This is a genomic window from Commensalibacter sp. ESL0382 (assembly GCF_009725775.1).
Classification (GTDB): Bacteria; Pseudomonadota; Alphaproteobacteria; order Acetobacterales; family Acetobacteraceae; genus Commensalibacter; species Commensalibacter melissae.
In genome coordinates, this window is sequence record NZ_WNII01000011.1 from 346,029 (window position 1) to 461,371 (window position 115,343).

The window sequence follows — 115,343 nt, forward strand, 5'->3', positions numbered from 1 at the left end:
ATTGTATGGTGTTTCATATAATATACTCTATACAGATACACGATTTTTATATAAAACTTTCCTTAAATATATTTGACCTTGAACGAATGGGAACAATAGTTAATGATGATTTTCTCTCGCCGGGCTTTTCTTGCCAGCTTAACCGCATTTATCCTTTATTCGGGTATTCCGCAAGAAACTAAAGCCGCCTCAACCGTTCAAACTATTCGTGTCGGTATCATTAGTGGTCCTGAAGAGGAACTGGCCCTTACCGCCAAGGAAGTTGCAAAAACAAAAAACATTGATATTCAACTGGTCAATTTTGACGATTACAATATTCCAAATGAAGCGCTTGTTGGTAAAGATATTGATGCCAACGCTTTCCAAACAGTTCCATTCATGGATGCGCAAATTCAGGCAAGAAATTATAAATTGGCCTTTCTTGGAAAAACATGGGCGGAACCACTGGGTTTTTACTCACATAAAATCAGATCCATCCGTGATCTTCCTGACCAAGCAAAAATCGCCATTCCCAATGATCCTTCCAATCAAGGCAGGGCTCTTAATCTTCTAGTGAAAGCCAATCTCATCCAATTACGGCAGAATGCTCCGGCATTACCTAGACTTGGGGATGTCATCAGTAATCCACATCATTTTCAGCTTATTGATCTTGACGCCGCCCAGTTATCCCGTGCCCTAGATGATGTCACAATGGCCGCGGTCAATACGAATTTCGTCATACCGGCCGGGATCAATCCAAAATCTGCTTTACTTAGAGAGGATATTAAAGACAGTCCTTATGACAATATCTTGGTTGTGCGTAAAGGGGATGAAAACCGCCCTGAAATGAAATTGTTGCTGGAGAGTTTTCAATCCGATGCCGTGAAAAAGGCAATGGAAGATAAATTTCACGGCGCTATATTGCCTGCATGGTGACACATTCTTTTCCTCAATGCAGTTTAATTGATAAAAATTTATGACTTCAGATTTACCCGTTATTGAATTTGACAATGTATGCAGAAATTTTGGCAATCATGCCGCATTATCCAACCTTACTTTCTCTATTCAAAAAGGAGAAATAGTTGGAATTATCGGACACTCTGGAGCAGGAAAAACAACCCTGTTACGATGTTTGGCGGGGCTGGAAAAACCAACAAGTGGCAAGGTCAAGATTGAAGGAAAAGATATAGCCCATTTGCCTGAAAAGGCTCTTATTCCATTAAGACAGCGAATTGGTCTGGTTTTTCAGCATTTTAATCTACTTAATTCTAAAAATGTTTTAAATAATATTGCCCTTCCCTTGAAAATTGCAGGGATTCCCAAAGCCAAGCGAATTGAGAAAGCAAAAGAATTGCTCGAACTGGTTGGCATTCCTGACAAGGCCCTCAATTATCCAGCCCAGTTATCGGGGGGGCAAAAACAACGTGTTGGAATAGCAAGAGCCCTGGCAGCCAATCCCGCCCTTTTGTTATGTGATGAGGCAACCTCTGCCCTTGACCCAGAAACGACACGTTCAATAATTGAACTTTTATTACGAATTAATCAGAAACTAAAACTTACAATTGTTTTGATCACTCATGAAATGAGTGTTATCCGCCTTTTAGCGGATCGAGTTTTTGTTCTGCAAAAAGGTAAAATCATCGAGGAGGGAGCAGTCGGTCAAGTTTTTGCTCATCCGCAATCGGAAACAACCCAACAATTATTGCAAGAGGAACAGCCTGCCCTTCCCCAAAGTATATCGCAAAATATTCATCCCAACCCTGACAGGAATGACCATGCCATTCTACATGTCGTCATGATGGGCAAGGTTGTAAGAGATCCCTTAATAGCTAATCTTCAAAAAGATTATCAAATTTCCGCAGTACTGTTGGAAGGAAACATAACCCATATACGTGAAACACCAATTGGCACGACATTTCTTGCCGTTCCTGCGGATCAATGGCAACAAACAATAACAGCTCTTACAAGCATGGGTGTTGAGACAGTTGAAAAGGTCGGTTATGTCCGTCTTTAATCTTGATCAAATGAATAATTTCATAAGTCAGTACTCTCATATTTCAACATATCAACTTGAGCAGTTATATATTGCTATTGGCCAGACATTGGAAATGACTCTAGCTTGTGGTTTGCTAACCTTGACAGGTGGATTACCTCTCGCCCTTTTCCTGGTTATCACCGCACCTGACGGTTTAAGGCCCGCACCGATATGTAATCGATCGATTGGATTCGTTATTAATATATTCCGATCCATTCCTTTTATAATATTGCTGGTGGCCCTAATTCCCGTAACGCGATTTCTTGTTGGAACCGCTATTGGCACGGCTGCAGCAATTGTTCCGTTAACTATTGCAACTATTCCCTATTTTACCAGAATAGCGGAAGTTTCCCTTAAGGAAGTCGACCGTAATCTTATTGAGGCAGTTAAAGCGATGGGAGGAAGCAATTTTACAATTATTAGAGAGGTTCTATTGCCTGAAGCTTTACCGGGACTCATTTCCGGTTTTACCGTGACTCTAATCCTGATTATTGGAATATCCGCCATGGCTGGGACCATTGGGGCAGGTGGATTGGGTCATTATGCTATACAATATGGATATCAACAATTCAGATCGGATATTATGGGAATTGTAATTGTTATATTGGTGCTCATGATTTCAGGAATTCAATGGTTGGGAGATTATCTTGCAGGAAAATATAATCACCGTTAATCCTTAGATAAAATTAAAATTACTGATATTTCTGAAATCATCAAATATGTTTTTATTTCATTTTATGTTATAGATTGAAGAATAAACCCATCCATTTCATCACGGGCTTAACTTTTCAAATTTGGTATATTATATCAAGAACGTAAATTATAAATCTATATCAGCTATTTTTTAGAGCCATAAAGGATAAATTATAATGAATTGGTTTAAAACTGGATTGTATACAGTTTTACTTTCTACGACTTTACTATCTGTCAAAACTTATGCACAAGTTACGCCAATCAATCAAGAAGAAAGCGGAACTTTACCAGGCTTATCCAAACAATCCGTTCAAATGAAATCCCAGGAAGCTGAAAAAGGGGGTGAACATATTACCGTTCGAGGACACCGTGAACCACCTCCCGGTTATACCTATGCACCTTCCATGAACATGCAAAATGGACCAGATCCCGAGCATCAACAAGCTTTGGCTGAATCGAAAGACAAGGTAAGTGGTGCCAATCTTTCAAAATATGGTACCGCGTATCAGGAAAGTGGCCCAATGGGACAGGGGAAATTAGGGGATTCAACAGGAAATGGATGGTTAACCCCCCGATAATCAAACTTTTAATTTTGTTTATCTGTAACCCTTGCAACCTGACGAAGGGTTACAATTTCCTCCGCAGAGGTTGGATGAATACCGATTGTTTCATCAAAAACTGCCTTGGTTAAACCTGCCGCAACTGCAACTGAAAACCCTTGCAGCATTTCTGGTGCGTCATCTCCGACAATATGAAGTCCAACAACCTTTTGCGACGATTGATCAACGATCATTTTAATAAAGGTTTTAACCTTACGTTCCGTTAAACTATAGCGCATTGATGTAAAATTGGAGATATAGATATCAACTGCTCCTTTTAGCGCAGCCTCTTCTTCAGTTAAACCAATGCTTCCAATTGGTGGATTAAAAAATACAGCCTTTGGAATGTAGTCATAGTTACTTTTACGAATTTTATTTCCGAATAAACGATCAGCTAGGGCATGTCCTTGAGCAATGGCTACAGGAGTAAGATTAACAAAATCTATCACATCACCGATGGCATAAATATGGGGAATTCGAGTTTCAAAATCTTCATTAACAATGATTTCCCCCTTTTTCCCCTTTTCAATCCCAATTTTTTCAAGATTTAATCCTGACAAATTGGGATGCCGACCAGTGGCAAAAAATACACAATCTGTTTGCACCACTTCTCCGTTATCAAGATAAAGATGATATTGCTCACCTTGTTTAATAATCTTTTTTGGATGGGCTTTGACATGTTGGATAATATCCTTACGCTGTTCAATCGCATCATAGACAGCCTGACGTATATCCTGATCAAATCCTCTGAGGGGGACAGGTTGACGATAAATCAAATCCACATTTGAACCCAGTCCAGCAAATATGCCGGCAAACTCAAGTGCAATATATCCAGATCCAATGATGGCAATATTTTCAGGACGTTTTGACAAATAAAAAGCTTCATCTGAAGTAATGGCGTATTCATTTCCTTCAATATCAAGTTTCGTGGGTGATGAGCCTGTTGCAATAACAATATGCTTGCCTGTAATAAATTTATCTTCTGCTTTTTCATCAGATAATACAGAAGATGAGATTTTAAGAGTATGGTCATCTTTGAAAGAGGCATGACCTGTAAATAGAGTCACTCCCGCCCTTTCCAACATGGAAATATAAATATTATTTAACCGTTTTATTTCCTTGTTTTTTGCCTCAATAAATTCAGGCCAATGATGGTGTCCGGGAACCGTATCCCATCCATATCCGTGACTATCTTTGACCTGATTGTTGAAATTGCTTGCATAAACCATAAGCTTTTTTGGTACACAGCCAATATTTACGCAGGTACCACCCCAATATTGTTTCTCAACAACCGCAACACGGGCACCATGGGAAGCTGCAATACGGGCACAGCGAACACCGCCTGAACCTGCTCCTATAACAATAAGGTCAAAGTCGTATTTCATGAATTATTGCTCCGCAAATGCTTTTTCAATTACAAAGGAACCAGGTGATGAACCGTTGCCTTCTACAAAACCTCTTTTTTCAAGAATTGACTTGGTTTCCGCCAACATTTCTGGAGAACCGCAAATCATAGCACGATCATGTTCGGGATCCATAACAGGTAAATTAATATCAGAAAACAGTTTCTCATTTTCAATCAGGGTCGTGATACGATCTCTTACAGGAAATTCCTCACGAGTAACTGTAGGATAATAAACCAGTTTTTCTTTCACATATTCTCCCAGAAATTCATTATTTGGCAAATCATTTAAAATATAATTATGATAAGCCAGTTCCCCTTTGATGCGTACAGTATGGGTCAGGACCACTTTTTCAAAATTCTCGTATACCTCTGGATCACGAATAAGGCTCATGAAAGGTGCCAATCCGGTTCCCGTTGAAAAGAAATATAAGTTTCGACCGGGTTTCAAATTAGGAAGCACCAGGGTTCCCGTTGGTTTACGTCCAATAAGAACCGTATCGCCGACCTTCATATGACATAAACGTGAAGTCAAGGGACCATCAGGAACCTTGATTGACAGAAATTCAAGATGTTCTTCATAATTAGCGCTTGCAACACTATAAGCTCGCAATAAAGGTTTGCCATTTACCTCGATTCCGATCATACAAAATTGACCATTTTCAAATCTTAAACTTGAGGTGCGCGTACAAGTGAAAGAAAAAAGACGGTCCGTCCAATGATGAACAGATAAAACCTTTTCAGCATTTAAGTGACTATATTCTTTAGAGGGCGGGGAAAGACGAAAAGAATCATCAATCATCACTGATTCTGTCATTATTTACTAATCTCCTGCAATATTGGTCAATTTATATGAAATTTATCTTATATATTGAAACCCAATTCGTCATTTTTAAAAAATTACCGTGTTTAAAATTATCTCTAATAAGAAAATACTGATAAAATTTTTTGATTCAATCTTATTTAATCAATTTTTTCAAATTATACATAAATATAAGGCATTAAAATAAAAAAACTTATATTATAAGTACAATATGTTGCGAAAAACCTATATTATCTTTTATCTTGTATTCTAGATATGTACTAAATAATAAAATTCAATTTTTTAATCTGTTAAATCATATGAACTCATCCCCTGCTGAACTTGCCCTTTGCAAAGTCTTACAAGAAACCCGGCTAGATATTACGCCTCAAGAGGAAAATCGTCTAAAAAAACTCATTGAACGTCAATTTGAAACTGACTCTGACACGATTGCACCAGCAAATTTTATAAAACTTCTCTGTAATATTCGTAGAAAGGGATGGGCCAAAAAATTAACCCAGCTTGTCCAACAAAAAAAATATGTTTGGGTTCAACCCGAAGATATTGCATGGGCGGTTTCGTTTATTCACACACCTGAACCCAATGAAACTAATTTTGAAAATGTATTGCGGCTTGCCCTAGGAAACCGTTTGAAACAATCAAGCAGCAATGCCCATGAGGCAATTCAGAATTTACAGCTTGAAATCAATAATGTCTCAGCTAGAACATTTGATAATGAACAATTGACAATTATGGCAGATACCGTTGCCATGGCTTTTGATATACAGGATAAAGATAGTTTTATTGATCAGATTTTGACAGATTATAAGATCAATAAAGAAAAAGATGAACAGTTACTACAAACAGCCAAGGCCCGTAAGAAACAGGAGATAAAACGACAAAGGGAATGGGAAAGTAGCCTTGTAAGCTTCAAGGATATACCTGCAATATTGCATTGCTCGTTCAGGGATGCCCTAAAATGGATTGGACAGAACAGAATTCCAATTGCCCAGAAAATAAAGAAACGCGGAAAAGATATTTGGAAATTTGATCCTGTTGAATTGAGAAAATTACGCAATCAAATTTCAAGTTGGATCGAAGAAGTCCCTAAGGGAAAAAAGGGTAAATATATAAACCTTGGTGATCTCAATATCAAAAACAAGGTATTGGCCAATGTAGCGGCAATGGATCGATATGCAGGGCATTTTATAACAGCCCGCTCCCTGAAAAGACATATCACCATTGTGACTGGACCAACCAACAGTGGAAAATCTTATACTGCCTTGGAAACAATGGCTAAAAGTGAGAGTGGAATTGCCCTTGCACCACTACGTTTATTGGCGCATGAATTCAAGGAAGCCCTGGCGGAACGTGATATTGAGGCATCCTTGAAAACGGGTGAGGAGCGCAATATTATCCCTGGAAGCCGTTTTCTGGCAGCTACTGTAGAAATGTGCCCGATGGACAATCCTGTTGATGTGGCATTGATTGATGAGGCGCAAATGCTGACAGATCCTGATCGTGGCGCAGCATGGACGGCTGCAATTATGGGCGTTCCGGCACGCCATGTTTTTGTTCTGGGTTCACCAGAATGTATCCCTATTGTCAAACGCATTGCCAATTTATGTGATGACCCCTGTGACGAGATTATTCTACAAAGAAAAAGTCCCCTTATCACTGCCAGTTCGCCAATCAGGTTATCAAAATTGAGAACGGGTGATGCACTTATCGCCTTTTCAAGAAGAGAGGTTTTGGATCTACGTTCCCTTCTAATGCAGAAAGGTCACCGCGTTGCTGTAATATATGGGGCCTTGAGTCCGGAAGTCAGGCGGGCGGAAGCAAAACGCTTCAATAATGGCGAGGCAGATATTTTAATCGCAACAGACGCTATCGGTATGGGATTAAATTTAGCCATCAAACGTGTTATATTCAGCACGATCTTTAAATTCGATGGTCAAAACAGGCGCCCTCTCACATCCCAGGAAATCAAGCAAATAGGCGGACGTGCAGGTCGATATGGCAAGCATGAAAACGGAATTGTAGGTATTATGGCTGGTGCGGGCGATCCTGCCTTCATCCATCGTAATCTAGAGGCCCCTTCAATCCAGGAAGATGATTTGCGACCCCTGGTGCAACCTGACAGTGATATTGTTCAAGCAATTGCCAATGAAATCAATTCAACGAGTTTATTCGGTGTATTGACACGCTTGAAACGGGCTGTTTTACGTCCTGATGATCCCAATTATAGATTGGCAAAAATGGAGGAAACATTCGCGATTGCATCCTCACTGGAGGGAGTGGATGGTCTTTCCCTTAAAGATCGCTGGACATATTCAACATGTCCGGTCGATGACCGTGACAATGGCATTCAACGGCTTACCCATTGGGCAGCGGATCATGCTGCCGGCAAAACCATATCCGCCCCTGGATCTGGAAAACTACCGAATCCAGTCCAGGCATCCCGACGCGAACTTGAACGCGCTGAAAAAATGCATAAACGCCTGGTAAGTTGGCGCTGGCTATCCTTGCGTTTTCCCGATTTTTACCCAGATCTGGAAAATGCCGAGAAAAATACGAAGAAATTAAATGAATGGATTGAATCAGTCCTTCGCCAAAAACGCAGGAAGATTGAATTGTAATTAAATTCATGTGAATAATTTATTAACTGTTTTGAAAATATTTTCAAATCGATCTAAAGTTTCCTTTGATAAATTATTACAAAATGCAGGGTCGGTTGAAAATTGATAAGCGGGTTTATAATGATTAAATCTATTTTCATGCATAAGGTTATTCACCTGTTTTATAATACCTTCTATTTTCTTATCTAAATCTTCTATTTCAATCTTTTTTACTGGAAATGTCTTGTTAAATAATTGTAAATACTCCTGAGGTTCAAAAATATCCTCGATATCTGCTTTTTGTCTGTTCTCCAAAAATTCGTGAAAAAATTTTATATTCTTTAACGGAATAATTTTTTCTTGGTGCATTTTATCTAATTTTACTTTGGCTTTTTGATCCTCAAATGAATCTAATAAACAAACCATTTTTAATTTAGAACCACGTAATAAAGAAATAAAAGTAGCAACTTTGTCCAAACCACCCGTGGGAACAATTGATATATCTTGGGTTAAACCTTCTCGATCTTGTGCTTTTAAAAATTCAGAAAGCGTTTCTAAATATAATAAATCTGATACCCCTTCGACTAATAAATTCTTAGGAGATATAAAAAGGTTTTGAGCGAGATCATATCCTAAAGCAGCCTGTAAAGGGAATAACGTATCTGGATCTTTTTGTTGTATCGTATCTTGGACAACTGATCCCTTATCAATTTTGGAAGCATTATCGAAAACGGTTCTTACTCTGCTTAAACGATCCATTTCGATCATAAAGGGTGAATGCGTTGTATAAATAATTTGATATTTATCTTTTAAGTAATCAAAAAATCTTAATAAATCTGCTTGAGCAGAAGCATGCAAATTTAACCCTGGTTCATCCAAAAGTAAAATATAAGAAGATGAAGGGTCTTCCTGCATTTTTTCAAACCAGACAATGAATGAAAAAAACCAATTAAATCCTTTGCTACGATTATGTAAAGGTAAAGTCATTCGAGTTTTTAAATTTCTAACCCGTAATTTAAGATAATGAGCAACGATTGTATAAGACTCTATTTTTTCTTCTGTCCTACCATAAGGCCCATTTACATTAAATGTCTTTGTCGCTTTTTCTTCTTTTGCTTCTATATCTAACAGAATTTCCAAATTATTATTTTGTTTCCAATAATCGAATAATGTATCCGAAATATTAATTGCAGTTGATTCTAATTCGGCTCTATATTTTTCGTAATCACCAGATTCTAAAACCTCTTTAAGATTCATATCTGCTAGTTCAAGAAAAGCTTTAGCTGTTTTTAAATCGTCTGTTAATTTTAAATTTTCTTTTTGAAAATCTTCCAACCGAATGTCAGAAGGTAATTGATAATATTCGTCATAGTAAATAAATTTAGGAATCCGTGGTTGTATAATTTTAAAATAGATATATTTTTCTATAAAATTGCTCCATTTAACTTTATTATCTATAATAAATGAATCTATTTTATCTAAATTTTCTATAGAATTCGCATATTTTTTTTTAATCTCAGCCAATTCTTCTGGAGAATTAATGTCTAAGAATTTTTCTAAATTATTTTCATCAATATTTATGTTCAAATTTTTAAAAAATTGTTGAGCATCAACGTTTACTTCTTGAATAGTATTTCCATTTTCAAAAGACGTCTCTCTAATGATCTCGCTATTGCCAGCCCAAATATTTTTACCCAATTGTTTTTCAATAGAAGTAAAAATATCATCCGATAATTCATAAATACAACGAATTGCTATTGAATCTTGATCTTTATTTCTTGATTTTAACTCTTTCCGTGGATAATCCAGTTGTAAGCTAAAAGTAAATTTACTATCACTTTGAAAATAGTTACTTTTTGCTAGACATTCTAAAAAAGCTGTTTTCCCTGATTCATTTTTACCGACTAAAACTGTGATATCATCTTCAATGTTAACTTCCTGTTCCTCTGTAAAAGATTTATACTTATGAATTACTACTTTCTTAAGCTTAATTGCTCTTTTAATTTTCATAATCAATCCAATAATAATTTTATTAAATTATAAAAATTATAACGATGATATAAAAAAGGCGAATAATTTTTTATTATTCGCATTAAAAATTTAACTATAATCAAAATCTTTTCGATAAAATCGATTTTGGAGAAGGCAATGTTGTGGTTTTATCAATTAGGGTATCCACGACTTTATTCTTAACAGGCTTTAGTAAATTGGCTGTTTTAATACCTAACCTCCTTAATTTCCACAATCCCTTTTCTTCACGTGTATAAAGCGTTGCAATAGTGTTTGTCAGGGTAAACATCGGCATGGTTTTGATTCTTAACCGTTTTTCGAAATGACGTAATTGTTTCGATGTGCCGATTTCCTCTCCCCTTTTTAAACCTGCCAAAACTTCATCTGCCAGGATTTCCTGGGCAATCAGGGCAAAATTGTAACCATGGGCTGTGATAGGATGCATTCCAATAGCCGTATCGCCGACCAAGGCGGCATGTCTTGTTTCAAACCGGTTGGCAAATACAGTTTTCAAAGGATAAACATGCCGGGTGGAAACAAGCTCCATTTTTCCAAGCCGTCCATGTATGCGTTTCATTATTTCCAGATTGAATTGTTCGGCTTCCAACGATCTGACCCGATTCATTTCATCAGGAGGAAGAGACAATACAACAGAAGTGACATTATTATTCAATGGCAGTAAGGCAACAGTCTGTCCTTTGTCAAACCATTGCAAGGCAACTTGATGATGAGGCAACTCATGCTTCATACGACATACCATCATATGACGATGAAAATCATGCAGCAAATATCCAATTTCAAGACTATCCCTTATTTTGGAGAAACGTCCGTCACTTACAACAGCCAGTTTTGTAGAAAAAACTGCATCGTCCTGATCTGCATTGGAATATTCAACCCGGGCATAATCAACAAAGCAATTTAATTTATTACAGCGTGTATTGGATAAAACAGTAATCCCTTCACGAGATTGAACCTCTTCAAATGTTGCCTTTCGGATCAGATGATTTGGAACAAGATAACCAAGAGCCTCTTCGCCCTTTCCCTGCGTGTCAAAAATCAAAGGATTGTTTTCTTCCCCATTCTCAACCCTGGCCTCCCTGAGCGAAGAAATTTCATCTTGAGGAATACGGTCCCATATCCCCATTGATTTCATCAATGAAACGGAATGATGGGTCAAAGCTATTTCACGACCATCAAAAGAAGGTTCTTGCAAAGCTGTCATTGGGGCTGGATCAATAACAGTGACTTTCAGACCAATCCCTTCCAGGGACAATGCCGCACTTAATCCTGCAGGACCCCCGCCAATCACAACAACATCCATCATATCTTTAATCTTTAACATCGTTTCATCTCTTTAACTATTTATGAATCAATTTTGAAATTTACTGCACTTCCCTGCCAGTTAGCGACATAATCATCCACTGAAACCCGTGGAGGTGCCTCAGATCCTTCCACAGGTGTTCCGATAAACATAAACCCGATCATTCTATACGGTTTTTTCAGTCCCAATAATTCCGTAATTTCAGGAACATCAATGGGGCCTGTAATCCATTTTGCACCAAATCCCAGAACATGGACAGCATTCAATATATTCATGGTTGCTGCTGATGCTGCCATCAACTGTTCATCAAGGGAGATAGACGTCTTGTCATCATGAAATTGACGAAATCCAAGTGCCAAGATCAAAGGGGCATTCGAAAAATTTTGCACTATTTTGGTTATATAAGCGGGGGGATAACAAGAATCCGGTTTTGTAAGGATCTTTTCCAATGATCTTACCCATTTTTCTCGATACTCTTTACCAATAATCACAAAACGCCAGGGACGTAAGCGCCCATGATCAGGAGCCCGCATCGCTGTTGATAAAATTTGATGCAATTCATCGTCATTTGGCGCAGGTTGAGTTAATGAACCACATGAAAAACGAGAAAGCAGAAAATCAATATTTGACATAAAATTATCCATTACAATAAAGTTATTTATAATTTTACCATTTATAATGTAAGTTTCATATCAAATCTAAACTTACTGTAATTTCCTCGAGACAAAAATACGTAAAAAGTATTATGAATTTAAGTTATATTCATAAGAAATTCATGATTTCATAATTTCATTTCTTACTCTTTAATCTTGGCATTCCGGCAAAAGCAAGTTATTAATTGAATGTCAAATAAAATTTATATTTTAAAGTTATCTTTTATGAATACTCAAAGACAGGTATCCGTACATCGCAAAACCTCGGAAACAGATATCCAGCTCACCCTAAATCTTGATGGAGCAGGTCAGTCCAATATCGAAACGGGAATCGGTTTTTTTGACCACATGCTGACAGCTCTTACCAAACATGGCTTGTTTAACTTGGACATAATGGTCAAAGGCGATCTACATATTGATTTTCATCATACAGTGGAAGATGTCGGCATAACTTTGGGTCAAGCATTCCAGAACGCGATTGGAGAGAAAAAAGGAATCTGTCGGTTTGGACAAGCCTCTGTTCCTCTGGATGAGGCCTTGAGCGAAGTCGTTATCGATATTTCTGGTCGCCCATACCTGGCATGGAACGTGTCTTTTCCAACAGAAAAGATAGGAAAGATGGATACCGAATTATTTGAAGAATTTTTTCGTGGGTTTGTGATGAGCGCCCATTTGAACCTGCATGCAATATTGCATGCAGGTCGTAATTCCCATCATATTGCCGAGGCAACATTTAAAGCAGCTGCACGTGCTTTGCGAATGGCTTGCGAATTCGATTCACGTGCTTTGCATTCCATTCCATCAACCAAAGGTGTGTTGTGAAATATTTTACTGTCTATGCAAACCAAAACCAACCTTCCGAATTAAAACTAGTGCCTGAGGGTTTTTCCTGGCTCGTATTTATACTTGGACCTGTTGGTCTTTTTGTCCAAAAAAGCTGGATTCATGGATTAATTCTTTTAAGTATTTGTTTTTCACTAGTTATCTGGATACATCCATCTTTCTTCTTGATGGCTTTGGTACATTTTATAGTAGGTTGCTTTGCCTTCCACTTTCAAAGAACGGAATTGCAATGGGCAGGATGGAATCTTCAAACCGTAATTGCCGCACCCAATAAGAAATTTGCCCTTCTTCGTTTACTTGATAAAAAACCCCGTTTAACAAACTATATCAATTCATGAAACATAAACCCGACAGCATTATTGTTATTGATTATAACGGCGGAAACCTTGCCTCCGCTCAACGCGCCCTGATTGCGGCGGCCCACATGATCAATCTGCCTGTTGATGTTGAAATCAGCAACAAACCAGAACATATTCAAAATGCGGACCGTCTTATATTACCTGGTCAGGGAGCGTTTGCAGATTGCATGAGTGGATTGCAATCCATTCCCGGTTTGCTTGAATCGTTAAATGCCAAAGTTCGGCAAGGGACCCCTTTCCTAGGAATTTGTGTTGGCATGCAAATAATGGCTGAACAGGGATTGGAACATAAAACAACCAAAGGTTTGGGATGGATCCAGGGTAAAATAAAACCTATCGATACAACAGATTTACCTTTACCCCATATGGGATGGAATGAACTAAATTTTAAAGTAAATGCACATCCTGTTATGAATGGAATAAATCCAGGTGATCATGCATATTTTGTCCATTCATATGCTTTGTCCGCTGAAGATAACAAGGATATTATCGCCACAACCGATTATGGCATATCCATTCCGGCCATCATCGCCAAAAAGAATGCGATTGGCACGCAGTTTCATGTCGAAAAGAGTCAACAGGTTGGATTACATATTTTGGCAAATTTCCTAAGATGGAATCCTACCCCCGCTTAGCAAGTATTTATTAATTACAATGGATAACATCAACTCAAACCTACTTCCAAAAATCGAATTAGAACAAATTACCACCCTTGATAATGATGATGATTTGCATGCAATCTGTGAATCTCTGGAAGCCGCGATATTGGCTGGTTATCATTGTCGCTGGGTTAAGGCACCACCAAGACAATTGTTGGAAAGCTATATAAAGGGATCGTTACTTGTTCCCGAAAAAACTCTTTTCACAGGTCGAATGGATGGACATATTGTCGCATTTTGCGAGGTTGAAACACCACTAAAGGAAGAGGAAACTCCCTATATTGCTGCAGAAATCACCATTTTTGCAGTTGCACCCTATGCCATAAATGTCGGCGTCAGTAAACGTTTACTTCTAAAAATCGAACAGACTATTGCCCAACTAGGTTTCCCGATCATTAATGTGCAAATTGATGAAAGTCAGAAAAAATTATTTCAGTTTTATTTGAAAAATGGATATCATCATTGGGCAACCCACCCTTATTATCGAAAAATCAACGGGCAAATTTTCAGGGGATATTTTCTATATAAATCCTTTTTGAACCTACCATAATTTTAACTTCATGAAGTGTAACTTATTTATGTCCAGCTTTTCTTCAGCAGTCCATCCCCTAACATTATATCCCGCGATTGATTTGAAAAATGGTCAATGTGTTCGATTACGTCAGGGTGAAATGGATCAGGCAACAATATATTCTGACAATCCCGGTGAACAAGCTCGAAACTGGAATAATCAGGGTTGTAAATGGTTACATGTTGTTGATCTTGATGGTGCCTTTGCAAAAAAATCTGTTAATACAGAAGCTATTTTAAGCATTCTTGCCAATTCTCAGGTGCCTGTTCAACTTGGAGGTGGAATACGGGACCTAAATGCTATCGAATATTGGCTTTATAAGGGCATAAAAAGAGTTATTCTCGGTAGTGTCGCCGTTAAAAATTCCAGACTAGTTTATCAGGCCTGCAAATCCTTTCCTGGTCAAATCGTGATTGGTATTGATGCCAAAAAAGGATATGTATCCACCGAAGGTTGGGCGGAAACCTCTGAAATGAAAGCCCTGGACCTCGCCTTACGTTTACAGGACAGCGGTGCTTCTGCCATTATCTTTACTGAAATTGAACGAGATGGCATGTTATCCGGACTTGATCTTGAACAAACTGCCAATCTTGCCCATCATCTCCAGATACCGATTATCGCCAGTGGAGGCATTGGTAACCTTGCACATATTGAGGCATTACGAAACGTTGCCAATCAGGAGCCAGGAATAGAGGGTGTAATTGTTGGTCGAGCCCTCTATGATGGACGCATTCGGATCAATGACGCTTTAAGGGTGTTGGAAACATGTTGAAAACCCGTGTCATTCCCTGTCTTGATGTCAAGAACGGACGTGTGGTCAAGGGAGTCAATTTTATCTCCCTACGTGATGCCGGTGATCCCGTTGAACAGGCATTGGTTTATGATAAGGCAGGTGCCGATGAATTGACATTTCTGGATATAACCGCAAGCAATGAAAACAGAAACACCATCATTGATGTGGTGAATCGTACAGCGGAAAAAATTTTTCTTCCTTTGACTGTTGGCGGGGGTATTCGTACACCGGACAATATACGTGCGCTTCTTTTAGCAGGAGCGGATAAATGCGCCATTAATTCCGCAGCCATTAAAAATCCGGATCTTGTTAATGATGGAGCCAATAAATTTGGCAGTCAATGTATCGTTGTTGCTATTGACGCACGATCTGATAATAAAGGTTCATGGGAGGTCTACAGTCATGGTGGTCGTACTCCAACGGGTATTAATGTCATTCAATGGGCAAAGGAAATGACCAGACGTGGTGCTGGTGAGCTTTTAATTACCAGCATGGATCGTGATGGTACGGGAAAAGGTTTTGATCTTGATCTTCTGAAAGCAATTAACAGTAATGTTAATGTCCCTGTGATTGCTTCGGGGGGTGTGGGTCAATTACAACATTTTACCGAAGGCGCGCAAACGGGAGCAACAGGATTACTTGCAGCCAGCGTTTTTCATTTTGGCCAATTTACGATTGAGCAGGTAAAAAAGTCTCTGGCAGGAAACAACATTCCCGTCCGCCTTTCCTGATCTGTATTTAATAAAGGAAACAAGGTATGAAATCCAATCTAAATGGTGAAATTCTTGATCGTCTATATAAAAAGATTGAAGAAAGAAAAAATAATGACCCTCAAAAAAGCTATTCCGCCAAATTACTGAAAAAAGGGTCACACAAGGTTGCACAGAAATTCGGTGAAGAAGCTATTGAATGCCTGATTGAATGTGCCACAAAAAATCCACAAAACCTGATCAGTGAAAGTGCCGATGTTTTGTATCATTTGTTGGCCATGTGGGTTATAACAGATATATCGCCTGAAGATGTTTGGGCGGAACTTCATAAAAGAGAGAAAATAAGCGGGATCGAGGAAAAGGCTTCTCGTAATTTAAAATCTTCAAAATAACAGGTGAAACAATGGCTTCAACTTCAGTTCGTTACGATTCTCAAAATATATTTGCTAAAATTTTGAAAAAAGAAATTCCAGCAAAAACAATTTATGAAAATGAATATGTGTTGGCGTTTCACGATGTAGCCCCCAAGGCACCAATTCATGCCTTGGTCATTCCCAAAAACCCTTATACCTCCTATGCTGATTTTTCTCAACGTGCAGCCCCCGAGGAAATTGTGGCTTTTACCAAGGCTGTTGCACATGTAGCCAATTTATTGGGTCTTGACAAAGATGGTTATCGCATTATCAGCAATATTGGCAGGAATTCCGGTCAAGAAATTTTCCATTTTCACTTTCATATTCTTGGTGGGAAAAAGTTACCATTTGCTTAATTAAAATTTTTCCATGATTATTAAAGCAGATAAAGAAACACCTTTAGCAAAGGCAATGAATAAGAAAGAAATCAAGGAATTCATTCGTCTTCTTGCCAAGGCACGTCCGGACGCTAAAACTGAACTGAATTATTCTTCACCCTACACGCTTCTAGTATCCGTTGTTTTGTCGGCTCAGGCAACTGACATATCTGTTAATAAAGCCACAAATAAATTGTTCAAGATTGCATCTACACCTGAAGCAATGGTTGCTCTTGGTGAGGAAAAATTAGTTCCCTTTATCAATTCCATCGGTTTATGGCGTGCCAAATCCCGAAATGTTATAGCGCTTTCCAAACAATTGATCGAAAATTATAATGGGCAAGTCCCGCAAACGAGAGAGGCTTTGGAAGCTTTACCCGGTGTTGGAAGAAAAACGGCGAATGTAGTATTAAGTGTTGCTTTTGATCAACCTGTCATGGCAGTTGATACGCATATATTTCGAATAGGCAATCGCACGGGTCTAGCTCCCGGCAAGACACCCCTCGATGTTGAAAAAAATCTAGTAACAAATATTCCCCGAGAATTGATTGCGAAATCACATCATTGGTTGATTTTACATGGACGCTATTGCTGTAAGGCTAAAAAACCTGAATGCTGGCACTGTCCTGTTGTGCAAATATGCCATTACCAAGATAAAAACATAAGTCCATTTTGATTTATTCACTCAAAGCTTCGGGTAAATTCGGAATACCACGTTGAATTGGTTCCATAACCCATGGACGATTGCCTCTTAATGACAAATCATTTTTGATCTTGTTTGAATTCAACCATATGCTATGTGATCCATATACCCAGTTTTTTTCTTTATCAACGAATGATATATCAGGACATAAACGCTGTTCCCATAATAAAGAAATTTCCAACCGCATAGCATGACATATTTCAGCTTGGGAAAAGAAATTCTCAGGTTTTTTTAATATGATCAAAACATGTTCATCCAGCAATTTGCAATAAAAATCCTTGCAAAGAATATTTCTGTCATGATTGTGAGAAAATTGAATTCTCACTTTTGATACACCCAAGTATCGTTTCCATCCCTCAATCGTATATTTGTTGCATCCATGCTGACAAATTACCCATATAAACCCAGTTCGTCGAATGGCAATCATTTGTCCATCCGCAGAGGTTACCAGATCAGGATTTTTACCCCATAAACAGGATATAATCCCTATCGTAATCAGAAGAATGCCGATACTTTTTAATCGTGTCACGCATAAACAGATAATGCATAATCCAATAAAATAGCATGTCAACCCCCATCCAGGCATATCCTTAACCCATATAACCGCATAAGGGAAATCATTAACAATTCGGGCTGTATTAATTACCAAATTAATTCCATACGCCATCAAATGTAAAAAATAATAATCAATTCCTGTCCCGATAGTTACCAGGGATAGTAATCCAGTTGGCATGATCAAAAACATTGTTACAGGAACCGCAATCAAATTTGCCAAAATAAAATATAAATTCAGTTCATGAAAATGAGCCATAACAATTGGACATACTGCCAAGCCAGCCAAGAAACTGATCCATGCAGCCTCCAAAATATAGAAAAAAAATTTTTTTAAACCAAAAGTGTTCTTGGATTTTTTCAAAAAACGGTCATATCCCCAACCATATCCTGCAATTATAGCCATCACAGCTGCCATAGACATTTGAAAGGATACGTTCATGATCGATGAGGGTGAAAAAATCAAAATCATCAATGCTGCCAGCATCAAATTATGCATTGATAAACTTCGACGATCCATAGACAGGGCGAAAACGATCAAACTTGCCATTATCAGACTACGAATTGCCGGCAAATGAACTCCTGTAAGAAGAAAATAGATACAACCTGCAATCCATCCAATTGATAACGCAATCATTTTCACTGGCCAATGCAAGGCAATATACTCACTTCGCAATAAAAGCCAGCGTACTGTACCGCCAACAATCAACATCACCGTTCCCAGATGCAGACCAGCAATGGCCAATAAATGGGCCAGTCCGGCCACAGCAAAAACATGTCTGTTTTCTTGAGATAAATTCGCATCAATTCCGGTTAATAGAATTTGCGCAATTGCACCAGTCTCACCAGGCAATAAAATCCTGATACGACAGGCTATTTTTTCACGTATCAATTGTATTGAGTTTTTATCACTTTTTCTAATTACGTTAATAGGAGCGATAGCATATCCATAAGCACCAATATTTTTAAACCAATCATGAAATTGCAAATCATAACTCGCCATTCTAACTGGAGGGAATGGATGCTTCAGCATCGCTTTAACCTCTATCCAATCTCCGACATTAATTTGGGAATTATCGGTACGGAATAATGTAATTTGAATATATCGATGCCATTCTTTCTGTTCAGATTCTGGATATGATAAAAAATGAACATGATGCACTAAAATGCGGGTTTTTCCACTTGATAAAATCTCCATTCGACGAATTTTTCCTTTCATTGTGGCCGCATGCGTTGGCAAACGGTAAAAAGGTTCCTGTCGATGTGTTTGTAACCATGCAAGACAAAACCCTGATCCCAATAAAAAAACAACACAGTGAAAAATATAGAGATTTAGTTGAAGGGGATAACGCCATCGAATGACTGCCATTCCTATCAAACCGAATATTGAAAATATAAAACCATATGATAAATCTGGTTCGCTCGTAAGAGTGAAATAAATCAGACTTCCAAGACCCAATAACACAGGCATCCATAATTTCGAATGGTCAGTTTCCCTTGCCAACAGAGCAATGACATTTTTTATGCTGTCTAAGATAGTTCAAAAACTCCATAAAAATATTTTTTTTCTAGACTTCATATCTTTATTTTTAATAATTAATATAAACATTATTTCAATTCACTTTTCATTCTACGTGCAAGAAAGATACCCATGACCGTTCGTACACGTTTTGCTCCAAGTCCAACGGGATTGCTTCATATTGGCAATGCTCGCGCTGCACTATTCAACTATCTTTATGCCAAACATCATCATGGCGAATTCTTATTACGGATTGAGGATACTGACAGAGAGCGTTCCACTCAAGAAGCTGTTGATGTTATTCTTGATGGACTGGTATGGATGGGGTTAACACCTGACGAACCGCCTGTTTTTCAATCGACAAGAATTAAAAGACACCAGGAAATCGCCCTTCATCTTCTCGAGACAGGAAAAGCCTATAAATGTTTCTGCACACCAGAGGATTTGGCTCAAATGCGTGCCAAGGCACTGGCTGAGGGAAAACCTCCCCGTTATAACGGATACTGGCGTGACCGTGATCCATCCGAGGCATCCTCCAATGCACCTTATACCGTTCGCATCAAGGCCCCCAAAGAAGGTGAAACTGTTATTCAAGACCTTGTTCAAGGAAAGGTCACCGTCGCCAATATCGAACTGGATGACATGATTATCCTACGCGCTGATGGAACACCAACATATCAACACGCTGTTGTCTGCGATGACCATGACATGAATATCACCCACGTTATTCGTGGCGATGACCATTTAACCAATAGTTTTAGACAATTAATGATCTATCGCGCGATGGAATGGAATATTCCCAAATTTGCCCACCTTCCTCTTATTCATGGTCCCGATGGTGCGAAATTGTCCAAACGACATGGTGCAAGTTCGGTTGTTGAATTTCGTGATGAAGGATATTTGCCTGAGGCTTTATGTAACTACCTGCTTAGATTAGGCTGGGGTCATGGAGATGAGGAAATACTTAGTCGGAAAGATCAAATTAGGTTATTTGATCTGGATGGTGTTGGCCGTTCTCCATCTCGAATGGATTATGCCAAATTAACACATGTTAATGGATACTGGTTAAGACAGGCAGATGATGTAAGACTAACCAAAGATGTATTGTCTCGTTTGAAGGGACGGAAAGACCTTGATTTAAGCCAGAATAATGAACAGAAAATCAAACTGTTAATGCCTGGATTGAAAGAACGCGCAAAAAATCTGAATGAATTGGCTGAAAATGCTTCTTTCCTTTGTATGTCAATTCCATTAAATTTTACGGACAAGGCACAAAAATTATTGAATGAAAATAATCGTGCCTTGTTGAGTAAACTTGTCATGGAACTGAATAAACTACCTGAATTCACAAAAGAGTCTGTCAATAACTGTCTACATGCATTTGCTGAAAAGGAAAACCTGAAATTGGGTAAAGTTGCCCAGCCTTTACGGGCGGCTGTAACGGGAAGCACCATGTCGCCAGGAATTGATGATACACTTCTCGCATTAGGCAAAAATGAGGTTTTGGCTAGATTAGGAGCCGTAATTAATGGTTAATTCCTTTGGACAGCATTTTCTTGGTATAGAAGGACTTCCCGAAGACCAAATTGAAATATTATTGGATCGGGCAGAAAACTATGCCTTACTAAACCGTTCTCGCAAGACCCCTCGCAATCTGTTGAGAGAACGTACGTTAATCACCCTGTTTTTTGAAAATAGTACCCGAACTCGTACATCTTTCGAACTGGCGGGGAAACGTCTGGGTGCTGATGTCATTAACATGTCCGTTTCCACTTCTTCGGTCAGCAAGGGGGAAACATTACTGGATACGGCCTATACCTTAAACGCTATGCGAGCTGATTTGCTTGTCATTCGACATGCACAATCTGGTGCCCCTGCGCTTCTTGCCCAAAAGGTCGATGCAAGTGTCATCAATGCCGGCGATGGAACTCATGAACATCCCACCCAGGCTTTGCTTGATGCATTAACAATTCGTCGCCACTTTGGAAAATTGACAGGTTTGACTGTTGCAATATGTGGAGATATAGCTCATAGCCGAGTTGCCCGTTCAAACATAATCCTTCTTAACACAATGGGTTGCAATGTAAGAGTTATTGGTCCAAGAACCTTGTTGCCTTCAACAATCGCTAAAATGGGTGCCACCCCTTATTACTCAATGGATGAAGGGGTTAAAAATGTTGATGTTATCATGATGTTGCGTCTTCAAAGAGAAAGAATGAGTGCTGGATTAATCCCAAGTACCCGTGAATACTTTCGTTTCTTTGGACTGGATCGAAGACGGTTAAACCTTGCAAAGTCAAATGCATTGGTCATGCATCCCGGACCATTAAACCGGGGAATAGAGATTGACAGTCATGTTGCCGATGATCCACATCAAAGCGTCATACAGGAACAAGTCGAAATGGGTGTTGCCGTAAGAATGGCAGTTCTTGAAAAATTCTCTCACATAAAGGCGCAGCCATGAAACCGATTCTTTTCACCAATGTCCATTTAATTGATCCTCAATCAGGATTGGATCAACCGGGAAAACTTCTTGTCAAAAATGATAAAATTGCCGGGATAGATCTTCCGGAAACAGAAGGGCAACCATCAGATTGCGATGTCATTGATGGAAAAGGAGCCATTCTTTGTCCTGGTCTTGTTGATATGCGTGTAACCGTGGGAGAGCCTGGATTTGAATATAGGGAAACCATTGCCACCGCAGCAGAAGCAGCTTCTGCAGGTGGGATAACCACCATGGCAATTCTACCCAATAGTAACCCCGCCATCGATAATCCCGCGTTGGTAACCCTGCTAAAGGCCAAGGGTGAAATAACAAAATCGGTGTCCATTCTTCCTTATGGTGCATTAACTGTTGGTTGTGAGGGAAAGGAACTTGCAGAAATAGGCTTGCTTCAAGAGGCTGGCGCCATTGGTTTCACGGACGGAGACAAGGCGCTTGCAGATACCCGTTTGATGATGCAGACCATGGCCTATGCAAGTGGATTTGACGGATTGATCATTCAGCATCCCGAAGACCCCAGTCTGGCCAAAAATAGCAGTGCCACCCAGGGAGAGCTGGCAACAAGACTTGGTTTGCCTTCTGTCCCAACTGCGGCTGAAGCAATTATGATTGCCCGTGATTTACGATTGGCGGAACAAACAAATTGTCGATTACATTTTGGACATATTTCCACCGCGGAGGGACTTAATCTAATTCGACAGGCAAAATCAAAGGGATTGAATATAAGCTGTGATACCGCCCCGGTCTATTTTGACTTGAATGAAGAGGCCATTGGTGATTTTAGAACCTATGCCAAACTTTCCCCACCACTCCGTTCCGAAGCGGATCGTCTTGCAATCTGTCAGGGATTGGCAGATGGAACCATTGATGCAATCGCCTCGGATCATCTTCCAAGAGATGTGGATGACAAACGTTTACCGTTTGCAGAGGCGGCTCCGGGCGGGACAGGGCTAGTTACCCTTTTAAGTGTTACCCTTATTCAAGTCAAAAATGGCAATCTGCCCCTCGCAAAGGCTATTTCACTTTTATGTAACAATCCTGCGAAAATCCTGCGTCAACCTATCGGAACGCTTGCCAGAGGAAATGTTGCAGATTTATGCTTGTTTGATCCGGATCAAACCTGGCAGGTTGAAGCGGGAAAATTACCAGGACGGGCTCAAAACACCCCATTTGACAATCGTGTCCTTCCAGGTGTCGTCCTTGGAACCTGGAAAATGGGACGCTGTATTTACAAAAGAGAGACCCTATGATTTGGCATATACCCCAATATGCATGGACATTAATGGCAGGCATTATCTTTTTGTCCTATCTGATTGGCAGCATTCCTTTTGGAATGTTGGTTAGCTATATTGGTGGAATGGGAGATATTCGCCAAATCGGTTCAGGCAATATTGGCGCCACAAATGTTTTACGTACAGGCAAAAAAAAACTAGCGGTTTTAACTCTTTTACTCGATATGGGGAAAGGTTCTTTTGCAATATGGTGTGCCTATATTTTTGCCATTAACTATACAGTTCAGGCCGAATCACTTGCCGCAATTTTTGTAGTAGTCGGCCATTGTTTTCCCGTTTGGATAAATTTCAAAGGTGGAAAAGGTGTTGCTACGGGGTTAGGTGTCAGCCTTGCCTTAACACCTATTGCTGGCCTATTATCATGTATTGTATGGTTACTTGCCGCCAGACTGTCCCGAATTTCCTCTGTAGGTGGATTGTCCGCATTTGTTGCATGGCCTTTATTCATTATGATTTTTAATCATCTTGATCTTAAAACCCCTCTTTTATTTCCCGCCCTTCTTATAAGTTTACTCATATTTTTTCGTCATAGAACCAACATATACCGTCTCAGCAACGGTACAGAACCTCGGATTGGTGAAAAAAAACAAACAAATTAAGCTAAATGTCCAAAAAACCATTGTCTTCCACCCTATCTGTAAAACAATTACTTCCATATTTAAAACTTGCTAGAACGGAAGGGATCGGTGGAATCCGTTATCGACAATTACTTGACCATTATCAAACCCCTGAAGCTGTTTTGGAAATTTTACCAAAATTAAAACGTTCAAAAGATTCAACAAAAAAATTTCAAGTTCCTGATAATAAAAAACTTCATAGAGAAATTGATCAAACACTTGAATTGGGTGGGCAATTCGTTCTTCGTGGAACTCTGGAATATCCGCCCTTGCTTGATATGCTTGAAGATGCCCCTCCTATTCTGATTGCCATAGGCAATATCGAGTTATTAAAAAAGAGAAATGTTGCTATTGTCGGGGCGCGTAATGCTTCTATACATGGCATTAAAATGGCAGAAAATCTTGCGGCTGATCTGTCCGCACATCAAATTGGCATAACCTCTGGTCTAGCCAGAGGTATTGACAAAGCAGCTCATAAAGGGGCCTTATACACAGGTTTCACCATTGCCGTAATTGGTTGTGGAATCGATATTTTTTATCCAACAGAACATAAAGACCTTCAAAAATCAATAGCAGAAAAAGGGGTTGTTTTAACTGAATTTTCTATTGGAACCCAACCTCAAGCCATGCATTTCCCACGCAGAAACCGTATTATTGCTGGATTGAGCTGGGGATGTATTGTCATTGAGGCTGCCCAGCATTCCGGCAGTCTTATCACGGCTAAACAAGCGCTTGATTATAACCGTCCCGTTTTTGCAGTACCAGGATCTCCCATTGATCCACGTTGTAAAGGAAGCAATAACTTGATTAGAATGGGGGCTATATTAACAGAAAATGCCATGGATATAATATCCGAACTCCCCCATCCCCTTATCCAAGAAAACACCCCTTCCAATACAGATCTTTTTACCTATTCTCCTGAACCTGAAAACATATCCCACCAGAACAAGAATTTTCCACAGGTCAATATACCTGATAAAAACAATTCAAGAACAATTGAAGATGATATTCTCTTCCTACTTTCTGCCACCCCTACACCTATCGATCTAATCTTGAGAAATGTTCATTACCCTACCAATGAAATTCAGAGTGCTCTTACCTTGCTTGAAATCCAGCAAAAAATTTTTCTTTGCCATAATGGCTATATTTTAAAATGAGGAAATCAAACAAATTCTTGAATTTTTCTTCCATTTTCGTTTTAATATGTAAATCATATCCATTTAAAAAATTAATTAAAAACCAAAATAGCAGTTGCTTCTTACTAAAGAAAAGATAGTATTCTGTTTCTAATTGCAGAACTCATTTTTACTAATCCGTCTGGAGAGAAAATGACAGACGTCATCGTTGTTGAATCGCCTGCCAAGGCCAAAACCATAAATAAATATCTTGGAAACAAATACACTGTTCTCGCCTCTTTCGGGCATGTCCGAGATCTTTCTCCGAAGGATGGAAGTGTTAGGCCGACTGAAAATTTTGCCATGGATTGGGAAACGGATGAACGTGGAAACAAGCAGATCAAGGCGATTGCCCAGGCCTTAAAAAATGCCAAAACACTTTATCTTGCCACTGACCCCGATCGTGAGGGGGAAGCAATTTCCTGGCATGTCCAATCCATCCTGAATGAAAAGAAATTACTTAAAAATATTAATGTCGAGCGTATTACCTTCAATGAAATTACCAAACAGGCAGTTCAATACGCTATTCAACATCCCCGGAAACTGGACCAACCTTTGATTGAAGCATATCTTGCACGACGTGCACTTGATTATCTGGTAGGCTTTACATTATCACCAATTTTATGGCGAAAATTACCTGGATCCCGAAGTGCAGGACGAGTCCAATCTGTTGCCTTGCGTCTTGTATGCGAACGTGAAGCTGAAATCGAGATTTTTCAATCCAAAGAATATTGGACCATTCATGGCACTTTTATCTCTTCATCCAATAAGGATTTCACGGCAAAACTTACCCATTTAAAAAACAAAAAACTTGAACAATTTGATCTAAATACGAAAAATCTGGCAAAAGAGGCTTGTACATATTTAAATAATCAACAGTTTAGCGTTCGTACCATAGAGCGAAAAAAAACAAGAAGGAATCCATCCCCCCCCTTTACCACCTCGACATTACAGCAGGAAGCATCAAGAAAATTAAGAATGAGCGCACAAAACACGATGCGTACCGCGCAACAACTTTATGAGGGAATTGAAGTCAAGGGGGAAATCGTTGGTTTGATTACCTATATGAGAACCGATGGAGTACAAATGGCAAATGAAGCAATTCAGGCCATTCGTAATCATATCAATACCGAATATGGCGAAAAATTTGTACCAAAATCACCACGCAAATACACAAGTAAGGCAAAAAACGCCCAAGAAGCACATGAAGCCATACGACCTACACATATCAATTTCACTCCTGAACAAATCAGTTCTTATTTAACAGCTGATCAGAAACAGCTTTACGATCTTATCTGGAAAAGAGCTCTTGCCAGTCAGATGGAATCCGCAGAACTTGATCAAATTTCCATAACAATAACAGATGAAAAGCAGGAAAATTGCTTTAAAACAACGGGATCAACAATAACATTTGAGGGTTTCTTAAAAGTTTATACAGAAAGTTTTGATGATACAGATAAAGATGAGGCGGAAAATAAAAACAACAAAGGGTCACTCCTACCCCCCTTAAGAGAAAAAGAGACTCTTCAAACCAAAGAAATTTTGCCTAGTCAGCATTTTACCCAACCTTCTCCACGCTATAGTGAAGCTTCACTTGTTAAAAAAATGGAGGAACTGGGTATTGGTCGTCCATCCACTTATGCATCCATTCTCGGGGTTTTACGTGACAGAGGTTATGTTACTCTTGAAAATCGCTATTTTATTCCTCAGGATCGTGGACGTTTGGTTACTGCTTTTCTAACATCTTTCTTTAAACGTTACGTTGATGTCGATTTTACCGCCACGTTAGAGGGACAACTTGATGAAATTTCCGATAGTAAAATAGATTGGAAAAAAGTTTTACAGGATTTTTGGAACGATTTTTCCAATGCCATCGAGCAAACAAAAGAACTGAAAATCTCTGATGTTATTGATGCGCTTGATCATGATCTTGGCTCTCACTTCTTTTCTGAAACAACGGACGGGTCCGACCCCAGAAAATGTCCTGCCTGTGAAAATGGCAAACTTCATCTAAAACTGGGTCGCTATGGGGCGTTTATAGGATGTACCAACTATCCTGAATGTCAATATACTAGAAAGTTAAGTCTGGATAATGCTGATCAAGAAGATAATGAGATTTTAAAAGAAGGCAGCAAAATCCTTGGAAATAATCCAGAAAATAATGAAGTAATCTCACTTCGTAAAGGACCTTACGGATTATATATACAATCTGGTGAGGCTGATCCTGAAAATAAAAAGATCAAACCCAAACGTGCCGCTATTCCAAATAATATTAATGGAAACACACTTACCCTGGATCAGGCCATTGCCCTGTTATCTTTTCCAAAATTACTTGGAGAATATCCTGAGACAGGTGAAAAAATAGAAATCGGGTTGGGACGTTTTGGCCCTTATATCAAAATGGGAAATATTTTTGCCGCCTTGGATAAAAATGAAGATATTTTATCAGTAGGATTGAATCGAGCCTTGGAGGTTCTTGCAAAAAAAATGGCTTCTATCCGTAATCTGGGGCTTCATCCAAAAGATAAGGAACCTGTTTTATTAAGAAAAGGACGTTTCGGATTTTATATACAGCATAAAAAATCTGTTGCATCCCTACCAAAAGGTGATAACGGAGATAATACAACCCTAGAGGACGCATTGAAACTTCTCGAAGAAAAAGGAAAAGAGTTAAAGAAAACGCCAACAAAAAAGAAAAAAACAGTAAAAAAAACAAAAAAATAATATGATTTTCAGCTAGATTATTGTGTTTTTTACGTGACAGATTTTGTTATTTTTATATTTAGGTTTTAATAATCTTAAAGTTGCTATAGCTTTTTTAATATTGGCTAACCTTATATTTAAAATATTTTATTGTCTTTGGAGAACAATCATTTTCCTCCTAATACGACATTTCTGTTTCTTTAGACTGACGCAAAATGCGATATGTTTTCTATATTTCATTTTGCAAAAATACAAACCTTTATTTTATTGTCTGTATATAATTCTTGCATTTAATACCTATACCCCTATATACGCACAATCTACTACATCCACAAAACCAAAAGATATCGCCCCGTTTAATCAACATAGCTACGAAAATGTCATCGCCACCGCATTGACTTTTCTACAACCCAGAATACTGGAAGAACATACGATAAAAGAATTGTCTTTATGGGGACTGAATGGCTTAAATGCCGTTGACCCCTCTTTATCAATTCATGAAATCGAAGATAAGCTTGTTCTTCAACAGTCTCAAAAAATTCTAGCTAACTATCCCTTGCCGGCAGATAACGATATACCCCAATGGGCAAAGACCATAACGGATATTTCTACCAAGGGATGGGAAAATTCCAATTTAATTCAATTGGCAAACAATCAAGGTCTTACCCAAGCTTTTTTTGATGAATTATTTGATCATATGGATCCCTATTCAAGATATGTCGCTCCCAATTTTGCATCCACGGATCGTAATCAACGAGGAGATGGTGAGGCAAATATCGGAATTACCATCTCCAAAGATAAAAACTATATCGTTATCAGCTCTATCAATACCAATGGTCCCGCTTGGTCAGCAGGACTTAACGTAGGTGAACGTATCTATAAAATAGATAGCAAACGTACCTATAAACAATCTGTTGATACAATTAATAACTGGCTAAAGGGCGGCAACAATTCATCTTTGACTCTTGTCTTGGGCTCACACGGTAGAAAAAAAACAAGAATCGTACGTTTGAAAAGAGAAATTGTTCCTCCAGCGACCGTATTTGCATTTACAAATGATGACATAATCATTTTGAAAATAACCTCCTTTTCAACTTTCACTGCGGAAGAAATCAATCAGTATCTTGATCAAGCTGTTCAAGATATGAAATTAAAGGGACTGATTCTCGATCTCAGAGGAAATAGAGGAGGTGTTTTGCAACAGGCCATAACAAGCTCTGCATTATTGCTGGATCATGGTATTGCAGCAACGACACAAGGACGAGATCAAGAGTCCAATCACGTATGGGCAGTACAGGGAGGAGACATAACCGATAATGTTCCCATTGTTATTTTGGTTGATGGCAGAACTGCAAGTGCTGCCGAAATTTTAACCGCTGCGTTATCCGATCATAAGAGAGCCGTCGTAATCGGCAGCACAACTTTGGGTAAAGGTCTTGTACAAACCATTGCACAATTACCTGATGGAGGAGAGCTCTTCGTTACATGGAGCAGGGTTATCGCCCCCTTGGGATGGCCAATTCAGGGCTTGGGCATCATTCCGCAAATATGCACAAGTCGTGGAGTTAAATTCACTCAAAAACAAATGAATGAATTAATTAATGATCAATCTTCCTATGCACGTGATGTTATCTTTTCCAGACAATCACGTTTTCCGGTTGAAGCAAAGGACATTCTTCAAATTAGAAATGCCTGTCCCCCTGCCATCGGTTCAGATATTGATCTTGAGATTGCCGATGATTTGCTTCTTAACCCAAAGCTTTACCAAAAAGCACTTGATATGATCCCGAATGATTAAGTTGTATAGACAACCAAATTGGATTTTTCACGGTATTAATATTTTTTTTGATTATTACATTGCCAAATGATAACAATTAAAAATTGCTCTCTTGTATTTATTTAAGTTTGAAAATAGTATATTGCTTCTATTCAAGTAAATTTAAACCATGTGTTGTTTCAATGACATTTGATATATTTTTCGAACAAAAAATTTTTTTTACTTCTTTCTTCACTAAAAAAAGGGTATTTCAGTTCGAAGAATATTTTACTAAAACAATTTGCAGCTGATAGCTAGATTTAAGGAGTGAAAAATTAAGATGAGTTTGAAATTCCCTCTATTTGCTGCATCTATATTTAATATTTCTACCCTTTTATGTTTAACCACTTTTCTCATGCCCTCAACCACGATAAAAGCACAACCGGTTAAAGGTTTGTATGTAACAGGTGCTGGCGGGCTTAGTATCAATCAAGATCAAGTTGTGCGTCAAAATCCCATTATGCCTGATGGTCGCGATAAATATACACCAGGGGCCACTGCAGTAACGAGTCTAGGATATGGTCTTGGAAACGGTTTTCGAGTTGAAGTGGAGGGAAATTATCGCAACAATCCCTTGAAATATCAAAATCTCGGTTCCTATAAAGCCCGTGGTGAGGGCCGCCAGCAAACTTATGGATTTATGGTTAACGCCCTTTTTGATATGGATGTGGGAAGCCCTTATATATTCCCATATTTCGGTGCGGGAATTGGTTATGGATGGTCTACAATGAATGGGGTAAAACTTCGCACCGCGGATCATCGTCTTACTGAACACATGGGAGGTACATTCGGACAATTCGCTTACCAGGGAATTGGAGGGCTATCATTTCCAACCCCTTGGATTGTTGGATTGTCCTTCATTACAGAATATCGATTCTGGACAATGCTGGCACCCCAAAGTCATACCGCCGATGTATGGGGTACCCAAGGAGGAAGAAACATTACCCATCCTTATGGTCATACCAAAGGCAATCGGGATACAACCACCTATTTTAACCATTCCATTTTACTCGGGTTACGTTATGAATTTAACCCTGCCCCTCCTCCTGCAACACCTGTTGATGAACCCCCTGTAGTTCCTAAGGCCAGAAAATCAAGATTATATCTTGTGTTTTTTAACTGGAATAGTTACAGCCTGAGTAATCGAGCGCGACTTATTGTCCGAGAGGCTGCCCAAGCCTACAATAACGTGGAAAACACCCGTATTGAAGCGGATGGTTATACAGATACATCTGCTAGTCCCGATATTAAGGGAAAAAAATACAATATCGAACTTTCCCTAAAAAGAGCCAAGGAAATCAGATCCGAATTGATACGAAATGGCGTTCCGGCCGGCAATATTGATATACATGGATATGGATCACAAAATTTGCGAGTACAAACAGGACCCAATGTACGGGAGGCACGTAACAGACGTGTGGAAATAATTTTACGCTAAATAGTTTCATCGTGGAGGGAATATCACATATTCCGGATTTCCCTTACGATACGGTTTTAAATAAGGATTTAAACCAATCCATTGAACAAAGGTGTTGATAGATAACGTTCCGCAAATGAAGGAACAATCGTTACAATGACTTTACCTTTGTTTTCTTTACGGGCTGCCAACTGAATACTCGCAAACAGAGCTGCACCTGAAGAAATACCCACAGGAATACCATCCAATCGAGCAACGCGTCTTGACGTGGCAAGAGCGTCATTTTCTGAAACCATCAGAACCTGTTTAAGTAAATCGGTATCCAAAATACCCGGTTTAAATCCTGCCCCTATTCCCTGAATACCATGAGGACCAGGCTCCTCTCCGTTAAGAACAGCACTTTCTGCAGGTTCAACACCAAATATCTCCACCTTTGGATTATGTTTCCTCAATCCTCTGGCAATTCCTGTAATGGTTCCACCCGTTCCGATACCGGCAACAACAATATCGACTTTTCCCTGCGTATCCTGCCAGATTTCTTCCGCAGTGGTATACTCATGGACAAGTGGATTCACGGGATTTTCAAATTGTTTTGGCATCCAGGCATGAGGTGTATTTTCTACAATTTCTTTTGCTCGAGCAATTGCCCCAGCCATTCCCAGATGACCTGGGGTCAGCTCAACCTGTGCATCAAGAAAACGCATCATTTTTCGACGCTCAATCGATGCCTTTTCAGGCATTGTAACGATCAGCCGATAACCTTTCGCTGCCGCTATAAATGCCAAGCCAATTCCTGTATTGCCTGATGTTGGTTCAACTAGTACACTTTTATGAGGACTAATAATCCCTTCTTCTTCCGCCTGATATACCATTGCGGCGGCAATTCGATCCTTGACTGAAGATAAAGGGTTAAAAAATTCTAGCTTTAATAAAATATCAGCTTCGATATTATCCTGCTTTATTAGATTTCCTGGCCTTACAAGCGGTGTCCCACCAATTGTATCAATCAAAGAATTATAAATTTTACCTCTAGGTTGTGCCAACCCAAAACGATTATTTTTTGTCATAACAATTCCCATTACTCGTTGATTAAGGATAATAATCGCTATAAATAACCTATTTATGCAAAATATTTCCACATCACAGATTTTATTTATAAAAAATACTATTTTTCATCTTAAATAATTATTATATACTATTAATATTAGGATATAAATTTTAAATTAACTAAATATTTCTTTAAAACCTTAGGAAAAATATTTAATGCTCTTAAGACAAGATCGTGCCATTATCGCTATTCTTATTGTAACAGATATCGCCTTTTACTCAAGTCACAATAATACCGTAAGTGCTTCTGACATTTCTTCAAGGACAAAACTACCAAAAAGAAGTATTGAACCGATTTTACAACTTTTATCCAGAGCTTCAATCTTGGAAAGTACTCGTGGACCACGAGGTGGGTATCATCTGGCTAAACCAAAAAGACTACTTTCAATCGCTGATATCATTAAGGCCATTTCGGTTGATGAAAAAGAAAAATATGAAGAATTTACGTTTCCACTTTTTCAACAAGTTATCAAACCATTATGGCAATCTATTGATCAAAAAATCATGAAGGAAATAGCTTCAATAACCATGCAAGATCTCATCAGAAAAGCCGAGGAAAAAGGAATGAAGCGTCCTCGTCCCACAGCTATTAATTTTACTATTTAACGTAATGGTAAATTCAAATCATTATTTAGCTTTTCTTACGGTTTTTCGATGATGGGAGACAGCTCTATGACGTGTTGCCTTTTTTCGAGAGGTCGTATTTTTGTTCGCGGGTTCTATAGCGGGTTTAGGAATCTGAACACCTGTATTGTCTACTGTTACATCTACTGACAAAACCGTTTTATTGCCCCCATCCTGATGTAAAAGATTCACAATGAATCTATCTGTTCCTGCATATGCCAAAGATGGCGTGTATCTTATATAGGTTCTTTTATCATAATTATAAACAAATGTCTTGCCATGTTCAGGAACAGTTGCAATACCAAAAGAGATGAAGTTGTTTTTGGAGTCAGGTTGCACAATATTGAATTCACATTGACCATCATCACTGCGGACTGTCATCGTCGTTTTCCAACTTCCATCCGCTTCTTTGACTATAGGTGTTATTTGACAAACAGATGATTTTTTTGAATATTTAAAAGGATTGGCAGCCTCCCTATCGGGTTGGGCCACTGGTTGCTGATTATGTTGACAAGCTGCCAAAGCAATTCCCAATGAAGCCAAAATAAAAGATGAACGCAAACGCACGAAACTAGCCTCCATTTATTAAATCCTACCTATAACTTGGCAGTTTACAATTACAAACTTGATGAGAATATCAGTTTAAAACCGGATTGGTAAAAAAGATGTAAGAATTTATACCTACTCTTTGTATCAATATACACATCCACTTACAAAGATCACTACCAGATAAAAACAAAATCACCAATAACTTTATGATATTTTAGATGAATTTTAGCTTTTTTATTTTCGTTTATTATTGCAAAATGTGAATATAAACTATTGCATTATGTACAATTCCTGTTATATCCGATTTAATAATATCATATACAACTGCAATAAACTTTTATAGAATAAATCCAATATTCTTTTAACTACCCAACCAATCTTTTTAGTTCATATCCGATTTGGAGCACTCAATGTCTCTATTAGTTAAACGCTTTCTCTTTTCTGGATTAATCGCTGCGGGAATGTTATCGAATCCATCATGGGCTTCAACGGCCACTTGCAATAATTCCCCTTCTCACGAAGCTTTTAATATAGAAGGCTTGAAAAGCGAATTAATGGTGACAGCCCTTTCATGTCAGGCTCAAAATCAATATAACGCCTTTATAAATCAATTCCGCCCGATTGTTAGCAGTGAGGAAGTTAAATTGAAGGGTTATTTCCGGTCAAGTTACGGAAAACGCTCAGGAAAGGCATATCAAAAAGCATATGATGATTACATCACACAGCTAGCCAACGTACAATCCTCTCAGGGACTTAAAGCGGGAACAATTTTCTGCATTCAAAGAATGTCCATGTTTGATGAAATCAAACCATTGAAAACGGCAAGTGAATTGTCTCAATATGCAGAGGCAAAAGATATTCTCCAACCAGCATCTTATGAAATCTGTCAGGCACCTGCAACACATAAAAAAGGCAAAGTCGTTAGAAAAAGACGAATCACACGCAAAGTTGCTGTTCACAAGAAATAATTTCAAAATTTAAGAGTCATGAAGAAAACATTTTGTAAAAACGTGTTTTTATGCGAAATACACTTATATGAGCGATTTATTTTCTTCAAACAATTCTTCTAAAACCCATTTTACAGACAAGAAAAATGTAAAAGGGATAAAATCTGTTACCAGCGATTATAACGCCAAAGACATAGAGGTTCTTGAAGGTTTGGAGCCTGTCAGAAAGCGGCCTGGTATGTATATTGGTGGTACGGATGAAAACGCCCTGCACCACATGGCAGCTGAAATATTGGATAATGCCATGGATGAGGTCGTTGGCGGTTTTGCAAACACCATTCACATAAAACTTGAACAGGATAACAAATTAACCATTCGCGATAATGGACGCGGAATTCCTGTTGATCCTCATCCAAAATTTAAAAATAAATCAGCCCTGGAAGTGATTCTAACCACGCTTCATGCAGGAGGGAAATTTTCCAATAAAGTCTATAATACTGCTGGGGGTCTTCATGGAGTTGGATCTTCTGTTGTCAATGCCCTATCTTCTTGGATGGAAATCGAAATTGCCCGTGATAAGATGCTGTGGAAACAAACCTATGAACGCGGATTACCGATTACTCCATTAATTGAATGTGGTTATGTACAAAATCGCAGAGGAACCCAAATCAGTTTTATTCCTGACATCGAGATATTTGGCAAACTGCAATTTTCACCGAAACAGTTGTATAAACTGTGCCGCTCCAAGGCGTTTCTTTATAAAGGTGTCACCCTAAACTGGTCGTGTGATCCTGAATTAGTGAATAACACTGATATTCCAAGGGAGACAATCCTGCATTTTGCTAATGGACTTGAAGACAGTTTGAAAGAAGAAACCGACTCGGACCAGTTGATCTGTCCTATATGGTCCGGTGACGTCAATTTACCCAATGATTCAAAAGGTGAAAATACAGGCAAAATTGAATGGTCTTTGGCATGGCTGGAAAAAGGTGAAAGCGGTTTGGCATCGTTTTGTAATACCATACCGACGCCATTGGGTGGAACCCATGAACAGGGCTTCAAAAATGCCCTGTTAAAAGGAATTCGGACATGGGGGGAAAACCGGTCCAATAGAAGATCCTCAATCATCACTTCTGATGATATGCTGGGATCTCTTGCGGCAAAATTGTCCATCTTTATTCGGGATCCAGAATTCCAGGGACAAACAAAAGAGAAACTAAGCTCAAAAAATACAACCAAACTTGTTGAAACCGCACTACGGGATCGTTTTGATCACTGGTTGGCAGCCGATCCAAATCAGGCGGATCAACTTTTCTCTTTCCTTCTTGATAAAGCTGAAGAACGTTTACAACGTAAAGAAAACCGGGAAACAGTAAGAAAAAGCGCAACAAAACGTTTAAGATTACCAGGTAAGCTGACCGATTGCACAAGTTCTAATACCAATCAAACAGAAATCTTTATCGTAGAGGGAGATTCTGCTGGAGGATCGGCCAAACAAGCCCGTAATCGCGAAACTCAGGCAATTTTACCTTTGAGAGGTAAAATTCTCAATGTTGCAAGTGCTTCCAATCAAAAATTAAATAATAATCAGGAATTAAAAGATTTAATAGAAGCCTTGGGTTGTGGCATAGGTTCCGCATTTGATATCGATAAACTACGCTATGGTCGCATCATTATCATGACAGATGCGGATGTTGATGGTGCGCATATTGCTTCTTTATTGATGACTTTTTTCTATCAAGAACTTCCAGAACTTATTCTTCAAGAAAAAATTTATCTGGCTCAACCACCCTTATACCGTCTTAGCCAAGGTGATAAAATTATTTATGCCATGGATGATAAGGATAAAGACCGTAATTTATCAAGGTTGAACCAAAAAAAAGGTAAAATTGAAGTTTCTCGTTTTAAAGGTTTGGGTGAAATGCCACCCAAGGATTTAAAGGAAACGACAATGGATCCCAAACACCGTATCCTATTGAAAGTCATCATTCCTCATGATGAAAAAGAAATCACGGAAACACGTGTTTCTGATTTAATGGGAAGAAAATCAGAAATGCGCTTCCAATTCATACAGGAGCATGCCGGTTCTGTTGATTTACTGGATATTTAATTCAATTATATTATAAATATTCGTTTTATCTGCCATGGAAAGGAATTATTAAATTCCTTTCTATTCGTTGTTAAAACATTTTATCGATGCCTAGAAAATTAAATCTTTTTATTTAGGCACCTTCAACACCATGTCCGGCCATCAACCGAGGTTTTACATGCTCGTCAAACTGCTTTTCATCAATCAATCCCGATTTTAAAGCCGCCTCTTTAAGACTTAATCCTTCAACATCCCCCATATGGGCAATTCTCGCCGCTCCATCATATCCTACGACAGGTGCCAGAGCTGTAACAAGCATTAATGAATTATCAATATATTTTTGAATACGCGCATTATTTAATGTTGTCCCTTCGACTGAAAATTCACGAAAGGCTTTGGCTGCATCCCTTAACAATCGGCTGGCGTGTAGCGTATTCATGATAACCAGCGGACGCGTTACATTTAACTGCAAATTACCCTGTGAGCCAGCAAAGGCAACGGCAGCATCAAGACCCATGACCTGCATGCAAACCATAATCATTGCCTCACATTGAGTCGGATTGACCTTTCCAGGCATAATTGACGACCCCGGTTCATTTTCAGGCAAATGAAGTTCTCCAAGTCCACATCGTGGTCCTGAAGCGAGCCAACGAGTATCATTTGCTATTTTTAATAGAACAACCGCAACGCCACGTAACGCAGACATCGTGGCCACCATAGCGTCAAGTCCACCCAAGGAGGCAAACTTGTTGGGCGCTGTTACAAAAGGATAGCTGGTGATTTGAGCGATTTTTTTAGCAATCGCCCTGGAGAAACCTTTTGGCGCATTCAATCCTGTTCCAACAGCTGTTCCACCTGCAGCCAGTTCAAACAATTCTTTCTCTACTGATTTTAAACGATGTAAACTTTCCTTTAATTGAGCAGCCCAACCAGACCATTCTTGACCAACGGTTAAAGGAACTGCATCCTGTAAATGGGTACGACCGATCTTTACAACATCCATCCATTCCTTAGCTTTACGCTCAATGGCATTATGTAATTTTTGTAATTCTGGAAAAAGATGCCTTTCCAATTCCATTACCATAGCGACATGCATAGCTGTCGGGAAACTATCATTGGAAGACTGTCCCATATTCACATGATCATTGGGATGAACAGGTTTTTTGGAACCGATCTCCCCCCCTAAAAGCTGAATGGCCCGATTGGCAAGCACCTCATTTACATTCATATTGGTTTGTGTACCTGAACCCGTTTGCCAGACACAAAGCGGGAAATGATCATCAAGCGCACCCTCGGCTGCCTCTTCAGCAGCCTGAATGATTGCTTTTGCCTTCGTTTCATCCAAACGGCCCGCTTCACAATTCACCTCTGCGGCGGCATGTTTAACAATACCGTAGGCATGATAGACCTCACGCGGCATGACATCCCCACCAATATTGAAATGATGCAAGGAACGTTCAGTCTGTGCTCCCCAATAACGATCCGCAGGGACCTCTATTTTTCCCATTGAATCACTTTCTTGACGCAATCCTTTTTTATCAATTCCAATTGCCATTTCGCCAGAAACAGATTTGATCATAATTCACCTTTTAAAAAAATTATTAAAATAATCACTATAAATCATAAAAAAAACCCACGCATAAGCCAAGAGAGGCAACGTGGGTATTAATCAAATATATCCGCTTAGACTATCAAATCTTAGCGAACAAAAATACTGTGCATATTATTAATATTATCGGCCACAATATGACCATGATTCATCAATTCTGCTATACGGTCTGAATTTGTAAAGGCAGTCACTACCGGATTAAAAACCGATAAGAAACTGTCTGGATAAATCCCCATCCACAGGATAATTACGGCCAATGGTACCAAGATTGTCATTTCTCTTGCGTTTAGATCCCGAATTGAATTGATAACCGGATTAACAATTTTTCCAAATATGACATTGCGATACATGACCAGCATATAAACAGCACCTAATATCATGCTTGATCCTCCCAGGAAAGCAACCCAGAATGATATATGTAAAACTCCAATCATGACCAGCAATTCACCCACAAACGAACCCGTACCAGGCAATCCAACATTTGCCATGATAAAGATCATTCCAAGCAAGGCCAGTTTGGGCATTTTACTAGCGATACCTCCAAACGCCTCGATATCTCTTGTACCAATACGATAGGTGACAGCGGCAACACATAAAAAAAGTGCCGCAATTGTTACCCCATGAGTAAGAACCTGTAATAGGGCGCCATCAATTCCCTCTGGTGTCAGAGAGAAAAATCCTATGGCAATAAGACCCATATGAGAAAATGATGAATAGGCTATAATCCGTTTAATATCTGTTTGTTTATAAGCGATTATTGCACCATAAATAATCGCACATATACCCAATCCCATAATCAGCATTGCATAACGGTGAGATGCCTCAGGCAACATTAAAACACAAAATCTTAATAATCCATAGGCGCCTGCCTTAGACATGACGCCAGAAACCAGCAAGGTGGTCGACGCTGGACCCTCAACATATGCGGCTGGTAACCAGGCATGCAGAGGAAAGAGAGGCAATTTGACTCCAAACGCGAGGATAAAACCCAGCAATAACCACCCCTGGACAGCAGGTGAAAAAGATGCGTGCATTAAAACGGGAATATCCGTGGTACCTGTATTCACCCATATCCACAAAATCCCAATCATCATAAATAAAGAACCAGCAAACGTGAATAGAAAGAATTGCAAAGAGGCAAAAATCCGTTTCGGACCTCCCCAGATTCCAATTAACATGCTGCTTGGCAGCAGGGTCGCTTCATAAAAACAGTAAAATACAACCATATCTAGGGCGGAAAACAGGCCAACCAATGTCGTTTCCAACACCAGAATAGCAACCATATAATCACGGATACGATCCGTGATCATCTGCCATGCGGCCATTATTCCAATCAGGGTCAATAAAGTTGATAGGATAATAAAAAATAAACTGATCCCATCCACGCCAACATGATAGGAAACACCAAATCCCGAAATCCATGAATTTTGAATTTCAAATTGATATCCATCGTGTCGAGGATAAAATTCACTCCACATAACAATTGACAGACCAAATGTTATGATACTTGTCCATAAAGCAATCCAACGGGAAGTGCGTGCAACCTCTTCAAAGGATCCACGCATAAGAAAGATGACCAAAGCCCCAAGCAAAGGCAAATACGTTACTAATGTAAGCAGTACTGAATGCACGGTATTCTCTTTTTTAATCTATTTAAACGTAACAATTGTTCGATTATATACAACTTTCTGACCATATTGCCCAGAAAGTTTTTATTTTTGTCAATATTACTTAAAATTAATTTTTCCTTAATATCAATTTATTAAGAGCGATGAAATAATTTTTCCATATCTTTTTTGCTCCATTTCAGCCATGTCGGTCTTCCATGTGAACAGGTTCCTGCCCTTGGAGTGGCCTCCATCTGACGTAAAAGGGCATTCATCTCTTCCTCATTCAAAGAGCGGCCTGCCCTTACACTGTTATGACATGCCATTCTGGCAAGAATAGCATCGAGTTGGGTATGGACAGATTCAATATCATTAACCGACATCTGTTCTTTATCCTGCAATTCTTCGGCAAGATCAATCAAAAGCGACTGTGCGGAAATGCTTCCCAAAAGTTGTGGCAAAGCCCTGACCAGAATCGTTTTTTCACCAAAAGATTCTATTTCTATTCCCAAATCGGCCAAACTGTCCTTAAAACCCATAAGACAACGATAATGAACAGCAGATAATTCAATTGCTTCCGGTATAAGTAAAGACTGTGTTTGTATTCCAGTCTCTAAATACTGTTGACGTAATGCCTCATGAGTTAAACGTTCATGAGCTGCATGCTGATCAACAATGACAAATTCTTCATGTTCTGTTACCGCAACAATATACGTTTTGAAAATTTGTGCCACGGCATATCCCAGAGGCAAGGTTGCAGTAGTTTTTTGATATTTTTTATCAGGTAATCTTGATAACGTATCGCCAACATCCTTGAAAGATAATCCTGCTCCCAATTCAAAACTGTCCCCGGCACATGCATCTTCTTCTTGAAAAAATTCTTTATTGTTCTTACCCATTCTTTGCTGATACGCGGGATATCGAATAGAAGCTTTTTTGGGATGATATTGTGTGGTGGGAAAAACATGCAAAGATTCAGGATTAACATTTGCAACTCCCGCACCAATAGCCAGACTCTTTTGAATGCTACCAATTATCAAGGCTCGAACTGCAGCTTCGTCAGCAAAACGCAATTCAGTTTTGGCAGGGTGTACATTCACATCTACCTGATCCAAAGGTAGCTGCAGAAAAAGTACGGCAACAGGATAACGTCCTTTTTCAAGAACTTGACGATAACCAACACGAATAGCCATTTGCATTACTGGATCAGCAACAGGCCGATCATTAACAACCATAATTTGACCATTTGTTGTTGCCCGATTTACAGATGGAGCACTGATGAAACCGGATAATTTCAAATCCCCCCGATCGAAATTCAACATAATCAGTTCTTCATCATGAATATCAGAAAACACTGCCAAAATACGGTCTTTTTGCGATTGAATCGGTAGATTCAAAACGGTCTTACCATCTTTTATAACAGTGAATGAAACATCGGGGTGAGAGATGGCCAAACGCTGTATAATCATTTCACACCGATTATATTCAACTCGAGCGGTTTTCAAGAATTTACGTCGTGCAGGAAGCGCATAAAATAAATCTTCTACAATAACTTGTGTTCCCATTTGACCAGCGGACGGACTGGGGTTTACAATCTTACCACTTTCAACCGAGATCTGCCACGCACTTTCCGCCGATTTGACACGCGAAATAATTTTCAATCGGGCGGCGGCCCCAATGGAAGGCAGAGCTTCTCCCCTAAATCCCAATGTTTTAATATTTACAAGATCATCTTCAAACAATTTTGAAGTACAATGTCTTGAAACTGCAAGAGGCAGGTCATCAGCCTCTATTCCACAACCATTGTCAATGACCTGAATATGATCAATACCACCGTTGTCAAGATTGATCTCAATTCTGCCTGCCCCTGCATCAAGCGCGTTTTCCACAAGTTCTTTAACAACGGCGGCAGGACGCTCAATAACTTCTCCTGCAGCAATTAAATTAACTGTATGTTCGGATAAAGGGCGAATAATCATTATTCTAATAATGACTTGGAGAATTGCAAATTTTTTTATAACCCTTTTTTGTCAAAAAACCTATTTTTGTGTCGTCGTTGGTGTTGCCCCGTCATCAGGACGTAAACCCAAACTCAAGTTATTATGCAATCGTTTATTTTCAGCCACACTGTCAACAGCCAAATCTGAAGGTTTGCCATTTTTCCAGAACATGACCTGGTCAACAAAACCATTCTGCGTGACCAACTCATTATGACGTTCCTGATCAGCTGATTGATTGGCATCCTGAATCAACCGGGTTTGGCCCTGGCTTGGAACATCTTTCATGCCTTCCAAGGCAACATCGGGAGAAAGAATTTCCAATGCCTGCTGACGTATGGACTGTTCTTGAGGTCTGACTCCATTTTCATCAGGCTTCATCAAACTATCATTAGGTGGCATTGATAAAGGCGCGCGAGTCGTAACGGTATATTCATCAGGCATTGATCTTTTGATACCAAATGCACGGGAAACATCCTGACCGGAACAGGCAGAAAGCAAGACAACAACACCGATTAGGGATCCCATGGGCAATAAAAATTTCAAACCTGATTTACGCATTATCATCCGTCTTATTCCTTAACAAAATCCGTAAAAGCAATAATAGTTAATAATATGAATCTATTTCGTATCATATTAAACTATTCTTCCCAACCAAAAAAAGCATCCATTAACAAGATAATCACACCACAAACAATTGCGCTATCTGCAACATTGAAAACATACCATGACCACCCTGCAACATGAAAGTGAATAAAATCAACCACTGCGCCAAAGCGCAAACGGTCTAAGATATTTCCCAACGCTCCGCCAACAATGGCACCCAGACTCATGATAACCCAGATTTTACGGGCACGAATCATCCATATGAATAAACTTGCCGCAATCACAAAGGCGGAAACAGAAAAAATAACGGATCCCCATGAACCAAACTGACCCAACATGCCAAAAGTAATTGCCCTGTTCCATACCATAGTGAAGTTGAAAAATGGAATCACTGGAACAGAACCTTTTTGGGGCAAATTTACTATATTGAGAATACAGTATTTGCTGATCTGGTCCAGCAAGAATATCAGAAACAGCATTCCCAATCCCCAATACCATTTTTTCAAATGATTAACTTGCATGACAACGGAACTTTTATTCATGAAAATCCCTAAACCAAATATTACGAAACAACATCAATGCAACGCAAGCACAATTCTGGATAACTTGAATTGCCTCCCACTTCATCGAGAACTTTCCAGCAACGTGCACATTTATGTCCTGTTGCTACCCGAATACGAGGTGCGGCATGACCCTCTCCACCCTGTTTGGTTTCCACTGAATACAAAGATGCCGAACCCGGTATAATATTAATATCAACCCGGGACACAATAACCAGTTCAGCCCAGTCATAATGGCCAAACAAGGCGGCTTCTTCCTCTGAAAAATTCAATTCTACAGCAGCTTGGAGCGAAGACTTGATAATCCCTTCCCGACGCATATTTTCAATTTCCGTTGTAATGATACGACGAATGGAGCGTAATTGAATCCAACGTTTTGCCAAATTATCATTCGACCATTTCACAGGTATGAGAGGAAATTCTTCCAAATGAACAGTTGCATTCTCACCAAAGCGAGCAGTCCATGCATCCTCTGCAGTAAAGCATAATACCGGTGCCAACCAAGTACATAAACATCTATGCAATACATCCAATACGGTTCGAACCGCCCTACGACGTATATTTTCTTTTTTATCACAATAAAGTGAATCCTTGCGGATATCGAAATAGAAAGCCGACAAATCACTTGTACAAAAATAGTGTAAAGCAGGATAAACCCCAACCCATTCATGAGTATGAATAGCTTTTTGAATAACCTGATTCATTTCATAAATACGATGCAGAACCCATTGCTCAAGTTCAGGAAGATCCTCATAATCAAGTTTTTCCTTATCTGAAAACCCTTCCAAACCTCCAAGAACCCAACGTAACGTATTTCTCAAACGTCGGTATAATTCACCTTGCTGTTTTAAAATCTCTTTTCCAATTCGAAGATCTTCATTCGTATCAGAGTTCATTACCCATAAACGCAAAATGTCTGCGCCAAGTTCATCATTGACATTCTGGGGTGCAATAACATTACCGAGGGATTTTGACATTTTACGTCCCTGTTCATCCATTACAAATCCATTAGTGACAATGGCCTTGTAAGGTGCAACTCCACGTGTTCCCACACATTCTAGCAACGATGACTGGAACCAACCACGATGCTGGTCGGAACCTTCCAAATACAAATCCGCAGGAAAATCAAGTTTGTCCCTACCCAAGACAAAAGCATGCGTTGAACCACTTTCAAACCAAACATCCACAATGTCAAACACCTGTTCGTATTCTTCACTATTGTAATTTTCACCAAGAAAACGCGAGGGAGAAGAATTATACCATGCATCTGCACCTTCTTTTTTGAAAGCTTCTACAATCCGTTGCATAACTTCAGCATCCCTTAAAACCTCACGGGTTGCCTTATTGACAAAAACGGCGATTGGCACACCCCAGGCACGTTGCCGGCTAATACACCAGTCGGGACGCGAGGCAATCATGCTGGTCAAACGGTTACGGATTTGTGCGGGAACAAATGTAACATCCTCTAGAACTGACAATGCATTCTCACGAATTTTTCTATTATCATCCATTGCTATGAACCATTGCGGGGTAGCACGGTAAATAATCGGGGCCCGTGATCGCCAGGAATGAGGATAAGAATGCACGATGGAGGATTGGGCAACAAGACCAGTAAATGGTTTGTTTGCATTCCTTGCCTCATCTCTGGATAAGTTTAACTCTTCACAGACAGCTTCAGCCGCCTTGAAAACATGGATACCGGCAAATAGAGGGACATCCGAAGCGTAACGCCCATCATCTTCAACATATTCCGTTACACCAATTTGATGTTGCTGACATAAATAAAAATCATCTTCACCATGTGCGGGAGCACAATGAACCAATCCTGTTCCCGCTTCAGTCGTGACGAACTCGCCTGCTAATAAAGGGACATCAAAATCATAGCCTTTTCCCCGCAAGGGATGCGCTGCAACTGCACCTGCCAACGCGTTTCCTTCAAGCGATGCCTCTTCCTTGAATTCCGTAATACCTGCCTGTTCACAAAATGAGGTCAGCAAATCCTGTGCAATAAGAAAATTAGCTCCAATGGACACGTGGGAATCAGCGTTAACAGCTTTAACACTGATAATCTGATAGGTTATATCGTTATTGTAAGCTATGGCTCGGTTCGCAGGAATTGTCCATGGAGTCGATGTCCAGATAACAGCCGAAACATTTTCCAATAAATGCTGGGGGGTTGGATCTTTGACAAAAGGAAAAGCTACAAATATAGTTGTCGATGTATGATCGTGATATTCAATCTCGGCCTCAGCCAGAGCCGTTTTTTCAACCGGGCTCCACATAACCGGACGCAGGCCACGATATAAACTGCCATTTAATAGAAAACGACCAATTTCTTCAACAATGGCTGCCTCTGAACTGAAATCCATTGTTGCATATCGGTGATCCCACTCTGCCTGAACCCCAAGTCTCTGAAATTCGGATGATTGAATCGACAACCAGTTTTGGGCATAGCTGCGACATTCTGCCCGAAATTGCAATACCGGAATATCATCCTTGTTTTTACCTGCCTTGCGATATTTCTCTTCTACCTTCCACTCAATGGGCAAACCATGACAATCCCAACCGGGAATATATCGAACAACCTCTCCATTCATACGATGGGAACGATTAATCACATCCTTGATAATCTTGTTAAGCGCATGTCCGATATGCAAATGTCCATTGGCATAGGGAGGGCCATCGTGCAGGGTAAAGACCTTTTTCCCTTCCAAAACCCGTTGATCCGATTGCCGGATAATAGCCTCATCCAATCGTATTTTTTTCCAACGTTCCAAAATTTCAGGTTCCCGTTGAGGTAACCGCCCACGCATTGGGAATGAGGTTGAAGGTAAAAAAACTGTATCTCTATACAGGTCGGTAGATTTGGATTCAGCCATGATTTCGTTCTAACTGTAAAATTAAAGTAGATTAAGACAATATTTGATTTTATAAAATAAAACCAATTTCTAAAAAATAAAATTTATCATTATTAATAATTCTTTTTTACAAGGAATTAACAGAGTCATTTCTTATTTTAAAAAATTCTTTCGCATTATTTGCATCCCGGGCTATTTGTTTTTTCAATTCATTCAAATCACTAAAACGTTTTTCATCACGAATAAAATGATACAAATAAACCGTAATCTTTTGACCATAAATATCCTGGTTAAAATCAAACAAATGAGCTTCCAGACAGGCTCTGGTCTGTTTTCCAATTGTTGGACGGTATCCGAGATTGGCCACTCCTTCGTGCATTCTCCCATTGGCCAACCGAATTTTAATCGCATAAACCCCGCATTTGGGCTCTACTTGTTCCCCCAACTGTAAATTCGCAGTTGGAAAACCAATTGTCCTTCCCCTTTTATCCCCATGCTCCACTATATTCTGAATGCACCAGATCCTACCCAAATAATGGGCGGCCTTTTCAGGATTTCCATTTTTCAGACAGGAACGGATAAGGCTGGAAGAAATCACCGTTCCCTCTTCCCGCAAAGGTTTTACAATCGTAACGCCAATACCCAGTTTATCCGCTTCAGAAATCAAAAAATCGGTATTTCCTTGACGATTGTGCCCGAATACAAAACCCTCACCACAAGCTACATGAAAAATCCCGAATGATTTATAAAGAATTTGATGAATAAAATTCTTTGCATCTAGCGCAGCAAATTCTTGATCAAATGTTATCTGAAAAATATTATCAACACCCAGGGCGGACAAAGCTGCATTTCGCTCATCTGCATTCGTCAATCGAAATGAAATTTCCCTGCCTTCGAAAAGCTGTCTTGGATGAGGTTCAAAAGTTACTACAGATAAAGAACGGTCTGGAAACTGTTTTTTTAAAGTGTCCAATAAATAAGCGTGCCCACGATGCACACCGTCAAAATTGCCCAAAGCTGTTACAGAACCCCGGGCTGATAGCGGAATTGCCTGTCCGTTTGTATAGATAGTCGTCATAAACGGCAAATTTTCTTTCGTTATTAATCTAAAACCTCTTCTGAAACAACAAAACCTTATTTCTGTGTTTCGGATGATACAGGGGTTTTTTCCTTATTATCGTTAAAGGAAACAGAGGTATCCCCTTTGTTGTCGACATCTGGCAAAATTGTCTTGCTTTGTGGAGAAGAGGTTTCATCGTCGGCAATATTTTTCTTGAAAATCTTGATACCCTTGGCCAGATCTCCCATTAATGTTGAAATCTTTCCTGATCCAAAAACCAGCAAAACCACAATCAATACAATCAGCCAATGCCAAATACTCATACTGCCCATAATATATTTATTCCTTACACAACTTACACATGCAGACAATTTTCGGAAAATTCAATCGATTTTTTCTAACTTAAACACAGGAAATATCATAATTTAATTAAAATTATCATACTATATTTTACTTTTAACACCAAATTGCAAATCACGCGGTTTTTTGTTGCCTTGATCACGACTTGTTGGGAATAATAAAACCATAAGTCGCATATCGCTTGATACCGATCTTTCCCGTAGGAGCCCACCAAACCCTTACCAAAGACCAGTCATTACGTGATGAAACATCTATAATTGGCGCCTTGTGATCAATTCTCTGCGCTTCCCAATTGGCATGATCAACAATAATCGTGCGTGAATCCTGAAGTTTTTTTACGACAGAAACATGCCCATAAGGCAATCTGGAAGTTTTACGAAAAACCAATATTGCCCCCGGTTCTGGCCTTTTGGTTCTATAGTATTTCCCTCTTGACTGATACCACCAACTATAGGCTGCCCCCTGAAGTTCAACACCAGTGATCTTGCGGGCATAGGGTGCACATTGCAAGGAGCCATGATAGCTTCTTCCCCCTCCACAGGCAGCCAGCAAGGGAAGAATTCCAAAAAACATAATTAAGACGCGAACAAAAAATCCTGATTTCATTTTCCCCTATAAAGAACGTATTTTATTGATACATTCTTCTGCCTCTGCATGGGTCATCGATAAAACTTCTTTTGAGATTGTAAACGAAAATCCACGCCTTGCAAGGATCATTTGTTCACGATCCTTCAGTTCAGCTGTTTTTTTTAACAAACGCTGACGAAATGGTCCAATCTTCCTTTTCCGTGCATAGGCCAAAGCGGATAGCAGCTCAAGATGATCATCATGATATTCTTGCAAGGAGGACTGAATTAAGGAGGGATTGATTCCCTTTTGTATAAAACGTTCCTGAATTTGTTTTTTGGAACAACCCGCACGGATCAAAGATGGCATTTTGGAAAAAATAAATCTGTCATCATTAATACCGCCATTTTGCTTCAATTCATTGACAATCTGATCAATCTTATCGTATGCTTTCTTGAGAATTTCATCGTAATCTTGATCGTCCTCCTTTTGAATTTGTTTAATCCAACGATTGACTTTCTGTCTTAAAAGTTTAACCAATCCTGCCTCGGTATTATTATAACGGGCAAGATAATTCAGTGCATACTCTTTTAAGTCAGGAAGCTGTATCCTGTTTGACATGATTTGCATCACTTCCCTTTAAACATTATCCAATCAATTACCCTTGATTATATTAGGAATAAATTGACTTTTTTTTCTCAATCATTAATTATGTCTGTTTCCTTCAATAAAATCGACAAGAGAGATTATGATTTCCGCTTTGATGCCCACCTATAATCGTGCAAACCTTGCCTTTGACCATGGAAACGGCGTGTGGCTTTTTACGGTTGATGGACGACGATTTCTGGACTTCGGGGCCGGAATTGCAACATCATCTCTAGGTCATAATCATCCCCTTTTGTGTAAAGCTATTTCGGAACAGGCAAAAAAAGTCATTCATGTTTCCAATTTATACCAAATTCCTCAGGCAATAAAATTAGCCGAAAGATTAATAGCGATAAGTTTTGCCGACAGTGTGTTTTTTTGCAACTCTGGGGCAGAGGCAAACGAAGGAGTCATAAAGGCTATTCGTCGCGCCCAATATAAAAACAACCATCCAGAAAGAACAGATATCATCTGTTTTAATCACGCTTTTCATGGAAGAACTATTGCAACTTTGAATGCGACAGGCAATCAAAAATATCTGGAGGGTTTCGGGCCTAAAATACCTGGAATCAAACATATTCCAATACATGATATTGACCTGGTGAAAGAAGCCATTGACCAGAATACGGCAGGATTTCTGATCGAACCCATACAAGGCGAAAGTGGAATCACTGTTATTTCTCCTGATTTTCTAAAGGCATTGCGACAAATCTGTGATGAGAATGATCTTTTCCTAGGATTTGACGAAGTTCAGTGCGGAGTTGGCAGAACAGGTAAATTTTTTGCCTATCAATGGACAGATATTGAACCTGATATTCTTTCATTGGCAAAGGGTATCGCCGGGGGCGTACCCATGGGCGCTTTTCTTGCCAAGGAAAAAATCGCCAAACACATGACCTTTGGAACGCATGGATCAACCTTTGGAGGAAACCCTCTTGCATGTGCGGCTGGAAATGCAGTTATGGATATCATATTGAAACCTGGATTCCTGAAAAATATACAGGAAACAGGACTATATCTAAAGGAACAACTGCAACAATTAACCAAGATTTATCCAGATGTTTACGCTGAAGTTCGCGGAAAGGGTCTTTTATTGGGATTAAAGGGAACCATTCCTGCAAACGAGATACAAAATGCGGCCCTAGAGCAAAATCTACTGACCGTATTGGCAGGAAATAATGTCATTCGCATAATTCCTCCCCTAATTATAACCAAGGAGGAATGTCTGGATGGTATTCACCGGTTAAGAAATGCTGCCGAGCAATTACGTAAAAACCTGAAATCTGTTCAATGAGTAATTTCTATGAATAACCCAATTATTTCTCAATCAAAAAAAATAAAACACTTTTTAGAACTCAAAGATATTAGTAAACAAAATTTAAGAGATATAATCACCCTCGCCTCTCAAATCAAAGAAATGCAGGAAGATAGAAAATATCCCTCACATCCTGCCCAACCTCTGAAAGGACGTTCAATCGCACTTATCTTTTCCAAACCTTCAACCCGTACGCGCGTATCTTTTGAGGTGGGAATTCATCAACTGGGCGGTAATCCGATTGTTTTATCAACCAGTACAATGCAGATTGACCGGGGCGAAACCATTGCCGACACTGCCCGTGTTCTTTCAAGATTTGTGGATGGCATAGTTCTTCGAACAGGCTGTACCGAACATTTGACCGAATTGGCACAATTAAGTTCAGTCCCCGTTATTAACGGACTGACTCCCGCCTCGCATCCGGGACAAGTCATGGCTGATGTCATGACCTTTGAAGAACATAAAGGTCCTATCAAGGGACGTGTAATTGCCTGGGTTGGCGATGGTAACAATGTTGCAAATTCTTTCATTGAAGCTGCCGCACAATTTGATTTTACTCTTAAATTAGCCACCCCACCCGATTTATTGCCCTCAAAAACCATACTGTCATGGGCCAAAGAAATGGGGGCAGACATTCAACTGACCACAGATCCAAAAGAGGCAGTTAAAGATGCGGATTGTATTGTTACCGATACCTGGGTTAGCATGTCTGATAATGATTCTGAAAAACAACAACGTTTGAAATTATTGCATCCTTATCAAGTTAATCTCGATTTAATGAAACTAGCCGCCCATGATGCCATTTTCATGCATTGCTTGCCTGCCCATATCGGTGAAGAGGTAACCGCTGAGGTTTTTGAAAGTAAACAATCAGTTGTTTTCGATGAAGCTGAAAATCGTCTTCACGCACATAAAGCCATTCTGATTTGGGCTTTGATGGGTGATAATTGGCGTGATTACGGCTCCCGTTAATTCCATTCTTGAAATAGACAATATTTAGCCTATCTTTTCAAAAAAGATTTCTCGGCTATTCGTTTTTTTCTTGAGAAGATAACCATGAAAAACCTTCATCATTCCAATAATGATCGACCCAATGTTCCAGATATTACCTACGGCAAGGGAATTACGCCTTTTTTCTTCCCTTCGGCAAGAGGAAGGCTCATTCGTTTGGGACCTGTAGCTCATTCCATTCTTGAACACCACAACTACCCAGACTGTATCACCAGACTGGGAGGTGAAGCTTTGTCATTAGTTGCTGGCCTGGCTTCATCATTAAAATTTGAGGGATCCTTTTCTTTGCAAATCAAGGGAGAGGGAGTCGTGTCAATGTTGGTTGCTGATTGTACCCATAAAGGCGAGCTACGCTTCTATATCCGTTATGACAAAGACAAAATAAATGATTTTACTGAAAATGCATCAGCAAAAACACTTTTGAAAAAAGGATTATTCGTTCTGACCGTAGACCAACAAGACAAAAAAGACAATTATCAGGGGATGGTTGAACTGACAGGAGAAACACTTGCAGAAATGGCCAGTCACTATTTTGAAAATAGTGAGCAGTTTCCCTATTCAATTCAGTTATATTGCGAATGCTATCAAAATAAATGGCAAGCTGGCGGCCTAATTCTTGAAAAAATTGCCCATGAAAATTCAATCGTTTTGAAACCAGCCGCTGAAAATGATGAAAAAGAATGGGAAACAATATGTATTTTAGCCAACACTTTAAAAGCTTCAGAGTTATTTGATAAAAATCTGGCTTCAGAAAAATTACTTTATCGTCTTTTCAACAGTTTGGAATTTTCTGTTGGCAAGCCGAAAAGTGTCGCTTATGGTTGTCGTTGTTCCCGATCAAGGTTACAAGAGGTCTTGAACAATTTTTCCAAAGATGAACTTGATAGCATGGCAGAAAATGAAAAAATTATCATGACATGCGAATTTTGCTGTTACGATTTTATTTTTTCTCGTAAAGAAATCTAATAAAAATAATATCGATTAATAAGCAAATTCAAAATAATGTTAAAATTTTCTATTTGTTGAATATAAACAAATGTGAATTCTATAGAATTTTTACTAATTATAATATTCACTTTTTAATTTTTAAATGACCAAAAAACAGATAAAAAACTGTTTTAATAAATAACACCTAATAAAATTATGATTTCTTCGTATTGTTTCAAACAAATAAGCTTTTAACTCTCTATTATCATAATCATTGTCATATTTTATTCTAAACAAATTATATCATTCATAAAATTGGAATAGTAATATGATATAATTTTTTCAAAAGATTTGTTATCATGACTAAATTTTGGAATAGGATTATATCATGATAAACAGGTTAAATATATACGTATAATTAACCTGTTTTAACGTAACCAGCAATTAATGAATTTATAAATATCAAGGGGTTGTCATGTCATTCGAATTACGCAAATCGTTATCATATCGATTTAAATTTTATTTATCTGCATTTTTATGGATTAGTCCGGTCGTGATATTATCAGCTTGTGCACATAAAGATACCACTCAATATGCACCACTAACATATGATTATCTAACCCCTATATTCCTGAATGTTGGACAAATAAGCATACAGGATCATTCTAACGCAAATCAATATCCAAGGGATATTTCCAATTTAAGCCCGACCCCTCCCGCCATGGCCTTGAATAACATGGTTAATAATCGTCTTAAAGCAAGAGGCACATCCGGAAAGGCTATATTTACAATCAGCCGAGCTTCTTTGCAAGAAAACAGTGATGATGCCGTATACGGGCAAATTGATATTCGTCTCGATATTTATAACAACAATAATAGAAAAGTTGGCTCAATTCAGGTCAGTACAAATCATACATACCAGACTGATCATAATAAGGGAGACTTAGATAGCCGAGCAAATTTATATGATATTACCCAAAAAATGATGCAAGATGTCAATGTGGAACTAGAATATCAAATTCGCAATCATTTGGAGCCCTGGATTGTTGATGCCACAGGCACACCAATTTCAGACTCAATTAAAACACAGGATTTAAATGATAAGGAATCTTCAACCGCTGTAAAACATGATATGTCCCCTCCCGATCACAGGAATATAGCACCTGCCACCAACAAACCTTCTGCTTCAAACGCAGATTTAAATGCTGTTTTCCCTGATGGCATTCCCAACAATGAATCTGCCGCATCCCCAGTCCATGATACACAACCTGTTTCTTCAACTAAAGGTAAATATCCTGTTGGGGTATTGGGAACACTGCCTCAATCAGCCATTTCCAAAAAATACTAGATTCTAAAGCAATAACAAGGAAAGTGAACGTACACCCTGGGCGCCATGGATCAATGCCCCTTCAATATCTGCGGTGGCCGAGGGACCTGTATGTAGTGCTGCATAATGATTTCGCCTCCATTCCGGACGTGCATACGCATCATGCAGGTTTTCCACGATTTCGGAGCTGTTCAATAAAACGACCAGATGTTGCGGCAAATAACCCAAAGTATTTACAACCAGATCTTTTTCGGTAAGACAAACAGATCCTGTTTCAGCCACACCAAAACTTGCCCTGACAACTGCATAGTCAATATCATGCAAACTATTCGGAGGCGTTTGATCCGTTATATTATAATCACCCTTTATTTCCTTAACAACAGAACAGATATTCTTTGCGTTTGAAAGTTTTTCATAAATCGACTCAAAAGGATTATCGGCATGATTTTCCAGTAATTCACCCCCCATCTGCTCAAAAACTTTCTTAAATTTTTTTATCAAATCAAGATCATTCTGGTGAAACAGGGGAACAGAAGGAGGCTTAACATATTCATCAACACAGGCCTTGCGAATTTTGCCCAAAATGATATCACGACTATTCATTAACGCTTTCCTTTTTCAGATAATTCTTTTCATACCAGCTATGAAAGGTCTCCTTGGGTGCAGGTGGCAAGTCCCTCTGTTTTCCCCATTTATTGAGATTATTGTAAACAATAAAATGTGGGAGATATTTCAATGCCCGATCGGCATTTTTTATCGCGGCCCTATACAGGACCGGATTGCCCAAAATTTTCCCGGCGGCCTGCATCAATATTCTTTTTGCAAGGGACAATTCACCCTTTTCTGCCAATGTCTCTCGCCACTCAAAAATTTGTTCATGAATATTGATTTTAACAGGACAGACATTAGAACAACTGCCATTCAAGGTTGAGGCAAAGGGAAGGTTGCGAAATTTATGGGCATTGTATCCCGGACTAAGTATCAAACCAATTGGCCCTGCATAGGTACTTCCATAACTTAATCCACCACTACGACGAAACACGGGACATGTGTTCATACAGGCACCACAGCGTATACATTTCAAGCCTGCCTTGAATTTCTTGTCAGCTAAACGGGTGGAACGCGTATTATCGACCAGTATGACATGCATTTCCCCGCCATGATGTCTGGGCCCCCGGAAATAAGATGTATATTGTGTTATTGGGGAACCTAGCGCACTACGTGACAATAAACGAATGAATACTGCCAGATGTTCAAGCCCTGGAACTATTTTTTCAATTCCGACCGTTACAATATGCATCCCGGGTGTATTGGCAGAAAGATCGGCATTCCCTTCATTCGTGCAAACAACCACCGCACCCGTTTCAGCAACCAAAAAATTTCCTCCTGTCATGCCAGCTTCGGCTTTCAGGATCAAGGGACGATTTGTTTCGCGCTGGGTTTCGGCAAGATAATGTATATCATTATTGCCCGCCTGTGCCCCGAGAGTTCTGGTAAAAACCCTGGAAACATCCGTACGGGATTTGTGAACAGCCGGAACAACAACATGACTTGGATCCTCATTGTCCAATTGCTGGATCCGTTCACCTAGATCCGTTTCAATTACGTTGATCCCCTCCTTTTCCACAGCCTTTCGCAAACCACATTCTTCCCCAAGCATGGATTTGCTTTTCACTAAAATTTTGGTCTGGCGTTTTTTCATCAACTCGATGGCAATCGAATTACACTCTTCAGCATTTTGCGCCCAATGAACATGAATACCATTATCTTTGGCATTTTTTTCAAACATTTCGAGATAATGAGCAAGATGATCAAGCGTGTGCTCCTTGATATCCGAAGCCAACTGTCTAAGTTCCTCCCATTCTGGGATAAGATGCATTTGCGCATCACGCTTTTTACGTAAATCCCATAAACGGTTATCATGCATTTTCTCGTGGGCCTGCGCAGCGATAAAGCGATTGGCGGCTTCAAGCTGATCTATGGGTTTATTACCTTTGACAACCGCGCCCCTTGCGCCAACTTCATGTTGAAGCGCCACATCATTCACGTCTGAATTAATATTGACATTCATTATAGATCTCCATTCAGAACGCGTGCAATATGGGCATATTTCACGGGAATTTTCATCCGTTGCGCGCATCCCTGCTGATGCATGAGACAAGAGCTGTCTGCGGAAATTACGTATTCTGCACCGCTATTATATTGGTCCATAACCTTATCCTGACCCATTTTTGCTGAAACACCCTCCTCAAAAACTGAAAAGGTTCCCCCAAAACCACAACACTCATCAGGACGTGTCAATTCAACAAATTCAATTCCTCTTACCTTTTCAAGCAAATCCCTGGGTTTTGAGAAATATGGTTCCCTCAATTCTGACATGCTCGCATGTCTTAGTCCTCTCAATGCATTGCAATTATTATGAATGGCAACCTTGTAGGGAAAAAACGCCCAGGGAAAAGAATCAATCTTGAGAATATCATGCAGAAACTCAACCAGATCATAAGTATGCGTTCTGACATGTTTTACCTCATCAGTCTGTTCGATGGCATCAAAATTGGAACGAACCTGATGCGTACAGCTTCCCGATGGCATGACAATATAATCAAATTGCGAGAAATTCCTCACAAACAGGGTTTCAGTCGCGGCAGCCTCTTTATGGCACCCCGTATTAGTCATGGGTTGACCACAACAGGTTTGATCAAAAGGATATGTAATATCCAGATCAAAACGTTCCAATAACTTTAAAGTTGAAATACCAACTTCAGGTTCCAATGCATCCATGTAACATGGAATGAATAACCCTACCTTCATTTGTGCAAACCTTGATATCCATTTGTAATTATTATATTTTCAATGGCAATTTATCACTTTATGAGTTGTTTCACTACTTGTAATTATTGTTTTGATTTTTAATTTTTAACATTTTCAATATTTTTTATCACCAAATCCGGGGTCAGGATCTGGGGCAACACCCTGGGGTTTCCATAGGCAGGATAATAGATATAAAGTGGAACCCCTTCCCGTCCAAACTGTTTTAGAAAACGACTGATTTCATTATTGTGATGTGTCCAATCACCAATCACATATTGAATATGATGACGATGGAAATAGTCTCTTACTTTTCGGTTGGATAAGGCAACCCTATCATTAACGAGACATGTTAGACACCAACTTGCCGTCATGTTAACAAATACAGCTTTATGATCAATCTGCAATTGCTGAACATTCTTTAATGAAAATACCATATATTCCCTATTTTTTACTGTTTCATTAGAGGATTGCACAAGATTCATTTCCGTGATCATACCTCCTAACAAAATGAAAATCAGAATAAGCGTGATACTGGTAACCCTTTGAAATACACGTGTAGCAGTTTTATATCGCAATAGCTGATTTTTACCCAATAACCATGCTCCAAATCCAATTAAAACACAGCCTAACAAAACAGTTAATAAAGATATGGACTGATCATGCTGATAAATTACCCATACCAGCCACACACAACTAAGTAATAGGGGAAATGCCAAAAATTGCTTCAATATTTCCATCCATATTCCTGGTCTCGGTAAAAAACGGGTCAATTTTGGAATAAAAACCAATAGCAAATAGGGAAAGGATAGACCCAATCCCATTCCTATAAATATAAAAAAAGTTTTTTCGGCTGAACTATTTAAGGCGGCTGCTACAGCTATACCCATAAATGGTGCGGTGCAAGGTGTTGCAACCAAGACAGCAAGAATACCTGTAAGAAAATCAGAAAGGTAAGAGGATGAATTTGTTCTTGAATAAAATGAAAAATTTATTGTGAAGGCATCCAGAAGATTTAAGGCAATGATAAATAATAACCAGCATAGAATTATCAAAAATGAAACCGATTGAAACTGAAAACCCCATGTTATCTGTTTTCCCATCCAGCGCAGACTTATAAATATGAGCGATATACCCGTAAAACTGCTTAAGATCCCTGCCGTGTATGACAGACATGACCGGTATTGATAGGCACGGTTTTTATTTCCCAAACGACTTAAGGATAATAATTTCATGGCAATGACAGGAAAAACGCAAGGCATGAAATTTAACAGACACCCTCCAAGAAAGGCGCTGCTGATCAATAAAAATAGATTCAGAATATGTGAGACAGGTTTCTTTTTAATTATGGGATGAATTGACCAGTAATGAATCTTGCCATTGTAATTCTTCAATGCCAAGATACCAGCCAGGGACTGATCAAGCCGTTTTTCAGATAATAGGGGCAATTTCAATTCAAAATATTCTGGATTGATTTGAAAATGCTGTTTTTGATCTTGATCAATCAATCCCGATCTTTCTGGCATAAACCAAGCATCCTGCACTTGATCAAACAGAGGATCTGTTTTATTGCCCCACAATTTTCCATTTGGTGTAATGAATAAATTATGTTGCAAAGGCCTGGGTTTATTATTCAGTGATTTTTGAATTAAGATCGCTTCATTTGCCTGATTGATTTTTCCTTTTGGTAGATCAATTGTAAATTCGGCCTGCACGGGAACACAGATATTGGCACAAATCAACCACGTCGCCTTGATATGAAGATGCAGATCTTTGGCACGATAGGATTCTGGAATATGAAGATAAAAAGGTAAAATAACTTCCCCATCATATATGTAAGACAATAAACCTTTTTCAAACAACCGCTTAGGAACAGGCCATTCTATTTTTGGAAATATAACTTTTCTATCATGGTTGATTGAAACTTGTAACGAAGCAGGATCTCCCGCATCTCCCGGATTCAGCCAATAAGTGTGCCACCCTTGCTCCAGTTTGATTTTAAGGGCTAGTAAAGACCGATCAACATCATCATTGAAATCGCTTGCACTGATGATACTTGCCTCAACATGCGCTTTAAAGATTTTATCGCTTTCTTTACCCCAAATAACATGCGTGTTAAACCCTATTACAATCAATAATATAGTAATCCAAAATCGCACTTGATTTAATCCTGTCCCTGTCAATAATATTCCATTTTTATCTTAAAGATGAGATAAACAAAATTAATAATCATTCATGTCACCAAGGCATTTTATCGACTAGTCTCAACTTATGTTTAAACCTGATCCCATTTCCCTACCAATACAGAATACCTTACCAGAACTCCATGATCATCTACTTACCCATCAGAACTGTATTCTTGTAGCTTCACCAGGGTCAGGAAAAACAAGCCTTGTACCTTTGTCATTATTACAGGCTCCATGGCGAAACGGACATAGGATTATCATGCTGGAACCACGACGCATTGCCGCCCGAGCCGCAGCAAAACAGATGGCCTGTCTATATCATGAAACTATTGGCCAAACGATAGGTTACAGAACCCGCATGGAAAAAGTGGCCAGTTCAAAAACCCGTATAGAGGTTGTTACACATGGACTGTTCTTGAGACATCTTTTGAACAATCCATTTCTTGACCAAGTTGCCGCCATTATTTTTGACGAAATTCATGAACGTTCCCTTGAGTCTGACCTCTGTCTTGCCTTGTGTCGTGATCTTCAAAAAAACCTGAGACCGGATTTAAGGCTCATCGCAATGTCGGCTACACCATCCTTGTCTCAACTACAAAAAATATTAAACTGTCAGATTATTGAAAATAAATCAAGAATACATCCTGTAACAATACATCATCGACAAAGAGATATTCATGCAATAAAAGATTTGCCCAAAATAACCGCTGCGGAAATAGAGAATGTTTATTACAAAAATCAGGGTAATATACTGGTATTTTTACCAGGCGTTACCGAAATTCATCGCACAATGAATATACTTACATTACCAGATGCTGAAGTTCTTCCTCTGTATGGCGAATTACATTCCACAGAACAGGTCAAGGCCTTGCGATCTGTCAGTGCCAAAGATAAAAGGCGGATAGTTTTGACCACTTCCATTGCTGAAACTTCCCTAACCGTTCCTGGCGTAAGGATTGTCATTGATGGAGGTTTTCGTCGTGCTCCTCAATTGGACGGAGACACTGGACTAACACGACTTTTAACACGAAGAATATCCAGGGCAGCAGCTGATCAAAGGGCTGGAAGGGCTGGACGTGAAGCTGAGGGAATTGTCTATCGTCTATGGACCCAAGCGATGGAACGAAGTTTTATCCCGCATGATTCTCCTGAAATATTATCCAGTGAATTAAGTGAATTCTTATTGATTTGCAAAACATGGACAGACCTTATGGGAACCTCAATAAAGGAATTGGTCTTTCCTGATTTTCCTTCCAATGGCCTTCTTGAGGCGGCCAGCAATTTACTGACTTTATTAGGTGCGTTAAATGAAAAAGGGCTCATCACTGATTTTGGTAAAAAAATTATTCAATTCGGTGCGCATCCACGTTTGGCGTCAATGATGTTAAGAGCAAACTCAAATGAAGAAAAGGCATTGGCGGCCGATCTGGCTGCATTACTGGAAGAGCGTGATCCTTTTCGTAAAAATCATGACCAATCCTGCGATATCCAAACTCGTCTGAACTGGCTACAAACCCTACCTCATAATCAACATGATAAGGAATTATGGCACCATATCCACCATATAGGCCAGGAATATCGCAAAAGATTAAAAATACCACTCACCCAAAAATCTCTTGGAAATCCTGCCAAATTATTATGCGCCGCTTTTCCCGACCGATTGGCACAAAAACGTGATGAAATTGGATCATTCCGATTGGCAGGCGGTGGCAGTGCATATCTTTCTCAACAAGATATATTAGCAAAGGAAAAACTATTAATTGTTGCAAATATCCATACTCAGAAAAAAGCCAGAATCTGTCTGGCAGCACGCATGAATTCCGATATTCTTCCCAATTTTATCCTTAATCGGTCCCGTCAGGTAGAAAATATTTCTATTGACCCAACCACTGGAAAAGTCATTGCCCGAAAACAAGTAAAATTTGGGCGGCTTATTTTACAAGACAGAAACGATATAGCCCCAGCCGAAAAGGCTTATCCGGTCTTGCTTGGTTATGTTAAAAACAATTTTTATAAGGCTTTGAACTGGAACGAGGCTACAAAACAATTACAGTCACGTGCTTCATGGGCAAGACAATATTTAACAGAAGAAAAAATTCCGGATTTAACTGATGACAAGCTTGAAGTGCATATTGAAAAATGGTTATCCCCCTGGATCACACAAATCAATAATTTGAAAGATCTAAAAAAAATAGACTTAAAAAATATTCTCGAAGCCTATCTTGGTTATGATATTTGCCAAAAACTAAATCGGTTATTTCCTGAATTTATTATATTGAATCATAATAAATTTTATATTGATTATACACAACCTGCACCCATTATTTCGGCACATGCACAAAAATTTTATGGTATAAAAGATACTCCTTCTATTGCAAAAGGACAAATTCGATTACAATGCTGTCTTCTGTCCCCAGCCAATAGACCTCAAGCAGTAACCAGTGATTTGAAAAATTTTTGGAAAGAGGGTTGGAAAGATATGAGAAAAGATATGAAGGGGCGTTATCCCAAACATCACTGGCCAGAAAATCCCATGAATGACGAATAATAGTTTATTTAATAACTTAAATTTTTTGAATAGATTAATAATGTTTGTACCAATTGAATATTCAAACCAGATAAAAAAAAAGCTAGGTCTCAATCTCAAGACTTATCTCATTATTATTTTATTCAATTTTCCCGTCTATGCCCAGGATATAAATAAAAAAGATATCGAACCATCAAAAACAGTCATTCCATCCGACACATTTACGACCTCCGCAACACCACTTGTAGAAAATGGGCCTCTGACCTTTTCCCCGCTAGTGAAAAAAGTTGTACCAGCCGTTGTTAACATTTCGGTTTCCCAAAATATATATACAAAACAATCCAGAAACATTCATATACCACCCTCCTTAAAGGGAACACCATTTGAAAAAGAATTCAGGCAACGTCAACATACCCGCAACCGTAGGGTTACAGAAGCTGGGTCTGGTTTTATCATTGATCCCCATGGGATCATAGTAACCAATACGCATGTAATCGGGACCTCCAACAACATAACAGTTTATCTTACGAATGGAAAACGTTTCACAGCAAAAGTTATCGGTAATGATTCTCTCACAGACATAGCAGTCATCAAAATTGATAGCGATCATCCCCTTCCCTATGTACAATGGGGTGACAGTCGCAAAGTGGAGGTTGGTGACTGGATTCTTGCTGCAGGAAACCCTTTTGGCCTTGGTTCTTCTGTCACCGCCGGAATTGTATCAGCTCGTGGTCGCGATATTGGTTCCAGCCCTTTTGATGATTTTTTGCAATTGGATGCTCCAATGAATCCGGGAAATTCTGGAGGACCATCCTTTAACCTTGCCGGACAAGTTGTCGCCTTGAATACCGCAATTGTTTCCCCTACCGGAAGTTCTGTTGGAATTGGTTTTGGTATCCCCTCTGAAATCGCTGCCCCCATTGTTACTCAACTATGTAAAACAGGATTTATTGACCGCGGATGGCTTGGTGTTACCCTTGAAGAGGATTCTGGACACAATGGAGTGAAAATCATTGATCTTGATCTGGATGGCCCGGCCTACAAGGCAAAAATCAAAATTAATGATCGCGTTGAATTAATTGACGATCAGCATGTAGACACAATTCGTACTTTTATTAAAACAGTGGCCATTGCACATCCTGGATCAAATTTACAACTGACAATAAGGCGCAACAAGAAAACCATCAAACTTGATGTTACGGTTGGTCATCGACCAAAAGATGATGTAGAATAACAAATTTTTTTTATCTCTTGCTAAAATAAAATTTTTTTATAGATTGATATCATGAATACGAATAATTTTATTACATTGCTGATCAATTTTATCTTAAGATAACAATTAAATGAATATTTTAATCCATTTTAACAAATATAATATTTAATCTTTACTAATTACAAATGGTTATAAATACTATTAATTGATCACTTGAAATTATTTAATCATAAAAAATCTTTATAATTTATGTTTTCCCCATAACTTTGATTGAGGAATTTTTTGATGCATCGTCGTTTCATACAAACCCCTGTATCTCAATTTTTATTGTTTTGCAATAATACTAAAATAAATTTTTCGTTAATTTGCATCTCTGTGATATTTACTTCACATTACACATATGCAAGCAATGCGTCTAAATCCGATATAAACAATTCATCAATCAATAATATATCCGACAGTGTCAATGTATTGGATGAACAACGATATACGGGTTCCCTTCTTTCCCCTTCAGGTGCCATTACCAAGGCAGGTATCCTTGCTTTGGAACCGTATCTCCAATCTACAATCAGCCGAGGGGCCTATCAATCTGATGGCAGTGTCAAAAATAGCAAACACAGGACAGATTCAGCGGATAGTTTCCTTTTGATCAAATACGCCATTACCGATAATCTGACCATTCAAGCAACCCCACAGGTTAATTATGCATGGAACGGTAAAACCACATCCAGCAGTGTACATATTTCTGACTTGCCTGTAGAATTTCAATATCGCTGGATTGACCAGGATAACGCACATTATCGACCCAGTTTCACGACTTTCCTGGGCATGAATTTTCCTACTGGCAATTTTGATCAGTTGAACCGTTCCCTTGATGCTTTTGGAAGTGGACAGTATACCCTACGTTTTGGTCTTCATTCCCAAGCTGCCTATGAAATATTTCATCGCGCCATACGCTTCCGCTGGTGGGGTGTAGGTCGAAAACCTATTGGTCACCGAAATATCAAGGGGATAAGCAACTATGGTACAGATCAGGGTTTTGCAGGCACAGTCAGAGGTGGCTTATTTGGCAACGCCGGATTTTCATTTGAATTTGGAATAACCAAAGCATGGGTATTGGCCTTTGACTTTCAGTATGATTGGGCTCAGGGGACACATATTAAGGGAAATTATAATCACCAGCGTTATTTACGCCATATCACAGGTGCCTCTCATGATTTTCAAATCGCTCCTGGTATAGAATATAACTTTACACCGGCCGTTGGACTTATCGCTGGTGCGGCATTGACCGTTGACGGCCATAATACCAATGATTTCATTCAACCTCAATGTGCCGTGAACATCGTTTTTTAATCTGATAAAATTTAACTTTTCATCAATATTGCAACCGTAAGCGATTGAACTATATAGAATAAGCAACTATCTGATAACCTTATAATTTATAACAATTATAAGGTCATTTTATAGAAGCATTATGAATTATCCCTGACTAGGAGCCATTTTATGACTCAAATTTTCAGCAATTCCTGTATTCTATTTCGTATGCTTAAAAACAGAATTAAAATTAGTTATTTTTGTTTTGGTTTTCTCGGTTTACTCACCCCTTCTGTTAACATATACGCTGTCCCGAACGACATTGCGCTTGAAGCTACACAAGAGGAAAACAAGGAAGATACAGGTTCCAAAATTTTACAGGAACAAAGATATACGGGTTCCTTGTTGGCACCATCCGGGGCATTGGTCAATGCCGGGACTTTTGTTGTCGAACCGTATTTGCAAAACACAATAAGCCGTGGTGCCTATCAGGCAAATGGAAAAACCAAGAATTCCAAACATAGAACTGACAATACCCTGAATTATACATTAGTTAAATATGCAGCAACCGATCGCCTGTCAGTTCAGATTGTGCCCCAGATCCGGTATACCTGGAACGGTCACACAACAGCTAGTACAGTTCATTTCTCGGATTTACCTTTTGAGATTCAATATCGTTGGATTGATCAAGAAGATGCCCATTACCAACCTAGCCTAACTACTGTCCTTGGCATGATCTTTCCAACAGGCAATTATAACAATCTTGGTCGTCATTTGGACGGTGCAGGAACAGGCAATTATACGCTGAGATTTGGATTGCAGTCCCAAGCCGCATATCAGATATTTGATAAAGCCATTCGAGTTCGTGTTTGGGGTATGGGCAGGGAACCTCTGAATTCCGTTAATCTCCGCAATATTAGCAGTTACGGCACTGATACTGGATTTCGTGGAAATGCAAGATCAAAACTTTTTGGCAATACAGGTTTTTCCCTGGAGTATGGTCTGGACAAAAAATGGTTAATGGCTTTTGACCTTGTTTATGATTGGGCAAAGGGCACTCGAATAAAAGGGAGTTACCTTGATAAACCCAATTCCTATCAACATAAAGTAAATGGTGCCTCCCATAACATTCAGGTTGCACCAGCAATCGAATACAACCCCTCCACCCGCATAGGTATTATTGTTGGAACGGCTTTAACCGTGGATGGGCATAATGCAAATAATTTTGTTCAGCCTCAAATGGCGGTGAACTTTGTTTTCTAGTTCCATCAATTCAGAAATACCAAACGCGATAATCGTTGATCTTGTATAACAACAATCGCGTTTTGACGAAACTTTCTCGCCAATACGATCGCCTTGCTGGGATCCATGGTAACCATAAATAATGGCTCTGAAAAATTTCTTAAAGTTCCTGTCCCTTTTCTGTAATCATAGCCTGACAAATACAAGGAAAGTTTTTGCATCATGCGCTTGTTCCATCCCTTGGCCTTTATTCTTCCTCCCGGGTTACAGGCACTCATCATAACCAGTTTCTTACTTTTATAGCGTTTGGGTAAATTTAAAGGATAGTGCCCTATTCTGATTTTAACAGTTCCAGCCTGATATATACTTTTAATATAGTTAGATCTAATTTTATTTGTCGCAGGTAATATTCCAGTCATTGTTATATCTTTTTATAAGATTGATCTTCACCAAATGTTGAATTTTTATGAACTTGTACAGATAATAAAAGACCAAATCCAAACATTACCGTCAGCAGGGCTGACCCTCCATAGGATACCATTGGTAACGGCACACCCCCCACGGGTATGGCACCCATAACCATTGAAAGATTAACTGCACAATAAAAAAAGAAATTCATCGTGATCCCCAATGCAAGCAAGCGACCAAACTGATTACGTGACCGCATGGCGATAACCATGCCCCCCACAATAATTAACAGTAATAACCCTATAACACAGATTCCCCCCACAAAACCCCATTCCTCTGCAATCATCGTAAAGATGAAATCAGTTTGTTTTTCTGGTAAAAAATTCAATTGCCCCTGTGTACCATGCAAATATCCCTGTCCCCACATTCCACCAGATCCCAATGCTATTTTTGACTGGATGATATTATATCCCGCTCCTAATGGATCATTTTCAGGGTGCATAAAAGTGGTAATCCTCGCTTTCTGATAATCATGCAAATGATTATAAACTAACTTTATGACAAACGGGATCGGTGTTAGTAACAAAAGAATCAAATACCAGCGCATACCTGCCGCAAAAAAAATAACAGCCCCTATACAACCTATAATAACCGCTGTGCCCAAGTTCGGTTCTTTTAATACAAGAACAACAGGTAATAATACAAGAATTGCAGGAATAATCAGGCGTAATGGATTTGCCATCTGTTTCCAGCTAATTTTGTAAAACCAGCTGGACAATAAAAGAACCAAGGCAATTTTCATTAATTCAGAAGGTTGCAAGGCAATACCGCCAATTATAATCCAGCGCTCTGCTCCTTTACCCACATGCCCCATATGCAATACTGCAACCAATAACATTACAGCCAGTCCATAAAGAGGCCAAGCCAGTTTTACCAATATTTGCGGAGGAGTTAACGCCAACCCTATCATGATTATAAAACCCACGCAAAATTTAACAAATTGTGAATGAGCATAAGGATGGGAAGATCCTCCCCCAGCGGAATATTGGGCAAAATAACCAACCATTGCAAGAAGGCAGATCATTCCAACAAACAACCAGTTAACTCGCCAAAGCTTGCCCAGAATTCTAAAATTTGGTTCTGCTCTTAATAAACGTTTCTCAAAAACCATTATGTCTATACTTCATTCAACTTCAGATGGTTTTGAATCACCTGTTTCCGTTCTTGTATTTTTAGACTGATCTTTTTCCCAATTTTTTGCAGGATCACACTTTAATGTTGCAACCATCATCTCACGTGCCAAAGGCGCCGCAACAGAAGCCGCAGCATTACCATGTTCAACAATTAAAGAAATCGCATATTGTGGATCATCATAAGGGGCAAAACAAATAAACAACGCATGAGGACGATATTTCCATGGCAAATTAGCAGAATTGAAATGGCCACTTTCTCTCAATGCACGGGAAACACTCTTTACCTGTGCCGTACCCGTTTTTCCAGCCAATAACATACCATGATAATCCATTTTTGCTTTTGCACCCGAACCTTTGTTTTCATTGACTACAGCATACATTCCAAATCTGATCATTTTTAGAAAATCAGGCTTGATATCCAGTTTTTGCCAATAGTTTGGATCTGCTTGCGGAACCAAAATATTATTGCGCTTCCTAATAAGATGCGGATCAATTTTTTTACCCGTGGCAATTCTCGCCACATAAGTGGCAAGCTGCAATGGGGTTACATGAACAAATCCCTGTCCAATACCGCTGACGATTGTATCACCTACATTCCAGTGATGTCCTCGGGACTCACGCCATTTAGGAGTGGGAATTAACCCGGAACGCACATGAGTCAACTCAATCGGCAACTCCACTCCCAAACCGAGCTTATCACATGTGGCATGAATTGCTTCCATTCCCGTCCTGCGGGCAACCTCGTAAAAATATACATCACAAGAATATTTTAGGGCACCATGCAAATCAAGTGACCCATGTCCATATTTATTCCAGCAATGAAATCGGCTTCCCCCATAATCATAATAACCCGGGCAATGAATACGCGTATTTTCCGTAATCGTTGAAGCTTCAAGCGCAGCCAGGGCAACAGCAGGTTTAAAGGTTGAACCGGGAGGATAAGAACCTGCCACTGCCTTGTTTGTTAAGGGACTCCTTTCATCTTGAATCCAGGTCTTCCATTGTGCATGACTGACACCACTGTCAAATAAGGAAGGATCAAAAGATGGATTACTGACCATTGCCATCACTTCCCCATTCCGACAATCTAAAACAACTGCGCTGGCGGATTGGTCCGCGACGATTGAGGAAATTTCCTTTTGCAATTCAACATCAATGGTCAAGGCCACATCCTGGCCCTGGATACTATCAACATGGCCTAATTCTGTAATGATATGTCCCACGGAATCTACTTCAACCTGAACCTCACCGGCCTTTCCACATAGATCATTTTCCTGAGTCTGCTCGATCCCGGACCGACCCACTCGCATACCTGGCAAAGCCAAAATGGTATTCTGTGCAATGTCTTTATCATTTGGGGGCGCTACATAACCGACAATATGAGCCAACAAACCTTCCAATGGATAAAGTCTTTTAGTACCCACATCAATGACAATACCTGGTAGGGAAGGCGAATTCACCTCGATAATCGTCATTTCGTCACGAGACAGAAAATCTTTCAACATAATGGGTATAAAACGACGTTGATGATCCAAATTCCATTGTATACGGGCGTAATCATGCTCATCCAAGGAAATTAAATCAGCAAACCGTTCTATCACATCAGAAACATTGTCTGTTTCTTCAGGTATAAGCATGGCCCTCCAATTTATCTTGTTATTGGCAAGAATGGCCCCGAAACGATCAAGAATACGTCCACGAGGTGGAGACAATAACCTTTTGCTTATAAGGTTTTTCTTGGCCATTTTTATATATCGATCGCCATTTACAACCTGCAATTTATAAAGACGATTAGCCAATAAAGACAAGATCCCTGTTTGAGCCGCTAGAATCAAAATTGCCCGCCGCGTAAATACACGTCGCGAATTCGTATCTGACAATACATTTCTGATACGATAGGGTAATCTTTTCTTCATTTTACAAGTTGTTCTACACCTGTTCGGGATCAGCTATGGTACGATGGGCCCAGGTAAACATGATTGATAAGAGCGGATAAAATCCTATAGCAAAAACCATCTCAAATATAAAGTATGAAACTGAAACCAGCTTTAAACTTAACAAAGAAATCAACAGCCATTGTATAAAAAAAACACTCAATGCAATTATTGAAAAAATTAACCAGACTATTAAAAAATTATATCTTGCCAAACGAAAACGCTGCGTGATTGCCATTCCATAAACAATAAGTAAAATGAAAATCACAACACCAGGTGAGGAAAAGTTTAGGAGATCAATAAGAAACCCCAGAAAAAAAACACCAATTGCTGGCATGGAAGTTGGACGATAAATTGACCAAAAATAAACCGATGATATCACAATAGCCAATAAAAGTTCATTACGGCCAGGAATATTCAAGGGAACTGAAAAGATTAAAATTACAAACAGATTAAATCCCAAAGGAACCATCCAACGAATGACAGCATCAATTTTTTGACACCTCGTTAAAGAAGGACGTATCCCTGGATGTCTTTTATGTGTTTTACTTTCAGATGATTTTTCTTTTTTAATCATTCCTAATCATGGCCTAGTAATTCAGGATTGGCGACGGGCCTGGTTTTCATCTTCTTTTTAGCCAGATTTACACGTCCCGGTGCATCAGGTGGAATGATATCATAATTTTTAAAATCAAAAATTCGAACAATTCTCAGACTTTCCAATGAAGTGTAAGGCACAACAACGGGATGTCCAGGTTCAAGATAATGCACGAAACCAACAGGGATTCCAGTCGGAAAAGCATTTCCTTTATTGTCAGTCAAAACTTTCTCCCCTTCAGTTGGAGGTTTATCTTCCGGGTAAAAAATCAATTTGGGATAAAGACTGTTATCACCAGCCATAATCGCCTGTACATGTGAACTCATTAAATTAACAGGAATTCGACTGGCAAGATCATTGATTAAGAGTATCCTGGCAGAACGATCACCAATTTCTGTCACTCTACCTATCAAACCGAAACCACTCAAGGCAATTTCACCGGCGTGCACGCCATGCCCCGGTTGTAGCATCACCAAAACTGCCTTATGATAAATTCCGCTTCCATCTGCGGCAACATGTGCGGTAATATAGGATATTGTCGGATCGGGTATCCAATGCAATTGATTTTTCAATTCAACATTTTCCTCTGCCAATCCTATTGCAACATGATACCATCCCTTAAGTTGCGCATTTTCCTCTTCAAGTTTCTTTTTTTCCTGAGAAATATTTTTAACTGTATTAACATTCAGAAAAAAACCATGAACAATATCAAACGGTTTCTCCACCAAAACATAGGCAGGCAAAAGAAAATCAATAACTTTTAACCGTATATCTTCTATTAATTTGGGTTTTGCCTGGCCAAGCAACATGATTAAACTCGCCATTACAAATAAGAATGGTAAGATTAATTTTGCCAACGCTTGCTTGATTTGAATGGATATAGGAATCATTATCGTAATATTTTTACGTTATTTTTCATTTTAAACCAGCTACTTAATATATAAGATGAGCAATATACCAAACTGTATATTGCTTATTAATATTAACGCTATTTTTTATATTTTCTCAATTGTGTTGACGTAACAACTAATACATAGTTGTTAAAACATTCCTAAGCTTTTTCATTTCCTCCAATGCACGTCCTGTTCCCAAAGCCACACAGTCCAATGGATTTTCTGCAACAATAATAGGTAACCCTGTCGCCTGTCGCAAAACATCATCCAATCGAAGCAATTGACTGCCCCCACCTGTCAACATAATCCCTTTATCAACAATATCAGCAGCCAGTTCTGGAGGGGTATTCTCTAAAGCAACGGATACTGCCTCGACAATTTGGGAAACCGGTTCAGCCAAACTATCGGCGATTTGCTCCTGGGAAACCAAAACTTCCCTTGGCACTCCATTCATCAAATCTCGACCTTTTACTTCACGCCAAGGACCGCCGTCCTCCTTGGAGGAATCGGGAATAGCGGCTCCCAGTTCCATTTTCAATTTTTCCGCTGAACTCTCCCCAATTAAAAGATTATGATTACGACGTATATAGGCAATGATGGCATCATCCATTCGGTCACCACCAACTCGAACGGAACGCGCATAAACAATTCCCCCCAGGGAAATTACTGCAACCTCGGTCGTACCTCCTCCAATATCAACAATCATGCTGCCAGAGGGTTCCGTAACTGGCAAACCGGCCCCAATTGCAGCAGCCATAGGTTCTTCAATCAGCTGAACCCTTCGAGCACCTGCACTTTCTGCGCTTTCCTGGATAGCCCGCCTTTCAACGGCCGTTGATCCCGATGGAACACAAATTACGATTTGCGGGCTGGCAAACATACGACGATTATGCACTTTATGTATGAAATGCTTAATCATCTCCTCCGCAACTTCAAAATCCGCAATGACACCATCCCGCATTGGCCGTATAGCAGTTATATTACCAGGCGTTCTTCCCACCATATTTTTGGCCTCTTCCCCAACGGCCAAAACCTGCTTTTTCCCACGAACATCAGCAATGGCAACAACTGATGGTTCATTCAATACTATTCCACGACCTTTGACATAGACTAGTGTATTAGCCGTTCCAAGATCAATTGCCATGTCTGCAGACATAAAACCAAACAGACGAGAAAACATCCAAAACTCCCGACAACAAACTTATAATTCTAACAAAAATTTGTCTTAAATTTCTATCATCACAATTTGTATAGAAATTACCAACCCCTACTTTTCACAGTATTTCCTTTCGACTTACTCATTTACAACCAATGGAGCAAGCGTTAACTGGCAAATGCTATTTAGCCTTATATATTATTTTTACCTTAAAGTATCGTTCACTAAAAAAAAATGTAAAAAAATCATTTCCTACAATGTAATTACCTATTTTGACTACTATTTTTCTCATTTAAATAAAAATTCATTTTAAAAATAAAAACGAATCGAAAATATAATTATTTAAACCCCCTTAGCATATTATTTATGTTTCACTGTTTATACGTTTTATTCTGACTTTTTTATGTCTTTTTAAAAATTAATTTTAATAATCAAAAATCAAATTTTCATAAAAATGACAAAAAAAATATTTTATATAAATAAATAACAAGGAGAATTTATAAATGTTTAGAGTTAGCAAACAAACTTTTTTGGGGTTTTCAACCGTTATATTATCTGTTTCTTTTTTAACTGCCTGTGATAATGGCTATAGTGCTGGTGGAAGGGCAGGAACTGGTGCACTTATTGGTGGTGGAACCGGAGCAGCCATCGGGGCCCTTGCAGGAGGGGGAAGAGGAGCCGCTATTGGAGCTTTATCTGGTGGAGCGTTAGGGGCAGGTGTTGGCGCTTTGACAACACCTAATCGTCCAGGACCCAATTATAATAATCAGTACTATCAAAACCAACAATATCGTCAGCAACCAGTTAATAATTACAATTCATCCCGTCGTTAATCAAAAACGGCGTCAAAACGCCGTTCCATTTTTAAGCAACGTTTTCTGGTTTCTGTCGCTGACGCTTTGTTAACAATTTATTTAAAGCATGGACATAGGCCTTAACAGCAGAAACCACTGTATCAACATCTGTTCCTTGACCATCAACTGTTTTGCCATTTTCTTCCAACCTTACAGTTGTTTTTGCCTGTGCATCCGTTCCCTGCGTAACAGCCCCGATCGAAAATAGGGATAATGTTGCTTCAGGATGAGGGAAAATTTTCCTAATCGCATTGAAAGCTGCGTCAACCGACCCGCTATTTCCCGTAAATTCAATTTTTTTATTTTGTTTGTCAACTTCAAGAGTCAATAAAACCTCAGAAGCTCTTATCCCACTTTTAATTGACATATCAATAAACCGGATAAATTCATGATCTCTGACTTCATCATCAACCAAAGCCGAAATATCATCATCATAAACCGTCTTCTTTTGATCAGCCAACGTCTTGAATCGCTGAAACGCCTCGTTTAATTTCTCATCAGAAAATTCATTATATCCCAATGATTTTAATTTGTCCCTAAAAGCAGCTCGACCCGAATGTTTGCCCAAAACAAAAGAGGAACGGTTCCAGCCTACACTTTCAGGTGTCATGATCTCGTAGGTTTCTGCATTTTTCAACATTCCATCTTGATGGATACCACTTTCATGTGCAAATGCGTTTCTACCTACAATTGCCTTATTCGGTTGCACATCAAACCCGGTAATCGTTGATAAAGTCCGCGAGGCATTTAATAATTTCTTTGAAATTATCCGGTTATCATAAGGAAATTCATCGTGACGTGTCCGTAAAATCATTGTTATTTCTTCCAGGGCAGCATTCCCGGCCCGTTCACCAATTCCATTGATCGTACACTCAACTTGCCTTGCTCCACCTTGCAGTGATGCGATAGTATTAGCCACCCCTAGTCCCAAATCATTATGGTTATGACAAGAAAAAATGACCTGATCAGCACCTGGAACCCGTTCCAACAAATCTTTAAATATACGACGCATATCTTCAGGAGTTGAATAACCAACCGTATCAGGAATGTTAATTGTTGTCGCTCCATTTTTAATGGCCACTTCAACACAGCGACATAAAAAGTCTGGGTCTGTGCGTGATCCATCCTCCGCTGACCATTGAACGTCATCTGTAAATTGTCTGGCCTTTTTATTTCCATCGGCAATAATTTCCAAAACGGTTTCAGGTTCCATACGCAATTTATATTTCATATGCAGTGGAGAAGTCGAAATGAAATTATGAATACGTTTACGCTTGGCCGGTTTTAAAGCTTCCCCCGCCTTTTCAATATCATTTTTACCACCTGAACGTGCCAAGCTACAAATAACTGAATCTTTGATTAGCTCAGCAATTCTGTAAACGCTTTCAAAATCTCCTGTTGACGCTACGGGAAATCCTGCCTCGATTACATCAACTCCTAATTCAGTCAATATTCTAGCCATTCTCAGTTTTTCATCCAAATTCATTGAAAAACCAGGGGACTGTTCACCATCACGTAACGTTGTATCAAAAAAAATAACTCTATTTTTGTCAATTTTTCCAAATGATGGATGATTTATATTCATATCCGATGAACCTTCATAATCGTTTACAGGCATATTCTGGACGCAACTCACGCCCTCAGTTTGCCTATGAAAAAATAAATTTTTAAAGGAAATTACAAAAAAAAACCCCTAAATAAGATAACCTATTTTACAAGGTTATCTTACCTAGGGGCTGCTAAGTTGAAAGATCAAACAAAACACAGATATCCGTTCTCTATTTTTAAAATAGAAAAAATTTTTTTCCATAAGAGAGAATACCATAAATTTCATGCTGATATGACATCACTTTTCCCCAAAAAAAGCAAGTCCTATTTTTTAGCCCGTTAAATGTGTTACACTTCCGCCAATTGTAAAATACCGATCAACAGCATTTTTCATGGACATGGCTATTAACTGTCTATATGAAAACTGACGTAAAGCGGCCTCATCTTTACGATTAGACATAAACCCCATTTCAACAAGAATTGATGGAATGTTTACCGATTTTAAAACCACAAAAGCGGCATGTCTTTTGGGATTAGGCAATAAACCAACACGGGAATTAAACGATAAGACAACATTTTGCGCCATTGCGGCAGATTCTTTTTTTGTTTCCATTTTAACCAGACTGGCCAATATCTTTTCCACCGCTGGAGAAGTTACATGAATATTGGGGCCACCATAACGATCAGCTTGATTTTCAACTGAAGCCAATGCAGCAGATTGTGCATCAGATGCATGATTGGATAAAGTATAGACACTTGCACCTCGCACAGATGAATTCCGCAAGGCATCCGCATGCATCGATATGAAAAGGTTCGCCCCTTTTTTCTGGGCAAAATCTACACGTCCATTCAAGGGAATAAAATGATCTGAGCTTCTTGTCAGATAAACTTGATATCGTCCGGAGCGTCTCAACTGATTGGCAAGTTCCACAGCCGTAGCGTATGCAACATGTTTTTCATAGGTTCCAGAATATCCTATGGCTCCAGGATCCTTTCCACCATGACCAGGATCCAGCACAATTAATGGTAAAGCAGGTCTGGCTTTGCCAATGATAGCTGGCGTCTTGGTTTTACCTTTGAATGTCCTCACCTTGGAAGTGGATTTAACTTGATTACGACCTTTTCCAGTTGTTCCAATTCTTTTTTGCCTTTTTTGTTTCATGGCAAATGAAAAGGAAGGAAACAAAACTCCTATTGACATTAATAACGTATTTCGTCTGGAAAAATTTAAAGCCATTTCAATCTATATTACCTTATCAAAATGTATATTAATAATGTTAATTCATGTCTAAAAATCTGTATACCCAAAATAGGATTCAGCGTATAATTCGACATTATTGCAATAATTTTACATTTTTTTTGATCAAAAGCCATAAATCACGTTTTTAGCAACAAAAAACCTTTGCTTTCATAGCGCGTTTTGAGATATTAAAATAATTGTAGGTCTTTATTTTTAATAACAAATCAATAACCTAATAAAGTCCTATAAATTATTGTTTATTTTTGATAGCGAAAATATGTCCATTTAATATTTACGAAAATTTAATGAAAGCAATCTAGAATTTAAAATTATTTTAAATCTTATAACAATTCAGAAATAAACAAAAAATGATCGAAATTCCTAATTAAAAATGCTTCATGGTTACATTTCCCTTAAGACGATAATTAAAAACATGTTTCCAACAAAAAGCATTTCTTCAAAAAACTATGGATTGTGACTACAATCACCGGAGTATTAGTAAAACATGAACAAAAAAATGCTGATTGATGCCAGCTATAAAGAAGAAACACGCGTCGTGATCCTTGATGGCAATTACATCGAGGGATATGATATTGAAAATTCCGCAAAGAAACAAATAAAAGGTAATATCTACCTAGCCAAAGTAATCAGAATTGAACCCAGTCTACAGGCTGCTTTTGTTGATTATGGTGGAAATCGCCATGGTTTTTTAGCTTTTAATGAAATTCACCCTGATTATTATCAAATTCCCGTTGCAGACCGAAAAAAACTGCTGGAAATCCAAGAATTAAATAAAATGGAGGAAGAACCAAATCCGGATCAAGAATTAGATCCAGATCAGCCTTCCTATTATGAAGACATGGTTCATTCCCATAATAGCATAATCAAGAACTATAAAATTCAGGAAGTTATTCATAAAAGACAAATTATCCTCGTTCAAGTGGTAAAAGAAGAACGTGGAAATAAAGGCGCGGCTTTAACAACCTATCTATCTTTGGCAGGACGCTATTGTGTTTTAATGCCAAATTCCTTACGGAATGGCGGAATTTCTAGAAAAATCACTTCACCATCTGAAAGAAAACGGTTGAAGGATATTATCACTGAACTGAATATCCCATCACATATGGGAATGATTATCCGTACTGCAGGAGCCCAATGCCCAAAAGCAGATACACTAAAAGATGGGGAATATCTGCTTCACTTATGGGATGAAATACGCAATCTAACCATGAAGTCGATTGCGCCAGCTCTTATTTATGAAGATTCCAACTTATTGAAATTGACATTACGTGATAATTATACACAAGATATTAATGAAATTTTGATAGATGGCGAGGATGCTTGGTCTCAAGCGAGAGATTATATGCGCGCATTGATGCCGCAAAATGTACATAAGCTTCATCTGTGGAGAGATCAAAAACAATCTCTTTTTTCTTATTACAAGGTTGAAAATTTGATTGATCAAATGCTTTCCCCGATTGTCCAACTAAAATCGGGGGGATATTTAGTCATTAATCAAACAGAGGCTTTGGTGGCTATTGATGTAAATTCAGGCCGTTCAATCAAGGAGAAAGATCTTGAAGAAACTGCATTGAGAACCAATCAGGAAGCCGCCAATGAAATTGCACGCCAGTTAAGGTTGAGAGATCTGGCTGGATTAATCGTTATCGATTTCATTGATATGGAAAACAAGAAGCATAATTATATTGTTGAACGTCGTTTGAAATCTCTACTTCACAAAGACCGTGCACGAATTCAGATCGGTTCCATCTCCTCCTTTGGCTTACTGGAAATGACCCGTCAAAGGTTACGTCCCTCTATTGCTGAATTTGCCTTCACTCCATGTTCCGCTTGTAATGGAACAGGTATTATTCGAAGTGACGCCAATATTTCTTTACAAATCATCAGACAGATTGATGAAGAAGCTCGTAAAATCAAACCAGGAATTTTAACCGTTTCCATTTCATCCGGTGAAATTGCCTTGAATATTCTCAACCAAAAACGCAGATGGCTGGCGGATATTGAAAAGAAATATAAAATCAAGATTGAATTTACAATTGATTCAACCCTGTCCTCTCATAATGTCCGTTTTTCAAGCAAGACTGATTCCTCACTTGATATGGATCCTGATGATGAAATACTTCAATCTACACCAAATGTAGTTCAGGAGAATCTTTTTGTCAGGGAAATACCAATCCAATCCTATCTTGAATATCAGACAAATTCAAAAACAGATTATAGACAAGATGAGATAGAGGATAAAGTTATTGATCTAAAACCTGAATCAAAAGCATTACGTCAAAATTCTGTCTCCATAGAGCTTAAACAAGACGATACAAATCTCGATTCTTATTCGGAACAATATAAGGAAAACAAAAAAACATACAGTAACTCCAGGGATAAAAGACAATCCCATCATTCCCGTCGTAACCGTTATAAAAAAGGACAAGGTAAGGCTCAAAAAAATAATGACTTTACTCCCATTCTTGAGGCTAAACCTATACCAGAACCTGTCATCAATGAAAAACCTGAAGAAATAACTGTGACTCCAACCTTTGTTTCAATTGAAATTGATGCCGACAAAAGCCAGAATCAGCATGAAGAAACTGAATCTTTGATAAATCAAGTTATTGATAATTCTGACGCTGTAAATAAAGAGGATGAAACTTCAGATAATCTGGAAATAAAAGAGGAAAAACCCGCTCCAAAACGTCGACGGTCTACTAAAACCACCAAATCCACAGGCACCACCAAAACGACACGTAAAAGAGCATCAAGCAAAAAAGAGTCAAAAGAAAACGAAACCGAGGAAAAATCAGATAATAAAGAGGAAAAGGAAACGAAGACCAAAAAAACTACCAGAGCACGTAAAACAACTACAGCCAAAAAAACAACGGTTCGAAAACCCAAAAAAACCAAGGAAGCTGATGAAAATAACGAACAACCCTTAATTCAGCCCATTGTCATAGATGACACACCGACCAAAACGCCACGTTCCGGCTGGTGGAAACGGTAATTTTCGTTTTTTTATAAAGGCTTAAAAGAATTACTTTTAAGCCTTTATTATTATGCCAAAACAAAAATTCATTCAAACTTTTTGTAAATGTATATATAATATACATATTCGAAACAATAAAAGTTATCAACATATTATGCAACTTTCCCGATATACAGATTATGCGTTAAGAACCCTGATCTATTTACATGTTCATCATGATCGACTTTGTTCTATCCATGAAATTGCGACTTGTTATTCGATTTCACAAAACCATCTAATGAAAATTGTCCATAGATTGGGTAAACAAGGGTTTATCAAAACATTGCGTGGAAGAAATGGAGGATTAACTTTAAACAAAGATGCTGGCAGTATCAAACTTGGGGACATTATTCGCAACACAGAGGAAGATGAAACCTATGTCAAATGCGATCAATGCCTTATTCAATGCACTTGCAACCTACCTGCATTTTTAATCGAGGCAATGAATAATTTTTATAAAACACTCAATCAATATTCTTTAAACGATCTTTTTAAAAATCCAAAACAACTTGAAGCAATTTTGAAATATATTGAACTAGTCTGAAAACCTAAAGCTCAAAATACTCACTTTTTTTATCATATTAATCAACAGAATTATATGATGTCCTTTTATAATTTTTTAAAAACGTGTAAAGCAATTGATTAATCACTTTATAATCAAAAAATTAATTATTTTAATTTAAACAGGATATATCAATGCATCGCTACCGCACTCATAATTGTGCCGCTCTAAGATCCCAGGATGTTGGATCAACTGTCAAGCTTTCTGGATGGATACATAGTAAAAGAGATCATGGGGGTTTACTTTTTATCGATTTGCGCGACCATTTTGGTATTACCCAGATTGTTATTCCCACCAATTCACCTTTGCTGAACACTGCGGAAAGATTAAGAGTGGAAAGCGTTATTTGCATTACAGGTAAGGTTGTCGCTCGTGAAGGAGAAACCGTTAATCCAAAATTGCCAACAGGACAAATTGAAATTCAGGCTGAAAATCTTGAAATTATTTCCGAAGCTGACGTATTGCCTTTTCAAGTGACTGGCAACGAAAACTATCCGGAAGATTTACGTTTAAAATATCGTTATATCGATCTGCGTCGAGAACGAGTTCATCGCAATCTGATGTTAAGGTCAAACATTATTGCAAGCCTTCGCCATAGAATGATTGAACAGGGTTTCACTGAATTTCAAACTCCTATCCTGACAGCTTCTTCACCTGAAGGTGCCAGGGATTTTCTGGTTCCTGCCCGTCTACATCCTGGAAAATTTTATGCATTGCCACAGGCACCGCAACAATTCAAACAACTTGCAATGGTGGCTGGTTTTGACCGCTATTTCCAAATAGCCCCCTGTTTCCGTGACGAGGCTGCACGTGCGGATCGTTCTCCGGGAGAATTTTATCAACTTGATTTTGAAATGTCTTTTGTCACTCAAGAAGATGTTTTTGAAACGCTGGAACCTGTTATGGAGGGCATTTTCAAGGAATTTGCACCCACACATACTGTAAGTTCAGCACCCTTTAAACGTATTCCCTATAAACAAGCCATGAAAGAATATGGCAGTGATAAACCAGATTTAAGAAACCCCTTAAAACTTGTTGATGTTTCCGAAGCGTTCAAAAATTCTAGTTTTGGTCTCTTTGCAAAAATTGTTGAGGCAGGAGGAGAAGTTCGTGCTGTTCCCGCTCCTGGTGCAGGATCATTTCCCCGCTCTTTTTTCGATAAGTTGAATAAATGGGCCAGAGAAGAAAAAGCGGGTGGTTTGGGATACATCATCTTTGAAGACAATGGGGCAAAAGGACCAATTGCCAAAAATTTGGATGAAAAACGTTGTGAAATGATCCGCCAGGCCTGTCATTTAAAAAGTGGCGATGCTGTTTTCTTTGTAGCTGGACAGGGCCCTGATATGGTTAAATTTTCCGGTTCTGTTCGAACAAAAATTGCAACAGAACTTGATCTAATTGAGAAAAATGCCTTCCGTTTCTGTTGGATTGTTGATTTCCCTATGTATGAAATCAATGAAGAAACCGGATTGATTGATTTCTCTCACAATCCCTTCTCCATGCCTCAGGGTGGACTTGAAGCACTGATAAACAAGAATCCTTTGGAAATTAATGCATATCAATATGATATCGTCTGCAATGGTATTGAACTTTCTTCAGGTGCAATTCGAAATCATCGACCTGACATCATGATCAAAGCCTTTGAAATTGCCGGATATCCAAAGGAAGAAGTCGAAAAGCGTTTTGGTGGTATGCTAAACGCATTCCGTTATGGAGCTCCGCCTCATGGAGGTGCCGCACCTGGTATTGATCGCATGGTCATGCTTCTGATGGATGAACCCAATATTCGTGAGGTCATTCTATTCCCATTAAATCAACAAGGTGAGGATTTAATGATGGAAGCGCCTGCCCCGATTTCTGCAGAACGATTAAAAGAATTGTCCTTGGCAATCAGTGTACCAAAAGTGGCAGTAAAAAAATCTAATGAAACTGTTGAAAAAGATAAAAAATAAATGACAATTTCAGCCACTCCAATATATTTTATAGAGTGGCTAGAAACAATTAAATTGTTGAAAATCTCGAAATGATACTTTATTGAAAAATTTCAGACGTTCTAAATTTAGGTATCAATAATGAAATTTATCTATAACAAAATTACATAAGTAACATTATCGTGATCAATTCTTTATAATACTCAACCTTTAAAAACTCAAATCGCGAAATATAATAACAATTATCTATCTTTAAAGATAATTAAAATTCCTTTATACCTCCTATTTCAGGATTAAATATTACATAACTTTTATTATTACAAAATCAATCTACAAATTTTAATATGGGAAAATGGCATTGCAAGAAAAAAAATCTCAAGAAAAAACAGCCCTTTCATATTCCGATGGGCAATTAGCACACACCCTCCAACGCCGCCATATTATCATGATCTCTATCGGTGGTATTATTGGGGCCGGCCTTTTTGTAGGTGCCTCTGCCTCAATTAAGCAAACGGGACCTGCTGTTCTTTTGTCCTATGTCATTACTGGATTTCTCATTTTTTTTGTTATGCGAATGCTTGGCGAATTGGTTATTGAAAAACCAGAGGCAGGTTCCTTTCTCAATCATATCCGCCGTGGACTTGGCGATCATGTTACATTTATATTAGGATGGGGGTATTGGCTTTTCTGGATTTCTGCCATTGCTGCCGAGGCCATAGCCGGTGGAATTATTTTACTACATTACATGCATATTCCCGAACAATACACATTTCTGGCAACCATGGTTCTGGGACCTTTATTGGTTATTATCATGATGATAACCAATCTATTTTCTGTCAAAGGATATGGTGAATTTGAATTCTGGTTTGCCCTGCTTAAAATCCTAGCCATTACGGCCTTTATTATTCTTGGCGGTATAGCAATAAGCCATTTGGGTGGATATTACACAACAAAAATTAATAATATATGGCATTTCCAAAGCTTTTTTCCAAAAGGCATTCTTGCCGTTTTCACAATCATTCCAACCATTCTATTTACAGTTACTGGATCCGAAGTGGCTACCATAGCGGCAGCTGAATCCGATAAACCTGCAGAGAATGTCGCTTATGCCAGTAAAACAATTATTTTCCGAGTTATCACCTTTTACGTTATTTCAATTGGAATTATTGTCTCTATCCTGCCCTGGAATTACGTAATCCCGGGGATATCACCTTTTCTAATGGTTTTGCAAAAGCTTGAAATTCCATATGCCTCGGATATTATGGCAATGACCATCCTGATTGCTATTCTCTCTTGCTTAAACTCATCTATTTACGCAACCTCCCGTACACTCTTTGAACTCGCAGAATTTAATGATGCACCCAGATGGCTAATTCATACCAATAAAAATGGAGTTCCCAAAAGAGCAATTATTACCGCCTCCATCATCGGTATAATAATTTCGATTTTCTCGGTAATTTCGCCAAAAGTTTTTTTCACTTATATTTTAAGCTGCGCTGGATCCATTATCCTGTTTGTCTATATTGCAATAGGTTTATCTGAAATCGTAATTCGCTCAAAATTGGAACGAACCAAACAAAAACTAACATTTAAGATGTGGTTTTTCCCTTATCTATCCTGGTTTACAATCATGTCGTTTGCCATGGTGATTCTTTCCATGTTTTTTAATCATGACAGTCGAAATCAAATTACACTCAGCTGCCTTACCTTAATTTTGATAAGTATCTGTCGAATCATTATGTGTCGATACAATAAAATCAAATCTGTGGTTTAAAATTCATCAATTTGCTCATATTTATAATTCTGATAATGTTTTTTAATTTATAGTTACAGGGTTTGATATGGGTGAAATTATTTTAGATCTCAAGGAATTGCGATGCCCCTTACCTATTTTGAAGGCTAATCGGGTTTTACAAACTCTTGAACCTGGGGATTGTTTACGTGTCTTGGCGACAGATCGTCATACAATCAAGGATTTTCATGAATTCTGTCGTAAAACTGGTCATTCACTGATTGCTTTTTCAGAACAAGGAAATAATTTATCTTTTCTGATTAAAAAAAAGTAAAATTGCACAAAACAATTTTTAAATCTATAAATTGGTTTCTTTTTTCAAAAGAGGTATAAAGAAATAATATTTATCAGATATAAACTTGTTGGAAGCTCAACATGACAGATGATCTCTCTTCCCTTTCATTTGAGGATGCATTGAATGAATTGGAAAAAATCGTTCATAATTTGGAAACTGGACAACAAAAACTTGAAGAAGCCATCGTATCTTATGAACGCGGTGCCTTACTTCGACGTTATTGTGAAAAAAAATTAAATGAAGCCGAGGCTCGGGTAAAAATGATTGTCGAAAAAGATAACCAAAGCCTTGATACTGAAACTATTGAATAAATTTAGGGTTAATTACCATGACTTCTGTTGAAGCACAAAATCAGTCTCTTAATCAATCGCTTTCATCACGTGCCCAAAGCCTTGAAACAACACTTGATAAATTCCTTCCCAGAATGAAGGGGGGCGAGGCAAATCTGATTGAGGCAATGCGCTACGCTGTACTTGGGGGAGGAAAAAGATTAAGGGGTTATCTTGTTACAGAAGTCGCCTCTCTCTTCAATATCCCAATGAAAAGCGCGCTTTATGTGGGCGCTTCTGTTGAAATGCTTCATGCCTATTCATTAATTCATGATGATTTACCGGCAATGGATGATGATGATCTGCGTCGGGGGAAACCCTCCACCCATATAAAATTCGGTGAGGCGATTGCCATTCTTGCCGGTGATGCTTTACAAACCAAAGCCTTCGAAATTTTAACGTGGGAAGATGTAAGCGAAAACCCGAATATTCGTATTGAACTGCTTAAGTCCCTTGCTGAAGCAAGTGGATCCAATGGTATGGTCGGTGGACAAGTTATTGATATGGAAGGTGAAAATCGTCATCTGACCCTTCCTGAGGTAATCAACTTGCATGCCATGAAAACAGGCCGCCTAATTTGTTATTCCGCTGAAGCTGGAGCCATTTTAGGCCAGGCAAATGCCGACTTGCGCAATCATATCATCAGCTATGGTCGAGATTTGGGAACAGCTTTCCAGATCGCTGATGACATTCTTGATGCCACGGCAAGTGCAGAGGAACTTGGTAAAACAGCCGGTAAGGATAATGCCTCTGGAAAATCAACATTCGTTTCTTTGCTTGGAATTGAAGATGCAAAAAAGGAAGCAAACAGACTTATCAGTAAAGCTATCCGTCATTTAGAACCTTTCGGATCCGCCGCCGATAATTTACGCGCTTTGGCAAATTATGTTATTACCAGAAGAAATTGATTTACAATAAACAAATACCCATTCAATAATGGCTAACACTAAAAAACGCGTCGATATACTTCTCTTTGAAAGAGGCATGGTTGAAAGTCGTACAAAAGCGCAGGCCTTGATTATGGCGGGGCTGGTTTTTACGAAAGATCGTCGAATTCAAAAGGCAGGGGATATCGTATCTGAAACCATTGAACTTATCATTAAAAATCAAGAACATCCTTGGGTATCGCGTGGTGGTCTAAAACTGGATCATGGATTGAAATCTTTCAATTTATCCCCCAGGGGATTAAATTGCCTTGATATCGGGGCCTCCACAGGAGGGTTTACCGATGTTTTATTAACGAATGAAGCGAATAAGGTATACGCAGTCGATGTTGGGCACGGACAATTGGCATGGAAAATACGTCAGAATACACGAGTGATCGTGAAAGAAAAATGTAATGCCCGCTATCTTACATCGGAAATAATTCCGGATCCCGTTCAAGTCATCGTCTGTGATGCAAGCTTTATTAGTCTAAAAACAATTTTACCTGCCGCATTATCCCTGTGTCAAACTGGCGGATGGGCAATGGCGTTGATCAAACCACAATTTGAAGCTGGACGCGAACATATTGGATCAAAAGGGGTTGTCCGCGATCCTGAGATTCATACAAAAATTTGCCAGGACATTAATAATTGGTGGCAAAATCTGCCCAACTGGCAAGTATTGGGAATTGAGACTAGTCCCATTACCGGTCCTGAAGGCAATAAGGAATTTCTAATAGCCGCACGTAAAGAATCCCCGTAAATCATAAAACAACTTTTCCCTTATATTATTTAAAGTTAATTTTTTGAATCAAAGTGTTTATAAATGGTTATACATCAGCATTTATCCATTCCAACCTTACAAATTGATCAATATCTTTTACGATTGATCCAAAAAAAGGATATCAAAAGCATACATAATCATATTAATGATTGGAATATTGCAAAAATGCTGAGTGACGTGCCATTTCCTTACCCACAAGAATTATTGGAAAAATGGTTTGAAGCCACCCTTCAGCAAATCAAGGCAGGACAATCCTATCACTTTTCAATTATCGATACACAAACCAATCCGGACACAGTTGTAGGTTGTATAGGTTTAACCCTGAATATGGCAGAACAATCTGCCAAAATAGGATATTGGGTTGCTCAGAGATACTGGGGCAATAATATCGCTACCCGAGCCTTGAAACGCTTAACAAATTGGGCGTTAGCCAATCTAAATATCAATTACATTCATGCCACTGCCGCTGATGACAATATTGCCTCTATAGCGGTTTTGAAAAAATGTGATTTTCAACCCTATGGTCAGGGCAAGGAGAAATTTTTAGCTCGTGCTGTTGAACAACCCGTCTCATATTTCCTTTTACAACGGGAAGATATTTGTCCCAACAATCTCAAACCCAATCAAAGTATTTATACATCAAAAGAAAAAAAAATATTGTTAGTTGTAGCCGCCGCACTTATTGATATTGAAGGGAGGCTTTTACTCGCCCGTCGTCCGGAGGGAAAATCAATGGCAGGAATGTGGGAATTTCCAGGCGGAAAAGTTGAACCTGGGGAAACACCTGAAACAGCATTGATTCGAGAATTGAAAGAAGAAATAAATGTCGATATTTCTAAAAGCTGTCTCGCCCCATTCACATTCGCATCCCATGAATATCAGGATTTTCATTTATTGATGCCATTATATGTATGTCATCGTTGGAAAAATGACCCCATACCAAGAGAAAAACAGCAACTTGCATGGGTTACCGCCAATGAGCTTGACCGTTATCTTGTCTTGGAGGCTGACAAACCATTTATTCCACTCTTGAAGGATTTACTCTTCTAATCTTACCTCGTCAGGAATATGAAAAATATTCTGCCTTTTTCCAGCAATATTATTGTCAAAAGTGAATAAGGCACCAGCTTTTGGATATTTTTCAAGATCTTTTTTTGATATTTTGGCACGTGCCGATGTAACAAAAGCCGTTTTTAAATCATTACCACCAAAAGCTATTTTGGTTAAATTCGGACAAGGAAAATCTATTGATTTCAATTTTTGTCCATCAGAGGAATAGACATTTATTTTATATCCTTGATAAAGACAAACCCACAGATTGTTCTCGCAATCAAGCGCCATGCCATCAGGATATCCTTCCATTTCTTTTAAAAAAAGTCGTTTGTTTGCAAGTTTTTGCCCATCTTCAATATCAAACGAAAAAATTTCATGTGCATTGGAATGACTGCAATATAGGATCTGTTTGTCTTCATCAATTACAGGCCCATTAAGTACCGCATATTCCCTATCCTGCCTTATTACATAAGGTTTAGCCTGATCCCATTTTAACAAATAGAGGGATCCTGTTAATTTTTTTTCTTTTTCATCCATTGATCCAAACCAAAGTTGACCTTTGGCATCAACATATCCATCATTAATTCGATTATTTGGAAATTTTTCCTCTAAGGGATAAAATAACGTCACACTGCCATTAAATAGGCTAAACCAATATAAACCGTCTTCCATACCGCATAAATAAACAGATCGATTGGTTGGAAAAAAAAATGTAGGTTTCTTGTGAGTATTCCAGCTTTTCTTCTGATTGTCATTTAAGCGGTATTGATGAATTTTTTTGCCCTCAATATCAACAAAATAAACCGCTTTTTCAGAGGCATTCCACATAACCCCCTCCCCCAATTCTGATTGGGTTTCCCAAATGGCGGATGGACATGACGAATTAATTGTAATCATTATAAACCCCTTTTTGAAAGGCTTTTTAAATTAAACAAAAAGAAATTCAATATTTGCAATAATAATTATTTTAACATAAAACTGTTTATACTAAACATTTACTTTGGAATTTTCTTAAACAATTCTTAATTTTAAATATAATTCTCTGTAATTTTTCAGTACTTAAATATTGTAACCGTTTTAACAATTGGACTTTTGTAAAATGACTCTAAATCCAACTGCTTCAATTATGGTTATCGGAAATGAAATTCTTTCAGGCCGTACCCAAGACGTGAATATAAATTATATTGCGAAAGGATTAACCTGTTCCGGAATTAAACTCATAGAAACCCGTATCATTCCTGATGATCAAAAAATAATCATCAAAACAGTTAATGAATTACGTGCTGCATATGATTATGTGTTTTCTACAGGGGGAATCGGTCCTACCCATGATGATATAACTTCCGAGGCTATAGCAGAGGCGTTTGGTGTACCCAATCCAATTCATCCAGAAATATCCCGATTATTGGAAGAACATATTGGCAAGGAAAAATATAATGACGCCCATAGAAAAATGGCTCGTTTCCCACTAGGGGCTACGCCCATTCCCAATCCTGTATCCGTAGCGCCGGGATATGTAATCAACAATGTATATGTTATGGCTGGCGTTCCCCAAATCATGCGTGCAATGTTTGATCAAATATTGCCCACCTTACACCATGGCAAGCCAATTGTTTCAAAAAGCTGGTACGCTTTTCATGCCTCTGAAGGCAAAATTGCGCATGATCTAGCACATATACAGGATCAATTTCATAACCTTGATATTGGATCTTATCCATTTTATAAAAATGAAGATCAAAATGGAATAGCATTGGTTGTCAAAGGTCAGGACCAAGATGCCGTTCAGCGTGCCGCTCAACAAATCCATCAGTTGTTTATCCGGATGGGATACGACCCACACGAAGGTGAGCCCATTTGAACCCTGGTTTTAACTAGTTTATTTCCTCACGCCCCATGGCAAGGAACTTATTTCTACGTTTAGCCTGAAGAACCTGTTCTGGAACTAAGGCGAGTTCGCCAAATGCAGCTTCAATCGCCTTTTGAACATTACTGATCGCAGTTTCTGGATCTCGTTGCGCTCCACCAACCGGTTCCTCGATAATTTGATCAATTAATTTGAATTTCAACAAATCCTGAGCCGTCAAACGTAATGCGCCTGCCGCCTGAGCCGCTTGTGATGCATCCCGCCATAATATGGAGGAACAAGCCTCAGGAGAAATAACTGAATAAATCGCATGTTCAAGCATCAGAATTTTGTCAGCCGTTGCCAGAGCGATTGCCCCTCCCGATCCACCTTCACCAATGATAACGGAGACAATGGGAGTTGTTGCCCTAAGGCATGTCTCAATTGATTTTGCAATGGCCTCAGCCTGACCATGTTGTTCTGCATCAATCCCAGGCCATGCTCCTGGCGTGTCAATCAACATGATAATCGGTAAATTAAATTGTCCTGCCAGTTTAATTAAACGTTGAGCTTTTCTATATCCTTCAGGCCTGGCCATCCCAAAATTATGCTTTAGTCTTGTATCAAGATCGGAACCTCGCTCTATCCCTATCACAACAACAGATTGCCCTTTGAATCTTCCCAATCCACCGATAATGGCATGATCTTCTGCATAAAGACGATCCCCTGCCAATGGCATGAAGTTTTCAATCATACCTTTGATATAATCCAAAGCATGCGGACGTTGCGCGTGTCGTGACACCTGAACTTTTTGCCAAGGTGTTAGTTTGTTATATATAACTCGCAGCTGTTTTTCAGCCTTTTCCGTAAGCGTTTGCAATTCTTCGGCAATATTAATTTCTGTGGCGGTTTCAACACGTTGCAATTCATAAATTTTATTTTCGAGTTCTGCAACGGATTTTTCAAAGTCCAAAAATTGACGCATGATTATAAAAGATTACCAATTAAACGTTAATAACAGATCAGTGTAATGTATATTATCAATCAAATAAATTTTTAATTGTATAAATTACAATATTTTTTTAATAAAATTATTTTTTCATACTCAGGGGATGAAAATCCTGCACTATTTTTTTTAGGTGTTCAGTCTGTAAATGGGTATAAATTTGTGTCGTCGAAATATCAGCATGCCCCAACATCATCTGCAATGAACGCAAATCTGCCCCATGTGCCAACATATGACTGGCAAATGAATGACGTAAAACATGGGGAGACAGCCTGCAAGGATCAAGATTGGCCTTTAATGCAACTTCGAACAATATTTTATCAAATCCCTGCCGCGTTAAATGATTTTGCGGGTTTCGTCCAGGAAACAGAAAGACACTCTTTAAACTCGCATCGTTTTTTTTAAGCACCAATGCCGCTTTTACCGCTGCATCTGAAACAGGTATTAACCTTTCACGTCTGCCTTTTCCGTATATTCGCAAAATTTTTGTTGCTTGCTGAATCTGGTCCTTGCGCAGAGATAACAACTCAGATATGCGTAATCCCGAACTATACAGAATTTCCAAAGCTGCCTTGGCAACAAGTGATCGTCTGTAATCGTCAAGGAATTCACTTGCTGATAACAGGTTAAAAACTTCCTGTTCGCTCAGATATTTGGGTAATGATTGTGGCAAACAGGGGGATTGCATTAAATAAGTGGGATCATCGGAGCAAATATTCTCCTGAACCAAAAAACCATAAAACTGACGCAGACATGACAACCTTCTTATTGCTGTTCGCGCTGTTTTTCCCTCTCGACCCAAAAATTCAAAATATTGATGAATATCACGTTTAGAAACCCTGTCTATTTCTAGATCTCTGGCTTGCAAATAATCCATAAAATCTTTTAAATCAGTTTGATAGGCCTGATATGTATTTGCGGTAACCCCTCTCTCTGCCACCAGCATTTCCAAAAAGAAATCAATCAGATCCCTGTTCATGATTTATTCAAAATCTATTGATTGGGCATTGTATTCAACGCATTTCCAGGAACTTTTCCAGGCTGGGGAATTGTTGGAGTGTTTATCGGAGCACGCGCTGAAGCATTATGAGCGTTTGCATTGTTGTAGGGAACGATAATGGGGGGAGCGCCAGGGACAACAGGTACAGATGGCAAAGTTGTATGTTGCTGGGCTTTGGGAATGGAAATAACCTTGTGAACTTCTCTGATCAGCGTTTCGGGTGTTTGCAAGCCAAAAAACACTACCCCTGCCACAAGCAATATAACTATTAATCCAAAGAGAATAACAAATAATCGACGCATTATGGCTTCCTGATGTAAAATTACTCGTTGATGTTTTAATAATAACAGCTTGATTTCATACCATACTACAATTAATTTTTAATAGTCTGGATTTTATAAATTCTCTCAAAAATTAAATAAAATCTCAATTTATCAATTTTTATTCCTGTATTTGATCGGCCACATGACTGATATACCTAGCAAATTACTAAATCGACCACTTGTTTTAATCGGTCTGATGGGGGCTGGAAAAACAACGATTGGTAAAAAAATCGCAGACTTGCTTTCCATACCCTTCATCGATTCGGATAAAGAAATAGAAACTACGGCTGGATGCAGTATCGCCGATATTTTCGAACAATATGGAGAAGAGGAATTCCGTCGTGTGGAAAACCAGGTTATCCAACGTTTATTGGATCAAGCCCCCTTGATTCTCGCAACAGGTGGTGGAGCCTACATGCATCCGGAGACAAGAAAAACCTTAAAGGAAAAAGCAACCACCCTTTGGCTACATTGTGATCTGGAAACACTTTTCAAGCGCGTTTCCAAAAATACCAACCGCCCCTTATTGAATGTCGATAATAAAAAAGAGATACTCTCCTCCCTTATGGAAAAACGTTACCCTGTCTATGCCGAGGCAGATATTGTCGTTGAATGTAAGGATAAAGACATTGATACAACAATTAATCTTGTTATCTCAGCTCTAGAAAATTCAAGTAAAATGCATATTTTACCCATAACCCTGTCAAAAAATCATTACGACGTAATCATTGGTTCTGATATATTACAGCAATGTGGAACACTGATTTTACCTTTATTAAAGCAAAAGAAAGTTTTTATTCTGGCGGATCAGACAGTTGCCGACCTTCATCTGGACAAACTTATCCATAGTCTTGATTTAGTACACGTAAATTATGAGGTTATCCTGCTTCCTCCTGGTGAAAAAACAAAATCTTTTCAATATTATGAAAAAGTCACGCAAACATTGTTAGAAAAAGGGGTTGAGCGAAATTCAACGATTTTGGCATTCGGTGGTGGTGTTACAGGAGATTTGGCAGGATTTTCAGCTGCCACCGTGTTACGTGGAGTGCCATTCATTCAAATCCCCACCACCCTGCTTTCTCAAGTCGATTCTTCCGTAGGCGGAAAAACCGGTATCAATACATCGGTGGGTAAAAATCTGCTTGGGGCCTTTTACCAACCAGAAGCCGTTCTCGCAGATACAAAGATTTTGGACACACTCCCCCAAAGAGAATTACAGGCCGGTTATGCAGAAATTGTTAAAGCTGGTTTGATCAATGATCCAGAATTATTCAAATGGTGTGAAAAAAACGGTAAAAAAGTCATAAGTAAAGAACATGCCTGTCTGGCCAAGGCCATCGAAATGGCTTGTCAATTTAAAGCAAGGATTATTCAAAATGATGAATATGAACAGCAATCGACAGGCAGAAACCTCCTGAATCTCGGTCACAGCTTGGGACATACCCTGGAAGCGGAACTGGGTTATGATGGTCGTTTACTGCACGGAGAAGCCGTTGCACTGGGTTGCTGCCTGATATTCAAATTATGCACCCAAATGGGAATATGTCCGGAGAAAGACACACAACGTGTCATCCATCATTTCGAATCTGTAAACCTACCTGTTACAATAAAAAGGCTTTCTCAACCCATACGGGCCTCAAATCTTCTTAATCATTTGAAACATGATAAAAAAAGCCAAAACAATAAAATAACGTTTATACTTGTCAATGGGATAGGAAAAGCTTTCACATCACAAGATGTTAGTGAAAAACAGCTGTACAGTCTCCTAATCGAGGACGGTTGTATACAGGACTAAAATTGTTGCATATAAAACACATGAATTAATTCTAATCAATAAAGTATATATGAAAGATTGTCATTCAATAAAATCTTTTATAAATTGCCGAATATCTGAAAATCTTTATAGAAATTAGAAGGTAAAGACCTTTTCTGTGTTTTTTTAGTTACATTACATTAATAACTATAATCACTACATTAAAATCCTTCTAATTTTTCAAAGATATAGATTATAGTAAATTATAGAGTATAAATTTAAAGAGCTTCCGCCTTAATTGGCGGTCTATCGCTCGAAACTTATAAAAGAAGGATGTGTCAAGATGCGTCTTCGCACTGCATTGCTTGCAACGACTTTCGCGGTTGCTACTCCCGCCGCAGCGATGGCTAGCACAATTACTGGCCCTTATGTTAGCTTAGGTGGCGGTTATAACCTTGTTCAAACACAACATGCCCATTTCAAAAATGGTACCAATGCCGGTGGCAGGCCTGATAACGGTAAGGGAACCTCATCAAAACTGCGCCATAATACCGGTTTCACAACCATGGGTTCTTTTGGTTGGGGATTTGGTAACGGTCTCCGCGTGGAAGTTGAAGGTGTTTATAACTACTCCAACATCAGCGGACGTCATGGAACCCCTGTTTCCGCATACAAAACCAAAGGACATGACCAAGGTTATGGCGGATTGATCAATGTTCTTTATGATATTGACTTGCGTCAATTCGGCATTGACGTCCCTGTCACCCCATTCGTGGGTATTGGTGCCGGTTATCTCTGGCAAAATATGGCTCCATTGGATACAGTTTACCGTAATGGCAGTAGAAACCGTATCGGTGGAACAGGTGGAAGCTTTGCCTATCAAGGTATCGTCGGTGCCGCCTATGATATCCCAGGTGTTCCAGGATTGGCAGTTACAACTGAATACCGTATGATGGGTCAATTGGATGATCATCGTTCATACAATTCAAGTGCCTGGGTTGGCGGAAACCATTATAACAGCCACAGAGGCGTTAAAATGGATCACCGCTTCAATCATCAGTTTATCTTGGGTCTGCGTTATGCATTTGACACCGCACCACCAGCACCTCCTCCAGCCCCACCAACTGTAGTTGCTCCACCACAACCATCTGTAGCTCGCACCTACCTAGTATTCTTCGATTTCGACAAATCAGCATTGACACCTCGTGCACGTGAAATCGTAAGAGAAGCTGCTCAGGCTTCAACACGTGTTCAAACAACACGTATCGAAGTTAACGGATATACAGATAACTCTTCTGCACATCCAGGTCCTCGTGGTCAACGCTATAACATGGGTCTTTCAATCAGACGTGCCAAAAGCGTGAAAGCTGAATTAATCCGTGACGGTGTTCCAGCAACAGCAATTGATATTCACGGTTATGGTGAATCTCATCCATTGGTTCCAACAGGACCAAATACACGTGAACCACAAAACCGTCGCGTAGAAATTATTCTTAAATAATTTTAAAGAAATTATCTGAATAATGTAAAAGAGATACTTAGAATTAAGTATCTCTTTTTATTTTGAAAAACAATCAGGCCAATTTATTTTTAAAGGTTCTTTTTGATATCAATCGGTCATAAACAACAATTTTTTCAATTTATCAAATTTGGTATTGTTGGATCATCCGGTCTGGGAATTGATATTCTAGCTGTATACTTGTTACGACCCTTAACTGGATTAACCATGGCAACCCTTGCCGCTTATTTTATAGCCGCAAGTTCTAACTGGTTCATAAACAGACTCTGGACATTTGGAAATATTAATCATCGTCATTCTATTTTTACACAATGGATACGATTTATTATGACCAATATTCTTGGTTTTTGTTGCAATAGAGGAGTTATTTTCTTTTTATTTTTCCTAAATTCGTTTTTTAGGTACTATGCTTTTATACCTTTAATTATTGGTGCAATGACTGGAATGCTAGCGAATTTCCATTTATCGCGCAAATTGGTTTATAATGATTCCATATCAAAAAGGTAAATTATTTTTTTCCAACGTTCCAAAAGGCAGTTTCCAATTGAACAACATCCTTAAACTTACGTAGAATCATTGGATAACGTTGTTCCGCCCCATACTGAAAAGCAATTTGATCCAGAAACATAATACTTTTCTTTACAAGACTGTAATAGCTATCACTTCCGTACGTTTCCAACCAAGATAAATACGGATGGTCCCTTTTATCAAATTCTTGATCATTTAATAAATTCAAACCGATTTCACCGTACCCTATCAAACATGGTAATATTAGAATTACAATATCTAACAAATCACCCTGCATACTTTTTGTAAGCAAATATTGACTGTATGCAATAAGCTCGATTGATTTCCTTTCATTTTCAATAAAGTCAATTTCTATTCCCCATTGCTTGCAATATGATAAATGCAATGGAAGCTCTATTTCGATAAGCCCTTTCAATAATGATAAAAAATATTGCATTTCCCATAATGAATTACTTTTATAAATCGCTAGGGCCTCAACACGACTGTAATCAAGAAGATATAAATAATCCTGAACTAGATATTTTCTAAATTCCTCTGCCGGCAAGCTTCCTTTACCCAGCGCCTTGACAAAGGGATGATGGATAAATTGTTGCCATTCCTTCTGACAATCCTGTCGTAACCGACCAAATAATCCTTCAGAAAATAAAGAATACGTATTTTTATCATTATCAAACATTAAATCTTGACTTTCATGACAAAAGCTTAAATAGCTGTACTGTAAAAAACATTTTGAATAATAATATATACGGTTAGATTAATTTCCATATTACTCTTATCCAGTTCGTTTAAAATATTATTTTAACATATCAGGATTGTTCATTCTACCATGTCCACCACAATGCCAAGCACAAATGAAATACGGTCGCACTTTTTGAATTATTTTTCTAAAAATGATCATCAAATTGTACCATCCTCATCTTTGGTTCCCCAGAATGACCCTACTCTGCTTTTTACAAATGCAGGAATGGTACAGTTCAAAAATGTGTTTACCGGACAGGAACAGCGTCCCTATTCACGTGCCACAACTGCACAAAAGGTTGTTCGGGCTGGTGGCAAGCACAATGATCTTGATAATGTTGGATATACCGCTCGTCATCATACTTTTTTTGAAATGCTCGGAAATTTCTCTTTCGGAGATTATTTTAAGGAAAAAGCAATCTATCTGGCATGGAACCTAATCACTGGCGAATTTGGATTACCCAGGGAAAAACTTCTTGTCACTGTTTATTCGGACGATAATGAAGCAGCTGATTTATGGAAAAAAATAGCTGGCTTTTCCGATGACCGTATTATCCGTATTAACAGTTCAGATAACTTCTGGCGTATGGGAGATACAGGCCCATGTGGACCATGTTCAGAAATTTTCTATGACCATGGCGAAGATGTATTTGGAGGCCCCCCAGGATCCAAGGACGAAGATGGAGACCGTTTCGTAGAAATATGGAATTTGGTTTTCATGCAATATTTTGAAAATCCACCAGGTACACGAAATCCCTTACCCCGTCCATCAATTGATACAGGAATGGGATTGGAACGATTTGCCGCAATTATGCAAGGGAAAAGAGACAATTTTGATATTGATACTTTTCAGGTCTTGATCAGGGCATCTGCTGAAGTTACTAATACAGATCCATTTGGTCCCCATAAAGTCAGTCATCGTGTCGTTGCAGATCATCTTCGCTCTTCGGCTTTCCTTATTGCTGACGGTGTCTTACCGTCCAAAGACGGACGTGGTTATGTATTACGTCGTATTATGCGCAGAGCCATGCGTCATTTACACATGATCGGCACTCAACAACCGGTATTTTACAAGCTTTTACCTGCATTAATCGAGGAAATGGGAAGCGCCTATCCTGAACTGATACATTATGAAACTTTGATTTCTGAAACCTTATACAATGAAGAACAACGTTTCAAATCAATGCTAGATCGAGGTCTTTCCCTTTTGAATGAGGAAAGCGGCAAGTTACCGTCACATGGTAAATTGCCTGGTGATATTGCTTTCAAACTGTATGATACTTATGGTTTCCCTCTGGATTTAACAGCTGACGCGCTTCGTGAAAAAGGATTAACCGTTGATCACGAAGGCTTTGATAAAGCCATGGCCGAACAACGTAACCGAGCCAGAGCCGCATGGGTTGGTTCCGGTGATAATGCAACTGAAACAATATGGTTTGAACTCAAGGATAAATTTGGACCATCTGAATTTCTTGGATACAAGAATAATAGAGCTGATGCTGAAATTCAAGCAATTATCATTGATGGTCAATTGGTAAACCAAGCAGAAGAAGGTACAGAAATCAGTATCTTGTTAAACCAGACCCCCTTTTATGGTGAAAGTGGTGGTCAGGCCGGGGATCAGGGAATCATTTTCAATAAAAACAGTATTATCGAGATTAAAGATACGCAGAAGAAACTTGGCGAACTGATCCTCCATCATGGAATTGTAAAAAAAGGCCAGATTAAGATCAATGATACGGTAACGGCTGAAATTGATACTGCTTACAGACAGACAATTCAGGCACATCATTCTGCCACCCATCTGTTACATCGTGCATTGAGAGAACAATTCGGGACACATGTCACCCAAAAAGGAAGTCTGAATACAGCAGAACGCTTAAGATTTGATTTCAGTCTCTCCAAACCGATTACACGCAATGAACTGGATATTGTCGAAGCAAAGGTTAATGCACAAATCCGGAAAAATTTACCGGTCAGAACGCAAATCATGACGCCGGAACAAGCTAATAGACTTGGTGCAATGGCATTGTTCAATGAAAAATATGGTGAGGAAGTCCGTGTGGTTTCAATGGGAAATGGAGATGATATTGCCAATCCACAAACGGCATGGTCCATTGAACTTTGCGGTGGAACCCATGTCAATCGCACCGGAGATATAGGTTTATTTCATATAATTTCTGAAAGCGGGGTGGCTGCCGGAATAAGACGTATTGAAGCCGTTGCCGGTTTGGCCGCGGAAAATTATTTCAAACAGAATTTAAATATATTAAATGAAATAGCCTTTCTTCTTAATACTGCCCCTGTACAACTTACCGATAGAGTGCAGTTATTATTAAACGAAAGAAAAGAGCTAAAACAGCAAATATCCAAATTGCAGCACCAATTGACAATCGGCAAAGACATGCAAAATGACATTGAGACAATCAATGGCATTGAACTTATTTTCCGTGATGTTGGTGAAATCCCGCCAAAAGAATTAAAACCTTTGGCTGAAAGTCTTGTTAAACAGCTTCAAAATGGAATAGCTGTCGTATTGTCATCCTTTGATCACAAAGCATCCATCGTTGTTGCCGTAACTGCTGAATTAAGCAAAATTGTAAGTGCAATTGATTTGGTTAGAATGGCGAGTTCGATTGCGGGCGGTAAAGGTGGTGGTGGAAGACCAGATATGGCGCAAGCTGGAGGACCTGATATTAATAAGGCAAATGATATTTTTGAGAAAATAAAAAGCCATATCAATTCTTTATGATACTGAATTCAAGGCAGGCTCATCATGACCTGCTTTTTCATTATAATTATTGGTTATTTATCCTGCATGATCATACTTTCGCCGTAAAATTGTACATAATATCATACAGTTAGCTGTTCAATTCATTCCGAAATGAAAGATCACAATATGTCGGAAAACAACCCTCAACTAACCCTCCTTGATATTTTAAAAGGTGTAAAGAAATTTCGAACGGATATTTATCCGGAACGTAAAGAATTATATTGTCAACTTGCCAATGGACAATCCCCTAAAACACTTTTCATAACTTGTGCAGACAGTCGAATAAGTCCTGAATCCCTGACCCAGCAACCTCCCGGAAATTTATTTGTCTTGCGTAATATTGGCAATATTGTACCTGCTTATGGTAACAGCTTCGGGGGAGTAACATCCGCAGTTGAATATGCAGTTTCCGCCCTAAAGGTTTCTACAATTATTATTTGTGGACATTCTGATTGTGGCGCGATGAGTGCCCTTATACATCCTGAAAAATTGAATTCAATGCCAGCCGTAAGAAAATGGTTGCAATATGCCGAAACAGCCCATGCCATTACGGACGCACTTTCTGCCACTGATGTCGGCCCCGAAAGCATCCAAAGTTTAACGGAACACAATGTCCTGCTTCAACTCGCACATTTAAGAACTCATCCTTCAGTTGCTGGTGCCTTGGCAAAAAAAGAAATTATTCTTCAAGGATGGTATTATGATATTCCAAAAGGTAAGATTTATGTGTTAGATGAAGAAACAAGAAATGATATGACCGTCGATGAAGCTATTTCCATGCTGCAGAATCGTATCAACCAAAATACCAAAGCTTAAGAAAACTATTGCTGTATTGAGCTGCTGGTTTGCTTTTTTTGCATCTTTTACGCTGCATGCCAGAACAATCAAGATAACCACCTGGAACACAGAGTGGTTATTATCAAAATCAGATCTTGATAAATATGAAATACCAAATGATATTCAAGCAAGGCACTTCAAGAATTTCACAAGATTGTCTTTATATGCAAGAAAATTGAACAGCGATATAATTGCCTTACAGGAAGTGGGATCAGTCGAAACCGCAAGACGAATCCTTCCTGAAGACCAATATGATTTTTATATAACTCAGGATAATATCGCCCAACATCCTGTCCTGGCCATTCGAAAAAAACTTTCTTACAATATTATAAAAAACCCTGATCTTACCGCTTTGAGTAAGAATGACAAAACCCATATTTTACGAAGTGGTCTTGATCTTACCCTATACGATCATCGCATAAATATTCGAATTCTGGTTGTACATTTAAAGGCTCATTGCCCTGAAAGATCTCTTTATTCCCAACAAAAAGCATGTAATATCTTGAATCAACAGAAAATAATTATCCAAAAATGGATTGCAGACAGAATAAAAGATAAACAGGCTTTCATTATTTTAGGAGATTTTAACCGTATAGTGTCATTTAATGATGAATTTTTTCAATCCTTGTCAACGGAATCTAGTTTATCAATCCCAACATCTCAACTTGCTTCACCATGCTGGGGAGGCAATTATTTTCTTGATGGATTTATTTTGGATCCCATCTCAAGTGAATCCATTATTCCTAATACGTTAAAAGTATTGGTATACAAAGAAAAACAATATATGATGCATGCTGATCTGTCAGATCATTGTCCTGTCTCTTTAAATTTGTCTTTGTAACAAAAAATGATTTGTTCTTTTTTACACCAAAGATTTTTTTAATTTCCTCAATAATAAAAGCCTTTTATCACCTAATTTTTAAAAGGATCAATCTTGCTAGAAAGGTTAACCCTTTTATGATTTAGACAATGAAATCAGTTAATATTAGAAACTATCGTCTCCCCAGCCTCCATCATCACCACCCCAGTCACCACCATCATCAGAGCCCCAATCAGCAGAATCTCCAGAATTACCCCAATCTGTATCATTTCCGCTGTTACTGAAACCATCATCAGCATAATTATCAAATCCGGCACCAGAATTGTTACCAGCATCAAAATTCGGATCAACTGCGGTACCCTCACCCGTAGTAAAGGGATCACTGCCAGCTGCTGTTCCTGCAAACGGATCATTCGGATCTGCAGCAGACATTGGTGCAGCACCATTAACTGCATGATGGCCACCAAACAATCCACTCAATGCATTATAAGCCATCATACCCCCGGCAACACCAGCTGCCGTCGACAATGCACTGCCTAAAAATCCATTTCCACCCCGATTAAACATTCCTCGTTGATAACCTGGGGGATAATTCACAGCCGGAGGTTGTTGCTGTCCATAAGGTGTATTCATAGACTGATTTGTTTGTAGTTGTGGCCGATTAGGATTTCCTCCCCATCCTGGCGGCATTTGTTGGGATTGAGGCGACATTTGAGTTTGCGACCGGTTTCCACCACCAAAAAGCCCTCCCAGAAATCCTCCTGAACGAGGTTGGCTTGATTGGGCCTGAGCCTGTTTCAGCTGTTGAATCTGTTGTTGCATCTGCTGTAATTGCCATTCCAGCTGACGAATACGATTCTGAGATTCAACCAAGGCGGCTTCCTGAACAATGGCCATTTGTGTCATACGATAGCCCGCTTCAGGATATTTCTGCAAATTACTGTTAATCAGTTGATTGGCTTCAGAATCAATAGGGGGTAACGGACTGGCTGTTCCAACCGTATTTGGAGAAGCTGTTTTTTTCCCACTGACACGTTCAAAAAATTGATTGATCAATTGCTGTTCGTCATTATTCATCTTTGATTAACCTTTAAAATTATCTTTGGATTTCTCTTTATATTTTAATTATAAGACAAATTTTTGAAGATGATTCACTTTTCTTGTCATATCATCAAGATCGTATTATTTATTTAATCTTATTCGTAACCATCGATAGACTAAAAAATAATTAACACTTATTATTCGTTATTTTTGCATTCTTTTGGAATTATATAATTCATGCCATCGCATACACCCTTTCAACCAGCTTCAACAAAAAAAACGTTATCATTCCAGGGACTGATCTTAAAGTTACATGAATTCTGGAATTCTCAAGGTTGTGCATTATTACAACCTTATGATCTTGAAATCGGCGCGGGAACATTATCACCACACACGACATTACGAGCGTTGGGCGACAAACCCTGGAAAGCGGCCTATGTTCAACCCTGTCGGCGTCCAACAGATGGACGATATGGTGAAAACCCCAACCGTTTACAACATTATTATCAATATCAGGTTCTACTGAAGCCATCCCCTGAGAATAGTCAGGAACTATTGCTTGAAAGTTATAAAGCCATCGGTATCAATCCAAAAGAGCACGATATTCGTTTTGTTGAAGATGACTGGGAAAATCCCACAATTGGCGCGTGGGGACTTGGATGGGAGGTTTGGTGTGACGGTATGGAGGTCACTCAATTCACCTATTTCCAGCAGGTTGGCGGGATAACAACCTCTATTCCTTCAACTGAACTTACATACGGCCTTGAACGATTGGCCATGTATATTCAGGGCGTTGAGAATGTCTATGATTTGGCCTTCAATGATCACGGGCTGACCTATGGAGAGGTTTTTCTCAGGGCTGAAAAGGATTATTCCCGTTACAATTTTGAATGTGCAGACACGATCCTTCTATTCAATCATTTCAAGGATGCAGAAAAAGAATCCAATGCGTTGGTCCAACAGAAACTTGCTCAGCCAGCCTACGATCAGTGTTTGAAAGCAAGCCACTTATTCAACCTGCTTGATGCCCGTGGAGTCATCAGCGTGAATGAACGCGCTTCCTATATTGGTCGCATTCGTAATTTGGCAAAACAATGTTGTGAAACTTGGCTGGCAGAGGAAAAATAATATGTCGGAATTGTTTATTGAACTATTATCGGAAGAAATTCCCGCACGCATGCAAAAGCAAGCCATGGAAAATCTTAACCGTTTACTGAATAATGCGCTGATCAATCTTAATCCCACTGATGCTAAAACATTCTCCACACCAAGACGTATCGCTGTTTCTATGCAGATTGACGCTACCATTCCGGCACAAGAGCTGGAGGAAAGAGGACCACGAATTACAGCCCCAGAAAAAGCGTTAGAGGGTTTTTTACGCAAACATGCAGCTCAAAAAAATGATTTAATTGAAGAGAACGGTTTTTGGGTTTTGAAAAAAATTAAGCCTGAACAATCAGCCAGCCAATTTATTCAAGAAAAAATTCCGCAACTTTTATGGCAATTCCCCTGGCCTAAATCACAGCGTTGGGGAAATGGCAGCCAATTTACATGGGTTCGCCCATTGCATCGCATCACCTGTATTCTAAATGGTGAGGTTGTTCCTTTTACCTTGGCAAAAGAAAATGATGATGCGCATGGATTATCCAGCGATCAAATCACTGAAGGCCATCGTTTTCTTTCTCCTTCCCCCTTTACCATCCACAATACAAAACAATGGCAGGAAACATTGTTTTCCCATTATGTTATTGCCGACTCTGAACAGCGTCGCAATAAAATTCTTGCAGACATATCCAAGCTTGCAGAAAATAACAAACTTCAACTCGTTTCTGATGAAGGACTTTTAAACGAAGTTACGGGACTTGTTGAATGGCCCGTCGCGTATATGGGTAAAATTGATTCCATTTTCATGGATTTGCCACAAGAAGTAATGCAAGTTTCAATGCGAGTGAATCAACGTTATTTCGCACTGAAAAATCAAGATGGCTCACCAGCAGCACGTTTTATTTTTATAGCGAATATTATTAGACCAGACAATGATGGTTCCTTAATCATTGCCGGAAATGAGCGTGTTTTGCGGGCACGTTTTGCCGATGCCCGTTATTTTTGGGAACAGGACCGTAAAACACCACTTGTGTCATATAACAACTCATTAAATGATGTTATTTTTCATGCCAGACTTGGCAGCCAATACGAACGTGTGCAACGTATTGTCAAAATTGCAGGCTTTCTTGCAAACCTGCTTTGCGCCGATGTGGTTCATGCACAACGTGCCGCTTTACTTTGCAAGGCTGATCTTGCAACAGGAATGGTTGGTGAATTCCCGGAACTCCAAGGTATTATGGGGGGATATTATGCTCAACATGATAACGAAAATCCTGCCGTAGCGCTTGCAATCAAGGAACATTACAAACCTTGTGGTCCAAATGACCAGACACCCACTGAACCATGCTCTGTTATCGTTGCACTCGCGGATAAAATCTATTTGCTAACCGCATTTTTTGCCATAGGTGAAAAACCCAAAGGATCTGGTGATCCTTTTGCATTAAGACGGGCTGCCTTGGGGATTATCAGAATCATCCGTGAAAACAATCTTTCTCTTGATTTAGAAAAAGTATTTGAATTCTCCATTTCAACACTTCCGAAAGATTTACAACAAGCTTCAGATCTGAAATTTTTGGCAAATTTCATGAATGAACGACTTATTATTCAGTTACGAAGTGAGGGTTTACGACATGATATTTTATCAGCAGTTTCACAAAAAAATCATTTAACTGATATTTCCGAACTTCTCAAAAAAGTTAATGCCATAAATCAAATTCTTGAATCATCCGAAGGAAAAGATCTTCTGGCCGCTGTCAAAAGAGCAAGCAACATTCTCAGAATTGAAAACAAGAAAGACGGCCCTCATCAAGGTGAACCCGATCCGTCACTTTTCCATACTGATGAAGAAACAAATCTGTACAGTCATTTAAAACAAGCTACACAAATAATTGAATCAGCGCTTGATCATAAGAAGTTTGGATTTGCAATGAATACTATAGCTTCCTTACGCTCTGAACTGGACATCTTTTTTGATAAGACTATTATTAATGACCCAAATGAAATCATTCGTCATAATCGGCTTAAACTTCTCAATCAAATTGATAATGTAGCTAACCTTATTGCTGATTTTAACCAAATTGAAAAATAGTTATATTAGATTTTAGCCGGGTCTGTTAATTCATAAAACAGCTGGGGCTTGACTTTAAAATGAGGTGAATAGGCTGAATCATTTTTATAAACCGTCTTTTCACCCCATTTTTTTTCCATAAATTCTATTTCATATGTGAAACGTTCTTGGTGTTCAGGTCTATCATCACTACCTCTTGAATAGCTTTCATGATGAGTGGCAATCACATCCATGCATACAATAATTCGATAACCTGCCTCTCTTACTTTCAAACATAGATCGACATCGTTATATGCAATTTTTAAATTAATTTCATCAAATCCATCCACCTCATGAAAAACTGATGCCTTTACCAACATCATGGCCGCTGTTACTGCAGTCAATTCCTGTGATAATACAGAACGTCCGACATAACCAAAATCATTCTTGGTCATCCCCCTATTCATATGTTGGGCAACTTCCCCGGGACCGACAATAATGCCTCCATGTTGTATTCTTCCATTCGGATATAACAGTTTGGCTCCCACAATTGCAATATCATCAGCAAATTCCGCCTCATTCAACATGATTTCCAGCCAATCCTCATTTTCGATAAATACATCATTATTTAAGAATAAATAAAAATCGGATTTTATTTTTTGAGCGGCCAGGTTATTCAAACGTGAAAAATTAAATTCTTCTTGTACTGTTAAAAAATTTACAGTCTTTTTTCGCGAATAGTTTTTTATAAACTCTAGAGTTTCTATTTTTTTTGATCCGTTATCAACCAATAAAATATTATAGTGGCTATAATTGGTTCGGTCCAAAATACGGTCAACGCACTGTTTGGTAATTTCAATCTGATCTTTGAAAGGGATAATAATTGTAACAGTTGATTGCGGTATCTTATTCCATGCAACCTTATACATCGTAGCATTCTCTATCGAGCTTACCATAGTTTCTTGACCCTTACGTTTCAAATGATCACTTACACAGTCTACACCCGCTTTTACCGCATATTGTTTATTGGCAATTGTTTCCGCTGTTGAATTCGGAGTAATACGCCAGTGATACAAAATCTCCTGAACATGATGAATTTGCGATGATTTTAAATATTCTGTCAATCGCAAAATAAAATCATGATCCTGTGCACCATTATATTGCGATGACAGAAAACCGACTTTTCTAACATAATCAACATGAATCATGACAAAATGACAAATATAATTACACCCTAACAAATAACGGTAATTAAAATCAGGTTTTAAATTGGGTTCGGTAAATTCACCATTGTTATCAAGCTTATCCTCATCTGAATAAACAAAATAGGCATTATGACACTGCGCTTCCATTATCATCATTTCCAATGCTTCAGGAACCAGCAGGTCATCATGATCAAAAAAAGCAATCCATTGACCTTTTACCTGTTTCAATCCTTCATTGGTAGCTTCGGAAATACCCCTATTACATGTCAGTGTAATTGCCTTGATCCTGTTATCAAACAAAACATATTTTTTGATTTCTCTCTGAATTGATGCTGATTTTCCTCCATCATCAATCAAAATCAATTCCCAATTTTTATAAGTTTGACATAAAACAGAATCAACAGCCTCCCTAAAATGAGATAAATCAGGTTTGTAAACAGGACATATAATTGAAATTTTGGGAGATTTAAGTTTTATCTTTAAATCTTTCAAATTTTGTCTTTTTTTATCAAGTAATTTTGGTAAATTCGAGAAATATTTTTGTGCCCATAGATGATATTCATCAATTACATATTCCGGATAAGCGATTAAATTTTTAATTTCACTTTTTAGGGAATTAATTTCATTATATAGACTATCTATATGCTGATTCATTATTAATAGTTTTTGTTCCAACAAATCATCAACAAGGCTTGTTTGATAGGGGCTGTTTTTCACTTCTATATAATCAGGCATTACATACACGCGAAATTCCGCCTTAAAATGTTTTCGAAGCACTTTGGGTATAACAACCGCAAAACCGCATCTTGGCTCACTATTATAAGCACTTGCCACATCAGGACGATATCTATTGGCCTGAACCGTTTGTAATTCAATCCCATTCATGACAACAAGAATCGAACAGTTTCCTGTATATTCTCCTGTTTTCAAATCCTTTTTCAAAACCCATCCAACAATTGAACCATTCTTCCATCCATCAATAAAAGATTCATATTCTACAGAATCGTTATTTCTTAATAATTGAAAATATACATAGGATACTTGCTTATTATTCTGTTTTGAATCAGAGATTATAAAAGGTGTTTCATCAATAAATTGAAATGACAACTTATGGTTCTTATTATCCCTGTATCTTTCTGGTATGGAAAATTGAAAACCGATATCGCTGCGAAAAAAATTCAGCTTTTGCTGGATAGTTTTATTTTCAATATCGCATTTAATTTCAGCAATCTTTACATCATCGATAAAAGCAGAAACAATTGTAGGTTTTTCAGGTTTAACGACATTAATTGCCCATCCCACAAATACCCCCTCTTTAATTCTTTGACAGAAACCCGTACAGCGAGATTGAGCATTCATGAACCCCATCCTTTTAGTTAACTTAAATTTACTATTTCTTGAATAAAATTATAATTTTTCAAAAATAAATATCATTATAAAAAAAGGTATGTAAATTTTACATACCTTTATTGAACTTCATTTAATATTTTATCACATCAACGGGCTACTAAAACCATAATCATTTGACGATTTTCGATCTTGGAAGTTTGTTCTGGCTTTGCAACCTCTTCCATATCAACACGGAATCGATCCAACAGTTGAACACCCAGTTCTTGATGGGCCATTTCACGTCCACGGAAACGTAACGTGATTTTAACCTTGTCACCACCAGCAATAAAACGCTTTGCCGCGTTTAGTTTTACCTGATAGTCATTTTCATCAATATTGGGTCTTACCTTGATTTCCTTAATATCAATGACTTTTTGTTTTTTACGTGCCTCATTCTTTTTTTTCTGCTGTTCATATTTGAATTTGCCGTAATCAACAATTTTCGCTACTGGCGGATCAGCATTTGGACTGACTTCCAATAAATTCAGTCCAACAGCATAAGCCATTTTCAAAGCTTCACGTGTTGGCACAATACCTAACATTTCACCATCAGCACCAACCAGGCGAACCTGTACAGCACGGATCTCATCATCAACCAAGGGCCCTTCACGATTAGTCGCAGGGGTTATCGATGTTTTTACTATGGTTAAGCTCCTTCTATAAATAAATCATTGAAAAGGGGATTACTTACTCAAAAATTAGAAAATTGAACTTATCAAAAAAATCAATCTTGTAAATAACCCATTTCCTAGATTTAATAATAAACAACTTCTTAAAATACTATAATAGATTTTAAAAAAACTATCTAGTCTTCACAATAAAATTTAGCCTTTCGCCGCGCAAAGGGAACACGTCCTTTATCTGGCGGTGATGCCTCTCGAGACAGTTGATCCATGGCTTCATTCAAAGCCATGATCTCTTGTGATTTTCCACCCAATCGACGTACCGCCAAATGACGTTCTTCCGCCTCCTTGCGCCCAATAACCAAAATGACAGGAACATGTTGCAGACTATGTTCACGAATCTTTGCATTGATCTTTTCGTTTCTATCATCCAATTCCACACGAATTCCCTGGGCTTTCAGCAGGGCAACGACTTCTCGGGCATAATTCTCCACATCATTTACAATCGTTGCCACAACTACTTGGACAGGTGCCAGCCACAAAGGGAAATGACCTGCATATTGTTCTATCAAAATACCAATAAACCGTTCAAATGATCCTAAAATTGCCCGATGAAGCATAACTGGGCGATGTCTAGCGCTATCTTCTCCAATATAAGCCGTCTTAAGCCGTTCTGGCAGAACATAGTCAACTTGCAACGTGCCACATTGCCAATCCCTTCCTATCGCATCACGTAAAACAAATTCCAGTTTGGGACCATAAAAAGCGCCTTCCCCTTTATTAAGCTCAAATTCTACACCAACCTGTTTACAGGCTTCCTTCAAGCTATTTTCAGCACGATCCCAAATCGCATCATCTCCCGCTCTTTTTTCTGGACGATCAGAAAATTTGATGCGGAAACTCTCGAAACCAAGATCTTTGTATACTTCTGACAACATTTGGACAAACAAGGCTGTTTCAGAAGTAATTTGATCTTCTGTACAAAAAATATGCGCATCATCCTGAACAAATGACCGAACACGCATAATCCCATGTAGTGCTCCAGAAGGTTCGTAACGGTGACAGGCTCCAAATTCCGCCATCCGAAGGGGAAGCTCACGATAGGAACGCAATGTATGATTGAATATTTGGATATGACATGGACAGTTCATGGGTTTCAAAGCGTAAATGCGATCTTCATCCTCAACGGAGGCAATAAACATATTTTCCTTGAATTTGTCCCAATGCCCTGATGCCTCCCATAATGAACGGTCAACAAGTTGGGGGGTTCGCACCTCCTCATATCCATAACGACGTTGGACACGCTGCATATAAGCCTGTAATTCGGTATAAATTTGCCATCCTTTGGGATGCCAGAATACGGAACCTACGGATTCATCCTGCAGATGGAAAAGATCCATCTCTTTTCCAATCCGTCTGTGATCGCGTTTTGTCGCCTCTTCCAATTGCGTCAGGTAGGCATCAAGCTCTTTTTGATCACGCCATGCCGTTCCATATATACGTGACAGCATGGCATTTTTTGAATCCCCACGCCAATATGCACCAGCAACCTTCATCAGTTTAAAAGCTTTACCGACATCCCCGGTTGTTCTTAAATGCGGTCCACGGCAAAGGTCAAGCCATTCCCCCTGTCTATAGACTGTGATTGTTTCTGTTTCTGGCAAATCCCGAATAAGCTGGGCTTTATAATGTTCCCCATTGGTTTCAAAATATTCGATTGCTTTCTGCCGAGGCAGAACCTCTCTGACAAAAGGTTCATTACGCGCAATAATCTCATGCATTTTCTGTTCTATTTTACCAAGATCCTCTGGCTTGAAAGGTTCTTCACGGGCGAAATCATAATAAAAACCGTTCTCAATAGCTGGACCAATAGTAACCTGGGTTCCCGGATATAGTTCCTGTACTGCCTGGGCAAGTACATGGGCAGCATCATGACGGATTAACTCTAACGCCGCCACATCTTTTTTTGTAATGAATTTTACTGACGAATCTTCATATATTTCAGTTAATAGATCGACTAATTTGCCATTCAGCTCCATTGCTAAAGCTGCACGGGCCAAACCTGCCCCAATAGATTGTGCAATACTTAAACCCGTAACCGATCCTTCATATTCACGAACAGATCCATCAGGCAAGGTAATAGATGGCATACTTAAAACTCCAGAACGCTATAATAAACCTAATAATAAACTTTAATGAACCCAGTTCAATTCTTGTGCAACCTTTTTTACGGAAAGATTTCTTAAATCCGCCTCATACAATATTTTGACATGTTTTCCACGTGGTGCGGTCAGCGCAGGATTACTTGATGATGAAAACAAAACAACAGAACACCCCCCCACCAATGCGGCAATATGCATTGGTCCTGTATCATTTCCGAGCGAAAATTGTGCATTTTTCATTAAATGCCCCAACTGAAACAAACTTGTTTTACCAATCAAGTTCATTGCCTTCGGACATAATTGCAAAATCTGTCGGGAAATCTCTTTCTCTTCTTTTCCTCCAGCAATTATGGGGACCAGCCCTTTTTCAAGACATATATTCGCAATCTCACCATAATACTGAATAGGCCATCTTTTCTCCATACGTCGTGCAGAGCAACCAGGAACTAACACAACATAGGGTCGATCAATGGAAAAATCAATCATTTCGGATAAAAACCAGGATAAATCAAGCTCGGGATAATCGGTTATACCAACCTTGCTTAACTGATCTTTCTGGCGATCAAATGTATGCAAGCGATTACGCTCCTCATTGTCATGTCTATGCGATGCTGTTTTTGCAATCGCCGAGCCTTGTCTCTGCCCTGCGAACCTAAAGTAACGTGTTGATCGACGAGAAGTTTGTAAATCAAAGATATAATCATATCCCCGTAGTTTTTTCACTAGCCTAATCAATCCCGCAATATTGAACCAGGAAGGTTTGTCATCAACAATAACACGATCAAACCAAGGTGACCTTTTGGCCAGATCAACAAATGATGCAGATGTTAACAAGGTGATCTCTGCATTGGGATAATACTGACGAATGGCCGCAAACGGGTAAAAACTTTGGATAAAATCCCCCAAAGCACCCAAACGTATAATCAAGATTCTTTTAACTGACATCATTGATCTTTAATTTGTTTTCAGGAGGTAATATCTCGTTATAAACAGAAAGGGTTTTGCATTGCATCTGTTGCAAAGTATATTTTTTTTGAACCGCCTCCCGGGCAAGCCGACCGATCCAATTTAAATCTGCATCTGTTTTTTCCATCAACTGATCCAAAACAAATACCAAATTATTAACACTGCCGGGCTTAAAAAGGTAACCTGTAACATTTTCTTCAACTGTTTCTGCCGCCCCGCCATGATTGGCAACAACCACAGGTTTCTCCATAGCCTGGGCCTCAATTACGACACGTCCAAAAGGTTCAGGTTTAAGGGAAGGTACTACAACGATATTTGCCAGTGCATAGACCGCAGGCATATCCTGGCTATTTCCCACAAAATAAATCGAATCTTTTATTTTTAGATAATCGGCTAAGGCAAGCAACTCTTTTAAAAAATGATCTTTTTCTTTGGCGGGACCGACAAAAATGCAGATCCAGTTCGGATGATTGAATTTTAATTCAGCAAAAGCCTGCAATAATAATTTATGTCCCTTCCACTCCGTAATTCTTCCCGGCAATAACAGGATCTTTTGCTCTTCAGAAATTCCCCAACTCTGTGCCAATGAACTTATTCGGTTACCTAACGGCAAACTCGGATCAAAAATAGTTAGATCAACCCCGCGTGGAATGATACATAGTTTTTGCTGGTTGACATGATATTCTTGTTGTAAATGATTAGCAATATAATGACTGATCGCTATCACCTTTTCCCCTTTGGTCATTACCTGGTTGTACCAACGTTTTCCGAACCATTTGGCCTGAAAAACTCCGTGCCAGGTTGTGACAAAACGGATATGACATTTTTTTGCTGCCAACCATGCAGACCATGCCGGCGCTCTTGAACGTGCATGAACAATATCCACTTTATAATACTGGATAATCTTAATTAACGCATAATGATTTTTCCAGATTATCCACGGATTTTTTGAGCTTAGCGGTAAATGAATGTAAATTGCCCCAATTTTTTCGAGATAATGCTGCCATATTCCATCTTCACTGGCTACAATTGCAATGCCACCCGCCTGTATGATTGCCTTTGCCATATCAACAGTTCCCCGCTCTACCCCACCTGTACCCAATGCTGGTAGAACTTGCAATATGACCGGTTTATTTTCCATTCCGACTAAAATTTCATTAAAAATCTAAATCGGCATAATATTTGGGAGGGACTACACCACTTACCCGATCATTTAACAAGGCACGAAAACTGGGGCGGGATTTTATCCGAACATACCAATCCTTTACCATTGGATATTTATCCCAGTTAATATCACCAATATAATCCAAGCTGGAAAGATGGGCTGCAGCGGCAAAATCAGCAATTGACAAATTATTTCCTGCCAGCCAAACCCTGTTTTCAGCTAGATAGGCAATATAATCAAGATGAAATTTTATATTCTGGTAGCCTTCTCTCAATGCCTGAGCATTGGGATTGCTATTTCCAAAAAGACGTTTGAACATTTTCTCAAACAGTAAATTTCGAGTGATTTCTCGATTGAATTTGTCATCAAACCAGGCAACCAATCGTCGCACCTCCACTCTTTCCGCCAAAGTGCGACCCATTAATAACGTGTCAGGATAGGCTTCTTCCAAATATTCGCTGATCGCATAGGAATCACAAATAGCCAGACCCGTTTCTTCTACCAGGACAGGAACGGTACCAGCAGGATTCATCGACAGGAATTCATCCCGTTTTTTCCATACAGCTTCGGTCATCAATTCAAAAGATAATCGTTTTTCTGCCATTATCAGCCGAATTTTACGACTGAAAGGACAAAGGGGAAGATGATACAATATTCGCATAAAGCCTTGCCATTATTCCACAAAATCTCTTTAGTGTAACATAATATGTTTTTTTACTGAAAATATTTTAAAATCAGTTTATCACTACAGTTTAATCATATAGCTTAACTTTTAATCAATTATAAAGGCTTAAATTCATCTTTTAAAAAATTACAAGATATTTATTTTTTCGTATATTATTATTTTATTTTTCAACTTTATCAAAACGTAATAATTTAGACGTCATTAATTTATTTGATCTGTCAAACAGGAAATACACTCGTGGTGCATCATTCTTCGCATTCACTGCCCCCCTTACGGATCCGAGGCCGTTCGTTTTTGGCACTGGTTCTTTCACCAAAAGCCCCTCTTGTAAATTGGTTACAAAGCCTGGACGAACAAATTAAACGTTCTTCACAATTTTTCTATGGCAAACCTGTTATTCTCAATCTTGAACTCTTGACAGGCGATGAAGAAGGATTGGAAAAACTTTATCATGAACTTTTAGGCAGAAATATTCAGATTATCAGTATGGAAGGATTGCCATCCAATCCTTCTGCATTAAAGGACTGGCCTAGAAATTTCATTCTTACAGGAGGAAAGAATATCGACAATTTAAATCCCCCGATCGATTCTCCAGCTAAAAATCAATCCGTTCCTTGCTATATTACTGATGATCCCGTTCGATCAGGACAAAGCATTTTTTTTCCGGAAGGGGATATAATTGTTGTTAATTCTGTTGCATCGGGAGCGGAAATTAGCGCCGGTGGATCCATTCATGTTTACGGCGCCCTGCGGGGACGCGCTATTGCCGGTATAAGTGGACAACCCAATGCCAGAATATTCACCAGTCATATGGCAGCAGAACTATTGGCTATTGATGGATATTACATGACAGCAGAAGAAATTCCAGAGACTTTTAACAATAAATCTGCACAGGTTTTTTTAAAAGAGAATGTTATTACTGTAACTAATCTAACAAAAACAAGGTAAATAAAATTATATTCTGATATTTTTAGTGTTTTATTTGCCGTAAAATGATATTTTTAACATATTGAAAATGGATTATCATAAAGGAACAAGTATGTCGAAGGTAATCGTTATTACCTCAGGTAAAGGCGGGGTTGGTAAAACGACAACAACCGCAGCGATTGGAGCGGCCCTCGCCCAGACAGGACAAAAGGTTGTCGTCATTGATTTTGATGTCGGTTTAAGAAATCTTGACCTTGTAATGGGATCAGAAAGACGTGTGGTGTTTGATTTTATCAATGTAATACAAGGTGAAGCCACGCTTTCTCAAGCATTGATTAAAGATAAACGTATCGAAACCCTTTTCATTCTGGCCGCCTCCCAAACACGGGACAAAGATGCCTTGACTGAAGAGGGTGTCAAAAAGGTTATTGAGGAATTAAAAGAGAAGTTTGACTGGATAATTTGTGACAGTCCGGCCGGAATTGAACGCGGTGCTAAAATGGCCATGCATTTTGCTGATGAGGCCATTGTCATTACCAATCCCGAAGTATCCTCGGTTCGTGACAGTGATCGTATCATAGGCATCCTTGACAGTACAACTGATAAAGCCCAAAAAGGTGAAAAAATTAACAAACACCTGTTAATTACACGTTATGCAACAAACAGGGCGGCCCATGGCGACATGCTTAACACAGATGATATACTTGATATCCTTTCCATTCCCTTGATTGGTATCATTCCTGAAAGTGAGGAAATTCTCAAGGCTTCAAATATAGGTACTCCGATAACACTTTCTGCACCCAACTCTGCCCCTGCCCGTGCCTATGTAGATGCAGTTAAACGCTTGCAAGGAGAAAAAATAGACATTACCATTCCGACTGACAAAAAAGGGTTTTTTGACTGGTTGTTAAAGAGGAATAGATGATGAGTTTTTTATTTTCAAATTTCTTTAATAAAAAAAGTTCAGCGCCCGTTGCCAAGGATCGTTTACAGATCCTGCTGGCTCATGAACGTTCTTCTACCAGCAATCAAAATGATTCAGATTTATTGCAAAAATTACAAAAAGAAATTATGGCGGTTATCCAAAAGCATATCTCCATTGATCAAGAAAAAATTCAGGTCAAAATTGATCAAGGATCTGCCTGTTCAACATTGGCTATTGATATTGAGGTTCCCCAACAACGTCAAAAAAAATTTTGATTTAAACTTGATAATATCGATAGACTTTTTTTTAATGTATTTGAGGAGCTTGTTATTGATCTAGAATAAAACTCCTCAACATTTATTTAGAAATGAACTTTTTTATCAAGCTCTTTCAAACCTCTTTTTCCATAATTGAAGGATGCAATACGGTCTGCTGAATCCTGAACTTTTTTGGGTATGTCAAAAGGATCGATCATAATTTCAACAATACGCGGTACTAAAGTATCATTTTCCAGTTCTTCCAGGCTTGTTTCCAATTCATCCTCAGTTCTGACTTGATGGTATGAATAGGGTTTATTATCACTCAAAGCATCAAATAGTTTATGATAGTTCCATTCAGGAATATCATTAAACGAGGAATATAACCCCATAATGCTGCGTTCGATTGTATAACCTTTATTATTCACCAAAAAAATGATTGGATTGAGATCATGCGCAAAAAAAGCTGATACTTCCTGCGCTGTTAATTGGAATGACCCATCCCCGACAAATAATATTTGGCGCCGTCTAGGTGCTGCCATTAATGAACCAAACAAGGCAGGCAATGAATACCCGATTGATAACCACAAAGGCTGATTAATGATTGTAATTCCGGCAGGAAGAGCCAATCCCCTGACACCTCTCATCGAGGTGCCTGCATCCGTAACAATGACATCGTTTTCCTGAATGAAATGATCCATTTTTGTCCAAAAACGATTGAGGATTAATGCCTTGCCCTTTTCAACTGTCCATGAGTGTTTTTTATTTTTATGAATGGAAGAGAATAAATTTGACTGTCGGGACAAGTCATTTTTTATCAGGCTTTTCAAAAGGTCTACAGCACAGACATCCTCAAACACTTTTTTACCAACGATAGTGCTGAAGGGCATGATATTGATCATATTTTCTGGAATATTCTGCGTAAAATACCCAGAATTACTGTCTGTAAATTTTACGTTAATTCCTATTAAGCAATCAGAATTTTCAATGATATCTACAACGGATCTGACAGAAGCCCCGCCATTATATTCACCAACCCATTGCAATAAACCCTGATCCAAAATTGCCTGTGCCGCTGATTGGGTGGCAAATGGAATATTCAATTTTTCGATAAGTTCTTGCGTAAGTTCTCTGAGTCCAAATCGATCTATGGCATTACCCAGCAGCATAGCCGGACGTTCAGCATGTCGCAGACGTTCTTTAATGCCATGCAAAAGATTTGAAAGTTGTAAGGAATCACTCATTTGTAATGAACAGACCAGTTTTTCATCAGGGACATCAATCTCGAAAAACGTTATATCCGATGGGATTTGAATATAAACAGGTCTTTTTTCCCGTTTGCAAACTTGCAATACACGATCAATTTCCCCCACTGCATTTTGTGGCGTAAGGCGCGCCTGAGCGACGGTATAGGAGCGGTAACAATTCATGACATCTTCATAATTACCCTCCGCCGTGGTATGATGCAAAAAGGACCTTTGATTTATACTGTGTAAAGGTGGCGCTCCAGAAAGACAAACCATTGGCACGTATTCGGCATATGCTCCTGCAACACCGTTAAGGGCACTCAGGTCACCAACACCATATGTTGTTAGTATTGCAGAAATTCCATTTAAACGTGCATAACCATCCGCAGTATAGGCCGCGTTCAACTCATTACGATTTCCAACAAATTTTATATCTTTTCTTTTTTCTGCCTGCATTAAAAATTGAAGATTATAATCCCCAGGCACACCAAAAATTGTGTTGATCCCAATTTGAGATAATCTATCCAATAAGAAATCCCCAATTGTTTTTTTCATATATTATCCCCTAACTTTACAATGTGTTTCTTAAAATAATCTTTAATTTACAGACTGTTATCTCAATTGAAGAATCTCAAATTATACGAAATAAATATTTCAAAAAAAATTAACACTATCGTGAGGCAATATGCTGTATAGCTTTAACCATCGACATAACCCCATTACTTCGATTTGCTGACAACGCCCCTGCAAGTCCCAGATCCTTGACAAATCCAGGATCGATTTTCAAAATTTCCTCTGCTGTTCTTCCAGAATAAATTCTTAATAACAAAGCGATCAGTCCTTTAACTATCACGGCATCAGACGATCCAGCAAAATAATATTTATTTCCTTCCCAGATGTAATTTAACCAAACCTGACTTTGACAACCAACCACACGAAATTTATCATTTTGCCATTCAACAGGAAAAGCAGGCAAATTATTTCCAAGTTCAATCAAATAACGATATCGCTGCGTCCAATCATCAAAAAGATCAAACTCATCCCTAATGACACCAATTGCCTCTACCGCGCTTTGTTCTTCGGGTAAAATAAAAGAACCTGAAATTGACATATATAAATCTCGTATAGCCAGACAAATTACAAATTAAAGAATAAAACGACTTAAATCACTTTTACTTGCCAAGGAAGCAACTTTTTCCGTTACATCCTTTGCAGTTATCTGAATCTCCTCACCTGAACGTTCAGAAGCTGTAAAAGAAACTTCTTCAAGAAGTTTTTCCATAACGGTTGCCAGACGACGCGCACCGATATTCTCAACTCTTTCATTAATATCCGTTGCCAATTGGGCAATTGAATCAATTGCATCATCCGTAAACTGTAACTTGACTTTTTCCGTTTCCATCAAAGCGATATACTGTTTCAAAAGTGACTGTTCGGGTTCTGTTAAAATCCGACGCATATCTTCACAGGTTAAAGCCGATAATTCAACACGAATCGGTAGGCGCCCCTGTAGTTCCGGCAATAAGTCAGAAGGTTTAGCCAAATGAAAAGCACCAGAGGCAATAAAAAGTATATGATCGGTTTTAACCAGACCATATTTTGTTGAGACAGTCGTTCCCTCTATTAATGGCAGTAAGTCACGCTGTACCCCTTCACGGGAAATATCGGCACCACCACGCCCACCACTTCCCTCATAAGAACGGGCACAAACCTTGTCAATTTCATCCAGAAAGACAATTCC

99 protein-coding genes and 1 pseudogene (1 of these 100 only partly in view) are annotated in these 115,343 nt (G+C 38.8%); 55 read left to right on the forward strand and 45 right to left on the reverse strand.

Annotation, left to right across the window (positions count from 1 at the left end; translation table 11 throughout):
- Positions 1 to 102 precede the first annotated feature (102 nt).
- The 4 genes from GM552_RS05815 (at position 103) to GM552_RS05830 (ending at position 3,285) form a co-directional block, all read left to right on the forward strand.
- Positions 103 to 915: a MetQ/NlpA family ABC transporter substrate-binding protein gene (locus GM552_RS05815; protein WP_230882765.1), complete on the forward strand. Its 813-nt coding sequence runs from the start codon at positions 103 to 105 to the stop codon at positions 913 to 915.
- Between the two features lie 40 nt (positions 916 to 955).
- Positions 956 to 1,993, forward strand: a complete 1,038-nt coding sequence (locus tag GM552_RS05820; protein WP_155565658.1) for a methionine ABC transporter ATP-binding protein — start codon at positions 956 to 958, stop codon at positions 1,991 to 1,993.
- A 40-nt stretch (positions 1,994 to 2,033) separates the two neighbouring features.
- Entirely contained in the window at positions 2,034 to 2,687 is a 654-nt protein-coding gene (locus tag GM552_RS05825; RefSeq protein ID WP_370533611.1) for a methionine ABC transporter permease, read from the forward strand.
- A gap of 196 nt (positions 2,688 to 2,883) precedes the next feature.
- Positions 2,884 to 3,285, forward strand: coding sequence for a hypothetical protein (locus GM552_RS05830; RefSeq protein ID WP_110438249.1), 402 nt, complete (start codon positions 2,884 to 2,886; stop codon positions 3,283 to 3,285).
- Positions 3,286 to 3,293: 8 nt separating this feature from the next.
- Here GM552_RS05830 and gorA read toward each other — a convergent pair whose 3' ends face one another.
- Positions 3,294 to 4,691: a glutathione-disulfide reductase gene (gorA, locus tag GM552_RS05835; RefSeq protein WP_155565659.1), complete on the reverse strand. Its 1,398-nt coding sequence runs from the start codon at positions 4,689 to 4,691 to the stop codon at positions 3,294 to 3,296.
- A 3-nt stretch (positions 4,692 to 4,694) separates the two neighbouring features.
- Positions 4,695 to 5,525 carry a ferredoxin--NADP reductase gene (locus tag GM552_RS05840; protein WP_110438251.1) on the reverse strand — a complete coding sequence of 277 codons (831 nt, stop codon included), beginning with the start codon at positions 5,523 to 5,525 and terminating at the stop codon, positions 4,695 to 4,697.
- A gap of 305 nt (positions 5,526 to 5,830) precedes the next feature.
- Here GM552_RS05840 and GM552_RS05845 point away from each other — a divergent pair, with 305 nt between their 5' ends.
- Positions 5,831 to 8,149 (forward strand): helicase-related protein, encoded by a 2,319-nt coding sequence (locus tag GM552_RS05845; protein ID WP_155565660.1) that lies wholly within the window; start codon positions 5,831 to 5,833, stop codon positions 8,147 to 8,149.
- A 6-nt stretch (positions 8,150 to 8,155) separates the two neighbouring features.
- Here the strand turns inward: GM552_RS05845 and GM552_RS05850 are convergent, their stop codons facing one another.
- The 3 genes from GM552_RS05850 to GM552_RS05860 form a co-directional block, all read right to left on the reverse strand.
- Entirely contained in the window at positions 8,156 to 10,138 is a 1,983-nt protein-coding gene (locus tag GM552_RS05850; protein ID WP_155565661.1) for an AAA family ATPase, read from the reverse strand.
- A gap of 100 nt (positions 10,139 to 10,238) precedes the next feature.
- The gene (gene ubiM / locus GM552_RS05855; protein ID WP_196424859.1) at positions 10,239 to 11,480 is read right to left on the reverse strand and encodes a 5-demethoxyubiquinol-8 5-hydroxylase UbiM; all 1,242 of its coding nucleotides are present in this window, start codon (positions 11,478 to 11,480) and stop codon (positions 10,239 to 10,241) included.
- Between the two features lie 20 nt (positions 11,481 to 11,500).
- On the reverse strand, positions 11,501 to 12,091 hold the full coding sequence (locus tag GM552_RS05860) for a nitroreductase (protein ID WP_162988599.1): 591 nt from the start codon (positions 12,089 to 12,091) through the stop codon (positions 11,501 to 11,503).
- 246 nt (positions 12,092 to 12,337) lie between these two features.
- Here GM552_RS05860 and hisB point away from each other — a divergent pair, with 246 nt between their 5' ends.
- From hisB to nth, 9 genes are read left to right on the forward strand one after another with little or no spacing between them, the layout of a single operon-like run.
- A complete protein-coding gene (gene hisB, locus GM552_RS05865; RefSeq protein WP_155565662.1) occupies positions 12,338 to 12,934 on the forward strand; it encodes an imidazoleglycerol-phosphate dehydratase HisB in 597 nt (198 codons plus the stop codon).
- The gene (locus tag GM552_RS05870; protein WP_155565663.1) at positions 12,931 to 13,293 is read left to right on the forward strand and encodes a DUF2628 domain-containing protein; all 363 of its coding nucleotides are present in this window, start codon (positions 12,931 to 12,933) and stop codon (positions 13,291 to 13,293) included. Before hisB ends, GM552_RS05870 begins: the two co-directional genes overlap by 4 nt.
- Positions 13,290 to 13,949: an imidazole glycerol phosphate synthase subunit HisH gene (gene hisH / locus GM552_RS05875; protein ID WP_155565664.1), complete on the forward strand. Its 660-nt coding sequence runs from the start codon at positions 13,290 to 13,292 to the stop codon at positions 13,947 to 13,949. The genes GM552_RS05870 and hisH overlap by 4 nt, the downstream gene beginning before the upstream one ends.
- A 19-nt stretch (positions 13,950 to 13,968) precedes the next feature.
- A complete protein-coding gene (locus GM552_RS09065; protein ID WP_370533601.1) occupies positions 13,969 to 14,523 on the forward strand; it encodes a GNAT family N-acetyltransferase in 555 nt (184 codons plus the stop codon).
- Positions 14,524 to 14,551: 28 nt separating this feature from the next.
- Positions 14,552 to 15,316 (forward strand): 1-(5-phosphoribosyl)-5-[(5-phosphoribosylamino)methylideneamino]imidazole-4-carboxamide isomerase, encoded by a 765-nt coding sequence (gene hisA, locus GM552_RS09070; RefSeq protein ID WP_370533602.1) that lies wholly within the window; start codon positions 14,552 to 14,554, stop codon positions 15,314 to 15,316.
- Positions 15,310 to 16,068, forward strand: a complete 759-nt coding sequence (gene hisF / locus GM552_RS05885) for an imidazole glycerol phosphate synthase subunit HisF (protein ID WP_155565665.1) — start codon at positions 15,310 to 15,312, stop codon at positions 16,066 to 16,068. The genes hisA and hisF overlap by 7 nt, the downstream gene beginning before the upstream one ends.
- Positions 16,069 to 16,094: 26 nt before the next feature.
- Positions 16,095 to 16,439 carry a phosphoribosyl-ATP diphosphatase gene (locus tag GM552_RS05890; RefSeq protein ID WP_155565666.1) on the forward strand — a complete coding sequence of 115 codons (345 nt, stop codon included), beginning with the start codon at positions 16,095 to 16,097 and terminating at the stop codon, positions 16,437 to 16,439.
- 11 nt (positions 16,440 to 16,450) lie between these two features.
- Positions 16,451 to 16,816, forward strand: coding sequence for a histidine triad nucleotide-binding protein (locus GM552_RS05895; protein ID WP_155565667.1), 366 nt, complete (start codon positions 16,451 to 16,453; stop codon positions 16,814 to 16,816).
- A gap of 13 nt (positions 16,817 to 16,829) precedes the next feature.
- Complete coding sequence (gene nth / locus GM552_RS05900) at positions 16,830 to 17,513, forward strand: endonuclease III (RefSeq protein WP_230880509.1); 684 nt, start codon at positions 16,830 to 16,832, stop codon at positions 17,511 to 17,513.
- Between the two features lies 1 nt (position 17,514).
- Here nth and GM552_RS05905 read toward each other — a convergent pair whose 3' ends face one another.
- On the reverse strand, positions 17,515 to 19,563 hold the full coding sequence (locus GM552_RS05905) for a ComEC/Rec2 family competence protein (protein ID WP_155565668.1): 2,049 nt from the start codon (positions 19,561 to 19,563) through the stop codon (positions 17,515 to 17,517).
- A gap of 180 nt (positions 19,564 to 19,743) precedes the next feature.
- Between GM552_RS05905 and gltX the strand changes: the two genes are divergently transcribed.
- The 8 genes from gltX (at position 19,744) to GM552_RS05945 (ending at position 31,155) form a co-directional block, all read left to right on the forward strand.
- Positions 19,744 to 21,147 (forward strand): glutamate--tRNA ligase, encoded by a 1,404-nt coding sequence (gltX, locus tag GM552_RS05910; protein WP_155565669.1) that lies wholly within the window; start codon positions 19,744 to 19,746, stop codon positions 21,145 to 21,147.
- Positions 21,140 to 22,075: an aspartate carbamoyltransferase catalytic subunit gene (locus tag GM552_RS05915; RefSeq protein ID WP_155565670.1), complete on the forward strand. Its 936-nt coding sequence runs from the start codon at positions 21,140 to 21,142 to the stop codon at positions 22,073 to 22,075. The genes gltX and GM552_RS05915 overlap by 8 nt, the downstream gene beginning before the upstream one ends.
- Positions 22,072 to 23,364 (forward strand): dihydroorotase family protein, encoded by a 1,293-nt coding sequence (locus tag GM552_RS05920; protein WP_155565671.1) that lies wholly within the window; start codon positions 22,072 to 22,074, stop codon positions 23,362 to 23,364. Before GM552_RS05915 ends, GM552_RS05920 begins: the two co-directional genes overlap by 4 nt.
- On the forward strand, positions 23,361 to 24,005 hold the full coding sequence (gene plsY, locus GM552_RS05925) for a glycerol-3-phosphate 1-O-acyltransferase PlsY (protein WP_155565672.1): 645 nt from the start codon (positions 23,361 to 23,363) through the stop codon (positions 24,003 to 24,005). Before GM552_RS05920 ends, plsY begins: the two co-directional genes overlap by 4 nt.
- Positions 24,006 to 24,010: 5 nt before the next feature.
- Positions 24,011 to 25,180, forward strand: a complete 1,170-nt coding sequence (dprA, locus tag GM552_RS05930; RefSeq protein ID WP_155565673.1) for a DNA-processing protein DprA — start codon at positions 24,011 to 24,013, stop codon at positions 25,178 to 25,180.
- A 171-nt stretch (positions 25,181 to 25,351) separates the two neighbouring features.
- Positions 25,352 to 27,922, forward strand: a complete 2,571-nt coding sequence (topA, locus tag GM552_RS05935) for a type I DNA topoisomerase (RefSeq protein WP_155565674.1) — start codon at positions 25,352 to 25,354, stop codon at positions 27,920 to 27,922.
- A 220-nt stretch (positions 27,923 to 28,142) separates the two neighbouring features.
- A complete protein-coding gene (locus GM552_RS05940) occupies positions 28,143 to 29,699 on the forward strand; it encodes a S41 family peptidase (RefSeq protein WP_230882767.1) in 1,557 nt (518 codons plus the stop codon).
- Between the two features lie 298 nt (positions 29,700 to 29,997).
- Positions 29,998 to 31,155 carry an OmpA family protein gene (locus GM552_RS05945; RefSeq protein WP_155565675.1) on the forward strand — a complete coding sequence of 386 codons (1,158 nt, stop codon included), beginning with the start codon at positions 29,998 to 30,000 and terminating at the stop codon, positions 31,153 to 31,155.
- A gap of 68 nt (positions 31,156 to 31,223) precedes the next feature.
- On the opposite strand, the gene cysK is transcribed toward GM552_RS05945, so the two are convergent.
- Positions 31,224 to 32,201, reverse strand: a complete 978-nt coding sequence (gene cysK / locus GM552_RS05950) for a cysteine synthase A (RefSeq protein ID WP_155565676.1) — start codon at positions 32,199 to 32,201, stop codon at positions 31,224 to 31,226.
- 196 nt (positions 32,202 to 32,397) lie between these two features.
- Here cysK and GM552_RS05955 point away from each other — a divergent pair, with 196 nt between their 5' ends.
- Complete coding sequence (locus tag GM552_RS05955) at positions 32,398 to 32,847, forward strand: Rrf2 family transcriptional regulator (RefSeq protein ID WP_110438269.1); 450 nt, start codon at positions 32,398 to 32,400, stop codon at positions 32,845 to 32,847.
- Between the two features lie 21 nt (positions 32,848 to 32,868).
- Here GM552_RS05955 and GM552_RS05960 read toward each other — a convergent pair whose 3' ends face one another.
- Positions 32,869 to 33,432 (reverse strand): hypothetical protein, encoded by a 564-nt coding sequence (locus GM552_RS05960; RefSeq protein WP_155565677.1) that lies wholly within the window; start codon positions 33,430 to 33,432, stop codon positions 32,869 to 32,871.
- Between the two features lie 392 nt (positions 33,433 to 33,824).
- On the opposite strand from GM552_RS05960, the gene GM552_RS05965 reads away from it, so the two are divergent.
- Both GM552_RS05965 and parE read left to right on the forward strand, forming a co-directional pair.
- Positions 33,825 to 34,382, forward strand: a complete 558-nt coding sequence (locus GM552_RS05965) for a hypothetical protein (protein ID WP_155565678.1) — start codon at positions 33,825 to 33,827, stop codon at positions 34,380 to 34,382.
- Positions 34,383 to 34,449: 67 nt separating this feature from the next.
- Positions 34,450 to 36,471, forward strand: a complete 2,022-nt coding sequence (gene parE, locus GM552_RS05970) for a DNA topoisomerase IV subunit B (RefSeq protein ID WP_155565679.1) — start codon at positions 34,450 to 34,452, stop codon at positions 36,469 to 36,471.
- Positions 36,472 to 36,583: 112 nt separating this feature from the next.
- On the opposite strand, the gene fumC is transcribed toward parE, so the two are convergent.
- From fumC to GM552_RS06020, 10 genes and pseudogenes are all read right to left on the reverse strand, one after another.
- On the reverse strand, positions 36,584 to 38,029 hold the full coding sequence (gene fumC / locus GM552_RS05975) for a class II fumarate hydratase (protein WP_155565680.1): 1,446 nt from the start codon (positions 38,027 to 38,029) through the stop codon (positions 36,584 to 36,586).
- A gap of 119 nt (positions 38,030 to 38,148) precedes the next feature.
- Positions 38,149 to 39,690, reverse strand: a complete 1,542-nt coding sequence (locus GM552_RS05980) for a NuoM family protein (RefSeq protein ID WP_370533603.1) — start codon at positions 39,688 to 39,690, stop codon at positions 38,149 to 38,151.
- A gap of 131 nt (positions 39,691 to 39,821) precedes the next feature.
- On the reverse strand, positions 39,822 to 41,645 hold the full coding sequence (mutL, locus tag GM552_RS05985) for a DNA mismatch repair endonuclease MutL (RefSeq protein WP_155565681.1): 1,824 nt from the start codon (positions 41,643 to 41,645) through the stop codon (positions 39,822 to 39,824).
- A gap of 60 nt (positions 41,646 to 41,705) precedes the next feature.
- A complete protein-coding gene (locus tag GM552_RS05990; RefSeq protein WP_155565682.1) occupies positions 41,706 to 42,230 on the reverse strand; it encodes a DUF3035 domain-containing protein in 525 nt (174 codons plus the stop codon).
- Positions 42,231 to 42,304: 74 nt separating this feature from the next.
- A complete protein-coding gene (lspA, locus tag GM552_RS05995; protein WP_255487682.1) occupies positions 42,305 to 42,811 on the reverse strand; it encodes a signal peptidase II in 507 nt (168 codons plus the stop codon).
- A 20-nt stretch (positions 42,812 to 42,831) separates the two neighbouring features.
- Entirely contained in the window at positions 42,832 to 45,708 is a 2,877-nt protein-coding gene (ileS, locus tag GM552_RS06000) for an isoleucine--tRNA ligase (RefSeq protein WP_155565683.1), read from the reverse strand.
- Positions 45,709 to 45,814: 106 nt separating this feature from the next.
- Positions 45,815 to 46,765, reverse strand: coding sequence for a bifunctional riboflavin kinase/FAD synthetase (locus GM552_RS06005; protein WP_155565684.1), 951 nt, complete (start codon positions 46,763 to 46,765; stop codon positions 45,815 to 45,817).
- 140 nt (positions 46,766 to 46,905) lie between these two features.
- Positions 46,906 to 47,079: pseudogene (locus GM552_RS09005) on the reverse strand (twin-arginine translocase TatA/TatE family subunit); the annotation flags it as partial.
- Positions 47,080 to 47,245: 166 nt separating this feature from the next.
- Entirely contained in the window at positions 47,246 to 47,713 is a 468-nt protein-coding gene (locus GM552_RS06015; RefSeq protein WP_230873441.1) for a CHAP domain-containing protein, read from the reverse strand.
- Between the two features lie 6 nt (positions 47,714 to 47,719).
- Entirely contained in the window at positions 47,720 to 48,304 is a 585-nt protein-coding gene (locus GM552_RS06020; RefSeq protein WP_155565686.1) for a regulatory protein RecX, read from the reverse strand.
- A gap of 118 nt (positions 48,305 to 48,422) precedes the next feature.
- On the opposite strand from GM552_RS06020, the gene GM552_RS06025 reads away from it, so the two are divergent.
- From GM552_RS06025 to GM552_RS06040, 4 genes are all read left to right on the forward strand, one after another.
- Positions 48,423 to 49,613, forward strand: coding sequence for an aspartate aminotransferase family protein (locus GM552_RS06025; protein WP_155565687.1), 1,191 nt, complete (start codon positions 48,423 to 48,425; stop codon positions 49,611 to 49,613).
- 9 nt (positions 49,614 to 49,622) lie between these two features.
- Entirely contained in the window at positions 49,623 to 50,606 is a 984-nt protein-coding gene (gene argF / locus GM552_RS06030) for an ornithine carbamoyltransferase (protein ID WP_155565688.1), read from the forward strand.
- Between the two features lie 84 nt (positions 50,607 to 50,690).
- Positions 50,691 to 51,611, forward strand: a complete 921-nt coding sequence (locus GM552_RS06035) for an Hsp33 family molecular chaperone HslO (RefSeq protein ID WP_155565689.1) — start codon at positions 50,691 to 50,693, stop codon at positions 51,609 to 51,611.
- Between the two features lie 436 nt (positions 51,612 to 52,047).
- A complete protein-coding gene (locus GM552_RS06040; protein ID WP_155565690.1) occupies positions 52,048 to 52,920 on the forward strand; it encodes a hypothetical protein in 873 nt (290 codons plus the stop codon).
- A 3-nt stretch (positions 52,921 to 52,923) separates the two neighbouring features.
- Here GM552_RS06040 and GM552_RS06045 read toward each other — a convergent pair whose 3' ends face one another.
- From GM552_RS06045 to GM552_RS06060, 4 genes are all read right to left on the reverse strand, one after another.
- Positions 52,924 to 53,502 carry an LUD domain-containing protein gene (locus GM552_RS06045; protein WP_155565691.1) on the reverse strand — a complete coding sequence of 193 codons (579 nt, stop codon included), beginning with the start codon at positions 53,500 to 53,502 and terminating at the stop codon, positions 52,924 to 52,926.
- Positions 53,495 to 54,970 (reverse strand): lactate utilization protein B, encoded by a 1,476-nt coding sequence (locus tag GM552_RS06050; protein ID WP_196424874.1) that lies wholly within the window; start codon positions 54,968 to 54,970, stop codon positions 53,495 to 53,497. Before GM552_RS06050 ends, GM552_RS06045 begins: the two co-directional genes overlap by 8 nt.
- Positions 54,970 to 55,710: a (Fe-S)-binding protein gene (locus tag GM552_RS06055; protein ID WP_155565693.1), complete on the reverse strand. Its 741-nt coding sequence runs from the start codon at positions 55,708 to 55,710 to the stop codon at positions 54,970 to 54,972. Before GM552_RS06055 ends, GM552_RS06050 begins: the two co-directional genes overlap by 1 nt.
- 98 nt (positions 55,711 to 55,808) lie before the next feature.
- Positions 55,809 to 57,866: a protein-disulfide reductase DsbD domain-containing protein gene (locus tag GM552_RS06060; RefSeq protein ID WP_196424860.1), complete on the reverse strand. Its 2,058-nt coding sequence runs from the start codon at positions 57,864 to 57,866 to the stop codon at positions 55,809 to 55,811.
- 112 nt (positions 57,867 to 57,978) lie between these two features.
- On the opposite strand from GM552_RS06060, the gene hrpB reads away from it, so the two are divergent.
- From hrpB to GM552_RS06080, 4 genes are all read left to right on the forward strand, one after another.
- Complete coding sequence (gene hrpB, locus GM552_RS06065; protein ID WP_155565695.1) at positions 57,979 to 60,441, forward strand: ATP-dependent helicase HrpB; 2,463 nt, start codon at positions 57,979 to 57,981, stop codon at positions 60,439 to 60,441.
- Between the two features lie 40 nt (positions 60,442 to 60,481).
- Entirely contained in the window at positions 60,482 to 61,654 is a 1,173-nt protein-coding gene (locus GM552_RS06070) for a S1C family serine protease (RefSeq protein ID WP_155565696.1), read from the forward strand.
- A gap of 264 nt (positions 61,655 to 61,918) precedes the next feature.
- A complete protein-coding gene (locus tag GM552_RS06075; RefSeq protein WP_110438291.1) occupies positions 61,919 to 62,986 on the forward strand; it encodes a hypothetical protein in 1,068 nt (355 codons plus the stop codon).
- A 150-nt stretch (positions 62,987 to 63,136) separates the two neighbouring features.
- On the forward strand, positions 63,137 to 64,210 hold the full coding sequence (locus tag GM552_RS06080) for a hypothetical protein (RefSeq protein WP_155565697.1): 1,074 nt from the start codon (positions 63,137 to 63,139) through the stop codon (positions 64,208 to 64,210).
- A 5-nt stretch (positions 64,211 to 64,215) separates the two neighbouring features.
- Here the strand turns inward: GM552_RS06080 and GM552_RS06085 are convergent, their stop codons facing one another.
- From GM552_RS06085 to GM552_RS06110, 6 genes are all read right to left on the reverse strand, one after another.
- A complete protein-coding gene (locus GM552_RS06085; protein WP_155565698.1) occupies positions 64,216 to 64,608 on the reverse strand; it encodes a DUF3293 domain-containing protein in 393 nt (130 codons plus the stop codon).
- Between the two features lie 2 nt (positions 64,609 to 64,610).
- On the reverse strand, positions 64,611 to 65,768 hold the full coding sequence (gene rodA / locus GM552_RS06090; RefSeq protein ID WP_155565699.1) for a rod shape-determining protein RodA: 1,158 nt from the start codon (positions 65,766 to 65,768) through the stop codon (positions 64,611 to 64,613).
- 12 nt (positions 65,769 to 65,780) lie between these two features.
- Positions 65,781 to 67,706 (reverse strand): penicillin-binding protein 2, encoded by a 1,926-nt coding sequence (gene mrdA / locus GM552_RS06095; RefSeq protein ID WP_122123821.1) that lies wholly within the window; start codon positions 67,704 to 67,706, stop codon positions 65,781 to 65,783.
- Between the two features lie 13 nt (positions 67,707 to 67,719).
- The gene (locus GM552_RS06100) at positions 67,720 to 68,301 is read right to left on the reverse strand and encodes a hypothetical protein (protein ID WP_230882768.1); all 582 of its coding nucleotides are present in this window, start codon (positions 68,299 to 68,301) and stop codon (positions 67,720 to 67,722) included.
- 2 nt (positions 68,302 to 68,303) lie between these two features.
- The gene (gene mreC, locus GM552_RS06105) at positions 68,304 to 69,212 is read right to left on the reverse strand and encodes a rod shape-determining protein MreC (RefSeq protein WP_155565700.1); all 909 of its coding nucleotides are present in this window, start codon (positions 69,210 to 69,212) and stop codon (positions 68,304 to 68,306) included.
- Between the two features lie 136 nt (positions 69,213 to 69,348).
- Positions 69,349 to 70,395, reverse strand: coding sequence for a rod shape-determining protein (locus tag GM552_RS06110; RefSeq protein WP_110438296.1), 1,047 nt, complete (start codon positions 70,393 to 70,395; stop codon positions 69,349 to 69,351).
- A gap of 479 nt (positions 70,396 to 70,874) precedes the next feature.
- On the opposite strand from GM552_RS06110, the gene GM552_RS06115 reads away from it, so the two are divergent.
- Positions 70,875 to 71,204, forward strand: coding sequence for a hypothetical protein (locus GM552_RS06115; RefSeq protein WP_196424861.1), 330 nt, complete (start codon positions 70,875 to 70,877; stop codon positions 71,202 to 71,204).
- Between the two features lie 31 nt (positions 71,205 to 71,235).
- Here GM552_RS06115 and GM552_RS06120 read toward each other — a convergent pair whose 3' ends face one another.
- Positions 71,236 to 72,810: a 2-isopropylmalate synthase gene (locus GM552_RS06120; RefSeq protein ID WP_155565701.1), complete on the reverse strand. Its 1,575-nt coding sequence runs from the start codon at positions 72,808 to 72,810 to the stop codon at positions 71,236 to 71,238.
- A 294-nt stretch (positions 72,811 to 73,104) separates the two neighbouring features.
- Complete coding sequence (locus tag GM552_RS06125; protein WP_155565702.1) at positions 73,105 to 74,010, reverse strand: N-acetylmuramoyl-L-alanine amidase; 906 nt, start codon at positions 74,008 to 74,010, stop codon at positions 73,105 to 73,107.
- A gap of 508 nt (positions 74,011 to 74,518) precedes the next feature.
- Here GM552_RS06125 and GM552_RS06130 point away from each other — a divergent pair.
- From GM552_RS06130 to GM552_RS06170, 9 genes are all read left to right on the forward strand, one after another.
- A complete protein-coding gene (locus GM552_RS06130; RefSeq protein WP_155565703.1) occupies positions 74,519 to 77,029 on the forward strand; it encodes a ribonuclease E/G in 2,511 nt (836 codons plus the stop codon).
- A 136-nt stretch (positions 77,030 to 77,165) separates the two neighbouring features.
- A complete protein-coding gene (locus GM552_RS06135) occupies positions 77,166 to 77,594 on the forward strand; it encodes an Rrf2 family transcriptional regulator (RefSeq protein ID WP_110438610.1) in 429 nt (142 codons plus the stop codon).
- 152 nt (positions 77,595 to 77,746) lie between these two features.
- On the forward strand, positions 77,747 to 79,564 hold the full coding sequence (gene aspS, locus GM552_RS06140; RefSeq protein WP_155565704.1) for an aspartate--tRNA ligase: 1,818 nt from the start codon (positions 77,747 to 77,749) through the stop codon (positions 79,562 to 79,564).
- A gap of 331 nt (positions 79,565 to 79,895) precedes the next feature.
- A complete protein-coding gene (locus tag GM552_RS06145; protein WP_155565705.1) occupies positions 79,896 to 81,317 on the forward strand; it encodes an amino acid permease in 1,422 nt (473 codons plus the stop codon).
- Between the two features lie 67 nt (positions 81,318 to 81,384).
- On the forward strand, positions 81,385 to 81,609 hold the full coding sequence (locus GM552_RS06150) for a sulfurtransferase TusA family protein (RefSeq protein ID WP_155565706.1): 225 nt from the start codon (positions 81,385 to 81,387) through the stop codon (positions 81,607 to 81,609).
- 101 nt (positions 81,610 to 81,710) lie between these two features.
- The gene (locus tag GM552_RS06155; RefSeq protein ID WP_110438302.1) at positions 81,711 to 81,941 is read left to right on the forward strand and encodes an exodeoxyribonuclease VII small subunit; all 231 of its coding nucleotides are present in this window, start codon (positions 81,711 to 81,713) and stop codon (positions 81,939 to 81,941) included.
- A 17-nt stretch (positions 81,942 to 81,958) separates the two neighbouring features.
- Positions 81,959 to 82,867, forward strand: a complete 909-nt coding sequence (locus GM552_RS06160; RefSeq protein ID WP_155565707.1) for a polyprenyl synthetase family protein — start codon at positions 81,959 to 81,961, stop codon at positions 82,865 to 82,867.
- A 28-nt stretch (positions 82,868 to 82,895) separates the two neighbouring features.
- Entirely contained in the window at positions 82,896 to 83,645 is a 750-nt protein-coding gene (locus tag GM552_RS06165; RefSeq protein WP_155565708.1) for a TlyA family RNA methyltransferase, read from the forward strand.
- A 63-nt stretch (positions 83,646 to 83,708) separates the two neighbouring features.
- Complete coding sequence (locus tag GM552_RS06170; protein WP_155565709.1) at positions 83,709 to 84,716, forward strand: bifunctional GNAT family N-acetyltransferase/(deoxy)nucleoside triphosphate pyrophosphohydrolase; 1,008 nt, start codon at positions 83,709 to 83,711, stop codon at positions 84,714 to 84,716.
- Here the strand turns inward: GM552_RS06170 and GM552_RS06175 are convergent.
- Positions 84,705 to 85,616: an SMP-30/gluconolactonase/LRE family protein gene (locus GM552_RS06175; RefSeq protein WP_155565710.1), complete on the reverse strand. Its 912-nt coding sequence runs from the start codon at positions 85,614 to 85,616 to the stop codon at positions 84,705 to 84,707. The genes GM552_RS06170 and GM552_RS06175 overlap by 12 nt on opposite strands.
- A 202-nt stretch (positions 85,617 to 85,818) precedes the next feature.
- On the opposite strand from GM552_RS06175, the gene GM552_RS06180 reads away from it, so the two are divergent.
- Complete coding sequence (locus tag GM552_RS06180) at positions 85,819 to 86,577, forward strand: molybdopterin-binding protein (RefSeq protein ID WP_155565711.1); 759 nt, start codon at positions 85,819 to 85,821, stop codon at positions 86,575 to 86,577.
- A 13-nt stretch (positions 86,578 to 86,590) separates the two neighbouring features.
- Here the strand turns inward: GM552_RS06180 and GM552_RS06185 are convergent, their stop codons facing one another.
- The 3 genes from GM552_RS06185 to GM552_RS06195 all read right to left on the reverse strand — a co-directional run bounded on the left by GM552_RS06185 (position 86,591) and on the right by GM552_RS06195 (position 88,870).
- The gene (locus GM552_RS06185) at positions 86,591 to 87,547 is read right to left on the reverse strand and encodes an acetyl-CoA carboxylase carboxyltransferase subunit alpha (RefSeq protein WP_122123833.1); all 957 of its coding nucleotides are present in this window, start codon (positions 87,545 to 87,547) and stop codon (positions 86,591 to 86,593) included.
- Positions 87,548 to 87,653: 106 nt separating this feature from the next.
- Complete coding sequence (locus tag GM552_RS06190; protein WP_155565712.1) at positions 87,654 to 88,547, reverse strand: tyrosine recombinase; 894 nt, start codon at positions 88,545 to 88,547, stop codon at positions 87,654 to 87,656.
- A gap of 14 nt (positions 88,548 to 88,561) precedes the next feature.
- Positions 88,562 to 88,870 (reverse strand): hypothetical protein, encoded by a 309-nt coding sequence (locus GM552_RS06195; protein WP_155565713.1) that lies wholly within the window; start codon positions 88,868 to 88,870, stop codon positions 88,562 to 88,564.
- Between the two features lie 163 nt (positions 88,871 to 89,033).
- Here GM552_RS06195 and aroB point away from each other — a divergent pair, with 163 nt between their 5' ends.
- The 3 genes from aroB (at position 89,034) to GM552_RS06210 (ending at position 92,670) form a co-directional block, all read left to right on the forward strand.
- On the forward strand, positions 89,034 to 90,686 hold the full coding sequence (gene aroB / locus GM552_RS06200; RefSeq protein WP_155565714.1) for a 3-dehydroquinate synthase: 1,653 nt from the start codon (positions 89,034 to 89,036) through the stop codon (positions 90,684 to 90,686).
- Between the two features lie 301 nt (positions 90,687 to 90,987).
- Positions 90,988 to 92,145 (forward strand): OmpA family protein, encoded by a 1,158-nt coding sequence (locus GM552_RS06205; protein WP_155565715.1) that lies wholly within the window; start codon positions 90,988 to 90,990, stop codon positions 92,143 to 92,145.
- Positions 92,146 to 92,247: 102 nt separating this feature from the next.
- A complete protein-coding gene (locus GM552_RS06210) occupies positions 92,248 to 92,670 on the forward strand; it encodes a GtrA family protein (RefSeq protein ID WP_155565716.1) in 423 nt (140 codons plus the stop codon).
- Between the two features lies 1 nt (position 92,671).
- On the opposite strand, the gene tenA is transcribed toward GM552_RS06210, so the two are convergent.
- On the reverse strand, positions 92,672 to 93,367 hold the full coding sequence (gene tenA / locus GM552_RS06215) for a thiaminase II (RefSeq protein WP_155565717.1): 696 nt from the start codon (positions 93,365 to 93,367) through the stop codon (positions 92,672 to 92,674).
- Between the two features lie 162 nt (positions 93,368 to 93,529).
- On the opposite strand from tenA, the gene alaS reads away from it, so the two are divergent.
- The 3 genes from alaS to GM552_RS06230 all read left to right on the forward strand — a co-directional run bounded on the left by alaS (position 93,530) and on the right by GM552_RS06230 (position 97,880).
- Positions 93,530 to 96,181, forward strand: a complete 2,652-nt coding sequence (gene alaS / locus GM552_RS06220; RefSeq protein WP_155565958.1) for an alanine--tRNA ligase — start codon at positions 93,530 to 93,532, stop codon at positions 96,179 to 96,181.
- Positions 96,182 to 96,328: 147 nt separating this feature from the next.
- Complete coding sequence (locus GM552_RS06225) at positions 96,329 to 97,018, forward strand: carbonic anhydrase (RefSeq protein ID WP_122123839.1); 690 nt, start codon at positions 96,329 to 96,331, stop codon at positions 97,016 to 97,018.
- Positions 96,966 to 97,880 (forward strand): endonuclease/exonuclease/phosphatase family protein, encoded by a 915-nt coding sequence (locus GM552_RS06230; RefSeq protein ID WP_155565718.1) that lies wholly within the window; start codon positions 96,966 to 96,968, stop codon positions 97,878 to 97,880. Before GM552_RS06225 ends, GM552_RS06230 begins: the two co-directional genes overlap by 53 nt.
- A 144-nt stretch (positions 97,881 to 98,024) precedes the next feature.
- On the opposite strand, the gene GM552_RS06235 is transcribed toward GM552_RS06230, so the two are convergent.
- Entirely contained in the window at positions 98,025 to 98,936 is a 912-nt protein-coding gene (locus GM552_RS06235; RefSeq protein WP_155565719.1) for a DUF2076 domain-containing protein, read from the reverse strand.
- Between the two features lie 201 nt (positions 98,937 to 99,137).
- On the opposite strand from GM552_RS06235, the gene GM552_RS06240 reads away from it, so the two are divergent.
- Together GM552_RS06240 and glyS are read left to right on the forward strand one after the other, a co-directional pair.
- A complete protein-coding gene (locus GM552_RS06240; protein ID WP_155565720.1) occupies positions 99,138 to 100,028 on the forward strand; it encodes a glycine--tRNA ligase subunit alpha in 891 nt (296 codons plus the stop codon).
- A gap of 1 nt (position 100,029) precedes the next feature.
- A complete protein-coding gene (gene glyS, locus GM552_RS06245) occupies positions 100,030 to 102,093 on the forward strand; it encodes a glycine--tRNA ligase subunit beta (RefSeq protein ID WP_155565721.1) in 2,064 nt (687 codons plus the stop codon).
- 5 nt (positions 102,094 to 102,098) lie between these two features.
- Here glyS and GM552_RS06250 read toward each other — a convergent pair whose 3' ends face one another.
- From GM552_RS06250 to GM552_RS06275, 6 genes are all read right to left on the reverse strand, one after another.
- Complete coding sequence (locus GM552_RS06250; protein ID WP_196424862.1) at positions 102,099 to 104,615, reverse strand: glycosyltransferase family 2 protein; 2,517 nt, start codon at positions 104,613 to 104,615, stop codon at positions 102,099 to 102,101.
- 137 nt (positions 104,616 to 104,752) lie between these two features.
- A complete protein-coding gene (gene infC, locus GM552_RS06255) occupies positions 104,753 to 105,274 on the reverse strand; it encodes a translation initiation factor IF-3 (protein ID WP_370533612.1) in 522 nt (173 codons plus the stop codon).
- Positions 105,275 to 105,450: 176 nt separating this feature from the next.
- The gene (gene thrS, locus GM552_RS06260; protein WP_155565724.1) at positions 105,451 to 107,418 is read right to left on the reverse strand and encodes a threonine--tRNA ligase; all 1,968 of its coding nucleotides are present in this window, start codon (positions 107,416 to 107,418) and stop codon (positions 105,451 to 105,453) included.
- A gap of 42 nt (positions 107,419 to 107,460) precedes the next feature.
- Positions 107,461 to 108,375, reverse strand: a complete 915-nt coding sequence (locus GM552_RS06265) for a glycosyltransferase family 9 protein (protein ID WP_230882769.1) — start codon at positions 108,373 to 108,375, stop codon at positions 107,461 to 107,463.
- A complete protein-coding gene (locus GM552_RS06270; RefSeq protein WP_155565726.1) occupies positions 108,365 to 109,537 on the reverse strand; it encodes a glycosyltransferase family 4 protein in 1,173 nt (390 codons plus the stop codon). The genes GM552_RS06265 and GM552_RS06270 overlap by 11 nt, the downstream gene beginning before the upstream one ends.
- Positions 109,538 to 109,553: 16 nt before the next feature.
- The gene (locus tag GM552_RS06275) at positions 109,554 to 110,222 is read right to left on the reverse strand and encodes a glutathione S-transferase family protein (RefSeq protein WP_110438325.1); all 669 of its coding nucleotides are present in this window, start codon (positions 110,220 to 110,222) and stop codon (positions 109,554 to 109,556) included.
- Positions 110,223 to 110,486: 264 nt separating this feature from the next.
- Between GM552_RS06275 and minC the strand changes: the two genes are divergently transcribed.
- The 3 genes from minC (at position 110,487) to minE (ending at position 112,373) form a co-directional block, all read left to right on the forward strand.
- Positions 110,487 to 111,194, forward strand: a complete 708-nt coding sequence (gene minC, locus GM552_RS06280; protein ID WP_347400750.1) for a septum site-determining protein MinC — start codon at positions 110,487 to 110,489, stop codon at positions 111,192 to 111,194.
- Positions 111,195 to 111,285: 91 nt separating this feature from the next.
- Positions 111,286 to 112,098, forward strand: coding sequence for a septum site-determining protein MinD (minD, locus tag GM552_RS06285; protein WP_110438326.1), 813 nt, complete (start codon positions 111,286 to 111,288; stop codon positions 112,096 to 112,098).
- The gene (gene minE / locus GM552_RS06290; protein ID WP_122124292.1) at positions 112,098 to 112,373 is read left to right on the forward strand and encodes a cell division topological specificity factor MinE; all 276 of its coding nucleotides are present in this window, start codon (positions 112,098 to 112,100) and stop codon (positions 112,371 to 112,373) included. Before minD ends, minE begins: the two co-directional genes overlap by 1 nt.
- Positions 112,374 to 112,459: 86 nt before the next feature.
- Here the strand turns inward: minE and GM552_RS06295 are convergent, their stop codons facing one another.
- The 3 genes from GM552_RS06295 to hslU form a co-directional block, all read right to left on the reverse strand.
- Positions 112,460 to 114,157 carry an alpha-keto acid decarboxylase family protein gene (locus GM552_RS06295; protein ID WP_155565728.1) on the reverse strand — a complete coding sequence of 566 codons (1,698 nt, stop codon included), beginning with the start codon at positions 114,155 to 114,157 and terminating at the stop codon, positions 112,460 to 112,462.
- A gap of 115 nt (positions 114,158 to 114,272) precedes the next feature.
- On the reverse strand, positions 114,273 to 114,707 hold the full coding sequence (locus GM552_RS06300; RefSeq protein ID WP_370533613.1) for a SufE family protein: 435 nt from the start codon (positions 114,705 to 114,707) through the stop codon (positions 114,273 to 114,275).
- A gap of 39 nt (positions 114,708 to 114,746) precedes the next feature.
- A protein-coding gene (hslU, locus tag GM552_RS06305) for an ATP-dependent protease ATPase subunit HslU (protein ID WP_122123848.1) crosses the window boundary here: on the reverse strand, positions 114,747 to 115,343 show its 3' end. The gene runs 726 nt beyond the window's last position; only the last 597 of its 1,323 coding nucleotides appear in the window; its start codon lies beyond the right edge, outside the window; the stop codon is at positions 114,747 to 114,749.

Bases quoted from the DNA above. Each gene is read 5' to 3' on its own strand.
- GM552_RS05815 (WP_230882765.1), top strand. From the start codon at position 103: ATGATGATTTTCTCTCGCCGGGCTTTTCTTGCCAGCTTAACCGCATTT.
- GM552_RS05820 (WP_155565658.1), top strand. From the start codon at position 956: ATGACTTCAGATTTACCCGTTATTGAATTTGACAATGTATGCAGAAAT.
- GM552_RS05830 (WP_110438249.1), top strand. From the start codon at position 2,884: ATGAATTGGTTTAAAACTGGATTGTATACAGTTTTACTTTCTACGACT.
- gorA (WP_155565659.1), bottom strand. From the start codon at position 4,691: ATGAAATACGACTTTGACCTTATTGTTATAGGAGCAGGTTCAGGCGGT.
- GM552_RS05840 (WP_110438251.1), bottom strand. From the start codon at position 5,525: ATGACAGAATCAGTGATGATTGATGATTCTTTTCGTCTTTCCCCGCCC.
- GM552_RS05845 (WP_155565660.1), top strand. From the start codon at position 5,831: ATGAACTCATCCCCTGCTGAACTTGCCCTTTGCAAAGTCTTACAAGAA.
- GM552_RS05850 (WP_155565661.1), bottom strand. From the start codon at position 10,138: ATGAAAATTAAAAGAGCAATTAAGCTTAAGAAAGTAGTAATTCATAAG.
- ubiM (WP_196424859.1), bottom strand. From the start codon at position 11,480: ATGTTAAAGATTAAAGATATGATGGATGTTGTTGTGATTGGCGGGGGT.
- GM552_RS05860 (WP_162988599.1), bottom strand. From the start codon at position 12,091: ATGTCAAATATTGATTTTCTGCTTTCTCGTTTTTCATGTGGTTCATTA.
- hisB (WP_155565662.1), top strand. From the start codon at position 12,338: ATGAATACTCAAAGACAGGTATCCGTACATCGCAAAACCTCGGAAACA.
- hisH (WP_155565664.1), top strand. From the start codon at position 13,290: ATGAAACATAAACCCGACAGCATTATTGTTATTGATTATAACGGCGGA.
- GM552_RS09065 (WP_370533601.1), top strand. From the start codon at position 13,969: ATGGATAACATCAACTCAAACCTACTTCCAAAAATCGAATTAGAACAA.
- hisA (WP_370533602.1), top strand. From the start codon at position 14,552: ATGTCCAGCTTTTCTTCAGCAGTCCATCCCCTAACATTATATCCCGCG.
- hisF (WP_155565665.1), top strand. From the start codon at position 15,310: ATGTTGAAAACCCGTGTCATTCCCTGTCTTGATGTCAAGAACGGACGT.
- GM552_RS05890 (WP_155565666.1), top strand. From the start codon at position 16,095: ATGAAATCCAATCTAAATGGTGAAATTCTTGATCGTCTATATAAAAAG.
- GM552_RS05895 (WP_155565667.1), top strand. From the start codon at position 16,451: ATGGCTTCAACTTCAGTTCGTTACGATTCTCAAAATATATTTGCTAAA.
- nth (WP_230880509.1), top strand. From the start codon at position 16,830: ATGATTATTAAAGCAGATAAAGAAACACCTTTAGCAAAGGCAATGAAT.
- GM552_RS05905 (WP_155565668.1), bottom strand. From the start codon at position 19,563: ATGCCTGTGTTATTGGGTCTTGGAAGTCTGATTTATTTCACTCTTACG.
- gltX (WP_155565669.1), top strand. From the start codon at position 19,744: ATGACCGTTCGTACACGTTTTGCTCCAAGTCCAACGGGATTGCTTCAT.
- GM552_RS05915 (WP_155565670.1), top strand. From the start codon at position 21,140: ATGGTTAATTCCTTTGGACAGCATTTTCTTGGTATAGAAGGACTTCCC.
- GM552_RS05920 (WP_155565671.1), top strand. From the start codon at position 22,072: ATGAAACCGATTCTTTTCACCAATGTCCATTTAATTGATCCTCAATCA.
- plsY (WP_155565672.1), top strand. From the start codon at position 23,361: ATGATTTGGCATATACCCCAATATGCATGGACATTAATGGCAGGCATT.
- dprA (WP_155565673.1), top strand. From the start codon at position 24,011: ATGTCCAAAAAACCATTGTCTTCCACCCTATCTGTAAAACAATTACTT.
- topA (WP_155565674.1), top strand. From the start codon at position 25,352: ATGACAGACGTCATCGTTGTTGAATCGCCTGCCAAGGCCAAAACCATA.
- GM552_RS05945 (WP_155565675.1), top strand. From the start codon at position 29,998: ATGAGTTTGAAATTCCCTCTATTTGCTGCATCTATATTTAATATTTCT.
- cysK (WP_155565676.1), bottom strand. From the start codon at position 32,201: ATGACAAAAAATAATCGTTTTGGGTTGGCACAACCTAGAGGTAAAATT.
- GM552_RS05955 (WP_110438269.1), top strand. From the start codon at position 32,398: ATGCTCTTAAGACAAGATCGTGCCATTATCGCTATTCTTATTGTAACA.
- GM552_RS05965 (WP_155565678.1), top strand. From the start codon at position 33,825: ATGTCTCTATTAGTTAAACGCTTTCTCTTTTCTGGATTAATCGCTGCG.
- parE (WP_155565679.1), top strand. From the start codon at position 34,450: ATGAGCGATTTATTTTCTTCAAACAATTCTTCTAAAACCCATTTTACA.
- fumC (WP_155565680.1), bottom strand. From the start codon at position 38,029: ATGATCAAATCTGTTTCTGGCGAAATGGCAATTGGAATTGATAAAAAA.
- mutL (WP_155565681.1), bottom strand. From the start codon at position 41,645: ATGATTATTCGCCCTTTATCCGAACATACAGTTAATTTAATTGCTGCA.
- GM552_RS05990 (WP_155565682.1), bottom strand. From the start codon at position 42,230: ATGATAATGCGTAAATCAGGTTTGAAATTTTTATTGCCCATGGGATCC.
- lspA (WP_255487682.1), bottom strand. From the start codon at position 42,811: ATGAATAAAAGTTCCGTTGTCATGCAAGTTAATCATTTGAAAAAATGG.
- ileS (WP_155565683.1), bottom strand. From the start codon at position 45,708: ATGGCTGAATCCAAATCTACCGACCTGTATAGAGATACAGTTTTTTTA.
- GM552_RS06005 (WP_155565684.1), bottom strand. From the start codon at position 46,765: ATGACGACTATCTATACAAACGGACAGGCAATTCCGCTATCAGCCCGG.
- GM552_RS06015 (WP_230873441.1), bottom strand. From the start codon at position 47,713: ATGAAATCAGGATTTTTTGTTCGCGTCTTAATTATGTTTTTTGGAATT.
- GM552_RS06020 (WP_155565686.1), bottom strand. From the start codon at position 48,304: ATGCAAATCATGTCAAACAGGATACAGCTTCCTGACTTAAAAGAGTAT.
- GM552_RS06025 (WP_155565687.1), top strand. From the start codon at position 48,423: ATGATTTCCGCTTTGATGCCCACCTATAATCGTGCAAACCTTGCCTTT.
- argF (WP_155565688.1), top strand. From the start codon at position 49,623: ATGAATAACCCAATTATTTCTCAATCAAAAAAAATAAAACACTTTTTA.
- GM552_RS06035 (WP_155565689.1), top strand. From the start codon at position 50,691: ATGAAAAACCTTCATCATTCCAATAATGATCGACCCAATGTTCCAGAT.
- GM552_RS06040 (WP_155565690.1), top strand. From the start codon at position 52,048: ATGTCATTCGAATTACGCAAATCGTTATCATATCGATTTAAATTTTAT.
- GM552_RS06045 (WP_155565691.1), bottom strand. From the start codon at position 53,502: ATGAATAGTCGTGATATCATTTTGGGCAAAATTCGCAAGGCCTGTGTT.
- GM552_RS06050 (WP_196424874.1), bottom strand. From the start codon at position 54,970: ATGAATGTCAATATTAATTCAGACGTGAATGATGTGGCGCTTCAACAT.
- GM552_RS06055 (WP_155565693.1), bottom strand. From the start codon at position 55,710: ATGAAGGTAGGGTTATTCATTCCATGTTACATGGATGCATTGGAACCT.
- hrpB (WP_155565695.1), top strand. From the start codon at position 57,979: ATGTTTAAACCTGATCCCATTTCCCTACCAATACAGAATACCTTACCA.
- GM552_RS06070 (WP_155565696.1), top strand. From the start codon at position 60,482: ATGTTTGTACCAATTGAATATTCAAACCAGATAAAAAAAAAGCTAGGT.
- GM552_RS06075 (WP_110438291.1), top strand. From the start codon at position 61,919: ATGCATCGTCGTTTCATACAAACCCCTGTATCTCAATTTTTATTGTTT.
- GM552_RS06080 (WP_155565697.1), top strand. From the start codon at position 63,137: ATGACTCAAATTTTCAGCAATTCCTGTATTCTATTTCGTATGCTTAAA.
- GM552_RS06085 (WP_155565698.1), bottom strand. From the start codon at position 64,608: ATGACTGGAATATTACCTGCGACAAATAAAATTAGATCTAACTATATT.
- rodA (WP_155565699.1), bottom strand. From the start codon at position 65,768: ATGGTTTTTGAGAAACGTTTATTAAGAGCAGAACCAAATTTTAGAATT.
- mrdA (WP_122123821.1), bottom strand. From the start codon at position 67,706: ATGAAGAAAAGATTACCCTATCGTATCAGAAATGTATTGTCAGATACG.
- GM552_RS06100 (WP_230882768.1), bottom strand. From the start codon at position 68,301: ATGATTAAAAAAGAAAAATCATCTGAAAGTAAAACACATAAAAGACAT.
- mreC (WP_155565700.1), bottom strand. From the start codon at position 69,212: ATGATTCCTATATCCATTCAAATCAAGCAAGCGTTGGCAAAATTAATC.
- GM552_RS06110 (WP_110438296.1), bottom strand. From the start codon at position 70,395: ATGTTTTCTCGTCTGTTTGGTTTTATGTCTGCAGACATGGCAATTGAT.
- GM552_RS06115 (WP_196424861.1), top strand. From the start codon at position 70,875: ATGTTTAGAGTTAGCAAACAAACTTTTTTGGGGTTTTCAACCGTTATA.
- GM552_RS06120 (WP_155565701.1), bottom strand. From the start codon at position 72,810: ATGAATATAAATCATCCATCATTTGGAAAAATTGACAAAAATAGAGTT.
- GM552_RS06125 (WP_155565702.1), bottom strand. From the start codon at position 74,010: ATGGCTTTAAATTTTTCCAGACGAAATACGTTATTAATGTCAATAGGA.
- GM552_RS06130 (WP_155565703.1), top strand. From the start codon at position 74,519: ATGAACAAAAAAATGCTGATTGATGCCAGCTATAAAGAAGAAACACGC.
- GM552_RS06135 (WP_110438610.1), top strand. From the start codon at position 77,166: ATGCAACTTTCCCGATATACAGATTATGCGTTAAGAACCCTGATCTAT.
- aspS (WP_155565704.1), top strand. From the start codon at position 77,747: ATGCATCGCTACCGCACTCATAATTGTGCCGCTCTAAGATCCCAGGAT.
- GM552_RS06145 (WP_155565705.1), top strand. From the start codon at position 79,896: ATGGCATTGCAAGAAAAAAAATCTCAAGAAAAAACAGCCCTTTCATAT.
- GM552_RS06150 (WP_155565706.1), top strand. From the start codon at position 81,385: ATGGGTGAAATTATTTTAGATCTCAAGGAATTGCGATGCCCCTTACCT.
- GM552_RS06155 (WP_110438302.1), top strand. From the start codon at position 81,711: ATGACAGATGATCTCTCTTCCCTTTCATTTGAGGATGCATTGAATGAA.
- GM552_RS06160 (WP_155565707.1), top strand. From the start codon at position 81,959: ATGACTTCTGTTGAAGCACAAAATCAGTCTCTTAATCAATCGCTTTCA.
- GM552_RS06165 (WP_155565708.1), top strand. From the start codon at position 82,896: ATGGCTAACACTAAAAAACGCGTCGATATACTTCTCTTTGAAAGAGGC.
- GM552_RS06170 (WP_155565709.1), top strand. From the start codon at position 83,709: ATGGTTATACATCAGCATTTATCCATTCCAACCTTACAAATTGATCAA.
- GM552_RS06175 (WP_155565710.1), bottom strand. From the start codon at position 85,616: ATGATTACAATTAATTCGTCATGTCCATCCGCCATTTGGGAAACCCAA.
- GM552_RS06180 (WP_155565711.1), top strand. From the start codon at position 85,819: ATGACTCTAAATCCAACTGCTTCAATTATGGTTATCGGAAATGAAATT.
- GM552_RS06185 (WP_122123833.1), bottom strand. From the start codon at position 87,547: ATGCGTCAATTTTTGGACTTTGAAAAATCCGTTGCAGAACTCGAAAAT.
- GM552_RS06190 (WP_155565712.1), bottom strand. From the start codon at position 88,547: ATGAACAGGGATCTGATTGATTTCTTTTTGGAAATGCTGGTGGCAGAG.
- GM552_RS06195 (WP_155565713.1), bottom strand. From the start codon at position 88,870: ATGCGTCGATTATTTGTTATTCTCTTTGGATTAATAGTTATATTGCTT.
- aroB (WP_155565714.1), top strand. From the start codon at position 89,034: ATGACTGATATACCTAGCAAATTACTAAATCGACCACTTGTTTTAATC.
- GM552_RS06205 (WP_155565715.1), top strand. From the start codon at position 90,988: ATGCGTCTTCGCACTGCATTGCTTGCAACGACTTTCGCGGTTGCTACT.
- tenA (WP_155565717.1), bottom strand. From the start codon at position 93,367: ATGTTTGATAATGATAAAAATACGTATTCTTTATTTTCTGAAGGATTA.
- alaS (WP_155565958.1), top strand. From the start codon at position 93,530: ATGCCAAGCACAAATGAAATACGGTCGCACTTTTTGAATTATTTTTCT.
- GM552_RS06225 (WP_122123839.1), top strand. From the start codon at position 96,329: ATGTCGGAAAACAACCCTCAACTAACCCTCCTTGATATTTTAAAAGGT.
- GM552_RS06230 (WP_155565718.1), top strand. From the start codon at position 96,966: ATGAAGCTATTTCCATGCTGCAGAATCGTATCAACCAAAATACCAAAG.
- GM552_RS06235 (WP_155565719.1), bottom strand. From the start codon at position 98,936: ATGAATAATGACGAACAGCAATTGATCAATCAATTTTTTGAACGTGTC.
- GM552_RS06240 (WP_155565720.1), top strand. From the start codon at position 99,138: ATGCCATCGCATACACCCTTTCAACCAGCTTCAACAAAAAAAACGTTA.
- glyS (WP_155565721.1), top strand. From the start codon at position 100,030: ATGTCGGAATTGTTTATTGAACTATTATCGGAAGAAATTCCCGCACGC.
- GM552_RS06250 (WP_196424862.1), bottom strand. From the start codon at position 104,615: ATGAATGCTCAATCTCGCTGTACGGGTTTCTGTCAAAGAATTAAAGAG.
- thrS (WP_155565724.1), bottom strand. From the start codon at position 107,418: ATGCCATCTATTACCTTGCCTGATGGATCTGTTCGTGAATATGAAGGA.
- GM552_RS06265 (WP_230882769.1), bottom strand. From the start codon at position 108,375: ATGTCAGTTAAAAGAATCTTGATTATACGTTTGGGTGCTTTGGGGGAT.
- GM552_RS06270 (WP_155565726.1), bottom strand. From the start codon at position 109,537: ATGGAAAATAAACCGGTCATATTGCAAGTTCTACCAGCATTGGGTACA.
- GM552_RS06275 (WP_110438325.1), bottom strand. From the start codon at position 110,222: ATGCGAATATTGTATCATCTTCCCCTTTGTCCTTTCAGTCGTAAAATT.
- minD (WP_110438326.1), top strand. From the start codon at position 111,286: ATGTCGAAGGTAATCGTTATTACCTCAGGTAAAGGCGGGGTTGGTAAA.
- minE (WP_122124292.1), top strand. From the start codon at position 112,098: ATGAGTTTTTTATTTTCAAATTTCTTTAATAAAAAAAGTTCAGCGCCC.
- GM552_RS06295 (WP_155565728.1), bottom strand. From the start codon at position 114,157: ATGAAAAAAACAATTGGGGATTTCTTATTGGATAGATTATCTCAAATT.